Origin of the sequence: Microcoleus sp. LAD1_D3, assembly GCF_036702135.1 — a bacterium.
Classification (GTDB): domain Bacteria; phylum Cyanobacteriota; class Cyanobacteriia; order Cyanobacteriales; family Microcoleaceae; genus Microcoleus.
Genome location: NZ_JAUBSB010000005.1, coordinates 114982 through 206291 on the forward strand (window position 1 = coordinate 114982; position 91310 = coordinate 206291).

98 protein-coding genes, 2 tRNA genes and 1 pseudogene (1 of these 101 running past the window's edge) are annotated in these 91310 nt (G+C 46.3%); 45 read left to right on the forward strand and 56 right to left on the reverse strand.

Annotation, left to right across the window (positions count from 1 at the left end; genetic code table 11):
- A protein-coding gene (locus QUA74_RS04375; RefSeq protein ID WP_333325365.1) for a helix-turn-helix domain-containing protein crosses the window boundary here: on the reverse strand, positions 1–625 show its 5' portion. Its footprint begins 527 nt before the window's first position; 625 of the gene's 1152 nt are visible here — the first part of the coding sequence; its start codon is at positions 623–625; its stop codon lies beyond the left edge, outside the window.
- A 158-nt stretch (positions 626–783) separates the two neighbouring features.
- Positions 784–1374 carry a DUF3611 family protein gene (locus QUA74_RS04380; RefSeq protein WP_333325367.1) on the reverse strand — a complete coding sequence of 197 codons (591 nt, stop codon included), beginning with the start codon at positions 1372–1374 and terminating at the stop codon, positions 784–786.
- A 167-nt stretch (positions 1375–1541) separates the two neighbouring features.
- Here QUA74_RS04380 and QUA74_RS04385 point away from each other — a divergent pair, with 167 nt between their 5' ends.
- The 5 genes from QUA74_RS04385 (at position 1542) to QUA74_RS04405 (ending at position 3885) form a co-directional block, all read left to right on the forward strand.
- On the forward strand, positions 1542–1712 hold the full coding sequence (locus tag QUA74_RS04385) for a hypothetical protein (RefSeq protein ID WP_333325369.1): 171 nt from the start codon (positions 1542–1544) through the stop codon (positions 1710–1712).
- 354 nt (positions 1713–2066) lie between these two features.
- Complete coding sequence (locus QUA74_RS04390) at positions 2067–2360, forward strand: hypothetical protein (RefSeq protein WP_333120947.1); 294 nt, start codon at positions 2067–2069, stop codon at positions 2358–2360.
- A 103-nt stretch (positions 2361–2463) separates the two neighbouring features.
- Positions 2464–2892 (forward strand): heavy metal-responsive transcriptional regulator, encoded by a 429-nt coding sequence (locus QUA74_RS04395; RefSeq protein WP_333325372.1) that lies wholly within the window; start codon positions 2464–2466, stop codon positions 2890–2892.
- A gap of 509 nt (positions 2893–3401) precedes the next feature.
- On the forward strand, positions 3402–3668 hold the full coding sequence (locus tag QUA74_RS04400; protein ID WP_333325374.1) for a DUF6972 family protein: 267 nt from the start codon (positions 3402–3404) through the stop codon (positions 3666–3668).
- The gene (locus QUA74_RS04405; RefSeq protein WP_333325376.1) at positions 3616–3885 is read left to right on the forward strand and encodes a hypothetical protein; all 270 of its coding nucleotides are present in this window, start codon (positions 3616–3618) and stop codon (positions 3883–3885) included. Before QUA74_RS04400 ends, QUA74_RS04405 begins: the two co-directional genes overlap by 53 nt.
- 155 nt (positions 3886–4040) lie before the next feature.
- On the opposite strand, the gene QUA74_RS04410 is transcribed toward QUA74_RS04405, so the two are convergent.
- The 3 genes from QUA74_RS04410 to QUA74_RS04420 form a co-directional block, all read right to left on the reverse strand.
- Positions 4041–4268 carry a type II toxin-antitoxin system HicA family toxin gene (locus QUA74_RS04410; RefSeq protein WP_015174173.1) on the reverse strand — a complete coding sequence of 76 codons (228 nt, stop codon included), beginning with the start codon at positions 4266–4268 and terminating at the stop codon, positions 4041–4043.
- Positions 4261–4473, reverse strand: a complete 213-nt coding sequence (locus QUA74_RS04415) for a type II toxin-antitoxin system HicB family antitoxin (RefSeq protein WP_333148509.1) — start codon at positions 4471–4473, stop codon at positions 4261–4263. Before QUA74_RS04415 ends, QUA74_RS04410 begins: the two co-directional genes overlap by 8 nt.
- Positions 4474–4977: 504 nt before the next feature.
- Positions 4978–5718 (reverse strand): calcium-binding protein, encoded by a 741-nt coding sequence (locus tag QUA74_RS04420; protein ID WP_333325378.1) that lies wholly within the window; start codon positions 5716–5718, stop codon positions 4978–4980.
- Positions 5719–5933: 215 nt separating this feature from the next.
- Between QUA74_RS04420 and QUA74_RS04425 the strand changes: the two genes are divergently transcribed.
- The 5 genes from QUA74_RS04425 (at position 5934) to QUA74_RS04445 (ending at position 10102) form a co-directional block, all read left to right on the forward strand.
- Positions 5934–7340 (forward strand): NB-ARC domain-containing protein, encoded by a 1407-nt coding sequence (locus tag QUA74_RS04425; protein WP_333325380.1) that lies wholly within the window; start codon positions 5934–5936, stop codon positions 7338–7340.
- A 64-nt stretch (positions 7341–7404) separates the two neighbouring features.
- Positions 7405–7815 carry a HEPN domain-containing protein gene (locus tag QUA74_RS04430; RefSeq protein ID WP_333325383.1) on the forward strand — a complete coding sequence of 137 codons (411 nt, stop codon included), beginning with the start codon at positions 7405–7407 and terminating at the stop codon, positions 7813–7815.
- Entirely contained in the window at positions 7794–8183 is a 390-nt protein-coding gene (locus QUA74_RS04435) for a hypothetical protein (RefSeq protein ID WP_333325384.1), read from the forward strand. Before QUA74_RS04430 ends, QUA74_RS04435 begins: the two co-directional genes overlap by 22 nt.
- A 76-nt stretch (positions 8184–8259) precedes the next feature.
- A complete protein-coding gene (gene xth / locus QUA74_RS04440; RefSeq protein WP_333325388.1) occupies positions 8260–9045 on the forward strand; it encodes an exodeoxyribonuclease III in 786 nt (261 codons plus the stop codon).
- A gap of 181 nt (positions 9046–9226) precedes the next feature.
- Positions 9227–10102, forward strand: coding sequence for an SDR family oxidoreductase (locus QUA74_RS04445; RefSeq protein ID WP_333325391.1), 876 nt, complete (start codon positions 9227–9229; stop codon positions 10100–10102).
- 75 nt (positions 10103–10177) lie between these two features.
- Here the strand turns inward: QUA74_RS04445 and QUA74_RS04450 are convergent, their stop codons facing one another.
- Both QUA74_RS04450 and QUA74_RS04455 read right to left on the reverse strand, forming a co-directional pair.
- Positions 10178–11299, reverse strand: a complete 1122-nt coding sequence (locus tag QUA74_RS04450; RefSeq protein ID WP_333325394.1) for an EAL domain-containing protein — start codon at positions 11297–11299, stop codon at positions 10178–10180.
- A 478-nt stretch (positions 11300–11777) separates the two neighbouring features.
- Positions 11778–11851 (reverse strand) — tRNA-Pro (locus QUA74_RS04455).
- 91 nt (positions 11852–11942) lie between these two features.
- Between QUA74_RS04455 and lipA the strand changes: the two are divergent.
- From lipA to QUA74_RS04475, 4 genes and pseudogenes are all read left to right on the forward strand, one after another.
- Positions 11943–12818, forward strand: a pseudogene (lipA, locus tag QUA74_RS04460) (lipoyl synthase); the annotation flags it as partial.
- 144 nt (positions 12819–12962) lie between these two features.
- A complete protein-coding gene (locus tag QUA74_RS04465) occupies positions 12963–13097 on the forward strand; it encodes a hypothetical protein (protein ID WP_333325396.1) in 135 nt (44 codons plus the stop codon).
- A gap of 507 nt (positions 13098–13604) precedes the next feature.
- Positions 13605–14870, forward strand: coding sequence for an RNA polymerase sigma factor SigC (sigC, locus tag QUA74_RS04470; RefSeq protein WP_333325399.1), 1266 nt, complete (start codon positions 13605–13607; stop codon positions 14868–14870).
- Positions 14871–15137: 267 nt separating this feature from the next.
- Positions 15138–15665 (forward strand): transcriptional repressor, encoded by a 528-nt coding sequence (locus QUA74_RS04475; RefSeq protein ID WP_333325401.1) that lies wholly within the window; start codon positions 15138–15140, stop codon positions 15663–15665.
- 177 nt (positions 15666–15842) lie between these two features.
- Here the strand turns inward: QUA74_RS04475 and QUA74_RS04480 are convergent, their stop codons facing one another.
- The 10 genes from QUA74_RS04480 to rpmH form a co-directional block, all read right to left on the reverse strand.
- A complete protein-coding gene (locus QUA74_RS04480) occupies positions 15843–17417 on the reverse strand; it encodes a peptidoglycan-binding protein (protein WP_333325404.1) in 1575 nt (524 codons plus the stop codon).
- Between the two features lie 529 nt (positions 17418–17946).
- Positions 17947–18123, reverse strand: coding sequence for a hypothetical protein (locus QUA74_RS04485; protein ID WP_006632312.1), 177 nt, complete (start codon positions 18121–18123; stop codon positions 17947–17949).
- 447 nt (positions 18124–18570) lie between these two features.
- Complete coding sequence (locus QUA74_RS04490; RefSeq protein WP_333325406.1) at positions 18571–19032, reverse strand: SH3 domain-containing protein; 462 nt, start codon at positions 19030–19032, stop codon at positions 18571–18573.
- A gap of 133 nt (positions 19033–19165) precedes the next feature.
- Positions 19166–20674, reverse strand: a complete 1509-nt coding sequence (locus QUA74_RS04495; protein WP_333325408.1) for an AAA family ATPase — start codon at positions 20672–20674, stop codon at positions 19166–19168.
- 122 nt (positions 20675–20796) lie between these two features.
- Complete coding sequence (locus QUA74_RS04500; RefSeq protein ID WP_333325411.1) at positions 20797–21312, reverse strand: YceD family protein; 516 nt, start codon at positions 21310–21312, stop codon at positions 20797–20799.
- Between the two features lie 97 nt (positions 21313–21409).
- The gene (locus tag QUA74_RS04505) at positions 21410–21883 is read right to left on the reverse strand and encodes a R3H domain-containing nucleic acid-binding protein (RefSeq protein WP_333325413.1); all 474 of its coding nucleotides are present in this window, start codon (positions 21881–21883) and stop codon (positions 21410–21412) included.
- Positions 21884–21894: 11 nt separating this feature from the next.
- Positions 21895–23043: a membrane protein insertase YidC gene (yidC, locus tag QUA74_RS04510; RefSeq protein WP_333325415.1), complete on the reverse strand. Its 1149-nt coding sequence runs from the start codon at positions 23041–23043 to the stop codon at positions 21895–21897.
- A gap of 203 nt (positions 23044–23246) precedes the next feature.
- Positions 23247–23639 (reverse strand): PH domain-containing protein, encoded by a 393-nt coding sequence (locus QUA74_RS04515; protein WP_190656769.1) that lies wholly within the window; start codon positions 23637–23639, stop codon positions 23247–23249.
- Positions 23611–24015 carry a ribonuclease P protein component gene (gene rnpA / locus QUA74_RS04520; protein WP_333039176.1) on the reverse strand — a complete coding sequence of 135 codons (405 nt, stop codon included), beginning with the start codon at positions 24013–24015 and terminating at the stop codon, positions 23611–23613. Before rnpA ends, QUA74_RS04515 begins: the two co-directional genes overlap by 29 nt.
- 42 nt (positions 24016–24057) lie before the next feature.
- Positions 24058–24195: a 50S ribosomal protein L34 gene (gene rpmH, locus QUA74_RS04525; protein ID WP_006632320.1), complete on the reverse strand. Its 138-nt coding sequence runs from the start codon at positions 24193–24195 to the stop codon at positions 24058–24060.
- 292 nt (positions 24196–24487) lie between these two features.
- Here rpmH and QUA74_RS04530 point away from each other — a divergent pair, with 292 nt between their 5' ends.
- The 3 genes from QUA74_RS04530 to QUA74_RS04540 are packed head-to-tail and all read left to right on the forward strand — an operon-like array spanning position 24488 to position 25587.
- Positions 24488–24895: a type II toxin-antitoxin system HicB family antitoxin gene (locus QUA74_RS04530; RefSeq protein WP_333325417.1), complete on the forward strand. Its 408-nt coding sequence runs from the start codon at positions 24488–24490 to the stop codon at positions 24893–24895.
- Positions 24892–25314 (forward strand): type II toxin-antitoxin system VapC family toxin, encoded by a 423-nt coding sequence (locus tag QUA74_RS04535; protein WP_333325419.1) that lies wholly within the window; start codon positions 24892–24894, stop codon positions 25312–25314. Before QUA74_RS04530 ends, QUA74_RS04535 begins: the two co-directional genes overlap by 4 nt.
- Positions 25315–25587, forward strand: coding sequence for a hypothetical protein (locus QUA74_RS04540; RefSeq protein WP_333325422.1), 273 nt, complete (start codon positions 25315–25317; stop codon positions 25585–25587).
- Here QUA74_RS04540 and QUA74_RS04545 read toward each other — a convergent pair.
- Entirely contained in the window at positions 25584–25811 is a 228-nt protein-coding gene (locus QUA74_RS04545) for a hypothetical protein (RefSeq protein WP_333325425.1), read from the reverse strand. The genes QUA74_RS04540 and QUA74_RS04545 overlap by 4 nt on opposite strands.
- Positions 25812–25820: 9 nt before the next feature.
- On the opposite strand from QUA74_RS04545, the gene QUA74_RS04550 reads away from it, so the two are divergent.
- From QUA74_RS04550 to QUA74_RS04585, 8 genes are all read left to right on the forward strand, one after another.
- Positions 25821–26483 (forward strand): class I SAM-dependent methyltransferase, encoded by a 663-nt coding sequence (locus QUA74_RS04550; RefSeq protein WP_333325427.1) that lies wholly within the window; start codon positions 25821–25823, stop codon positions 26481–26483.
- Between the two features lie 116 nt (positions 26484–26599).
- The gene (locus QUA74_RS04555; RefSeq protein WP_333325430.1) at positions 26600–26824 is read left to right on the forward strand and encodes a DUF433 domain-containing protein; all 225 of its coding nucleotides are present in this window, start codon (positions 26600–26602) and stop codon (positions 26822–26824) included.
- Between the two features lie 45 nt (positions 26825–26869).
- Positions 26870–27580, forward strand: a complete 711-nt coding sequence (locus tag QUA74_RS04560) for a M15 family metallopeptidase (protein WP_333325432.1) — start codon at positions 26870–26872, stop codon at positions 27578–27580.
- A 284-nt stretch (positions 27581–27864) separates the two neighbouring features.
- Positions 27865–28938 carry a glucose-1-phosphate thymidylyltransferase gene (locus QUA74_RS04565; protein ID WP_333325434.1) on the forward strand — a complete coding sequence of 358 codons (1074 nt, stop codon included), beginning with the start codon at positions 27865–27867 and terminating at the stop codon, positions 28936–28938.
- A 147-nt stretch (positions 28939–29085) separates the two neighbouring features.
- The gene (locus QUA74_RS04570) at positions 29086–29619 is read left to right on the forward strand and encodes a hypothetical protein (RefSeq protein ID WP_333325436.1); all 534 of its coding nucleotides are present in this window, start codon (positions 29086–29088) and stop codon (positions 29617–29619) included.
- A 10-nt stretch (positions 29620–29629) separates the two neighbouring features.
- A complete protein-coding gene (locus tag QUA74_RS04575; RefSeq protein ID WP_333325437.1) occupies positions 29630–31759 on the forward strand; it encodes a glycosyltransferase in 2130 nt (709 codons plus the stop codon).
- Between the two features lie 14 nt (positions 31760–31773).
- Positions 31774–32844: a glycosyltransferase family 1 protein gene (locus tag QUA74_RS04580; RefSeq protein ID WP_333325440.1), complete on the forward strand. Its 1071-nt coding sequence runs from the start codon at positions 31774–31776 to the stop codon at positions 32842–32844.
- 97 nt (positions 32845–32941) lie between these two features.
- Positions 32942–34024 (forward strand): glycosyltransferase family 1 protein, encoded by a 1083-nt coding sequence (locus tag QUA74_RS04585; protein ID WP_333325443.1) that lies wholly within the window; start codon positions 32942–32944, stop codon positions 34022–34024.
- Positions 34025–34152: 128 nt separating this feature from the next.
- Here QUA74_RS04585 and petG read toward each other — a convergent pair whose 3' ends face one another.
- Positions 34153–34272 (reverse strand): cytochrome b6-f complex subunit V, encoded by a 120-nt coding sequence (gene petG / locus QUA74_RS04590; RefSeq protein WP_006632329.1) that lies wholly within the window; start codon positions 34270–34272, stop codon positions 34153–34155.
- 180 nt (positions 34273–34452) lie between these two features.
- Here petG and QUA74_RS04595 point away from each other — a divergent pair, with 180 nt between their 5' ends.
- Entirely contained in the window at positions 34453–34833 is a 381-nt protein-coding gene (locus tag QUA74_RS04595; protein ID WP_333257925.1) for a cytochrome c, read from the forward strand.
- A gap of 145 nt (positions 34834–34978) precedes the next feature.
- On the opposite strand, the gene QUA74_RS04600 is transcribed toward QUA74_RS04595, so the two are convergent.
- The 5 genes from QUA74_RS04600 to QUA74_RS04620 form a co-directional block, all read right to left on the reverse strand.
- Positions 34979–40327 carry a DUF4347 domain-containing protein gene (locus QUA74_RS04600; RefSeq protein ID WP_333325446.1) on the reverse strand — a complete coding sequence of 1783 codons (5349 nt, stop codon included), beginning with the start codon at positions 40325–40327 and terminating at the stop codon, positions 34979–34981.
- A gap of 678 nt (positions 40328–41005) precedes the next feature.
- The gene (locus QUA74_RS04605; RefSeq protein WP_333325449.1) at positions 41006–41365 is read right to left on the reverse strand and encodes an NIL domain-containing protein; all 360 of its coding nucleotides are present in this window, start codon (positions 41363–41365) and stop codon (positions 41006–41008) included.
- A gap of 222 nt (positions 41366–41587) precedes the next feature.
- Positions 41588–42466, reverse strand: coding sequence for a sulfate ABC transporter permease subunit CysW (gene cysW / locus QUA74_RS04610; RefSeq protein WP_333325452.1), 879 nt, complete (start codon positions 42464–42466; stop codon positions 41588–41590).
- The gene (gene cysT / locus QUA74_RS04615) at positions 42456–43316 is read right to left on the reverse strand and encodes a sulfate ABC transporter permease subunit CysT (RefSeq protein WP_333325455.1); all 861 of its coding nucleotides are present in this window, start codon (positions 43314–43316) and stop codon (positions 42456–42458) included. The genes cysW and cysT overlap by 11 nt, the downstream gene beginning before the upstream one ends.
- 101 nt (positions 43317–43417) lie before the next feature.
- Complete coding sequence (locus QUA74_RS04620) at positions 43418–44563, reverse strand: sulfate ABC transporter substrate-binding protein (protein WP_333325457.1); 1146 nt, start codon at positions 44561–44563, stop codon at positions 43418–43420.
- A gap of 369 nt (positions 44564–44932) precedes the next feature.
- Between QUA74_RS04620 and QUA74_RS04625 the strand changes: the two genes are divergently transcribed.
- The 4 genes from QUA74_RS04625 to QUA74_RS04640 all read left to right on the forward strand — a co-directional run bounded on the left by QUA74_RS04625 (position 44933) and on the right by QUA74_RS04640 (position 47764).
- A complete protein-coding gene (locus tag QUA74_RS04625; protein ID WP_333325460.1) occupies positions 44933–47089 on the forward strand; it encodes a WD40 domain-containing protein in 2157 nt (718 codons plus the stop codon).
- A gap of 140 nt (positions 47090–47229) precedes the next feature.
- A tRNA-Thr gene (locus QUA74_RS04630) sits at positions 47230–47302 on the forward strand.
- 49 nt (positions 47303–47351) lie between these two features.
- Complete coding sequence (locus QUA74_RS04635; RefSeq protein ID WP_333325461.1) at positions 47352–47552, forward strand: hypothetical protein; 201 nt, start codon at positions 47352–47354, stop codon at positions 47550–47552.
- Positions 47552–47764 (forward strand): hypothetical protein, encoded by a 213-nt coding sequence (locus QUA74_RS04640; RefSeq protein WP_333325464.1) that lies wholly within the window; start codon positions 47552–47554, stop codon positions 47762–47764. The genes QUA74_RS04635 and QUA74_RS04640 overlap by 1 nt, the downstream gene beginning before the upstream one ends.
- A 151-nt stretch (positions 47765–47915) precedes the next feature.
- Here the strand turns inward: QUA74_RS04640 and QUA74_RS04645 are convergent, their stop codons facing one another.
- The 6 genes from QUA74_RS04645 to QUA74_RS04670 all read right to left on the reverse strand — a co-directional run bounded on the left by QUA74_RS04645 (position 47916) and on the right by QUA74_RS04670 (position 56918).
- Positions 47916–49829, reverse strand: coding sequence for an aminopeptidase P family protein (locus QUA74_RS04645; RefSeq protein ID WP_333325466.1), 1914 nt, complete (start codon positions 49827–49829; stop codon positions 47916–47918).
- 16 nt (positions 49830–49845) lie between these two features.
- Positions 49846–51015, reverse strand: coding sequence for a pyridoxal phosphate-dependent aminotransferase (locus tag QUA74_RS04650; RefSeq protein WP_333325581.1), 1170 nt, complete (start codon positions 51013–51015; stop codon positions 49846–49848).
- An 88-nt stretch (positions 51016–51103) separates the two neighbouring features.
- Positions 51104–54145 carry an SMC family ATPase gene (locus QUA74_RS04655; RefSeq protein ID WP_333325468.1) on the reverse strand — a complete coding sequence of 1014 codons (3042 nt, stop codon included), beginning with the start codon at positions 54143–54145 and terminating at the stop codon, positions 51104–51106.
- Positions 54146–54396: 251 nt separating this feature from the next.
- Complete coding sequence (locus QUA74_RS04660; protein ID WP_333325470.1) at positions 54397–55572, reverse strand: exonuclease SbcCD subunit D; 1176 nt, start codon at positions 55570–55572, stop codon at positions 54397–54399.
- Between the two features lie 45 nt (positions 55573–55617).
- Positions 55618–55965 carry a DUF433 domain-containing protein gene (locus QUA74_RS04665; protein ID WP_333325472.1) on the reverse strand — a complete coding sequence of 116 codons (348 nt, stop codon included), beginning with the start codon at positions 55963–55965 and terminating at the stop codon, positions 55618–55620.
- 59 nt (positions 55966–56024) lie between these two features.
- Positions 56025–56918, reverse strand: a complete 894-nt coding sequence (locus QUA74_RS04670) for an ion channel (protein WP_333325475.1) — start codon at positions 56916–56918, stop codon at positions 56025–56027.
- 112 nt (positions 56919–57030) lie between these two features.
- Between QUA74_RS04670 and QUA74_RS04675 the strand changes: the two genes are divergently transcribed.
- Positions 57031–57351 carry a hypothetical protein gene (locus tag QUA74_RS04675; protein WP_333325477.1) on the forward strand — a complete coding sequence of 107 codons (321 nt, stop codon included), beginning with the start codon at positions 57031–57033 and terminating at the stop codon, positions 57349–57351.
- Positions 57352–57707: 356 nt separating this feature from the next.
- Here the strand turns inward: QUA74_RS04675 and QUA74_RS04680 are convergent, their stop codons facing one another.
- The 4 genes from QUA74_RS04680 to QUA74_RS04695 all read right to left on the reverse strand — a co-directional run bounded on the left by QUA74_RS04680 (position 57708) and on the right by QUA74_RS04695 (position 62234).
- Entirely contained in the window at positions 57708–59042 is a 1335-nt protein-coding gene (locus QUA74_RS04680) for a hypothetical protein (RefSeq protein WP_333325480.1), read from the reverse strand.
- Between the two features lie 546 nt (positions 59043–59588).
- The gene (locus QUA74_RS04685) at positions 59589–60110 is read right to left on the reverse strand and encodes a hypothetical protein (RefSeq protein ID WP_333325483.1); all 522 of its coding nucleotides are present in this window, start codon (positions 60108–60110) and stop codon (positions 59589–59591) included.
- Positions 60111–60395: 285 nt separating this feature from the next.
- A complete protein-coding gene (locus QUA74_RS04690) occupies positions 60396–60746 on the reverse strand; it encodes a hypothetical protein (protein ID WP_333325485.1) in 351 nt (116 codons plus the stop codon).
- A 387-nt stretch (positions 60747–61133) separates the two neighbouring features.
- A complete protein-coding gene (locus QUA74_RS04695) occupies positions 61134–62234 on the reverse strand; it encodes a saccharopine dehydrogenase NADP-binding domain-containing protein (protein ID WP_333325488.1) in 1101 nt (366 codons plus the stop codon).
- Positions 62235–62532: 298 nt separating this feature from the next.
- On the opposite strand from QUA74_RS04695, the gene QUA74_RS04700 reads away from it, so the two are divergent.
- Positions 62533–62802 (forward strand): polymorphic toxin type 34 domain-containing protein, encoded by a 270-nt coding sequence (locus tag QUA74_RS04700; protein WP_333325491.1) that lies wholly within the window; start codon positions 62533–62535, stop codon positions 62800–62802.
- A 146-nt stretch (positions 62803–62948) separates the two neighbouring features.
- Positions 62949–63749 carry a HEAT repeat domain-containing protein gene (locus QUA74_RS04705; RefSeq protein ID WP_333325493.1) on the forward strand — a complete coding sequence of 267 codons (801 nt, stop codon included), beginning with the start codon at positions 62949–62951 and terminating at the stop codon, positions 63747–63749.
- Between the two features lie 72 nt (positions 63750–63821).
- Here the strand turns inward: QUA74_RS04705 and crtO are convergent, their stop codons facing one another.
- A complete protein-coding gene (gene crtO / locus QUA74_RS04710; protein WP_333325496.1) occupies positions 63822–65519 on the reverse strand; it encodes a beta-carotene ketolase CrtO in 1698 nt (565 codons plus the stop codon).
- Positions 65520–65951: 432 nt separating this feature from the next.
- Positions 65952–67052: a tetratricopeptide repeat protein gene (locus tag QUA74_RS04715; protein WP_333325498.1), complete on the reverse strand. Its 1101-nt coding sequence runs from the start codon at positions 67050–67052 to the stop codon at positions 65952–65954.
- A gap of 150 nt (positions 67053–67202) precedes the next feature.
- Here QUA74_RS04715 and QUA74_RS04720 point away from each other — a divergent pair, with 150 nt between their 5' ends.
- Together QUA74_RS04720 and QUA74_RS04725 are read left to right on the forward strand one after the other, a co-directional pair.
- Positions 67203–67529 carry a YbjQ family protein gene (locus QUA74_RS04720; protein WP_172184303.1) on the forward strand — a complete coding sequence of 109 codons (327 nt, stop codon included), beginning with the start codon at positions 67203–67205 and terminating at the stop codon, positions 67527–67529.
- Positions 67530–67799: 270 nt separating this feature from the next.
- Positions 67800–68423 (forward strand): hypothetical protein, encoded by a 624-nt coding sequence (locus QUA74_RS04725; protein WP_333325500.1) that lies wholly within the window; start codon positions 67800–67802, stop codon positions 68421–68423.
- Between the two features lie 158 nt (positions 68424–68581).
- On the opposite strand, the gene metH is transcribed toward QUA74_RS04725, so the two are convergent.
- A complete protein-coding gene (gene metH / locus QUA74_RS04730; RefSeq protein WP_333325503.1) occupies positions 68582–72133 on the reverse strand; it encodes a methionine synthase in 3552 nt (1183 codons plus the stop codon).
- A gap of 46 nt (positions 72134–72179) precedes the next feature.
- On the opposite strand from metH, the gene QUA74_RS04735 reads away from it, so the two are divergent.
- From QUA74_RS04735 to QUA74_RS04745, 3 genes are all read left to right on the forward strand, one after another.
- On the forward strand, positions 72180–72350 hold the full coding sequence (locus QUA74_RS04735; RefSeq protein WP_333325505.1) for a hypothetical protein: 171 nt from the start codon (positions 72180–72182) through the stop codon (positions 72348–72350).
- Entirely contained in the window at positions 72316–72549 is a 234-nt protein-coding gene (locus tag QUA74_RS04740; protein ID WP_333325508.1) for a hypothetical protein, read from the forward strand. The genes QUA74_RS04735 and QUA74_RS04740 overlap by 35 nt, the downstream gene beginning before the upstream one ends.
- Positions 72550–72889: 340 nt before the next feature.
- Positions 72890–73513 (forward strand): type I restriction endonuclease, encoded by a 624-nt coding sequence (locus tag QUA74_RS04745; RefSeq protein WP_333325510.1) that lies wholly within the window; start codon positions 72890–72892, stop codon positions 73511–73513.
- Between the two features lie 162 nt (positions 73514–73675).
- Here QUA74_RS04745 and QUA74_RS04750 read toward each other — a convergent pair whose 3' ends face one another.
- The 4 genes from QUA74_RS04750 to ispE form a co-directional block, all read right to left on the reverse strand.
- Positions 73676–74434, reverse strand: a complete 759-nt coding sequence (locus QUA74_RS04750) for a hypothetical protein (RefSeq protein WP_333325513.1) — start codon at positions 74432–74434, stop codon at positions 73676–73678.
- A gap of 279 nt (positions 74435–74713) precedes the next feature.
- Positions 74714–75343, reverse strand: a complete 630-nt coding sequence (locus QUA74_RS04755; RefSeq protein WP_333325516.1) for a DUF488 domain-containing protein — start codon at positions 75341–75343, stop codon at positions 74714–74716.
- A 75-nt stretch (positions 75344–75418) separates the two neighbouring features.
- Positions 75419–75772 carry a DUF3082 domain-containing protein gene (locus tag QUA74_RS04760; protein ID WP_333325519.1) on the reverse strand — a complete coding sequence of 118 codons (354 nt, stop codon included), beginning with the start codon at positions 75770–75772 and terminating at the stop codon, positions 75419–75421.
- A gap of 183 nt (positions 75773–75955) precedes the next feature.
- Positions 75956–76933, reverse strand: a complete 978-nt coding sequence (ispE, locus tag QUA74_RS04765) for a 4-(cytidine 5'-diphospho)-2-C-methyl-D-erythritol kinase (RefSeq protein ID WP_333325521.1) — start codon at positions 76931–76933, stop codon at positions 75956–75958.
- Between the two features lie 90 nt (positions 76934–77023).
- On the opposite strand from ispE, the gene QUA74_RS04770 reads away from it, so the two are divergent.
- Positions 77024–78550 (forward strand): ATP-binding protein, encoded by a 1527-nt coding sequence (locus QUA74_RS04770; protein WP_333325524.1) that lies wholly within the window; start codon positions 77024–77026, stop codon positions 78548–78550.
- 126 nt (positions 78551–78676) lie between these two features.
- Here QUA74_RS04770 and rsmA read toward each other — a convergent pair whose 3' ends face one another.
- The gene (gene rsmA, locus QUA74_RS04775; RefSeq protein ID WP_333325526.1) at positions 78677–79498 is read right to left on the reverse strand and encodes a 16S rRNA (adenine(1518)-N(6)/adenine(1519)-N(6))-dimethyltransferase RsmA; all 822 of its coding nucleotides are present in this window, start codon (positions 79496–79498) and stop codon (positions 78677–78679) included.
- Positions 79499–79876: 378 nt separating this feature from the next.
- On the opposite strand from rsmA, the gene galK reads away from it, so the two are divergent.
- Positions 79877–80956 (forward strand): galactokinase, encoded by a 1080-nt coding sequence (gene galK / locus QUA74_RS04780; protein WP_333325528.1) that lies wholly within the window; start codon positions 79877–79879, stop codon positions 80954–80956.
- Here galK and QUA74_RS04785 read toward each other — a convergent pair.
- From QUA74_RS04785 to QUA74_RS04800, 4 genes are all read right to left on the reverse strand, one after another.
- Complete coding sequence (locus tag QUA74_RS04785; RefSeq protein WP_333325531.1) at positions 80946–81320, reverse strand: signal peptidase I; 375 nt, start codon at positions 81318–81320, stop codon at positions 80946–80948. The genes galK and QUA74_RS04785 overlap by 11 nt on opposite strands.
- Before the next feature lie 373 nt (positions 81321–81693).
- Positions 81694–82386 (reverse strand): SRPBCC family protein, encoded by a 693-nt coding sequence (locus QUA74_RS04790; protein ID WP_333325534.1) that lies wholly within the window; start codon positions 82384–82386, stop codon positions 81694–81696.
- Positions 82387–82404: 18 nt separating this feature from the next.
- A complete protein-coding gene (locus QUA74_RS04795) occupies positions 82405–82656 on the reverse strand; it encodes a hypothetical protein (RefSeq protein WP_333325536.1) in 252 nt (83 codons plus the stop codon).
- Complete coding sequence (locus tag QUA74_RS04800; protein WP_333325539.1) at positions 82653–82892, reverse strand: hypothetical protein; 240 nt, start codon at positions 82890–82892, stop codon at positions 82653–82655. Before QUA74_RS04800 ends, QUA74_RS04795 begins: the two co-directional genes overlap by 4 nt.
- Positions 82893–83147: 255 nt before the next feature.
- On the opposite strand from QUA74_RS04800, the gene QUA74_RS04805 reads away from it, so the two are divergent.
- The 3 genes from QUA74_RS04805 to QUA74_RS04815 all read left to right on the forward strand — a co-directional run bounded on the left by QUA74_RS04805 (position 83148) and on the right by QUA74_RS04815 (position 84160).
- Positions 83148–83573, forward strand: a complete 426-nt coding sequence (locus tag QUA74_RS04805; protein ID WP_333325541.1) for a hypothetical protein — start codon at positions 83148–83150, stop codon at positions 83571–83573.
- A 102-nt stretch (positions 83574–83675) separates the two neighbouring features.
- Positions 83676–83825 (forward strand): hypothetical protein, encoded by a 150-nt coding sequence (locus QUA74_RS04810; RefSeq protein WP_333325544.1) that lies wholly within the window; start codon positions 83676–83678, stop codon positions 83823–83825.
- A 191-nt stretch (positions 83826–84016) separates the two neighbouring features.
- Positions 84017–84160, forward strand: coding sequence for an element excision factor XisI family protein (locus QUA74_RS04815; RefSeq protein WP_445302123.1), 144 nt, complete (start codon positions 84017–84019; stop codon positions 84158–84160).
- Positions 84161–84281: 121 nt separating this feature from the next.
- Here the strand turns inward: QUA74_RS04815 and QUA74_RS04820 are convergent, their stop codons facing one another.
- The 10 genes from QUA74_RS04820 to QUA74_RS04865 form a co-directional block, all read right to left on the reverse strand.
- Entirely contained in the window at positions 84282–85718 is a 1437-nt protein-coding gene (locus QUA74_RS04820; RefSeq protein ID WP_333325547.1) for a phosphatase PAP2 family protein, read from the reverse strand.
- An 816-nt stretch (positions 85719–86534) separates the two neighbouring features.
- The gene (locus QUA74_RS04825; protein WP_333325550.1) at positions 86535–86969 is read right to left on the reverse strand and encodes an HNH endonuclease; all 435 of its coding nucleotides are present in this window, start codon (positions 86967–86969) and stop codon (positions 86535–86537) included.
- Positions 86962–87375 carry a hypothetical protein gene (locus tag QUA74_RS04830; RefSeq protein WP_333245659.1) on the reverse strand — a complete coding sequence of 138 codons (414 nt, stop codon included), beginning with the start codon at positions 87373–87375 and terminating at the stop codon, positions 86962–86964. Before QUA74_RS04830 ends, QUA74_RS04825 begins: the two co-directional genes overlap by 8 nt.
- Before the next feature lie 87 nt (positions 87376–87462).
- Positions 87463–87669, reverse strand: coding sequence for a hypothetical protein (locus QUA74_RS04835; protein ID WP_333325553.1), 207 nt, complete (start codon positions 87667–87669; stop codon positions 87463–87465).
- A 154-nt stretch (positions 87670–87823) separates the two neighbouring features.
- A complete protein-coding gene (locus QUA74_RS04840; RefSeq protein WP_333325556.1) occupies positions 87824–88702 on the reverse strand; it encodes a hypothetical protein in 879 nt (292 codons plus the stop codon).
- 423 nt (positions 88703–89125) lie between these two features.
- Positions 89126–89293 carry a hypothetical protein gene (locus tag QUA74_RS04845; RefSeq protein WP_333325558.1) on the reverse strand — a complete coding sequence of 56 codons (168 nt, stop codon included), beginning with the start codon at positions 89291–89293 and terminating at the stop codon, positions 89126–89128.
- Entirely contained in the window at positions 89290–89526 is a 237-nt protein-coding gene (locus QUA74_RS04850; RefSeq protein ID WP_333325559.1) for a DUF433 domain-containing protein, read from the reverse strand. Before QUA74_RS04850 ends, QUA74_RS04845 begins: the two co-directional genes overlap by 4 nt.
- Positions 89527–89649: 123 nt before the next feature.
- Positions 89650–89889, reverse strand: a complete 240-nt coding sequence (locus tag QUA74_RS04855; protein WP_015174269.1) for a DUF4926 domain-containing protein — start codon at positions 89887–89889, stop codon at positions 89650–89652.
- A gap of 10 nt (positions 89890–89899) precedes the next feature.
- A complete protein-coding gene (locus QUA74_RS04860; RefSeq protein WP_015174268.1) occupies positions 89900–90235 on the reverse strand; it encodes a DUF6883 domain-containing protein in 336 nt (111 codons plus the stop codon).
- 54 nt (positions 90236–90289) lie between these two features.
- Positions 90290–90535: a DUF433 domain-containing protein gene (locus tag QUA74_RS04865; RefSeq protein WP_333325567.1), complete on the reverse strand. Its 246-nt coding sequence runs from the start codon at positions 90533–90535 to the stop codon at positions 90290–90292.
- Between the two features lie 64 nt (positions 90536–90599).
- Between QUA74_RS04865 and QUA74_RS04870 the strand changes: the two genes are divergently transcribed.
- Positions 90600–90902, forward strand: coding sequence for a DUF433 domain-containing protein (locus QUA74_RS04870; RefSeq protein ID WP_333325569.1), 303 nt, complete (start codon positions 90600–90602; stop codon positions 90900–90902).
- The gene (locus QUA74_RS04875; RefSeq protein WP_333325571.1) at positions 90899–91252 is read left to right on the forward strand and encodes a DUF5615 family PIN-like protein; all 354 of its coding nucleotides are present in this window, start codon (positions 90899–90901) and stop codon (positions 91250–91252) included. The genes QUA74_RS04870 and QUA74_RS04875 overlap by 4 nt, the downstream gene beginning before the upstream one ends.
- Positions 91253–91310: the final 58 nt, after the last annotated feature.

Sequence of the window (91310 nt, forward strand, 5' to 3'; positions counted from 1 at the left end):
ATTCTCCACCCAACTCCCGCAGGCACTCTTCTCGCTGTTGAACGGCTAAAGCTGCTTCTTCTTCCTTTGTGAGTTTTTTCGGCTTTTTGGGAAAACCGAACCCTGGGAAGGATTTTCCGGGGACGGTGACAGTTGCAGGTGCAGCCGACTCGACTTTAATTTCGTCTTGGGGCGCTTGTTTGCTGTCTTCAGAAGTGTTAGTGTCTCGATCGGAAATTTGAGTGTCGGACTCGGTTTGGGGGGGTGCTTCCACACTAGCGCTGCGCCAATAGAAGACAGGAACAGCTACTGGTGGCTCCAATTCTTTAAATTCTGTCACCGTCCCAATGCCGGGAGTTACAGCACCAAAACTCTCTTCGGCTACTTGCGGTTCAATTTTGTTTTGTTTGGGAAACCGATCAAAGGCGAGCTTGACGGCTTCTCTGCTAACTGCTCTAATTAAAATTTCGGCAGCGGAGGCTGCTTCGCCCAACATTGTTTGCAAGCTAGCGAGAGCCTGGCTATAGGTGTCGCTACAGAGGAGTTCAGCTTCTATTTGACCTAGGACAGAACGAAAACTTTCTTGAGAAATTTCAATAGTTGGGTGATCTGTCACCCCAAAATAAGCCTCGGGTTTCAGTGCCATGATATTCATGTTGTCTTGGTAGAAGGTATCTGAGTACGTTCTTCGACAGGTTGGCAGTGATTCCGGATGTCGGTTGGGGGAGAGTGGGAGTGTGAGGGAGAGTGAGAGAGTGAGAGAGTGGGAGAGTGGCAGAGGCGCAATTGCCACTTACCAATTGTCTATTGCTTGTGGATGCGATCGAGCAACCACAGAGCCCCGAAAATCCCGACAAAATGGGCAACAGTAGCGTGAGTATTGGCTAGTACCACAAATATATCTAGGGGCTGAATAAATCGACCCACATCGACTGCGGCACCGAACAAGGCTTGCGGCTGAGCTAGAGATTTGGCTAAGAGAGTGCCACTGATGGCTTCTGCGCCGATCAGCGTCAGCACCATTCCTGACAAGTTGCTCATCAGTGCCAGCCGCACCTCTTTGATGGTGTCTGCTTTTTTGGGGCGGACAGCGTTAGCGGGCGATCGCAGTTGTCTCGACAAGCGGGTGAAGCGGAAAGAGCGATATACGCTGTAAGCGAGTACGGCTAGCCCGCAAATAGCAAAAAATACGCCACCGCCGGTGCCGGCACTGGTTGAACCCGCAGCGGCGGTAGCGCTGGGGATGGCGAAGGGGATGGCAAAGAGCAAAATGATCGCCGCTACCACCGCTAGCACTAACTGTACCCAGAAGCAAACCCAGCCTGTTGTACGAAGGGCAAAGGCAACTCGCTGTGCGGCGATAGGAAGCTTATCGTTATCTAACTGATTAGTCATATTTTGAGCGGGTATAATTAAGTGGCTTTAGTTGGCTGCAGTTTTTTCTCTTCGGGGATGGTTGACGGCGGTTAACCCTCTTTATAATAGAAGTAGCAATGTTTAAGATTTGTAACTAACATTGGATTTCACATTTGAATAGCGTCGATCGCCAGGTACCCAAAGCAATGACACAACTACAACCCACCGTCACTCCCAAACTGGAACAGCCAAAGTTTGGCTTCAACAGCTACGCGGAACGCCTTAATGGTCGAGCCGCGATGATCGGTTTTTCTGTAACTTTAATTATCGAGTATGTCACAGGCCAGGGCTTGCTGTCCTGGTTAGGTCTCAACTAATTTTAGCAATGGCGCGGTCAGCCTTACACTTTGTCTTGACTCTTCCGGCAGCGGGTGTGAGTTCTGCGGACCGCGACAAATTCGGGAATTGATTAAAATATTAATTACAAACAAGCCCAGCGACTTCTCTGCCGAGAGAGATCTGTTCCCGAATGCAATAGCTGGCTTTTGGAGGTATATATGGGGTGGAATTTTGATTTGACAAGCTTGGCAATTTTGCCTCGCTCCCGTACAATTCCCCACAGGCGAGAAGATTAATTTAGGTGAAGCTAGTCTTTGAGCTAGAAATCCCGATCGTTCCGCCAACTCTAAGTTTTAGAGCTTGTAAATAAATATAGAACAGAGTAAAACCCAATGAATGCTTCGTGGACGCGACTTTTGAGGTCAGCTTACCGTAGAGAGCCAATTACCAGCTTTGTTGTGACAGTGGGCGTTGTCGATGCAGCCATCGGCAGCATCGGTGCGAGTGGCTCTTTATTGGCTTTTGGGCTGGGTACCGCTGGGGTGGCGATGGCTCTCCGCTGGTGGCAATTTTACCGCTCTGGAGCCGAACAACCCGCACCGGCTCCCGAATACTATCTTCCTCCTCAGTCTTCTAGACCTCAGTTGCCCGTGCTTAATGTGTCTAAAAAAAATCCTCCTTATTAAGATTACTGGGCAATGCTGACTGGGCGATGTGCCGATCGACTCCCTGGATCTGAGGCACTAAAAGATAGGGCAAGAAAGTCTTTCGATCTTGGATGCTTGGTTTATGAATATTTCTGTTGCCGAGAAACTGTACCAAATTGGCTCTGTAGCTGCCTGTAGTGGTTTGTCGGTCAAAACTGTTCGTTACTATGAGGAGATGGGCTTGCTGTCTCCTGCGGTAAAGCGCTCGCCCGCTGGCTATCGCTTGTTTGGCGAAACCGTATTCAACAGGTTGGCGTTTATTAAACGCTCTCAGGCTCTGGGTTTGAGCCTTCAGGAGATTAAGGATATTTTACAGGTTCGCGATCGGGGAGAGTTGCCTTGCTCTGAAGCGAAGCAGCATCTAACGGCTAAGGTAGAGGAAATTTCCGTGCAAATTGCAGCCTTAGAAACTTTGAAGGGGGAGTTGCAAGGCATTCTCAACTGCTGGCAAGAGCAACCCTCGCAGGCGAGCATTACTAGCACGATTTGTCCGAACATTCAGCGGGATTGAGCAGCGGAAAAATACAAAAAAAGGGAAGGAATTATCGGTTTCCTTCCCTTGATGGTTTTGTTGGTAGTTTTGTCGATCGTGTTGAGCTTTTAACTGTTTTCGCAGAGTTTGCTGTTGCTTTTTGAGTTGCCGAGCCCTGGCTGAGCCGCCTTTACCTTTGGAGTTTCTGCCCTCGCTGCGGGGAGACTCCCAACTTTTTAGTCTCATGTTTTTCATTGTTTGCACTACTTCTATAATACACCCCCACATTTTCACTGTCAAGTATTTTTTAGAGCGATGTTTGGTAGTATCAACTGTTGACTGATGGGGATTTGCTACAGACATAGGGATTATGCGCCCATTGCCTGTGGCTGGTTACGCCTACAGGCTTTTTGACAATTTGGGATGTAAGGGCGATCGCATGATTTAATCATACTTGTATGCTCAGTAATTAATTAATGAGTGGAATTAATTGCCAAATCACCCTTGACAGCAGGCACATTGCTAAACACTTGCCAGACACGCCACAAATGAGAAGACTGCTTAATAAAGGACGTGCTGCTCATATTTTTAACGATGAGGCTACTATGAATCAGGTAGCTCAAGCCATAATAGAAGATGGAGACTTTACAGGTACGATTCGGGGCTACGATCGTTATGGTAAGTTTTTTGCTGAATCAATTGGTTATAGAGTTGACCCGGATGGTAGCCGTCTTTTACTTTACTACGGAGAGATAAAAGTTGATGCAGAAAACCGATACCACGTTACGCCTCGAAGCCGATTTAGTGAAGAATAACTGGGAATTTACAGAGGTATGGATAGATCCAAATCTTTCACCGCCTTATCTTCTTTTGTTACTAAGTGACGCTGAGGGAAATTGTCGGATCTACAATCCGGCTGAGGGTTATAAAGTTGTGTTTTCTAGTAAGAGTTATGATGAGGCGCAGTATTGGCTTTTAGAGGATGAGTATGAACCCGTAGAAGGGCGGCTGAGTGTGTCGGAGTTAGTTTGAATAATTCATGTAGGGGCGATTCCCTACGGGATAGCTGCGCTTCACGCACTTTTTGACAAATTGGGAGATGAGGGGCGATCGCTATTTCATTACGATCGCGATCGACCCCTACAAGCTACAAAAACTCATCTACTGGGAAACCCGGTTATTCTCACTTATAAATTAGCTATAAACTCATCAGGTGTGACCTTTGCTTGCTTTAGAACACCGCTGAGAGTACCAATTTTTAACTCGCGGTGGAGTGGCACAACGCAAACAATTTCTCCGTCTGGAAGAGGCTTTTTAAGGACAACGTGGCTACCCGTTTGTCTGGCTTGATAAAAGTCTAAACGCTCTAGTACGCGAATTACTTCTAGGCTTGATATTCTGGGCAACCTAGGCATAGCTAACCTCTATGCTAGTTACAAACCTGGGAGTGATTTCGTCGGGTAAAGGACACTCTTCGAGATAGAGCCTTGTAGCTTCTTTGAGATTGGCGATCGCTTGTTCTATGGTTTCGCCTTGGTCAATTGTGCCGACTTCTGGACATTCGGCAATGTACATATCTTCTTCTTTGTAAATGATGACTGTGAAGCTTTTAGTTTTCATTATATTTTTGCTTTCAGCATCAGAGGTTGCTTAGTTTCTATTTCCTAGTTTATCTTGGATGTAATTTTTTTGCAAGTACAGCGGAAGAGGCGCGATTCCCTACGGGATAGCTGCGCTTCACGCACTTTGTGACAAGTTGGGACGTAAGGGCGATCGCCTTTTGGTTATTTCTAAATTGAAAAGCGATTGCTATATCATCAAAAAATGCGATTCGTCGCAGCCTATTTGCCTTCGCCGAATCGCCCCTTTCCTTAATGTTTATGAGCTATATCACTTTTGCTGAGTTGCATTTACTTACCTTGCTGGCAATTGGTTATCTACTTATTTTCAGTAGATTCTTCATTAGTAGTTAAAAAGTACACTGAAAATCAACGCGGGAAACAAGAGAGACAACAGGTTAAAACCTGTTGAGTCGGGTTTCATCCCCTCCATAAATCGCAGGGGTTTTCACCCTCCCACGTTATTTCCGATAGCGACAGGCTACCACCCAGCATAGCAGAATCCTCAACTGCTGATAAAGTCCGCTGCTGTCAAGCTCGCTGGTGTTAGAGGAACACGAGTAGTTGGCGATTTATCCACAAGTCCAATAATTCGACCAGTGGATTTAACTCGTAAAGCCAGATTTTGATCGGCACCAGCGCAGACGCCACAAAATGCATTCCAGGGTTCAAACTGCCTTTCCACGAAACGTGGATTCAACCCAGCAGTTTCAAATGTCAGGACTTCGATGTCAGCAAATGTCAGACCTTTTGGAAGTGCAATTTTGTCTTCCCCAGGGAAGAAGTCTTGCAGAAAATCTACTGTATTAGTAGCGACTTCATCTTGAAGGATAAACGTGTCTCGTCCAGCTCCTCCATTCAGAACATCAAAACCTAAATCTCCAGATAAAATGTCCGCACCGTCGCCACCCGATAGCTTGTCGTTATCACGCCCCCCAAACATTTGATCGTTGCCGCGTCCACCAATAAGGGTATCAGTGCCCGCATTCCCAAACAAAACGTCATCGTCAAGTCCACCGTCAAGAGTATCTGCATCTTTACCACCGTAGAGGGTATCGAACCCGCCCTCACCATCTAGTGTGTCACGACCCTGATTCCCGAACAGTTCATCATTGCCACCCAAGCCACGGATCCAGTCATTACCCCCCAAGCCGAACGTTCTGCGGCTGCCATCAGTATCACGAATGAAGTCATCATCCTCTGTGCCTTGTGCATCGGGAGTATTTGCAATATTGATGTTAGCCATTCCTTCTTAAAAATTGCTTAAATTTATTGCGTCCTGATTTTTTAGCATATGTGAAAAATATACTCAAATCAAATCAAATCAATAGGATTTAGTAGGCATTTTTTTACCTTTCCTGATTTCTTTCAGTTGGATAAAGTAGGATTTAGTTGCTAAAGTATCAAACGGTAGGATAAAGTAGGATCGCAATAGGCAAAACCCAAACCCTGACTCGACCTATGGACGTTGAAGAAGTCTTAAAAGTGGCTGACGATCTCGTATTCGCTAAGACAGAAAAACACCTCAACCATCTACAAGAAGGTATATTGCGAGGCACTTGGCAACGCCAGAAATACCCAGAAATTGCCAAAACTTGCTACCGTAGCGAAGCTCATGTCAAAAAAGTCGCAGCAAAATTATGGAAACTTCTATCAGAAACATTAGGTGAAGACATCAATCAATCTAACTTTGCATATACAGTGGAAAGATGGCAATTTTCGATAGTTTCATCACATTTTGGCGACAATGCACAAGTTGGTAAGTTTAAGGTTTGTGCAAACCATCCTGAATTCTTAGAAACCCCAAACTTAGAAAATAAAAATCAGGACACCTCTAGCAAAACTCAGCCCAAACAGCGATTAGACTTATCCGATGCACCAGAACCCAACCTATTCTATAACCGCACATCCGAACTCACCACCCTCGAAAACTGGATTTTAGGCCGCACCCGCCTCATCACCATTTTAAGCTTATCCGGTATTGGCAAAACCGCCCTTACTCTCCAACTAATCTCACAAATTCAACACGAATTCGATTACATCATCTGGCGAAGTCTCCGCAACTCTCCACCGCTGGCATCACTCCAAACCGACTTAATTAAATCCTGTAGGGGCGGTGTCCCCGTGCCCGTTCCCTATCCCGAAGAAAGGGCAACCACGGGGGGATTGCCCCTACTAAAATATTTACGATCACACCGCTGTCTCATCATCCTCGATGATATCCAAACCATCTTCAGCAGCCAACAACTCGCAGGAAATTACCAACCTGGATATGAAAATTACGGCGCATTCTTCAAACAAATAACAGAATCATCCCACAACAGTTGCTTAATCCTCCTGAGTTGGGAAAAACCCAGAGAAATCGCCGCCTTAGAAGGCGAAAACCGCCCCTGCAAATCTCTGCAACTCAACGGTTTAGGCGCGGAAGCACAAGAAATATTCAGAGAAAAAGGTTTAGCAGAACCGGAGAAATGGTCAGAACTAATCGACCTTTACCGAGGCAATCCCTTATGGTTAAATATAGTTGCCACATTGATTCAAGACTTATTCGGCGGTAGCGTTTCCGAATTCCTCTCCTATGATACCCTATTCTTAGGAGACTTAGAATCACTCCTGCACCAGCATTTCGATCGCCTAACCGCATCCGAACAACAGGCGATCGCATGGCTAGCCAATACCCCCGAACCTGCCGACATCTCAAAAATACCAGAAAACCTGCAACTATCACCGCCAGAACTCTTGAAAGTCATGCAATCTTTAGGACGACGGTCATTAGTTGAAACAGTCAAACAAAACGGGCGATCGCACTTTACGATCGCGCCAGTAATCAGAGAATATATAATCAACAAAACCCGACACAAAAACTGATAAATTTATCGCTCTGCTAAACTATAGCTAAGATAGTAAAAATTTATGGAGGTATGCTAAACTTTTGAATAGCCAAGATTTACAGAACCTAGCACTCACTCGACTTGAAGAAGTAGAAGTGCTGCTCAACAATCATAAATACTCAGGTGCTTACTACCTCAGCGGTTATGTCATCGAATGCGCTTTAAAGGCTTGCATTGCCAAGCAAACTCAGGAATTTGATTTTCCTGACAAGAAAACTGTTATGGACAGTTACACCCACGATTTAGAAAAGTTGGTTAAAGTTGCTAAACTTGATAAAGAGTTAAGGTCTCTCCTCGACGATCCTAATTTTTCAGTGGGATGGTTAGAGGTCAGAGACTGGTCAGAAGAAAGCCGCTATCAAATACATAGCCAACAAAAAGCCCTGGATATATACTTAGCAATTACTGACCCCACTCACGGAGTTTTACAATGGCTACAGCAACATTATTAAGTCACGAAATAGCAGAAGGTCAAAGACTAATAGACGCTCTAAATGCAGCAAATCTATCAGTTGATTCTGCTCTCTGGAACTACGCACCAGAACCAGAAACATGGCGGCTGATGCTCACTTCACCTCTGTACGATCGCGAAGGTTCGCTGAAAACTTATGGGGAAATTCTGTCAGTCTTTCGCGAAGTTAAACCTGAATTGAAAATCGATTGGACAGCCCTCGTAGCAGTAAGCCCAAAACATGACTTAATTGAGGGCTTACGTCAGATACAACAAGATTGGAATTTAGACTTATCAGGCAGAAGAATGACGAATGATCGGATTAATCAGACGTGGATCGAAGATGCTTACATTTATCAAATCAAGTGACTAGACTGTGAATAAAATGGGTTAAAATAGGTGCGATCGCTCTCCCTCTCACCTAACCTTTAGGATTACTATATTAATGAAAATCGCCACCTGGAACGTCAACTCAATCCGCACCCGCCTAGAACACGTTACTAGCTGGTTGCAAACAAACTCCCCAGACGTTCTCTGCCTCCAAGAAACCAAAGTTCCAGACAAAGACTTTCCCCTAGAACCCTTCACCAACCTCGGCTACAACTGCTACATTTCCGGTCAAAAATCCTACAACGGCGTCGCCATTTTTAGCCGATCGCCCCTAACGCAAATCAGCACCGGATTTGCCCCCCTTCTCGGCGACGAAGCCACAGGTATGTTTGACGAACAAAAACGCCTCATAGCGGGGATTATAGACGATATTTGCATTATTTGCGTATACGTTCCCAACGGTTCCGAAGTTGGCAGCGAGAAATATGAGTACAAGCTAAAGTGGCTCAAACTGCTGCAAGAATACCTCAAAATAGCACTAGATAAATCCCCCAAATTGTGTATTTGCGGCGACTTCAACATCGTCCCGGACGATCGAGATATCCACAATCCCAAAGCCAATGCTAACTCCGTCGGCTTGTCTGTCGCCGAGCGCCTCGCGCTAACAGAAATCATAGAATTAGGATTAAACGACCCCTTTCGCAAATTCACCACAGAAGGCGGTCATTATAGCTGGTGGGACTACCGCGCCGCCGCATTTCCCCGCAACAACGGCTGGAGAATCGACCACCATTATCTCAGCCCTCCCCTCTACGAACAAGCAAAAAACTGTACAATAGATACTGCTCCCAGAAAATTAATCAAACCCAGCGACCACGCCCCCGTAATTGTCGAAATTTGATTTATAAGTTATAAGGTTAATAACAATTAACATCTTGCCCCATTCTCAATAAGCCTTGGATGGGCGGACAGGATGCCCAACCCCCTACTCCCCACAAGAAAATTCACTCTTTGTGGAACCGGCATCTTGCCTACTATTGAGAAAAGTGCAATATGTAAGTAACAACCAACAACTAAAAATCATGTTCTTAGTAACCGGAGCAACAGGCGCACTAGGCCGCCGAATTGTACGAGAAATCAGACAGCAAGAGAAGCCTGTCCGCGCATTCGTTCGCCTCGCATCTCGCTACTCAGAACTAGAAAACCGAGGCGCCGAGATTTTTATCGGCGACTTAAAACAAGACAAAGATATTAAAAAAGCCTGCCAAGGAGTGCAATACATTATCAGCAGCCACGGCACCGGCGGCGACGTTCAAGCAGTTCACTACCGCGCTAACATAGAATTGATCGACTGCGCCAAAGAAGCGGGAGTGCAGCACTTTGTCTTTCTTTCGGTACTGGGAGTCGATCGCGGATACGAAGATTCAGCAGTATTTAAAGCCAAGCGAGAAGTAGAAAAATACCTGCAAAACAGTGGCTTGAATTATACAATCTTGCGGCCTGCTGGTTTTGCTTCCAGCTTGTTACCACTAGCAGAAAGATTTCGAGAAACCGGACTTTACCTGCTGATTGGCGACGGCAAAAACCGCACCTCTGTTGTCAGTACCGACGATTTGGCAAAGATTGCAGCAGACTCGCCAACAGTCGAAGGCGCCCGCAACCAAATTCTGCGAGTCGGTGGCCCGGATGTGCTGACAAGGGATGACATTCCCCGCATTTTTGCACGCTTATTCAAGCGCGAACCGATGGTAATCAACCCGCCGCTGATGGTGTTTGACGGTTTGAGAAATGCTTTGGGTTTATTGAATCCTCAAGCTCAAAAAGACTTAGGAACTTTGCGGGTATTGCTGGGTAACGAGTATTTCTGCACTCCCGAAGAAGTGCAAAACTTGGAATCAATCTACAGCATGAAAATGGAATCCTTAGAAATGTTTTTGCGACGCAATTTGAGCGTTTAAAATGCTAGTTATTCTCGTTACCAGGCTCTGCCTGGTAACGAGCAAATGTAGCGCCAAATCGCAAATGTAAACCATTTAAGCAGAAATAGGTACTGGTTCAGCACCAATATAGCTCGTAACTGCGATCGGCGGAGAAGTCGGCTTAGCAATCAAATAACCTTGAACAAAAGTTGCTCCCCGTTCTCGCACCCACTCAAACTCCTCCAAAGTTTCCACACCTTCAGCAACAGTTTTAATTTCTAATTGAGCAGCAATTTCTAACATCTTTTCCGTAATGAGAGCCTTATAATAATCTTGATGGACGTTGCGAATCAATTGCATATCCAACTTAATAAAATCTGGACGCAGTTGGTGCATCAAATTTAAATTAGAAGAACCGCTGCCAAAATCGTCCAGGGCAATTAAAAATCCCGCCTCTCGGTAAAACCTCAGAATATTAATTAAGTGATCCATATCAGGAGGGTGCTGAGATTCCGCCACTTCAAAAACAATATTGCTGTGAGGAATTCCCGCTTCATCAATAGCCTGTACTGTTCTCCGCAGACACGTAGCGGGATCGTAAACTGAAGTGGGAGAAAAATTAATAAAAAGTAGTTCTTTGATATCGTAAACATGGGCTTCGCGGATAGCGCGAGTCCGGGCTAAAACATCTAGTTGAAAAATTAGGCCTGCTGATTCTGCTTGGGCAAAAATCCGGCCCGGATAAATTAAGTTTCCTTGCTCGTCAATTCCTCGGAGTAGCGCTTCGTGGGCAAAAATTTTAGAAGTATCTGAGGTATAAACAATGGGCTGAAAATGTGTAGTAATGCGTTCTTCGGACAATAAATCTAACAGCCAATCAGAGTTACTCAAATTAATAAAATAGTCTAAGGAAGTGCTGCGATAAAAATCGCTAAGTTTTGGCTGTTCAACTTCGCGCATCCACAAAACTTTTGTCTCTTTCAACTCTTGAGTTGTCAGCACCGATGATGCTAGGGCCTTAAACTTTTCGTTTGCTATGCCCTCAAGCATAATGTACAAACACTTGCTCTCTTCTAACAGCCCGAATTCAAGTTTAGCCTTGGTCAGTGCAGAAATAACCTTATTCAACGTGTGTGATACTGGAAACCACAGGTATAGACCTCCCCTGCCCTCTATTTTTTCAGGTACTGTTTCGCAGCGAGAGCAGGAGCCGAAGGCTTTGCCACTTATTTGCATTGGAATATCCTCCGGTTTTTGGGTTAATTTTAGACAAGCTAACAATTAAGTTTTATTATAAGCTCATTCATCTATTAATTCATCTATCTCAAGATGTAAATCTTAATGAACTTGTATTTAAGAATTATTGCAGTATTTATACTTGCCTCCGGTTTCAAACCTTGCTCAAAGTTCTCAGCATTGAGCAAGTACCTGCGATTAAACACAGTCCCAAATCATCACAGAGGGAGAAGGCAAAGACTTGTTGTCTACTCTCTACTGCTGATCTGATTGTTTACGTTTTATTCTATAATTCCCTTTGGCAAAACAGTCGGTACAGTTGATTTTTTAGCAAAGGGGAATTAACACGCCCGTGAAGCGCAGCTATCCCGTAGGGAATCGCCCCAGAGACTAATTTATGCGTACCACAAATATACACACCCGGACGATCGCCCAAAACAAACTCAATTGCTGGGGCATATCCAATTTAATTTTATAATCGGGATGACAGGATTTGAACCTGCGACCCCCTCGTCCCGAACGAGGTGCGCTACCAAGCTGCGCTACATCCCGAAATTAGTCACTATATTTTAAGCTTATCACATTCAAGTGAAAATTTAGCAACCTCGTATATAATGATTTGTAAAACACTACTCAGGCGGAGACAGACGTGACAGTTAAGCCCCAGTGGTTGCGAGTTAAAGCCCCCCAGTGGGAGCGCGTCGGCAACGTCAAAGAAATTCTGCGCGATTTAGCCCTGAATACGGTTTGCGAGGAGGCGTCGTGTCCCAACATCGGCGAATGTTTCAACGCAGGTACTGCCACATTTTTGATTATGGGCCCGGCTTGTACCCGCGCCTGTCCTTACTGCGACATCGATTTTGAGAAAAAGCCCCAACCTTTAGATCCCACAGAACCCCAAAGATTGGCGCAAGCGGTACAGCGGCTCAAACTCAACCACGTCGTGATTACCTCTGTCAACCGGGACGATTTGCCGGATGGGGGCGCGTCTCAGTTTGTCGAGTGCATTCAAGCAGTGCGATCGGCGATGCCCGATACAACTATAGAAGTTTTGATTCCCGACTTGTGCGGCAACTGGCAGGCTTTAGAAATTATTCTCGCAGCCCGGCCAGAGGTACTCAACCACAATACCGAAACCGTAAAGCGACTTTACCGCAAGGTGCGACCGCAAGGAAAGTACGATCGCACCTTGGAACTATTGCAGCGAAGCCGCGAACTCGCACCTGGGGTTTACACCAAATCCGGCATCATGGTGGGGCTCGGAGAAACAGACGCCGAAATTCGGGAGGCGATGCAGGACTTACGGGCTGTCGGCTGCGATATTTTAACAGTTGGACAGTACCTGCAACCGACTCAAAAGCACTTGAACGTAGAAAACTTTGTGCCTCCGGAACAGTTTGATGCTTGGAGAAAGTTTGGCGAATCTTTGGGATTCTTGCAAGTTGTTGCTTCTCCCTTAACTCGCAGTTCCTATCACGCCGAACAGGTGAGGGAACTGATGAAACTTTACCCACGCTAGCAATTTTAATTTGAGTTGACTCGCGCCCAATCGCACCATTCTCACTAAAACCCGATCAACCCGGTAACAGCAAGGAAAAACTTGCGCTTGATATGCAGGCCCAGGGCAAAAAACCCGGTTTCAGATGCTGGTGTTAGGGGCGTGATGTTAAGCCCGAAGCAGCAGGCAACAGCACAACAATTATCGGTCGATCGTCGCCTCAAAGTCGCGACTTACGCAAAAGAGATCCAGAAACCGGGTTTCTTCCTCAAACTTCTAGGTTTTAATCCAGAAATTTGAGGAAGAAACCCGGTTTTTGCGTCAGCTAATAACTCGGTACTGGGGACTCTAGCAACTCTGAAACCCTTATTCTGTAATGGATTAAACTTCTGCGCTCACTGCAGCGTATTTAATCAAGAGCGCCGAGTTATATAAAGTTTTATTAAAAAAATGGCTAATTTTCCGAAGTGATCGGGAACCAGCTTATCGGTGATGAAGATTAACTTAACTTCTGACTAACGTCACTTGTTTCTAGCCAGTCACTATCTATACTAGCTACATAAACAAAGAAGTACAACACACTTTTCGGGCCTTCAACCTGTTACATCAGAAAGTTCTTAGCGTTTTCCAGAATCTTGGTAAAACAAGTGGGGCAGCAAAAGTTCGATCAAACAACAGCAGAAAAGTCAGGAAAGTTAGTAAAGAAACACAAAGCGGTGATGCTTCGTCTTAACCAACTGGGCATCTTAATTATAAATAACCGCTAAGCGTAGCATCTTTTCACCCGGAGCAACTGAGAAAATCACTATGCCAGCCACCTCTTTTTACGCTGAAGCTGAATTCGACGAACAACTGCGAGTCAATCCCTTGCAAGGTGATGTGTTGGATGAAGATGCTGAAGAAGCTGGAGACGAACTGCTCGACCAAGACCCAGCAGAGACAGAAGATGCAGACCCAGCAGCCAAATTGCAAAAAAATGCCAGCCGTCGCACTACAGATTTAGTGCGCCTGTACCTCCAAGAAATAGGTCGGGTTCGTCTCTTGGGTAGAGACGAAGAAGTCTCGGAAGCTCAAAAAGTTCAGCGCTATATCAAATTGCTGGAATTACGCAACACCGTCGCCTCCCAGGAAGAAGGACTAATTGGACGCTTCGTGCATTTAATTGAAGTGCGCGATCGCTTAGCAGCACAGTTGGGACATAAACCTTCCCTGGAACGCTGGGCATTAACTGCCGGCGTCGATGACGTGCCAGAACTCAAGCGAATTATGTCCGAAGGCAAGCGCCACTGGGCAGAGTTAGCAGAGATGACAGTCGAGACGATCGAAAGAATTCAAGCTGAAGGCGTCGAAGCTAAAGACCACATGATTAAGGCGAACCTGCGCCTGGTGGTTTCGGTGGCGAAAAAATATCAAAATCGCGGTTTAGAATTGCTCGACTTAATACAAGAAGGTACTCTCGGACTGGAGCGAGCTGTAGAAAAGTTTGACCCGACGCGGGGCTATCGGTTTAGCACCTATGCCTACTGGTGGATTCGGCAGGGAATTACGCGGGCGATCGCCACTCAAAGCCGCACCATTCGCCTCCCCGTCCACATCACCGAAAAACTTAACAAAATCAAAAAAGCCCAGCGCAAAATTTCTCAAGAAAAAGGTCGGACAGCTACGATCGAAGATATCGCTGTCGAGTTGGACATGACGGCGCCCCAAGTCCGAGAAGTTTTGCTGCGAGTTCCCCGTTCTGTTTCTTTGGAAACTAAAGTGGGCAACGAAAAAGATACAGAGTTGGGCGACTTGCTCGAAACCGACAGCATCTCCCCAGAAGAAATGCTGATGCGAGAAGCTCTGCACCGGGACTTACAGCAACTGCTGGCAGATTTGACCAGCCGGGAGCGAGATGTAATTTTGATGCGCTTTGGTTTGGGCGACGGACACCCCTATTCGCTGGCAGAAATCGGTCGCGCCCTCGACTTGTCCCGCGAGCGAGTCCGCCAAATTGAAGCCAAAGCTTTGCAAAAACTCCGCCAACCCAAGCGTCGCAACCGCGTGCGCGACTATCTGGAGTCTCTGACTTAAATTGGGACGGTCAGTCAGCGCGATTAATCAGGGAGCAAGGCATTTGGCACTTGTGCAGAAGGCATGAGGCATTCGGCAGAAGTAACAATATTTACTTCTAAACAACTTCTCTGTCCTCTGCAGCAAGTCATCAAGCTTGTTAAAAGTAAAAAAATATCAAAAACCAAATTTTTTCCTCAATCTTTTTTCAATAAGCTGCGATATTTGCAAAATATCTTGATCGTTGTGTATTATTGTCAATAGGCAGACTTTCTTGAGAGGGTCACAATGGCACTTTACACCGCGTCTTCATTCAAATCCGAACTCAATGACAAAGGCTGGCGGATGACTCCCCAACGGGAAACCATCTTGCACGTTTTTCAGAACCTCCCCAAAGGCAATCACCTGAGTGCGGAGGATTTGTACACTTTGTTAAAAAATCGCGGAGAAAACATTAGCTTGTCCACCATTTACCGAACTTTAAAGTTAATGGCAAGGATGAGCCTCCTCCGCGAACTCGAACTAGCAGAAGGTCACAAACACTATGAAATAAACCAGCCTTACCCGCATCACCACCACCACCTAGTCTGTGTTCAGTGCAACAGAACGATCGAATTTAACAACGATTCGATTTTGAAAATTGGCATGAAGCAAGCTGAAAAGTCTGGGTTGCACCTGCTAGACTGCCAGCTAACCATTCATACGGTGTGCCACGAAGCTTTGCGGATGGGATGGCCGTCTTTGGTTTCCAGCAATTGGTCTTGTCCGAGGTCGATCGCCCAGCACGGCAGCAGCGCCCCGGATTCAATCGAGTGAACGTAGCCTATTTTCGCATTTCAAGTACGGATTGTTACAAGTTTTAACAAAGATTGGTAGCCCAAGTGCGATCACAGTTACGCGGAAACCGGGTTTCTTCAGAAAAATACATCATTTCAGGAATGAGTCGGAAACCAGAAACCCGATTTCTTTGATGTAGCGTCCGCAAGCCTGGGGCTAAAAAGTTTGGCTTAACAAATCGTCGCTGCTGACCCCGTAACTGCGCTGAGCTCGATCGAGGGCGTCTCTCGTCGGAGTATCTAAAACTCCGCCGATGGGGCCTGTGTAAAAGCCGAGGTCTTGCAGCCGCCTTTGTAATTGCTGAATGCTCGATCGAGAGTTGAAACTGCTGCTAATTGGAACAGCAGGAACAGCTACCCGCCCAGCTAATCCATTTTGGAGGGCAGCCAAAGTCGCCGGAGTGGCAATACCCGTCGCCGGTGACAAATTGCGTTCCTGCTGAAACGACAGCACCGCAAACTCGGTCTCGGCTCCAAATACTCCGTTCACCGGGCCGGGGTTTTTGCCCAGACTTCTGAGCGAAGACTGAAGTTGTCGGACAGCAGGCCCAGTATCGCCCCGTCGCAGACCAGTGGCGATTTGTGGCACAGGCGCTGCTGCCTGCCTGTTGCCTTGCCGCAAAGCCGATCGAGTGCTGCGATCGACTCTTCCAGTCCCGAACAGTCCGCTATCCCTCTGAAAGCGGATCAAAGCTGCCTGAGTTGGTCGATCGAACCAACCGTGAATCTGGCTCCTGTAATAACCCAATTCTTGCAGCCGCCGCTGCACAAATTCTACTTGTCGGCCTCTGTCGCCCAACTCCAGAAAATCTCCGGCATTACTCTGTTGGTCATCTTCCTCAGTCCATGAGGTAATTTCAGCTTGCCTCATCTGGGCATCGATAGCAGTCAAAGTAGCAGTGTCAGCGCAGCCGTCAGAAACCAGATTGTAATCTTGCTGAAAACGAGTCACAGCGTAGAGAGTGCGTTCGCGGAACTTGCCGTCAACGCCACCTTCAAAATAGCCCAAAGCTTTTAATTGCCGCTGGATCAAGTCTACCGTCGCCCCTCTGTCCCCGAACCGCAGCCCCTTGCAACCGCCATTTCCCGAAATATCCCCCGGAAGCGTAACGGGGGGAACCGGCCGGGTGGAACCAAACAGCAAAGCTAAAGTTTGCCTATCGGCAATTCCAGTTACCCGCAGTCGATTAATTCGCTGGAAGTATCTAACCGCATTTTGAGTAACTTCGCGAAAACTCCCTGTGGGATGCGCGCTGAAGTAGCCTAGCTGCTTCAACCTGCGCTGGAGAGCAGAAACACCTGCACCCGCGTCTCCAAAACGCAGCTCCCGATAATTTGTATAAATAGTATTAAAAGGTCGATCGTCCCCCGCAAAATTGTTGAGTGCTATCACAGTAGCTCGATCGGGCCTACCAGTCAGCGACAGTTGATAGTCTCGCTGAAAGTTAGTCAGAGCTTGTTGAGTAACCGGGCCGAGTTGACCAGTCGAAGATCTGGGAAAATAGCCGAGTTCCCGCAACCTGTCTTGAATCGCTCGCACATTGGGATATCCCGGATCTATTTGAGCAAAAGCCGAACCGGCTGCACTCAAAACCGACAGCATCAAAGCCAGAGACAGCAAACGGACGTATGTCTGACTCGATAGGTTTTGCCACTTGGGCTCATCAAAAATTTTCGAGTCTGCGGGTGCTTCGCAAACAAGAGCAAGTTCGAGGTAAGCAAGAGATTCCATAATTTTTTAGTGTGAAATTGTGGGTGGGTTGTGTGAGCAAACTGCCAAAAATGATTTTTGGCACGCTTGGCTTGGATTCTATCAACGCTAAGTTCTACTTGGAAAGCGCCAAGCACCCGTGTTTCTAAAAAATTTACCGTCAATAATAATTACAGGTAATAACCAAGATAGCATCGCTGCTTCTAGAGGCGCGAGACTCAGCAAAAAAGTTTGCAAGCACATCTTAGCCTTTAAGGCCGAAACAGAATAAGTTATGGGGTAGTGCTGGCTAATATTTTATCTGGCTGCCGCAGAAATTACCACAAGACTTGCGCGCAGGTTCTCATCACTTTAATTGGTTGTCGGGTAAAGAGCCTGAAATCGTAGGTTTTTTGTTAAGAAACGCGGCTTCTTCATGTGGCGAGTGCGTCTGGGAAAGTACCGCTGATTAACCAAAAAACTAGCCACTACAAATCCCCACTTTTGCAAGTTGCAAATAGGGCGGGGATTTTTTGATAAGTTGACTTTCTCTTAAAAAATAGACGATCGCTTAAATTAAGCCGAACCGATCGCAAATTACAGCTACTCCCGCTGCAAAAACAGTAATTGCGATGGCTACCAGCGGGTTTTGCCCTCTGCTAACCGCAAAAGAGGTAACGACCCCAGCTCCCAAAGCTGCAGTAACAGCCGCAGTCGCCAAATCTCGATCGGGACGTTTGTCGTACATATTTTTTATTGTTGGTAGCTGAAGAGCTGAAAACTTACATCTTGTAATCCAAGCTACCACTCTTGCCTCTGCCGCGGTGACCACCGCCTGGGTTTTGCAACTAACCTTAAAATTTTGCTAATTTTCTTAACATAGTCTCCTTCATAACATAAGTTAAGATTATGTTTTTTAGAGTTTTTCTGTTGAATTTTAGCTCTTGAAACCTTTTGTCTGCTGGACTTTTATGTTAAATTCAGGATTTTGCAGGGGCGATCGCACCCGCAGTCTGTGCGCTTCACACTGCAATCCCCAATATCGTAAATAAAATTAACTTGACTTTTTGTGATAAATGTGTATGCAGCCCTTTCAAGCAAAAGACAGAAAAAAAATTGACCCTGGTGAACAATCCACACACTGCGATTGCTTCGCTGCCCTCACAATGATAGGAGTAGATTTTTGGTCTAAGTTTTATTCGCCCTCAACTTTTTCAGTATTGCCGCCTTTGACCCAACCTTCGCGATTGCCATCCTCAATCCGAATTCGCTGCCACTCTTTGTCCGGGGACTCTTCCAAAACCACGACTCTTTCCTTGTAACCAACACCGCCAATGCGATTCGAGTCTCGACTACCAGTATCCCGGAGAATTAAGCCGATCGGCTGAGTCACCATCGCGCGGTAAGCTCCCGGTTCCAGCGGTTTGGGAGAGGGGGCATCGCTAGATGTAGAAACAGGGCTAGCCTGGGCTGTTGACTTCGGCGCAGCGCCCGCAACCTGAGGTGGTGTTTTGTCGTTGGAAAAAACTGGTTTTTCGGGCAAAGTAGTTAGCTTAGCGGCAAAGTAAAGTGCAGCAGCCACGCTAGCACCTGCCATCAGGACGATCGCGAGCAGAAAACCCACTAAAAATTTGAAAACGCTATATACACTGTTCATAAAACCGCAAATGAAGGAAGAAGGAAGAGGGAAGAAGGAAGAGGGAAGAAGGAAGAAGGAAGAAGGTTGAGTAAAATCTGGTAACTGCCAACTGACAACTGGCTACTAACTACTGACTACTGACTTCAAAAGCTTAACCTTGAATCCGGCGGCTCAAACTGCCGTATCTAGAAGCAAGGCGAGCTTTCCCAGCAGCGGCCCAATCTTGGAGAAACTGGATTTGTTCTTGAGCCGTTCTGGCTAAGGGAACCATCTGACTAGCTGATTCTAAAATATCATCTGTGGTAAAGTCTCGATTTTGGCTAAACCCAATGTGCATTGCTTCAATCAAAGTTTGCTCGATTTCGGCTCCTGAAAAATCGGGAGTTTCGTAAGCCAAGCGCTCTAAATCGTAATTTTTGATGCTGTGCGATCGCAACCGCAACAAATGTACCTCAAAAATCGCCCGCCGTTCCTCCTGGCTGGGCAAACCCACAAAAAATATTTCGTCAAACCTGCCTTTTCTGAGCATTTCTGGCGGCAAAGACTGGATGTTGTTGGCTGTTGCGACTACAAACACTGGCGAAGTTTTTTCGGCCAACCAAGTAATAAATGTCCCGAAGACGCGGCTGGTTGTCCCGGAATCGCCTTTACCGTCCAATCCGGCAAAAGCTTTGTCAATCTCGTCAATCCACAGCACGCAGGGGGCCAAAGCTTCCGCTAGCTGAATCATTTGTCTGGTGCGGGATTCCGATTCTCCGACTAATCCGGCAAACAAACGCCCGACATCCAAGCGCAGCAAAGGCAAATGCCAGTGGTGGGCGATCGCCTTTGCTGTTAAGGATTTTCCGGTTCCTTGAATTCCGACTAACAACAAACCTCTGGGATGCGGCAAACCGTATTGGCGGGCTCGATCGGAAAAAGCACCACCGCGCCGCAGCAGCCATTCTTTGAGATTGTCCAAACCGCCGATATCGGAAATATTTTCGCGCGCAGGGTAAAAATCCAGAATTTGAGTTTGGCGAATTGTTTGGCGCTTTTCTTCTAAAATCAGTTCCGCGTCGTCGGGATGGAGTTCGCCTCTGGTGGCGATCGCCTTTGCCAAAACTCGGCGAATTCGTTCGATCGACAGACCTTGACAGGAGCGCACCATTTCGTCCAGCAAACGCCCTTCAATGGCTTGTCCGGTAGCCCCTAACAGCCTTTCCACCTCAATTTTGATTTCCGCCGCCGCAGGCAGGGGAAATTCCAAAACAGTCATCACTTCGCTGAGGTCTTCCGGGATCGAAATTAGAGGAGATACGATGACAATATTTTTGGGCACCGATTTGAGAAGTCTCGCCAAATTCCGCAGCTTGCGGGAAATCGAGACATCTTCTAAAAAGCGCTGAAAATCTCGCAAAATAAAGATTGCCGGGGCGGAGGCAGGCAACTTTTCGAGAAATTCTAAAGCTTGGAGGGGGTTGCGCTTGCCAAAACCAGCATCGTTGGGATTGCCTTGGTAGCCATCAACAAAATCCCAGATGTAGACAGCGCGAGAACCCTGTTTTTTGGCGGATTGGGCGATCGCCGCTTCTACGCGCTCTTCTTCCCGTGTCGGAATGTAAATTAGGGGGTAGCGCGATCGCAGCAGTAATTCAAACTCGTCGCTAAAAATAGTCATTAGTCAGTTGTCAGTGGTTAGTTGTTAGTTGTCAGTGGTTATTTCTTATTTGTTATTTCTTATTTGTTATTAGCTAATTCCAACTGCCAACTGCCAACTGCCAACTGCCAACTGCCAACTGACTAAGGCAATTGCCGTTTAAGTGCTTCCAGAGAGGCCCAGCGACTGTCTGAGACTGTTTCGGAGCTTTCTGTATTTGTTTCATCATCAGTTAAAGAAATTCCCGGACATTCAGTATCGCATATCTGTTTGTGCGGCAGTTCCAAACACATTTGCTCGTACACCCAATCGCTCGGAGAGAAATAGCCCCCTGGGGACAAATTTTCCACCAAATCTTCTAAAGCAACTTCTATTTCTGCTGAACTGGAATCTGTTTGATTTGCTGTTTCTTCGAGCCAGATTAGTTCTGATGAGTTGAGTGCCAAACGATGATTGTATTGTTTCAAGCATCTGTGGCAGGTGAGAGTAACAATTGTTTCAGCTTTTGCCTTCACCTCAAGATAATTCCCTTGGTGAGCCACTTGCAGTCGCCCTCGCACCGGAGTAAGAGTTTCTAAATCGGGGATAAATTCTTCAAAATCAATGACCTCTTTCCGCTCTGTTTTTGTGAGTAGATGAGGGATATAAATTGTCTCCATAATCTTTCGCCTTCCTAATTCTTGAATTCAAAGGTCAAAAGGAATAGTTAATTTTTAACTTCTTCCTTCTTCCTTCTTCCTTCTTCCTTCTTTAGCGTCAGCGCAGCCGCACCACCAAACGCCGATCGGGTTCTTGTCCTTGACTGTAAGTTTCTATGTCCTCACATTCGCTCAAAAAGCTGTGGACTTGACGGCGTTCTGCCGAAGACAACGATTTGAGTTCAAATTCAACTCCCGTCGAGCGCGCTTGATCTGCTGCGTACTCTGCCATCGATCGCAATTCCTCTTGGCGGCGGATGCGATAGCCATTTAGTTCAACTGTATAAGGAATTGACTCCTCTACTTCCTGACCTATATTCTGAACCGTGTTGCAGAGGTACTGAATGGCATCTATTACATTACCGTTTGGCCCGACTAAGATTGCAACTTGTTCTTGAGTCAGATTGCTTTCATCTATTGTCATCCAATAGCAATCTTTTTGTTGTTCGCATACCACTTTTGAAGGAATTGCGGACAGTTGTAGCAATTCTTCTAACCATTGCTGTCCGCGCTGCATTTGAGAGTCTTTCATTGTTGTTAAAATCAAGCCTTTTTCTTGGCACGCTTGGGCTCAAAGGGAATGGCATCTAATCCCTGGTCTTTTTTGGTTTTCGCCTCTGCTTCGTCCACTATTTTTTGCAGGTTTTCCGGCAGCGGTTCTCGCGACAAAATGAACGACTGAACAGTTTGGAAGATGTTAGCAATCAGCATATACATCAACACGCCGGCGGGCAGCGGGAAGAACAAAAACATCCCTGAAAATATGACTGGAGTCAGTTTGTTGACGGTAGCCTGTTGGGGATTATCGTTTGGCCCTTGTGCTTGTCCCGAAAGAGTTTGGTTGATATACAAACTGATGCCGAAGCCCAGGATCATTACCAAAATATCCCAGTGGATTGTACCGTCTGAGTCGATCGCGCCAACGCGGCCTAGAGCTTCAATAAACAGGAATCCTTTGTTACTAGCCAATCCGGGGATTGTGCCTTGAACTGTGGCTTCACCGGGCGCTAAGGCCGTAATGTTTCCCTGTTCATCTACCTTGATCAGATCTTCGCCTTTGATGACTTTCCAGCCGGGTTCAAAGTCGATTTCGCTCTTATTTTCTGCCGCTAAAACTTTGAGAGGTTTGCCTTCTGGGGTTTGAAAATTAATCTTGGTTGTGTCGCCGACTGCGAGTTTGTCGCCGCCTGGAATTACGCCCACAACAGGAGCATGAAAAGTACCGGTGACGTAAATATTTTGGGGCGGTGTAGCAAAAGCTTGCGGTTGAACAGCTTCGATTTGTTCTTTGGGCAAAACTTGAACGTTGACGCTGTAATTTATGTCAGAAAACGGCGAACCCCGGAGCGTTGCAAACAGTGCAAACAGCACTGGCATTTGCAGCACCAACGGGAAGCATCCTGCTAGAGGATTACCAAATTCTTTGTATACTTTGCTCATTTCCTCCTGCTGTTTTGCAGGATTTTCTTTATAGAGTTTTTGAATTTGATCTACTCGCTCTTTCATCAACGGCTGCGCTACTTTCATGCGCCGCATATTGCGAAGAGAGCCTGCGTTGAGAGGATAAAGAGCAAAGCGAATCACAAGCGTCAGAGCTACGATCGCTAAACCGTAGCTTGGCACGATCCCGTAGAAAAAATCTAGGATCGGGAGCATGAGGTTGTTGGAGAGAAACGAGATACCAAAATCCATTCGCTTTGAGTTAATTTAGGTGCTCTATGTTTGCTGTTGAGAACTATTTTTACCCGCTTAACGCGAGCCGCCTCAATTTTCAGGGTTTTGTCTCTATCTTAGGACATTGCCCGTCGATCGACCGCCCAGTCTGCGGGTTTGTTGTAATGAGTTTGCCAATATTCGCACTCACTTTACCCTGATTTGAGGGCGAAGCGGTTCGGTTATTTAGCTTGAGCCGCGTTTGCTTTTTGAGCGGCTGCGGGCAGTTTTTCGTTAATGTAGTCATACATTGCTCGAAATTTTGGCATAGCTCTGAGTTCCAAGCGGCTGCCATTTTTCATTGTGAGCACCATGTCTCCGTAAGTCCCGAAACCGCGAGGTACTGTGACGATTTTGACTATATCTGAGTAGATAACGTCTGTCTGATCGCCCCCCATCCAACCGCTGGTTACGGACACTCGGCGGCTCGTGATCCGATACCGCAGCCACAGAGCCCGGACAATTCCTCCTACTGCGAGGGGGATTCCGACGACTGTCAGCCCTAGGAGTAAGTTGATGATCAAGTCTCCCGGCGCGGGGCCGCCTTCATAATATACTTCCTCTCGAATTCCCATCTAGTACCTCGGCTTCTACCAACAACTGCTCTAATTCTTGCAGAATTTCTGCATAATTGCACTCTTGTGCGATCGGACGCACGACAATTACTAAATCCCACCCGAATTTTAATCTGGGCAATAGCTGTCGCAAAGCTGCCCGAATCTGACGCTTAATCCGGTTGCGGACTACAGCGCGTTTGCTGACTTTCAGGCTGATGGAAATGCCTGTGCGAGTCGGCTGCAAGGATTTCTCGGCTGTCGGTTTGCTTAATTCGACGCTTTTTGGTTTACGCAGAGCTCTTAAGCTGAAATGGGCCGAGTTACGGCGCATTCCCTTGCGGTATACGGCGCTGAAGTCTTTTCGGTGCTTAAGTCGGTTTGTATCGGGCAACATGGCGTAGGGCGATCGTTGAGGCCTCTCAACCTTGATGCAGTGCTAGACTGCGAGGCGGTGGCGACCTTTGCTGCGGCGAGCTTTGATTACCAATCGACCGGTTGCGGTACGCATTCTGGCGCGAAAACCGGATGTTCTTTTTCTTTTGCGGCTGGTTCCGTGCAGGGTTTGCTGTGTCATTTTGATTTCTCCCGGCTTGTTACTTTACTTTTGATTAATATTCACAATCTTCTAGTGTACCATAGAGTTGTCTTATTGGCAATAATGTTTTTATGGGTTGATATGTATTGAGAGTAAGAGTGAAGTTGCGATCGCAGCCGTGAATGATTGGTAAAGGCTAGAATCCCGCAGGCTTTAAGTGCGGTGGCGTTCTGAACCGCTGACATCTATTGAAAGCCTTGCGAAAAGAATTAATTGGAGGTTTGAAAAACAATGCGTTAAAATGCCAAATATAATCAACCATAAAAAACAGATGAATGCCACAGTATTAACCCCTACTCCAAATCCTTTAACCCAACTAACTTATCAAGTTCTAATTGAAAAGCACGATGAAGACCTCTACAGCGCAATAGTTTGGGAATTGCCAGAGTGCAGAAGCTCAGGATCTACTAAAGAAGAAGCTTTAAAAATTTTGCACCGATTGTTGACCGAGCGTCTAAAAAAAGTCGAAATAGTCTCTCTGACAGTAGACATTCCCCAAACTGAAAATCCTTTAATGAAGTGGGCAGGAGCCTTTAAAAACGATCCGCACTTTGATGAGATGCTAGAAGATATTGCAGAACTCCGCCGCGACAGGAATGCACAAATGGCAGAATATTACGATCGACTCGATGAAGCAGAAGCCACCAATACAATTGAGGTGGAGGAAACGGCTAAGTGACTTTGTGGATATTTGATACAGACCATGCCACACTTTTTGGGCAGGGTAATCCACAAATAGTGCAACGTGTCAGTGAAGTTAATCCAAAAGATATTGCTATTACGATCGTTACATTTGAAGAGCAAATGTATGGACGACTTAACCGTATCAGACGAGCGACATCAGGGGATGAAATAATATCAGCTTATGCAAGTCTGCGAAAAACCATTAACTATCTGACCGATTTTGAGTTGCTTGACTTCGATCGAGATGCTGAAAATTATTATAGGGAATTTTTGCGGCAAAAAATCCGCGTTGGCACGCAAGATTTACGGATAGGCGCGATCGCACTTGCAAAAAGCGGTATTCTACTTACCCGGAATCGCCGAGATTTTGAAAGAATCCCTGGATTGAGGTTTGAAAACTGGTCAGTGCAATGATTGGGATGTGCGATCGAGCATGATTTAGTTGCTCAAAAAAGGTCGATGGAGTTCATCATGATTCGACCAACCACACCCAATGACACCGCCGCGTCGATCGCCCTGGCCGACGCCACCGGCCTGTTCGAGCCGAACCAACTCCAAGAAGTTCGCGAAATGCTGGCCGACTACTTCGGCGGCAACAGCGGCAGCGATCGCTTCTGGATCGCAGACGACGCCAGAGTGTCTCAGCCAAATGCGGCGATCGCCCGTGTCTCTCTCGCAGCGGACTAGGCCTCTTTCTTCAATGCGATCGCGCCTGTCAGCGTCCCGCCTACCTCTTGCAGTTTGTCGCCAATGCTGGAAGTGGGCAAACCGTCTTCTTGCCACAAGCCCAAAGGGTGCCAGCAGGTTATTTGGCGCTCGACTGCTACGCTAAAACCGGGAATCCGCCCTCTGCCGGATATGTTAACAATTCTTATTGTTCTTAAACTAGAAAGAGTAAATCTAGTTTGCAATCAGAATTTATGTTGCTTCCACCCGACCAACGCACCAAGTTAGACGACACCGACGACAATTTGTTCTATTCCGCTCCCCGGTATGTGACTCACGTAGACGATGGATTCATTCAGCAACTCACCGATTTATATCGGGAACGGCTGAAACCGAATACTCGGATTTTTGATATGATGAGCAGTTGGGTTTCTCACTTGCCTGACGAGATGCAATTTGCCCATGTTGAAGGGCACGGCATGAATGAAGACGAGTTGGCAAAGAATCGCAGACTGAATCATTATTTCGTGCAGAATTTGAACGCCAATCCCAAATTGCCGCTGCCGGATGCAGAGTTTGACGCGGTTGTCAACTGCGTTTCGGTACAGTATTTGCAGCAGCCAGATGCGGTTTTTGCCGAGATTCACCGGATTTTGAAGCCGGGGGGTGTAGCAATTATGAGCTTTTCCAACCGGATGTTTTATCAAAAGGCGATCGCGGCTTGGCGGGAAGGTTCCGAGGGCGATCGGGTAGAATTAGTCAAGGGTTACTTTGATTCTGTCAAAGGAACGAATATACCCGGATTTAGCAAACCGGAAGTAATAGTTCGCAAGCCTAACTTGCCGAGTTTTATGCAAATGCTGCGAATAGGAAGCGGCGATCCGTTTTATGCGGTAGTTGCTTATCGCCAAAGTTAAGATTTTTTGGCAGTAAGGACTTTAGATAGAGATTGAAAGCACTAAAGTCCTTACTACCAACCGATCGAAAGCTAGGTTTTTTAGGTTAGGATATGTTTAATATTTGCTCCTAAAATATGGAAAACCAGCTTTTGCAGCGCATCACACTCGATCCAAATATCTGTCACGGAAAACCATGTATTCGCGGTCTTCGATATCCAGTAGAGTTAATTCTTGAATTACTCAGTTCTGGTATGAATGCTAAAGAAATTATAGATGACTATGACGATTTAGCACATGAGGATATTCTAGCTGCTGTGCTATTTGCCGCGCGACGGACTAAAGTGAAAAGCATATACTGAGTATTGTAGTTCATCAGCAATCATAAAGTAGGGTAAAACCTTGATATGAAACCATACCAGCAAATAGCGATAGATGAATGCGGCGAACCTTTAGTCCCGATTCCACCAGAACATTTTGCCTTTGAAATTCCGCACCCCTATCAAAAGTTGGGTGCTCCCTATTACAACAGCAAAGCAGATTCGCCTTACTATTTGCGGCAAGGAGTTATAGATAGTTTAATCGCCGCTCAAACCCAGCTACAACAAAATCACCCCAAGTGGAAAATTCTGATATTTGACGCTTATCGGCCGGTCGAAGTGCAGCAATTTATGGTGGATTATACTTTTAATCAAATTGCTTTAGCTCAAGGCTGCGACTTTCCGGTTTCCGAAGACAAACGCCAAGTAATTATAGAACACGTATATCAATTTTGGGCAGTACCGAGCATGGATACCACAACACCTCCTCCTCACAGTACAGGTGCTGCTTTAGATATAACTTTAGTCGATGAAAATAATCGGCGAATTGATATGGGTTCTCCGATTGATGAAATATCAGAACGTTCTTATCCCGATTATTTTGCTAACAGCAATCACCCGCAAGAACAGCCACATCACCGTCACAGGCAAATCTTAAAAAATGCGATGATAAATGCGGGTTTTCAGCAGCATCCTAACGAATGGTGGCATTTTTGTCTGGGCGATCAGATGTGGGCTTGGTTGACAAATCAAAACAATAGTGGTAGTCAATTGATTGCTCGATATGGCCGCTATTAAAAGGGTACGCAATTAAATCGGGACTGGCGCACTCCCAACCTTAAAAAAGGGGTGTTTTGACAAAAAAACTCAGCTTTTAACTGCTTCCTGTGGCAATAAACCTGGTTTCTGACACTCTATGCGTCCCCGACTATAAAAGCTCGATCGGCATAAATCATTTGTATCATAAGACACGACAACTATTGCCAGCAGGGTAGCGGTGGTTTAAAATCAACGAGAGCGAACAAGTGCAGGCAAATCGAGCCAGCACCGCAAACCCTAAAGGATAACTCAGAGTTCACCCAATGAAAGCACTCATCCTCTCTGGCGGCAAAGGAACACGCTTGCGTCCCCTCACCTATACGGGTGCTAAGCAATTGGTTCCTGTAGCAAATAAGCCGATACTGTGGTACGGAATTGAAGGAATTGTGGCGGCTGGGATTACGGATATTGGGATTATTATTAGTCCCGAAACCGGGGAAGAGGTGAAGACGAAAACAGGAGATGGATCTTGCTTCGGTGCAAAAATTACTTATATCTTGCAAGCAGAGCCGGCGGGACTTGCTCACGCGGTGAAAATTGCCAGACCATTTTTGGGTGATTCTCCGTTTATTATGTACTTGGGAGATAACTTAATTGAGAATCCGCTAGATCCGTTTTTAGAGATTTTTAACAAGCAAAAACTAGACGCTCTGATTTTGTTGCGTCCAGTTCCCAATCCCTCGGCTTTCGGTGTTGCCAAAGTTGATGAAAATGGACGAGTTTTGCAGTTAGTAGAAAAACCCAAAGTTCCGCCGTCAAATTTAGCACTGGTGGGGATTTATTTTTTTGCTCCTACTATCCACGAGGCGATCGATCAAATTCAACCTTCGCCCCGCGGCGAACTGGAAATCACCGACGCCATTCAACAGCTCATCAATCAGGAGAAACACGTAGAAGCCTGCAATTTAGAGGGTTGGTGGCTGGATACGGGGAAAAAAGACGATTTGCTGAGTGCAAACCAAATCATTTTAGATAGCTGTATCGTAGCTTCAACTGAATTAAAAGTAGACGCAAAAAGTCAAATTATCGGGCGAGTGCAAATAGGGGAAGGAACGGAGGTAATTAATTCTACAGTTCGAGGGCCAGTGGTAATTGGGGAAAATTGCCGCATTGAAAATTGCTTTATCGGGCCTTACAGCAGTATTGCCGATCGCGTGACGATGATTGATGCTGATATCGAACACAGTGTAATATTGCAAGGGGCAAAAATAGTTGGCATTCACCAGCGAATTGTGGACAGCGTGATCGGGCAGCGAGCTCAACTAACCAATGCGCCCCCCCGTCCAAAAGCTCTGCGGTTTATGATTGGTGATGACAGTCAAATTGAGCTAGTTTAAATTGAGATATTGCCAATATCGGAAGCAATAATCCTGATTTAACAAGAGATGAATTTTCTTGGGGGGTGGGCATCCTGCCCGCCCTTGAACAGGCAAGATGCCTGTTCCACAATAAGTCATAGTAAGTTATCTAAAGGAGAGGAAAGTTTGCAGTACGAAGAAATACCAACTCAACAAATTATAGATAAATTGCGGCAAACTTTGGAGCCGCGAATTGGTATTGTTGAGCCGCCGCTGTCGGGAAGAGAAAATAGTGCGATCGCCTACAATGAAGATGACGAGGACATCGCCCTTCTGAAAACAGGCTTTGACATTTACAACGTTCCGATTACTTCTTATCAAAGGCAGCTAGGTTCGGTAGTCATTGCAGTTAGGAAAATAGTCCGAAAATTGCTCAGACCCGTACTAGAACGTCAAGTAATTTACAATTTTGCTAATACCCGCGTCGTGCACACATTAAGCACACAATTGCAAAAATTGCAAGAAAATCAACAAACTCTAGAGAAAAAAATTCAATCGGAATTCAGCAGCACATCTCCCGAAGTTACAGCACAGATTGAGACTCAACAAAGAGCGATCGCAGCCTTTCAGTCGGAAATAGAGCAAATTAAAGCACTGCAGGAGCAACATACTGCTATTTTAGAGAAGATTACCGCTCAATTGTTCGATCGACAAAAATAAAGCATCAAAGATGACCACACTGCCCATATGTTCGTTAATTATAGTCAACTATAACGGTCTGCGCCACACGAAAGATTGCTTAAAATCTCTACAAAAACTTGCGTATCCCGAACAGCAACTAGATTTAATTGTAATTGATAATTGCTCTAAAGACGATTCCGTTAATTCCCTGCGCGAACTCTTTCCAAAAGTTCGCATTTTTGTCAACTCCGCCAACAACTTCGCTAAAGCCCTCAACCTTGGCATCAGCGAAGCAAAAGGGCAATATATCGGCTTTCTAAATAACGATGCTACCCTTGACAGTCGCTGGTTAGAAATTCTTGTCAAAATCCTAGAAACTAATAAGAAAGTCGGTGCGACTAGCGGCAAATTGCTGTTTAAAGACGGGCGAATTAACAGCGCTGGCATTCAGCAATTACCTAATTTTTATTGGCAAGATGTCGGCTTTGGCGAAAAAGATTCGGGACAGTACGATACAGAACAGGAAGTCGAAGGGCTATGTTGGGCGGCGGTGTTTTTTCGGAGAGAATGTCTGGAAGATGTGGGGCCCATAGATGAAGATTTTGTGATGTATTTTGAAGATGTAGAGTTTGCCAAACGCTGTCACAAACGTGGTTGGAAAATGCTTTATACTCCCGCCGCCATCGCCCATCATGAGTATCGGGGTTCGAGTAAAGGAAGCAAACTTACAGAGTATTTCTGCAACCGCAATCGATTTTTGTATTTGGCAAAACATGAACCTTTGCAATTAGTCAAAGCGATTCACACTTCAGATTTTTTTACTAACAAGCAGTATGATTTGCTGTTCGAGAGTTTGTTTGTAGCGATTAAAAAGCTGCTTGATTATCAGAAACCTGAAATCATCGAAACTGTATTGCCGCAGTTGTCGGAAAAGCTGGCCGTGATTTACAGTCGGATGAAGGTCGATCGCATTTTACCTCGATTGCAGGTGGTTCGGGGCGATCGCAAAATGTCGATCGGCATTTACGATCACGGGCTGCATTTTATGGGTGGCGGTCAAAAATACGTCGCTACCATCGCCTCGCTGCTACAAAATGAATTTGACATTACTTTTATCGCCAACAAACCAGTTGCTGTTTCCGACTTAGAATCGTGGTACGGACTCAACCTTTCAGGATGCAAAATTAAAATTATGCCCTTGGCGTTTTACGAGAAACGCGGAATGCAGTGCATCGATTCCAGCATCATCGTGGAAGATATGGAAAATCCGTTTGATGAAATTGCCAGAGAAAGCAAAAACTACGATATTTTCATCAACGCGAACCAACTGGAAAAAGTCAAACCACTGTCGCCAATCTCAATATTTTTCTGCCACTTTCCCAATACCTTCCGCAACCATCATTTTGCTGTGGATGACTACACTTTTATTATTGCCAACAGTCAATTTACTGTCAAATGGCTAGAGAAACGCTGGAACCTACAGCCAACTTTTCTGCTTTATCCGCCCGTGGAAATGGCAACAGTTAAAGTGCCGAAAGAAAAAATTATTTTAGCTGTGGGACAGTTTGAAGCTGGGGGAACAAAAAAGCAAATTGAACTCATTAAAGCTTTCTGCAGTTTGCTAGGAGATTATCCCGAAGAATTTCAAGGATGGCGGCTCATTTTAGCCGGGAGTAGCATTCCGAAAAATCCTTATTTAAAGACGGTTCAGAATTTATTGAAGCAAGATTCAAGGGCGATCGAGTTAAAAGTCAATGCTGACTTTGATGAGGTAAAATCACTTTATGCTAAAGCGAGCATATTTTGGCACGGCTGCGGTTTGGGTGAAGTAAATCCTCAAAGATTTGAGCATTTCGGGATGGCGACTGTCGAAGCAATGCAAAATAGTTGTGCTCCGATTGTTTTCAACGGTGGCGGCCAACCGGAAATTGTGGAACATGGGCGATCGGGCTTTGTGTTCAATACCGTTGAGGAACTGTGCCAGCATTCACATCAACTAATTGTTAATCCTGATTTGCTAGCCGAACTTCAAGCTGGTGCACAGCAACGCAGTCAGAACTTTAGACTTGCACATTTTGAGAAAAAAGTCAATAGTTTTTTTGATATTATTCACCAAGAGTATGCTACAATTCGGCTGCCAAATCCTGCCGATATAGCTCAAATGCTCGATCGAACTTAAAGGCTAATTCAAGCGTGTCTAACCCACTTTTAATCAATTTATCCTTCTTAAGTCCTGAACCAACGGGAATCGGAACTTATGCAGCTAATCTTTTCCCGCAACTGCAACAGCTAGAACCCACATTACTTGCTTCCCAGCAAATTGACAATTATACTTGCTATCAAATTCCAGAAACTCTGACACCGAATCGAGGGCCGAAAGGACAAATTAACAGGCTCGTGTGGACTCAATTCACCTTGCCCAAAATTTACCAAAAATTGCAGTCAAGCCTGATATTTTCCCCCATTCCCGAAGCACCTTTGTATTCCGGCTGCCGCTACATCGTCACAGTTCACGATTTAATTCCTTTGCGATTTCCCCAACGCTTTTCTAGATTAACAGCTTATTTTCGCTACTACATACCGCAGGTTGTGCGGCAAGCAGAACACATTATTTGCGATTCTCAAGCAACGGCGATTGATGTTGCTAACTTTTTCAATATTCCGCGTCAGAAAATGACCGCAATTCCCCTAGCGTGCGATAATATTAATTTTAGATATCTCGACTTGCCAGCCAAAAATTATTTTCTTTATACCGGCAGACACGATCCTTATAAAAACTTAGAAAGATTAATTGCTGCATTTGCGAGTTTACCCGATCGCGCAAATTACGAATTGTGGCTAGCAGGGCCTCCCAACGCCTACACACCGCAGTTAATAGCACAAGTGGAAGAATTAGGTTTACAATCTTTGGTAAAGTTTCTCGGTTACGTTCCCTATTCTCAATTGCCCGTACTGATGAATCAGGCGATCGCCCTAGTTTTCCCTACACTTTGGGAAGGATTCGGCTTACCAATTTTAGAAGCAATGGCTTGCGGCACACCCGTCATCACATCCAACCTGTCATCAATGCCAGAAGTAGCCGGAGAGGCCGCATTATTAGTCAATCCCTACAGCGTCGGAGAAATAGCGGAAGCCATGCAAACAGTAGCCACAGATTCAAAAGTGCGATCGAACTTAAAAACTGCTAGTTTAGCTAGAGCAGCTCAATTTAGCTGGAACAAAACCGGAAAAGCAACCGCCAACATCTTACAACAATATCTGTAAATCTTCCCTCTCTTCCTTTCTCCTCTCTGCGCCCTCTGCGCCCTCTGCGGTTCAATAAAAAAATCCCACTAAAAAACCGCAATCTACATATTATCCCATGCCCAATCCCCAATCCAACCTGCTAATCAACCTCTCCTTCCTAATTTCCAAACCAACCGGCTTAGCCATCTACGCCAAAAACTTATTTCCCCACCTAAAATCCCTCAACCCAACATTACTAACAGCAGAAAATTTTCCCAATAACAACTGCTACCAAATCCCCGCAAATCTAACACCAGAACAAGGTATCAAAGGACACATCAACCGATTGCTTTGGACACAAACCCAACTCCCCAAAATTTACAAACAGCTAAAATCTAACCTGTTATTTTCTCCAATTCCCGAAGCTCCTTTATTTGCAGGTTGCCGCTATATAATTACAGTACATGACTTAATAGCGCTGCGGTTTCCCCGTCGCTTCGATTTTCTGACACCTTATCACCGCTACTACATTCCCCAAGTGCTGCGACAGGCTCAACACGTCATCTGCGACTCAGAATCAACTGCCCAAGATATCGCTAATTTTTGCAAAATTCCTACTAATTTAATTACGCCAATTTTCCCAGGGTACGATACCAGTTTTTTCCGTTTTTTAGACTTGCCAACAAGCAATTATTTTCTTTATATCGGTCGCCACAATCCGTATAAAAACGTGCAGCGAGTTGTAGCAGCATTTGCTGCTTTGCATCATAATTCCGAGTACGAATTGTGGATAGCAGGGTCGGAAGACAAACGCTATACGCCGCTGCTGAAGGCGCAGGTTCAAGAATTGGGATTGGTCGATCAAGTAAAATTCTTAGACTACATTCCCGCGGCCGACTTGCCCAAAGTCATCAACGAAGCGATCGCCCTGGTTTTTCCCAGTCTTTGGGAAGGATTCGGGCTCCCCGTGCTCGAAGCAATGGCCTGTGGCACTCCTGTAATCACCTCTAACCTGTCTTCAATGCCGGAAGTTGGGGGGGGTGCAGCCTTATTAGTCAATCCCTACAGCGTCGAGGAAATTGCCTCGGCTATGCAAGAGCTTGCAGTCGATGCCAAAGTTCGATCGCACTTGCGCGATCTCGGTTTAGCCAGAGCAAAACAATTTAGCTGGGAAAAAACAGGCCTGGAAACTGCTGCTATTCTCGATCGATATCTTTAACCATGGAAGAAGGAAGAGGGAAGAGGGAAAAGGGAAGAGGGAAGAAGTTAGTAGGTAGATTAATGCCCCATGCCCCATGCCCAATTCCCCCTCCCCCTGACAGCCTGAGTGAGGGACTGTAGCCCCTTTTACTTATTGATACCCAACTGATCGCCGCGCTTGTACTGCTGATAAGCAGCAAAAAACAGCCCCGCCAGAGTAACAAAGATTAGACCCAGAACAATACCTGAAAGCAGCGGTTCTACCATGAGAGCTCCTTAACGTTAAGATTTAACAACCTATTTTTAATATTACCAGCACTTACACAGATGAATTTTCCAAAAAACGCCCTTCCGGGAGTATCAGACCTTGCTCTCCCCGCTGCGAACGATTAAGCTATGTTATGAGAAATAAATTTTCTTGTAGATACTATTTTTAATTGAACTCCTTTGAATAACCAACTTGCCAGGAATGAAATTAAAAATCCGATCGAGCGACTTGCCATATTTGCGCTAGCGGTGTTGCTTGCCATCATGTTGGCAATTATCACAATTCGTCAGTTTCAAGTCGCCGATCCTTACGTCAAAAGCGTACTATCCCTCACGGGCAACCCGTTTCAGGGTTCCGCCATCTTTCAAATGAACTGTGCAGGGTGTCACATCTCCGTTTCAGACAGTCAAGTCGGGCCCAACTTGCACGGAGTGTCCGAGCGCAAATCCGAATTCGATCTGATCCGGCAAGTCACCAGCGGGCAAACCCCACCAATGCCGCAGTTTCAGCCGAGTCCGCAAGAAATGGCCGACTTGCTGAAGTATCTGGAACAAATTTGACCAAAGAAGGGGAACGGAATTCGTTCCCCTTCTTTGGGAGAGCCTCGAAGCATGGGTTTCGAGGCTCTGCTTTCGGGTAGTCCCTCTCTGTTGGGACGAGAGGCAAGTGTAGGATCGCTTGCAACTGCCGAGTTTTATCTGCGGACTAAACCAGCAAGCTAAAACTCTGAGCCGATAACTGGCTAGGCTGTACGCCCGTCAGTATAGCCAAAATCTCGTTGCTGCCGGCGATTCCGATCGCCGTCGAGCCATTAGTTTCGGTCAATGACAGTTGATTGAAGTCCAAGCCTCCCACCAACTCGATCGAATCAACTCCTGCGGTGAAGTTGAAAATCGTGTCAATTCCTCCGCCCGCTGACAAGACAAAGCCATTGCTGCCAATGCCACCGACGAGGGTATCGCTGCCAATGCCGCCAAAGAGCAAGTTATCGCCGGTGCCACCAAAGAGCAAATCATCACCGCTGCCGCCAATTAAGGTATTGTTACCGTCATCGCCGCAGAGAGTGTCATTGCCTTGATCGCCAAATAGCACGTCGTCGCCAGCGCCTCCCAAAATTACGTCATCGGCTTTGCCCCCGTACAATAAATCATTGCCTTCGTCGCCAGAAAGAGAGTCGTTGCCACGATTGCCATAAATCGTATCGTTACCCCGATCGCCAAAAATCAGGTCAAACCCTTTGCCACCGAAGAGAGTATCGTTATCGATGCCTCCGTAGACAGTATCGTTGGCCGTATTGCCATTAATGTAGTCACCGCCCCCTCGACCAAAGATCAAATCGTTGCCGCCCAATCCCAAGATAGAGTCACTGCCGGCACTACCCACGATCGTATCGTCGCCGTTAGGGCCGTTGATCACATTACCCGCTGAAGAAGTGCCGGGCTCATTGGGAGTAGCGATCCTGGGGAAGTTCTCAGGGCAAACCAAATCTGTCGGTACAGGTGCAGGCGTGGGCGTCGGTACAGGTGCAGGCGTGGGCGTCGGTACAGGTGCAGGCGTCGGCGTCGGTACAGGTGCAGGCGTCGGCGTCGGTACAGGTGCAGGTGTCGGCGTCGGTGCAGGTGCAGGTGTCGGCGTCGGTGCAGGTGCAGGCGTCGGCGTCGGTACAGGTGGCTGTGGCGGCGTCGGCGGTTCGGGTTCAGGTGTCGGTGTCGGTGTCGGCGTCGGGAAGTTCCCGAAGTTGATGCCGGTGACAATAGCCCCTGAAGTTAGGGCGATATCTGCGGGTTCGGGTGTGCTTTGGGTAAACCCAGTTTGGTTGACTTCCCGGACACGGTAGGTTCCCGGCGTTAGGTTCGCGAACAAGTAGTTGCCGCTGTTGTCTGTGGTAGTAGTAACAGGAGCAGGAGCAGTTCCAGCTACGACATTGGTTAACTGAATTTGGAAATTGGGTAAACCCGGTTCTCCAGCATCCTGAGTGCCATTGTTGTTGGTGTCTTGGAACTTCAGACCTCGGATCGCCCCGGGTTGAGGCAAGAAGTTGCCGAAGTCAATGCCTGTGATGTTATCGGAGGGATTAACCGTAACGGGGGCGGGGTTAGGGGTCGTCTGCGTCCAGCCGTTTTGCTGGACTTCCCTTACCTGGTAAGTACCTGCGGGTATATCTCGGAGAGTGTAGTTGCCCGCGGCATCAGTGATGGTAGTCGGTTCGCCCTGCTGAAACAATCCATCCGGAGTGATACTGTCGAGGAATATTTGCCAGTTACCTAGCCCCAATTCTCCGGCATCCTTAACGCCGTTGTTGTTGAGGTCATTGAATTTTTGACCGCTGATAGTGCTCGACTGGAAGTTGCCGAAGTTGATATTAGCGATGTCTTGACCGCTGGTGACAGTGATGTCGTCCGGGTCGGGGGTAGTTTGCGTCCAAGTAGGCTGCAAGACTTCCCGCACCTTGTAGGTTCCTGCTGACAAATCGAGGAATTGGTAGTTGCCGGCGGCATCGGTGAGGGTGTTCGGTTCCCCGGTGTCGAGAGTGCCGTTATCGTTGGTATCGAGGAAGAATTGCCAATTGGCAAGCCCTAGTTCCCCGGTATCTTGTACCCGGTTGTTGTTGAGGTCATTGAACTTCAGACCGCTGATGCTATTGGGTCTGAAGTTGCCGAAGTTGTTGTTTTGGGAGTCGGTGCCGCTGGTGACGGCGATCGTAAACGCGCCGGAAAGAGTAGGCGTAGCTTCGTTGACCGGGGGCACAGTTTGCGTCCAGCCTGTTTGTGGCACTTCCCGCACTGTATAAGTGCCGGCCGGCAAGTTGGTGAACTGGTAGTTACCGGCGACATCGGTGACGGTGGCGTTGGTGCCAGTTTCGGCTGGTACTGGGTCTTGGACGCCGTTATTGTTGGCATCCAAGTAAATTGTCCAGCCTCCTAGCGGTGGTTCTTCTGGCCCATCTTGAATGCCATTTTTGTTGAGGTCATTAAATTTAATCCCGCTGATTTTGCCCAACTGGAAGTTGCCAAAGTCTTGAGCCGTAATGTTTGTGCCGCTGACCGGGTTAATTGGATAAAAAGTCGGGCCTGCGGTTTGTGAGAAACCAGTCGGCACGTCTTCTCTCACAAAGTGCCGACCGGAGCCGACGTTGGCAAAGCTATACGTCCCAGCAGCCGCTGGCGCTATCCCGGTAACTTGAGAGGCGATTTCCGCGTCACCCGTATCTAAAGTGCTGTTATTGTTAGTATCCTTGAACAAGCGAACGGTAGTGCCGTTGAGGGGAGTGTCGTCAGCAGAGAAGCCGTTGCCTGTGAGGTCGGTGAATTTGGTGCCGCTAACGGTGATGTTTTGGAAAACGCCGAAGTTTTGACCGGTGACGGGAGTACCGCTTTGGGCACTAACGAGAATTGCGGCAGCAGGGAAAGAGATGCTGGAGTTGGTTGGGGCAGTGGCTTGTATCAGGTAATTGCCGGGGCCTATATCCGAGAAGGTGTAATCTCCTGCTCCCGCAGTGGTTTGTGCAGTGCCGACAATAGTATCTGTGGCGACTTCCAGGGTGCCGTTGGCGTTGGTGTCTTGGTATAAGTTAACGGTGATGCCGTTTAATACCGTGTCATCGGGCGTGAAGCCGTTGCCCGCGAGATCGGTGTAGGTTTTGCCTGCGATCGATGTTTTCTGGAAATTACCGAAATTGGCACCCGTGACATTAACAATACCCGTATTTGCCGGAGTCGGGCCGAGAGTCTGCACCCAAGCATTCGCAGGCGTTCCAGCGGGGGGCGCTTCTGTAATCGGAGTATCGGTTTTTACGTCGCGGAGGATGTAAGTGCCGTCGGCTGCGGTAGTAGCGCTCTTCGTGCCTATAGAAATCACCCAGCCCGGAAGACCTGGTTCAGTCGCCGCGGCACCTTGCAGGCTATCCCCGTTAAGGTCGTTGAATTTAACCCCTGTGACGATCGGGCCGTATTCATAAGCACCGATATCAACACTAGCGCCGATCGTCCGGGGAAAGCCGGTACCCCGCTGGTCAGTCGCGCCAGCAGCAGCCGCAGCCGTGGCATCCCCGCCATCGATCGCCGGATTAAGTGTCGCAGTGCTGTCAGCCAAAGCATAAGTCACAGGAACGCCTGTAGCCTGGTTCAATCCTGCGGTAGGGGCGATGACATTTGCTAGAGGAACTGTCAGTTGCTGGGCGACAGGTAAATTGCTGCCAGCAACATTCCCGATCAAATTGCGGATACTGGTGGCAGCGAAGGATGTCCCGAACACGTCAGGATTCGCGCCGCCCAAATTCCCGGCGACGATCGAATTTAGGAGATTCACAGTACCGCCGTTAGTAGCAATACCCCCGCCCACAGCAAGAGCAGGGGCAGTTGCAGTCGCAGTGTTAGCAGTGATGGTGTTGTTAGTCAGAGTTGCAGTAGCGCCGCTGTTGACAAAAATCGCGGCACCCGCGCCCTGGCCCGGTGTCGCCCCCGCACCGCCAGCCGCGCCTCCGGTTGCTGTGTTGTTGAACAAAGTGCTGTTGTTCAGGGTCAAACTGCCAGTATTAACAAAAATTGCGCCTCCCAAACCAGCACCGCCGCCGCCGCCGGCTGGGCTGCCGACGCCGCCCGGGGTGAAAGCTCCCACTGTCGTGCTGGCTCCGCCTGCGGTACCGAAGCCGCCTCCGCCTCCGAAGCCTCCGACACCGCCGTTGCCGCCAACACCGCCGCCGCCACCGCCTCCTCCTCCTCCGAAGCCGCCAGCGCCGCCAATGCCCCCAGGGCCGGCTGCACCTACTGTGCCACTGCCGGCGACGCCACCAGCGCCGCCAGCGCCGCCGCCGCCTCCTCCTCCTCCGAGGCCGCCAGCGCCACCGGCACCGCCAGGGCCGCCCGTACCGCCGTTAGTCCCGCCGGTACCTGCGCCACCCGTACCGCCAGCGCCGCCGGGGCCGCCGTTAAGACCGGTACCTGGCAATCCGCCACTGCCGTTGCCGCCGTTGCCCCCATTGCCGCCCGTACCGCCCTCAGCGCCGATGCTTGGCAAGCCGGTGAGGCCAGTTTGACCGGGCCCACCTGCGGAAACAAAGGGAAACAGGCCTGCAAAATCGGTGTTGCCGCCCGGGCCTGCGACTGCGGGAGCGACGGGGGGCGCGCTGCCCGCGCCGCCCGTAGCGCTGTTGCCAGTAAAGGTCACGCTGTTAACTGTGACAGTGCCGCTGTTAATAAATAGTGCGCCTCCCATGCCGGCTGCACCGCCACCGCCACCTGTGCCCGCAGCGCCTGTAGATATACCACCGGTAATTGTCAGGTTGGAAAATGTGACTGGGGTAGTGGCGGTGTCGATGAAGAACCCCCGGTTATTGCCGAGATCTAGGGTGAAACCGCCGCCGGTAAAGGTGATAGGGGTAGAAATCCTGGGCAGAACCTGTCCGGGCGCAAAGGTGATGTTGCCGGTGATGGCGATCGTGTCTGCATTGGGCAAAGCGTTAGCCAGAGTTATCGCATCTCGCAGTTCCCCAAATGTGGCGACTAAAACTGCACTATAAGCTTCCCTCGCCTCAGCCGAAAATGCCAAAGGTGTTTCTATTTTGCCCGTAGTTACTTCGAGTTCCCAGTCTCCACCCAACGCAGCATTCCCCGTCAAGTTATCGGAAGCGGCAATATTTGCTCCGGTGAGCTGGCTCAGCCTTTCCACGAAAGCAACACCTGCTTCTGTGGCGGCGACGTTGCAACCGTAAAGCAGAATTTCGGGTTTAGCTGTAATTGGAGAGTTGGAGTTTGCCTCAGTTGTGGGCAAAGCAAACCATGTTTCTAAATAATTGCGGTAGCTTTCAATGTTGCACAGATTTAGTTCTGTGCCCCCCAGTTGCAAGCTGGCTGCTGCGCCGTGAGACAAAATGTGGACGGCTGCAATGTTTTGCCGCTGTTTAAGTGTTTCGGCGATTTGCTCAATGCCGTCGCGATCGGCTTTGAGAATAACAATTTCTGTATCGGGATTGACCGTTTCTGTTAAACTTTCGCAATCTTTAACTTGTGAATCTGCAAAAACTATCTGGTGTTTCCGTTCTTTATAGAGTTCCACGTTCAAATTCTCCTGGTACACGCACACATCAAATTCATATCACAAAGCAACCGCAGCAGCGATCGATCTTTTTCCAGCGCGGATGAGAGTCGATCGCCCCTAATTTCACCTAACCTAACTTTCACCTAAATTGAATATTGACAAAAACCTTTTTTTATGCTCCCCTGCCCTAACTGAGTTAGTTTGATTGTTGAGAAGTCTTAAAGGGGGATATTGTTCCGGCTGTTAAAAAAATGTTGGAGAAGACTTGCGCTGTTTATTGATATGCCAGAGATGGGTAAAATACCAGATTTTATAAAAATTGTCAATCGAATAATGAAGCGATGGCGATCGATATTTGTTAATCAAGAGTCATCAGTCACGGTTATTAGCTGTAAGCTGGTGTTATTTGGTAGTTGTTGGCTGCTGAATGATCTGTATGTGCGATCGACCAACCGCCATCAAATTTTTTTGTAGTGAGGAATGCAAGTCCTCATAAAACTCAGAGGACTTGCATTCCTCACTACAAAAGTTAGAACAGTTATTTTACAGGAATAGATAGGACTAATGAATGCTGAGTCATGACTAACATTCCTAGAGACTATTAGACTCAATAAACCGGGAAGAGGAAAGAAAATTTGGCGTGGCAGTCCCGAATATTAAATCCTCTTCCATTTGTGTGCGTCCAAGACTCACTAATTACCAACTTTCTTCATCGGGATTATTGGAATTGCTCCAGATTTCCACATCTAAATCATTGAGATAAATCAGAGCCGTTTCAATCTGTTTACTTGTACCGTTAAGTTCCAAGTCAAACCAACCGTCATCTAAAGTTTTGACCCCCAACAAAGCGGCATTAAAATTGACTGTCAAACCGTATTCAGAAATCAGGTTAGAGATGACAGGTTCCTGATGATATTCTTTAGGAACACGAATGCGAATGCGGGTTTGAGTTGGTCTGCTGTCACCACTATCAGATTTGGGAATATCTGATTCTTGGGTTCTGTGAAAATCGCCGATCGCCTCAAATTCAGATTCGCTAGTGTTGTGAGCTAACATTTGGGACTCCTAATGTTTGTTTCAGTTTACATTTTGCACCAAGATATTGTAGGGTGCGTCGCTGTGAGATTTTCGAGCTTCCAACCAGATTGTCGCTAGCGCCGCACCATACTAATGCCTGGTTTAAGGGATGAGGTTCACAGCGCGCACCTTAAAGCCCTAATGACTAATGACTAATGACTAATGATTAATGACTAATGACTAATGACTAATGACTAATGACTATTCTTCAACTTCTTTGATCCTAGTTTTTCGTTCTAAAATCTCCTTAAGCACGAGGGTAACAACTGCTAAAAGACCGAGAACTACCGCCGCAGAAAATGCGGCTTGCGTCGCGTACTGCTTGTAAGCATCCTCTACAAACAAAGGCAAAGTTTGCGTTTTTTTAGCAATATTTCCCGACACCACAGAGACGGCTCCAAATTCTCCCATTGCTCTAGCATTGGTCAAAATTACTCCGTAAAGCAATCCCCAGCGAATACTCGGAAGCGTGACATTCCAAAAAATTTGCCAGTCATTTGCTCCCAAAGTTTTCGCCGCCTCTTCTTGATCAGTTCCCACTTCTTCCAAAACAGGAATCACTTCGCGGGCCACAAAAGGCAAGGTAACAAAAGCAGTAGCCAGCACCATTCCAGGAAAGGCAAAAATAACCCTGATATTTGCAGCCTCCAACCACGGCCCGAACCATCCCAGCCGACCGTAAAGCAGTACAATCATTAAACCTGCAACTACGGGAGAGATGGCAAAAGGCACGTCTAAAAGGCTGATTAATAGGGTGCGTCCCCGAAATTTGTTGCGACCAATTACCCAGGCTGCACACAAACCGAATACTGTATTTATAGGCACAACTATCAGAGAAATTACCAGGGTAAGTTGCGCTGCGTGCAGAAAATCCGGCGAAGTTAAGTTAGACAAAAATGGCTCAAATCCCTTTCTGAAAGCTTGATAAAAAACGTTGACAGTAGGGATAAATAAGACAAGAGCGAGATAGCCGATCGCAATTCCGATTAAAGTTGGTTTTACCCAAACTTTTTCCTGACTCCGACTAGAACCTGCGGGCGGAAATGTGTAACCAGCGGGTGAATTGATATTAGCCGTCATAGCGTCTTCTCCATGCTTGTAAGAGATTAATTGCGAACAGCATTGCCAGGGAAATACCTAACATGACAGTGCCTATAACTGTTGCTCCTGCATAGTCGTACTGTTCCAATCTTTGAAAAATTAATACTGGCGCGATTAAATCTTTGAACGGTATGTTAGAAGCTACAATTACAGTAGATCCGTACTCGCCAACCGCTCGCGAAAATCCGAGTGCTACTCCGGTTAAAATAGACGGAAATAGCGGCGGCAAGACTACTCGCCAGAAGGTTTGAAATTGAGATGCACCTAAGCACCAAGCTGCTTCTTCGATGTCTTTTTCCATCTCGTTTAAAACTGGCTGTACGGTTCTAACTATAAATGGCAAGGAAATAAATATCATCGCTATACCTACGCCCAAGCGAGTAAAGGATATCTTGATTCCCAAAGGTGCAAAAAACGAACCAATCCAGCCGTTATCGCTGTAAACTGTGGCGAGAGTTAAACCGGCAACGGAGGTGGGCAGTGCAAAAGGCAAATCGACGATTGCATCGACAATCCGTTTTAAGGGGAAGTCGTAGCGGACTAAAACCCAGGCAATTAATGTGCCGAATACTCCGTTAATTAATGCCGCAATTAATGCCGTAAAGAAGGTGACATCGTAGGCGGAAAGGGCGATGGGACTGGTGGCAATTTTCCAAAATTCGGCGGGGTTTGCTGTGCTGGCTTTCAGCAGCAATGCTGCAATTGGAACTAACAGCATTAAGCTGAGGTAGCCTAGGGTAATTCCCCAAGGTAATGTGATTTTGCCGATCGCCCTTTTGATATTTTCGATCGGAGATTGAGGGTTACTGATTGCAGATGATTCAGCCATAAGTGAATAGTTTTGAGGTGGAAAGAATAATTGCGCTCCGGGGCTGGTTTTACCAATAATAATTGCCTAAAACCAATCATCTCGTAAACCTGCCCCGGCCACTACTGTCTAATTGAACCTTGAATTTTGTCAAAAATAGCTCCGTCATCGAAGAATTTTTGCTGAATATCTCCCCAACCGCCTAAGTCTTGAGCTGTAAATAGGGTTTTGATGGGGGCATATTTTTGGACAAATTCTGGTTCCGCCGCTACTGTCGCATCTACTGGGCGGAAGCCGGCTTTGGCAAATTCTCGCTGAGCTTCTGGGGTGTACAGAAACTTGACAAATGCTTCGGCAACTTCGCGAGTGCCGTGTTTATCAACGTTTTTATCGACGATGGCAATGGGATTGTCGATCGAAACATTGACTTCTGGAATAGTATAAGTTGGTTTTTCACCTTTCTGACCAGCCAGGATAATCTCGTTTTCGTAGTTAATTAAGGCGTCGCCTTGACCTTGTTTGAAAAATACGTCGGTGGCTTCGCGGGCGTCTTTAGTCAGGATGGGGACGTTTTTGTAAACTTTAGTAGTCAAGTCTAATGCTTTGGTTTCGTCTCCTCCGGTTTTAAGAACCGAACCCCAGAGTGCCAGGAAATTCCAGCGCGCAACGCCTGATGTTTTGGGATCGGCAGTAATCACTTTTACTCCGTCTTTGCTTAAATCTTCCCAGGTTTTGATGCCTTTGGGATTGCCATCGCGGGTGACTATTGCTGCTACGGATTTGCTGACTATCCCTTCGTTGGGGACTTCTTTTTCCCACCCAGGCTCAATGAGTCCGGCTTTTTCGATTCTTTGAGTGTCGAGGGCGAGGGCTAGGTGTACGATGTCTGCTTCTAAACCGTCAATTACGGCCCGAGTTTGGGAACCGGAACCGCCGTAGCTTTGGTTGAAGGTTACGGTTTGGCCTTTTTCTTTTTGCCATTGTTCTATGAATTTGGGAATTATGGCTTCGTGGGCGGCTTTGGTGACGGCGAAGGATACTAGGGTTAATTCTACGTTGCCTTTGTTGGCTGCTGGGGTAGCACCGCCTTTGTTGGCTGCGGGGTTATTGGTGGTTCCCTGGCCGCAGGATGCAACGGCTAGACTTAAAGTTATTCCCACTAAAAATAGCGACACAAATCTTTTGAGCGCCGTAAATGATTGATTTGTGCTGGCTGGTGGCTGTTGTGGCCAGTGAAGGTGTTGAGTTAGGCGTTGCCACGGGCTCATTATATTTGTTCCTCTAGTAAAAGTACGGTTATTAGGTCGGAATACCGTAATTATGGTTGTGAAGTACGATTATAGACAAGAGCAAGTCAAAAGGCAACAAAAAAAACAAATTGGGGGAACTCAGGGTCGATCGCATATCCTGAAGTCTTTTCCGTCGGTGGTTTGGATTCAGATTCGGGGTAAAATGTAAAGTCTATAAATAAATATTATTATTGAGTTAAGGTGCTAAGCTGGCGCGGCTGCACGATACGCCTGCACGATACGCCTTACATATACCATCGGCCGATCGCCCAAATGTAATAGCCCTGCCCCAGCGAGATATGCCTGACTCGCGCGATCGTCCTTAAGTAAGAAAAAGTTTTAACTGGTATGTCCTTACCCCGCCCCGTCTCAGACACCCTAATTGAACTGTTGAAGCCTGTAGCCTCTGAATTAGGAGAAAGATTGGGCGCAAGCGCTGTCAACGAACGTTATGCAGAAATTGAGCCGTCTGGTTCTTCAGCTTTGAACCAGCAAATCAAAAAAGATCCCCGCTGGATTAAAGCACAAGTAAGATATTTGCAGCGGCAGCAGGCCAGAGAACAAGAATTAATCGCGATCGCCGGCGCAGAAGAATGGGTAAAGGAAGAACGGGCTAATCGAATTAAGGCACAAGAAGTAAGAGATAAGCGGGCAATTAGCAAACTTTGCCGCGACTTAATGCGGGAGTTTCAATCAGAAGCAATTCGAGTTAAGCTGAACGAAATTCAAACAATTTGGGACAGGGACAACTGGTTTTCTAATTTGAGCAGGCAGGAAACTGAACAGATTTTGCAGCAGCAGCAGCACCGATTGCTGCTGTTAGTTGCTCCCGCAAAAATTAGCGAAGATTGCCCCGATTCGTTTCGCCACAATCTGAATATCGAGCTGCCGGCTAAGTTAAGAGCTTTTTTGAACCAGCACTACCCCCCGCACGGAGATTTGTGCCCGGTTCAGTTTTACGGAGACTATTTCAAAAAATCCATTTCTGATATTGATGTGGAGCGGTTGCAGACTGTGTTGTCTCCCGTACCGACAGCTATACTGTACAGCGATATCAGCGATTATGAAGTTAATTTTCATGTTGGTTTTTGGGGAGTCATCAATCAGAGCGTTTCTCTAGTGGCGATGCAGCCTTGGAATTGGGAAGAGGTTTATAACCAGTTGGAGGCAGAGGGAAAAGATACAAAGCTGAGCCTGCGGATTATTCGGCAAATAATTGTGACTATTCACAAGTTATTGGCGGCTTTTTTAGCTGATTTGTATTATTTAAATATCGATTTTACTCACGAACCTCAGTTATTTAAATTAGAGGCGGAATTTGCTCAGGAATGGTTTTCTAAAGATTGGGCTCAACCTTATATTGAAACTCTTAAAGAAATTCAGGAGCAGCAGCGAATAGTCTCTAAGGGAGAGATGCGGCGGCTGGCGCTGCGAGAGGCGAAAGCTAGGGCGGAACGCCAGCGTTTGGAGGAGGCTGAACTCAAACGCAGAGAGGAAGCTGAGGCAGCATCTAAGCGGGTGAAGGAATTAGCTCACAAATTAAAACATCAGAAATGGCGGTGTGTATATACGGTGCCAGGACATTCATCGTTTGTGAATTCTCTGGCGATTAGCCCTGACGGCAAAATTTTGGCTAGCGGTAGTTGGGATAAAACTATTAAGATTTGGGATTTAGAAAGCACGGAATTAATTGGCACTCTGACGGGACATTCCGATCGCGTAAATTCGGTTGCTATTAGCTATGACGGAAAAATGTTGGTCAGCGGCAGTTCGGACGAAACAATTAAGTTTTGGAATTTGCACAGCGGCGATTTGCTGTGTACTTTTCCCGGACATTCTATGGAGGTGAATTCGGTGGCGATTAACCCGAAGCGCCTGGTAATTGCTAGCTGCGGCGGGGCTGATAATACGATTAAGCTTTGGAATTTGCGGAGTGGTGAGTTGCTGCGGACTTTGAAGGGTCATTCTGACAATGTGAATGCGGTGGTTTTTAGCCCGGACGGTAAAATATTGGCGAGTGGCAGTTCGGATGCGACGAGCAAGGTTTGGGATGTGGAAAGCGGCAAGTTGCTGCGGACTCTTTCGGGGTTGAATGTTGGGGTGAATTCTGTGGCGATCGCGCCGGATGGTCAGATTCTTGCTAGCGTCAGCAATGATTATACGATTAAGCTGCGGAATTTGCATACGGGCAGTTTGTTGCGGATTTTAAATACTAATTCTGGGAGGGGAAACGGTGTAACGAATTTAGGAACGAATGAGGCGGTGCATATTTTGCAGAATTATGTGAGTCGGGGCGAGTCGGTTGCTATCAGTCGGGACGGTTTGACTTTGGCTAGCGGGTGCGATGATAATACGATTAATATTTGGAATTTGCAGACGGGGGAGCTGTTGAGCGCTCTTAAGGGACATTCGGGTACGGTGTATTCGGTGGCGATCGCACCTTCGGGCAATTTGCTCGCCAGTGGCAGTGCGGATCAGACGATTAAGATTTGGCGCTGCGATTAGTTAATTGGCAGTGGGCTGTGGGCAGCGGGCAGACAATTTCGGTTTTGCCCTTACGGGGAGGGGTTTTGAGCGAATTTGAAAAAAAAGTTGGCTGGGGGGGTTGCGCTAATGACTATAAGTTTGCTATATTAAGTTTCACTGCTGGTGTAACTCAGTTGGTAGAGTAGCTGATTTGTAATCAGCCTGTCGCAGGTTCAAATCCTGTCACCAGCTTTATAAGTATAATTTTGATAGATAGGGCTAGCTAGAGGTCACAAGCTCTATGTTGACGATCGAGCAAATTGAAGCCGCTATCCTGGATCTACCACCAGATAAGTTTCATCAACTTCTGGAATGGTTTTTTGAGTTGGATTATCGGCGTTGGGACGATCAGTTAGAACAAGATATTGCTGGCGGTAAGTTGGAAGATTTAGCGCAGGAGGCGATCGCAGATTTTGAGGCGGGGCGCTATCGGGAAATTTGATGCACTACACGACTCGTCGATTTTGGGAATGCTACAACGCTTTACCTGAAACCGTAAAGCTTTCAGCCGATCGATGTTACGAATTACTCAAAGCCGATCCAACTCATCCATCGCTGCATTTCAAAAAAGTCGGCAAGTATTGGTCAGTCAGAGCCGGACAAGACTACCGAGCGGCGTTGCTGAATCAAGGTATGAATCAACTTTTCGCTTGATGTTACAAAACTCACCCTCAAGCGGGCTTCTAGCAATTGGGAAATCTTGAATTCATACCTGTATTCAGCAACGCCTACCGAGCTTTGGGTATAGGGATTGAGCAGGGTATTTTGTGGTTTTGGATGGGCGCGCACGCAGAGTACGATCGGCTTATTGGCTAACAGTAACATCCATTTTACCTAACGCAGCGCAGGCTTGTGTCAACCATTCAATTGTTGGTGCATCAAGTACGGGTTCCAGTTTCTCGACTACAGCAGCATGATAATTATTCAACCATCCTAGTTGAGTCTTTGACAGCCGATCGACATTTATTAATTTGCGCTCAAACGGAATATACGTCAGCGATTCAAATCCGTACCAAACCGTACCGTTTTTGGATGGCATTTCCCTGACAACATAGAGATTTTCGATGCGAATTCCGCCCCATCCCGGTTCGTAATATCCCGGTTCGATGCTCGTTACCATTCCCGCTTCCAGGGGATACTGCACAGATTTGCTGATGCCATTGGGCCCTTCGTGACCGGCTAAAAACGCGCCGACTCCGTGCCCTGTACCGTGTCCGTAGTCTAGCTGTTCTTGCCATAATACCGCACGGGCGATCGCATCTAATTGCGCTCCGGTTGTTCCTTTGGGGAATTGCTGCATTGCACAGTTGATGTGCGCGATTAAGACTGTTGTGTAGTGTTCTATTTGTAGCGCCGTCGGTTCTCCGACACTTACTGTTCTCGTATCGTCGGTTGTACCTGCTAAATATTGCGCGCCTGAGTCCAATAACAGCAGTTCCCCCGGTTTTAACGTTATTTCAGGGCTGGGGGTTCCGTAATGTACGATCGAGCTATTGGCTCCCGCACCGGCGATCGTTCTAAAAGTTAAAGTCTGAAAATCTGTTTCTTCTTGGTAAAATTTTTCGATGCTTTCTTTGACATCAAACTCGGTCACTACATTACCATTTTCTAGCTGTTCTGTCAACCACTTTAAAGTCAAAACTTTCGCTCGACTTGCTTTGTAATTAGCTGATTTCATCTGCTCGATTTCAACGGGATTTTTGCGAGCTTTCATCCCTTCTACCGGATGATTATCAAAAACTATTTCGATGTTGTAAAACTGCGCTTCTTGATGGTTTAATATTAACTGGTACGTGCCTGCTGTGCTGTGTTTCGGGTCTAAAAGTACCCGAACTTTATGTGGCAAATTTACGCAAGTTTCTAATGTATGCGGATAGTCTGTGTAGGGAAGCAAAGTTACATCCGCCCGCAATTCTTGCTTGATTTCTAGCGAAAGTCGTTCGGGATTTGTAAACAAAAACGCTGAATCTGTGGTGACAATGGCATAGGAGATGAAAATAGGAATGTGGGGAATATCCGAGCCTCGGAGATTGAACAGCCACGCTATTTGATTCAGGTTGGTAATCGGAAGCACATCGATATTGGCTTTTTGCATCGCTTCCCTGACTCTGGCTAATTTTTCGGCGGCGGTTTCTCCTGTCAGGGATGCAGGTAAGCTAAATATGGGCTCTGCATCAATCGCGGGTAAAGTCTCTGCTGTTTGCCAAGGAGTTTGCGATCGCACTTTGTCTGTCAAATTCTCCCGGATTGGTATGAGATCAATCTCCGCAGTTGCAAATTTTTTCACCCAATTTTGATATTGCTCTGTCGCTACGGTAAACGGGTCAAAACCCATGCGAATTTTCGTTGATTTTTCTGCCGATTCTACAGCGAGTTTTTCTAAAGTTTCAATTAATGTTAAATTTTCTTCTAATCCAAGTTTTGATATTGCGATTAGTGCAGCATCTACTTGCAATTCTGCTTGTTCGTAATAGCGGGAATCCACAAACAACCAAGCGGAATTTTTGCCAACCAACAAATCGCCGGCGGAACCCGTAAAACCGCACATCCAAGCTCGCCGCTGCTTGGCTGCTGGAACTGATAAATTTAAGTGTTCGTCAACCGCTGGGATTAAATAGCAATCTAAGTCGTAATCTGCCATTAAATCGCGCAAGTCGGCCAGTTTGGCAGCGGAGGTATCTTGAATATTTGTATTTGCTTTCAAGTTCGTGGCAACCATTTTTAAATTTCCTATTTTACTTGTTTAAAATTGTCTTCAAACCTTTAACTAATCTCCTAATACCTGCGGTGGCGGTTGCTTTCTCCAAAGCACCATAAGCAACGCGCAAATAGCAGCCGTTATCCATACCGAAGGTTGTACCGGGAAGCACTGCTACGTGATATTCGCGAATTAATTGTTCTACTAATTCCATTGTATCGAGTTCAGTATCAACTTTCAAGAAAAAGTAGAAAGCTCCGCAGGCAGGGGAAATTGTACACAAATTTTGGATAGTATTGAGTTCGTCTAATACGAGTTGGCGTACAGATGCGATCGCCCTCACATAATTATCGCAGTAACCTCTACCAACTTGCAAGGCTCCCAGGGCTGCATACTGAGAAATTACCGGCGGACAAATTAAGATTGTATCTTGAATCTTTCTCACTGAAACGAGCAAGTGTTCTGGGATTACCATATACCCGATCCGCCAACTCGCAAAACCGTAAGCTTTGGAGAGGCTAAACAGAGAAATTGTATGTTCGCTGCTGTTGGGAAAAGCGGCGGGCGAACAGTGTTTTACGCCGTTATAAGTAAAATATTCGTATGCTTCATCGCTGATGTGATATATGTTGTGCTGGCGACAAATTTCGTTAACTTCCCGGAGTGCTTCCACCGAATAAACAACACCAGTGGGATTATTTGGTGAAATGGTAACTATGGCTCGCGTTTTGTCCGTAATTGCTTTTTTTATAGCATCGATATTAAGTTGATATTTGGCGTCTGTTTCTACTATCACTGGTCGGCAATTTGCCATAATTGCTGCCATTTCGTGGTTGAAGTAATAAGGTGATGGGATAATAACTTCGTCCCCCGCCGAAGTGATAGCGAGAATGGCGTTGGTAAATCCCATATTGCTACCGGCGGTAACGACAATGCAGCTTTTGCTATTAATCTCTATGTCGTTATCTGTTTTTAGTTTGGCGGCGATTGCATCCTGTAATTGTCGAATTCCTTCGACTGCTTTGTATTTGTGATTGTCGGAATTTGCAAAAAATTCGGGGATTTTTTCAAATGATTCTTGTGGCGGATTGTAGTAAACTACGCCTTGTCCTAAAGATATTGTTCCCGGATTTTGGCGAATCAGTTCGCCAACTACTGGAATTATGGGCGACTGTACCGATTGCATTCGAGTCGCGTGATTTTTCATCATATATTATAGGTAATTGTAGGGGCAGGTTTAGTGATAATGTACGTCCTTAAGCAAGTTTACTATTGCACGCACGCACCTCTCCACTTCAGGAGCTATGTACTTCTATTTTAGAACCTTGCGGGGATTTGGAAACTTTAACTTGTGCGGGCAATCTTTCTCCCAATTCTCGAACGTGGGTAATCACTCCAATCAGCCTGTCTCGCTGCCGCAAAGATTCTAAAATTTGAGTAACGCTTTCGAGAGTTTCCGTATCTAAAGTGCCAAATCCTTCATCTAGAAACAAGCTGCCCAAGTGAGCTCCTTGAGACAGTTTTTCTGACAAAGCTAAAGCCATTGATAAGGAAGTTGCAAAGGTTTCGCCGCCGGAAAGAGTGCGTACTCGTCTAGCTTCGCCGCCGTTCCAATTATCTGCTACCCAGTATTCGCCGTCTTGGTTTTTTAGTTTGTAGCGATTTTCGGTTAATTCTTGCAAAATAAAGGTGGCGCTGCCGACTAATTCTGCTTCTAAATGTTCTAGAATGTAGGATTGAAATTCGTTGGATTTGAGATTCTGCGCTAAGGTGTGATAAGTTTGCTCTTGTTCTGTGAAATTTGTGATTTGCTGTGACAGTCTTTCGGCTTGTTCGAGATTTTGGGCTGCTACTTGAATCCAAGCTAAAAGTTCGGCGCGGTTGTTGTTGGCTTGTTTGAGGTTTTCTTGGGCGGTATTTTTTGCCGATCGCACTTGTGCTAAAGTATTCTCATCGGTAGTTCTGCCTGTGATCGCCTCGCTCAAATCTTTCGCCCGCGTCTCTAACTGAATTTTTGATTCGCGGTGAGAGCGAATAGCATTTTCCCAGTCTGATTGTTCCTTAACTGTCGCAACCGCTGCTAAAAAGGTCTCTTCTGTGAAATCAGCCGCCGTTAATTTTGCTGACCAATCCAGGTTTAGATGCTGTTTATGAGCCTGGGCTTGCCCAAAAGCCTCTCCAGCTTGTTGCTCTCTCTCTGCTGCTTGAATAACCTTATTTTGAGCAGTTTGATATGATTTTTCGGCAACTTTCAGCAGATTTGCCAAGTCTTGCTTGTCTTGTTCTAAGACTTTTGCTAAATTAGCATAAGGTTGATATTCCGTAATTTGATAAAGCGCATTTACACAACTTTGCAACTGCTGCTGGCGCCGGTCTGATTCGGCGATCGCATCTTGATATTCCTGCTGTTTAGCTGCTTGAGTCGCCACAGCAAAATTAAATTTTTGTTGAAAATTATCATATTCCAATGATGCGAGTTGGAACTGCTGTTCGGTTTGGCGGTATTGGCGATCGCTCTCTTTAAGGATGGTCAACTCCTGTTGCAACCCCAAGCTTTCCCAATGATGAGTCTCCAGAACTTGAGTGATTTCCTGCTGCAATTCGGCAACTTTATTCGCGGTTAATTCCAACATTTGAGCAATTTCCGACTCTTTTTGCAGGCAGGCAGCAACTGCACTTTTTCTCTCAGCAGCCAGCCTTTGAGCATCTTGAAAAACCTGATTTGCATCCGCCAATTTCCGGCGCAAATCAGCGACATCGACAATATTAGAATTGGGCAAAGGAGGGAGCAGATCGCTCTCAGGATGCACCCCCCCGCACACCGGGCAAGTCTCGCCAGAATTCAGCGACATTCTGACAGCAGCAACACTCTCTAAACGTGCCGCTTCCGCATTAGCGGTTTGGGCAGCTTCTAACTCGCGATCGCACTCTTTTAGTCGGATTTCGGCTGCTTCTAAATTAGTGGCAACCTCCACATAATTGTGTTGAACCCTTTCCTTCTCTGCCAGAGATTTATCCAACTGTTCTTGCTGAGTCTTTTGCTGCTTGGTAATTAGCTGAATTTCCATCAATAAGGGTGAAATTTGCTGCAATTGCTCTAAACGCTTTCCTCCCAGCGAATACTGTTCGAGCTGTGCCGCTGCTTGAGTAACTCGAAAACCCGCGCCTTGAATTTTAGTGTTAGCAGCTTGCAGTTCTTTATCTGCTGCCATAAAAAAGCGGAGTTTTTCCTGTTGAATTTTTTGGGCAAGCGCCACTTCTTTTTCTAATTGAGCGCGCTGTTCTTCATATACTTTAGCAGCAGCTAGAGCATCTTCGCGAGCCTTAATTTGTGGCGCTAGCACCTCTTCTTTCGCTTTTGCCGCGTCAAGTTGCTGCTGCTCTACTGCTAGCTCAGAGCGAGCTTTAATTAACTGCTTTCGCGCTGCCACCGAGGCACTTTGGGCAGTTTCATACTGACTGCGAGCCGATCGCACTAAAGCCCAATCTCCCTGTAAATGATTGGCAGCTTGCGCTCTGTCTAAACCCTGTGCTAAAATTGAAACCTCAGCAGAATTAGCATTTAATTTAGCCAGTTCTTGTTGTAGCTCTTGCCAGCGAGCAATTTGCGAAAATAGCTGTTCCTCTTCATCTAGATTCTTTTGAGCTTTCATCACAGCGCGATCGAATTCAGGCAACTGCTGCTCTAAAATCAAAAGTTGCGATCGTCTTTGATCCACCTCATCCGCCGTCGGCGCACTTAAATCCGCTAGCTGCCTTTCCACCATTTCCCGTTCCTGTTTCAGCAACTTTGCGAGTTCATTTGTTTCCTTCCGCATCTGCTCAAAAATCTCAAATCCCGCTAACTGCCGCAAAATTTCCCGGCGTTTTGAAGTATCCCCTTTAATAAACTCATCAAACTTACCTTGAGGCAAAACAATGGCTCGTGTAAAAGTATCAAAATCCATTCCTAAAATCTGTTCAATCGTATTTTGAACAGCAACGATACTCGTCCCCAAAGTTTCCCATTGACCATTTTGCCAGTGATCCAAAATCACCTTATTTTCGGGAGATTTCGGACGGAAACGCCACCTTCGCGTCACCCGATACTGTGCCGAACCCACAGCAAAACGCAACTGCACTTTTAAATTTTCGCTGCCTTGACTCGCCAAATCACTTACTTGTTTGCCACTGCGAGTAGTAGTACCAAAAAGAGCGTAAGTCATGGCATCTAGCAGTGAAGATTTGCCCGCGCCTGTAGCACCAGTAATTGCAAACAAATCGAGTTGAGAAAAATCTAAACGCTGTTCGCGGTGGAAGCTGGTAAATCCTTCGAGAATAAGTTCGAGTGGACGCATACTGATTTTAGATTGGGGATGTGGGGTTTTAGATTGTTATATTCAGGTCTACTGTCTTCCTTCTACAGTCTTCCCGATCCCCCCTAACCCCCCTTAACAAGGGGGGAACAAGAGTATTATCAAAGTCCCCCTTCTTAAGGGGGATTTAGGGGGATCTAGACTCGACTACAAGCGACATTGAGCGTGGGTTTCAGTGTTAAAACTATTTGAAATTTGAGATTTTGGATTTGGGATTGTATCTTTTTACCCATTTAATTGTTAACTGTTTCCTTAAACTTCTTATACAAATTTTGAAATTCCTCCAATACTATCGGTTTCGGTGTCGTTCCCAAGCGGTTTTGATAATAGTTGCAAAACTCGGCTGCCGGATCGAAATTATTGGGATCGATATTAGTTATTTCTGTTGCTTCTAGCGCTGCATCTGGATAGCGCGGTTCAATTAACAGCGCTTGAGAACAGATTTGGCGCACACGATCTGCAAGTCCGATTTGCGGACTGTCTAGTTCGACAATTACTTTCAAGAAACCCGGATGGTACTGATGAGCTTCTAAAGTTTCATCAAGATTGTCGTTATGACATTTAAGCACTTTTAACGGCTTGTGGCAAGCCACAGGCTTAAATTCCACCTTTGCCTGACTTCCCGGCTCAAGTTCTATCAAGCAAAATCCTTTTTCCTGTTCCGCTTCTCCAAAATCTAACTGAATCAAAGAACCCGAATAATAAGCGGGAGAAGTCTCAGAAACCCGCTGGTGAATGTGGATGTGTCCGAGGGCAACATACTGAGCTTCCGGGGGCAGGGTTTGCGCTGACAGCAGGTATTTTTCTCGCGTGTAATAAGCGACTTCAGATTTTGCCAATCGAGCGCCGTCAATGCTCATGTGTGCCATGAGAAGATTGACAGTATTGTCTCTAAAATCCCTGGTTAAATCTTCGATTAAATATGCTACAATTTCGCGGTAATCTTTTCGGCGATCGGCATCGCCAGACTGCCACAGAGAATTAGCATCTAACAGTCTTTGTTCGGAAGCAAAAGGCATTGCTCCTACACAAAGTTTACCGCTTTTTGTATTAAGAGTAATTGTGCCGCCGTCGGCGGAAAGCCTGGGTTTGCCTAAAGCGCGAACACCAGCCAGGGAAAGCAATTGCGCGATGCTGTCGATGCGGGATGCCGAATCGTGATTACCGGCGATCGCAATTGCGGGAATTCCTGCTGCTTGGAGTTCGCAGAAAAAGTTATAAGCAATGCGTTCGGCGTAAGCGGGAGGGTTGGGCACGTCGAAAATGTCACCGGCAACGAGCACAGCATCAACATCCAAGGCTTTTGCTTGCTTCAAAATCTGTTCCAGGGCGATCGCAATTTCAAAAGTGCGATCAATCCCTCGAAAACGTCGCCCTAAATGCCAGTCAGCAGTATGAATTATTCGCATAGTACGAGGAGTATTTTGTTTATTTTAATAGAAACGCGCCACTTTTCAATCTTCCTCATTGTCTTGAATTGCTATTTCAATCTCATCAGGATATGCCTCAGCATAAGCCCAAGCATTCGCCAAATCAGCGGCACGCAGAGTCGGATAGTCTTCTAGGAGTTCAGCCTCAGAAATACCTAAACGGCGAGCATTCACCAGCACCCAAACAGGAATTCGCGTTTGTCTGATGCAAGCATCGCCGCCGCACACGCCGGGAGTCTTTTGAATTCCCGACCAAAATTTTCTTAAACTTTGGGCTAGTAATTCTATAGCTTGAGCCTTCTCTTCGGGAGTTAAAGCTAAGAGTTGCGGTTGCAATTCTTTCAGTGTCGTATTTGCAGTTATTGAGTTCATAAATATTAACTTTTTTTTGCCATACAGGTATTCTAGCACTGGTGGCTAACTCAAAACTTTCATTCAACAGGCTGCACATCGTGAAACCGAGTATAATCAACCACCCGCCCTCCCGTCGCCGATTTCAAAAGAATATCTACAAACCGCATATTCCACATAATTTCAGACGCCACAAAAGAATGTCGTGCATGAATAGTTTGCGAAACAGTTTCGTCAATTCCTGTTAACGTAATTACAATTTCCGCTTGCTGATCCATCAAGTCTTGGGCAGTAAGTTGGTACAAAGGACTGCTCTCCTCAATTGCGTGCATAACCGTCCAAGTTAATGCAAAAACCGGAGAGTGACTCCGCACTAATTGCAAATCGTAAAAACGCCGCATAAATTCTCCTTCCGGTGTTACCTCGTCACGGATCAAAGTAGCGCGCTGCTGCGCTTCTAAAATTTGGTTGAAACGCTGATTTGCCGTGCGGTACATCAGAGTCGGAACGCCGTTGAAAGGAGCGATCACAGCTACGCGGCTGAAGATAACTCTAGCTGTTGGTCTGGAAAATCTCGAAAAAGCCAGTCCCGTCACCATCGCCACTCCCCACAAACCAAAAAGCGCTTGGATCGCGACTATAGTATTAGCGTAATCAGTACGCGGATACATAGAGCCGTAGCCGATCGTCGCCATTGTTTGCACGCTGAAATAAAAGGCATCTTGGAAAGAACCCGGCCGCGCGTTAGCAATGCAATCTCCTCCCGCCAAGTAAGCTAAGGCAAATAAAGAATTTGTGACTGTATACGAAATACAAATCAGCATGAAAAATCGTGGCCAAGAAAGAGTTAGCAGCCTGTGGTAGAGGTCGGCAAAATGCAGGCGAGGTACTCCCAGCTTGACAATATTTAACGGGAATTGTCCTTGGCGGCTAACTAAACGCGCCGGTTCCTGGCGGTTGCGGTGAATTTTCATTGCGATTTGTAACTCCGGCTGTTTCAATTTGTAACTATTGCTTTGAGCGGGAAAAGTTATCCTTTAGACTGATGTCTGATTCTAAAAATTAAGATAAAACTGGAGTTTAGAAATGGTTGAGCTTAACTGGCATGACTATCTCGTTATGGTTTCTTTTGTGGCTTCTATTGCGGGTCTAGTCCTGCTGGGCGATAATCGCAACTCGCAGCCAACGGACGAGCGCACTTTGAGCGAAGAAATCCTAATCAAGATGAGCTTTACTTACTGGATAGTCTACTGCATCTCTGTTTTCGGGCTAAAACTTCACCTACCAGAAGATAGCTGGTTATTGCTCAGTTTGAAGCTGACTACTGTTCTTTCTTACTTGTTGACTGCTTCTAGCATACTCAGCCTGCCGCTGCAACGCATGGCTGTCCGACGAGTTGAAGATTAACAAAAGGTTTTTGTAGTAAGGACTTCAGTTCTTTCGATCGCGGTGAAGAAAAACTAAAGTCCTGACTGCAAAGCTATTTGAGTTATGTTACCGGGCAATAAGCTCACAGTTAGCTGTGAGCTTGTTTAATTGTTTATGATGTGAGGGATGCAGACTAACGCGCCCACAATGGCTAGGGTCGATCGCACTCGTACTTGAAATTGCCATTCTCTTCCTAGTTTCCCTTGGCTGCGGCAATCTCATCGAGTATCCCTTGGCGAAGCCGGCGCGTTAGCCGATAGCATGAGGTGGAGTTGGTTAGCAGCCTACACTTTATGCGATAGCAAAGCGTGTAGGAATGCCACGAACTTAGCTGGTTAGGATTTAAAGCCTTTAGAGCTTTTCTTTTTCTCCTGCGGTTTAGACTTTGACTTATTAACTTCGCCTAAAGCTTCCTGAAATAAGTTGTGCAGGTGCAGGGGAACGCTGGCAATTTCCGGGAGTTCGGGTTCTAAGGGTTTTTTAAACTCTTGCAGCAGGGCATCTAAATCGCGATCGATCTGAAAGTCTGTACGTTCCAATACAGTTTGCAAAATTTGTTCTAATTTCGCTGGATTAACTTGAGCTAACCGTTGCCAAATCCAGGCATTAATTGCAGGATCTTCTAGATAGTTACGCACCAGCTTCTCGTAACCCGGAACGGTTGAAAAGTCTTCGGCTGCTAGCAGTGCAGTAAATTGAGCGTAAGTAGACAAAAAGGTTTGTCCCCAGCGAGGATGAGAAAGTGCTGTCACCTGTTCGGCTTTCTTGAAGCGATCGGGCAATTCGACTTTCGGGATTACCATTTTTGAGTGAGGATCGCTATCTATCGCTACCTCAACGGAAGAAAGATCTGCACCGGCTGCTGCTATAGCTGCTGCTTTTATTTCTTCTGCATCGACTCCGGCATCTTCAACGAGATCCGCGAGAGATTTACTTTCATCCATGCCGATACCAGCTAGGCGTTTTTTAGTGATTACTTCCTGAAATTCAGCCAACTTTTTATTCAGGTGATATCCCGATAGCGTCACTTCATCGCTGCCAAAAAATTCGGTAAAATCTTCGTGGTACTGTTCTACCGACTCCCAAGCTTGCTCTAACAATTCCGGGGCATCGCTGTACAGGTTCTTTTTGTGATTTTGCTTGAAATTGCCGATCGCCACCGCCAACTTCGGCTTGCCCAATTTCCCCATCGCTATGGGAGGGCCCGAGAGTATCCACCAGTCATCGGTGAGAGGAGCAATCCGGGCTCGCAAGATTTCTCCTAACTTAAAGCGAGACATTTCTTGCAGGAAATTAGCCCTGTTTGGCTTGACAACGTAGTGCTTAGCCGTCAGCCAGTTCATCAGTTCAAACCTGTCGGGGGAAAGTTGAGTGATTTCAAATAAGCCGGTGAAGCTTCTGTGCTGCCAACTTTCTAGCAAGCTGCGATCGCTCTCGGTTAAATCCGGCTGACTTTCGACAAAAAAGTCGATCGGCGTTTTCTCTCCAACTTTACCTTCGATGGTAAAACTGTCAATCACTTGATTTTGCTGAGCAATATCATAGCGCTCGCCGCTCGATCGAGCTGCTGCAAAAGCTTCCAAAGCTACCGCCAACTCTCCCTCTGCATCCAGCACAAAGTCAATTAAATTTTGCTTGAGTGTCCAAGCTGTTTCCAACATTTCATTCACAATTTATACCGATTTTGAATCAGAGGATTTAGATTAACAATTATCCGATTTGAGGCCACGAACGCTTTCCCGCTCCGGCTGCGATTGCTAATGTACATCGCGAACAATGACAAAAATATGCGATCGATGCCTCAGTCCTGAATTAGTTTAATTTTAAGGCTAATAGTCAAAAAAAATGTCAATCTCAAACAGAAGCATCCCGATTTTGTAAAAAGCGTTTTTTAGGAGTGCGAGCGTCCCCCGCAGCAAAGCCTCTACATCTCTAGCCAGCAAGAGGCTCGCACTCCTGTGAAATAAAAATCGTGCTGAAAAAGGCGATTTCAACGGAGCATAAAAATACCCTCCCCTATGTAGAGAGGGACTGAAAATCCCCAAAAACTTCGCTAAACTCGTGTTAAAAATAGTCCCATGTATCAACAACAGTCCAAGGCGCAGCAACCGGGGTTTTTTATCAAAACACTGGGCTGCATTGCGAAACCCGGGTCACAAAGCCGGAACGCTGGAATTTGTGCGCGCCCAAGACTGAGAAATACTTGGCGTAGGCCCTTAGCGGGCGTCTTTGGCACTGTCGCCCGTTACAGGGCGTTCCACCCGATCCCAAGCGTCGCGCGTGGCGTGCTTCGCTTTGTCCCAAGTCACATTAGATTTACCGCGATTTGTTTCGTAGTCGCGCTGCAAATCGGGTTCAATCTCGTTGAAGCTCTTACCAGTATTGCCATAGCGGGTGTATCCCTCGTAACCGGTGCGGTACGCAGGCTGATAGTCTTCGTAAGTTGCGCTCGTGTCCACGTAAGGACGGGAACTGTAGTTGCTTTGCCAGTAAGCATCTTCTACCGTGGGGTCGATCGCCTCGCCCACACCCTTGCCGGCCAAACCGCCACTAAACGCGCCCACAACTGCTCCCACAACTGCTCCCACAGGCCCGCCAATCGCGCCGCCTATCGCAGCACCCGCAGCACCCGCACTCGCAGCACCGATACCGGTTGCCACTGGATGAGCCCCTGTTTCCCCGGACAGCGGGTCGATGTTAGCATCAGGTTCATGTACCGTTTTTTTCTCATCGCTCATGATATTTTTTTCCTTTTATCTAACTCTAACTCTTATTAAATGTACCTTTTAAATTCATCTCTATTCATCTGCCTTAAGGATGAAGCTGCTACCTAAAAAAAAGGGGAAGGACAAAACCGTTCTGGATGCCAAAATTGGTTTTACCCCTACTCTAAAGCGAGAAGGTGCGCCGAGGCGCACCCTAGATAATTATGTTCAAGTGAGTCCTGAGCTCGGCTCAATAGTCTACTCACGGAAACTCTGTATTTACCAGCAACTTGAGTTAGATAGAAATCTGTTGATTTATTAGTTGCCCGTGACCTTTTCGATCAACTCTTCAGCTTTTTGAACTATGCCTTCTTGCGGGTGTTCTCCCTTGTACTCTTTTAAGCTTTCGTCGTAAACTTTCTCGACCTTTGCAGGATTTTGAGCAGTTTTGACTATATCTTCGTAAGCTGCTTGGGGATTGAGATCCTCGAACCTTTCTGCGGGGTCAGTAATTTTAGCTTCCGGCGGCGCCTCAGTCCTGTCTTGACCTGCGTAAGCACCCTGAGTGGGTACTACCGCTAGACCTACCAGACTAATGAAAGCCAGCGTACAGACCAGCAAAATGCTTTGAATCAATGTTTGTCCGAGAGATTTTAAAACCCGCTTCATATCAACTTCTCCTCGTATTTTTCCGCAAAAATTATGGTGTTTGTCGCCCCTTCACTGCGATCGCACATTGAAAACCTTGGTTCAAGCGCAATCTTTGTCGCAGCTACCGCATCTAGAGCGAGCCAAAAGGGATGTTTCTCGTGATGTCTCATATCTTAAGCGCCTGCTCGTTACTATTACTTCTACCAAAAGATAGATTAATTAGACAAGCGGAACTCATCTCCTATGAGAGGCGATCGCAATTCCTGCAAAAAACCCTAGATAGGGGTTTTCCCATCAATTACGAAGCCCCTGAGTCTTCTTTTTCGGCGCGTCTTTCGCGTCTTTGCAGTTCGGGCAAAAATCCCATTTTCCAACATTTGAAATTGCTATAAATAACCTAAGTAACTACAAAATAACCTGCTCTATGTCTAGGTTTCGGTTCTGCATCGCTTGTTCAAATAGTTCAGTAGAAAGAGCTTGCTCTACCGACCAAACGCCGGGTTTTTCCAGTTTACCTTCTAACATTAATTGAGCAATGCTGCCAGTACCAATGCCAGTAGCGACGGCAGCATTGGGGTGTACCGCTGTCGAGCAAACTTTAGCCGGTTTGCCGTTTTTGAAACCAGTCACTTGCGATCGCACTGCTACACCAACCCCACTAAAACTATTACTAACACTGGTCATCCCGTAACTGACGTAGGAGAGAAATTCAATCACGGAGTTATTTTGGAGCCAGCTAGCGGGCCAATACTTAGCAACAAACCAGGTAAGGTGATTGTAAAGGTCGGGAGACGTACCGAATTTAGTCACAACTGATTTGACGGCGAAAGTTTCGGGCAAAGTAATTGCTTCCGGCATATCGAACCAGTAAACCCCTGTTTTGCCGTAGGGTGCGGGAAATTCAATTGTTTCGCGATTGCTGTAGGGTTTTACTTGGTGCCACTTGCGCTCTTCCCAAACCTCAAAAGGGGTTTGCAAACCTAAAAAAGTAGTTCTCATGACGGTAACGCCAGCGCCGCCAGAACCTCCGACAACATAACTCAAATGGATGTGTTCTGCTTCATCTAATTGTTCCACATCTCGGCGCACCATGCTATTAGACACGCCGGGGAAAATGCCCGTATTAATAATAGCAGTAACCCCAGCATTTTTAGCAGTTTCGCGCAATTCTAAAGCTCTGCGAGTAAAACTGCGGCTGTCGCTGACATCAGTATAATTAACACCTGCTTCGATGCAAGTTTTCAGCACGCCGGCGTCTCGGTAGTGAAAAGGTCCCGCACAGTGAACGACAAGATTAGACTCTGAAACTGCTTTTTGCAGGGCTGCACTGTCCGCTAAATCAAAAGTTTGGTACTGCACACGATCCGGCGGCAATCCCGGCCCAATAGAGGCTTCAGAGTTGCGTCCGGTAACGGTAATTTCTGCGTCGGTATGGGTAACAAGGTCTTGGGCAACGCTGCTGCCAATTCGTCCTCGGCCCCCGACAATCAAAACTCGGTTTGCCATCGCTCAAAAAAGGGTAACGCTAATCTGAGTTTCTATATTTTCACGCATAACTTGCATCTGCACAAAGGATGAATTTGTGATAACTCATATCTTGCACCAATGTCCATAACCCAGAGGGGCGGGGAAAACCTATAAATCAAACTAATTGCATACAAGCTAAATAAACCCCACCCAAGTTTTAAATTCTTTATTGACAAGGTTGGATGTGTGAGTTAAAATATAAGAATATGAACAGTCTCTTATATTTTTAATACTCCCTTATAATAACTCCCTTCTAATAAACCAAAAATCAAACACTATGACAGCCGAAGGTAATGTAGCTGATACGGGTATTGTAGAAGAAGCTAAACAACTCATCGCAGAAAAAAGAGCATCAGATATGCCTGAAGCACTCGAAATATTGAAACAGCAAGCTAAACGCGATAAAGATAAAAAAAAATGGAAAAAATTAAAAGAACCCAGAAAGCCTTTGGTGGCAAACATAGCCGACACAGCGGCAAAAAGAAGAAGACCAAAACGTAAGCTGCTCAAAGAAACATCTCCCCAAATTAGTCTGCAATTAGTGTAGTACCACGAAATTCAGAGAGTTGTGGGGGATGTCGAATTACTCACATTTAGTCATTTTAATACTTGCGTACTGCCATTCTATTTAACTGACTAAGTGGGAAAATAACCTAGGCTGGAAGCACTAAAATTTAGGGAGGTGCAAAAATTATGGATAAGCTGACAACTGAAACACTGCTAGATTATTGCGATTCTGATGATTATGCCCTGCAAACAGAAGCATTGATACAGCTTGTAGATGCAGAAGTTTATGAGGCTGTACCGAAGATATTAAGATTGCTAAAATCCGCCGATGAATCAATTAGAGCCGATGCAGCCGAGGCATTAGGTTATCTGGGTTCAGAGGAAGTGGAGACAGTTTGTCTTGCATTAATGCCTTTGCTAAACGATCCTGAAGAACTGGTTAGGTCTGAAACAGTTGAGGCATTGGGAGAACTTGGTTATAGTCCTGCGGTTGTACCGATAGAATATATTCTCAGACATGACCCTTCGGCACTGGTTCGCGCATCAGCAGCAGAAACTCTAGGATATTTAGAAGAACCATCAGCTATAGAAACTCTGGAGCTTTCACTGCTTGATGTTGATGAAGATAAAGCAGTTAGAGGGTATGCTGCTAATTCGATCGGGCTTTTAGGTACGCCGCAGCTATTGCCCAAACTGGAAGAGTATCTAAAATTAGGGCTTCCTTTATCAGTAAAAGCTGAATTGCTGGCAGCGAGGTACTGGTTGGGCGCGAAAGAAGATATCGAAAAGCTATTGAGTTTGTTGGATAATGCTGATGAACATTTAGCAATGATCATCCTGAATATTTTAACAGATTTGACCGAACGGGAGGAGCAGCCAACATTGGCGAAAGATGCTCCAGATTTAGAAAAGGTATTGAGGGCGATCGCAAATCGTTTTCCCTTCACAGGGAATCAACCAGAAAAAATTCTCGCACTCGCACACTGATAAATCAATACAAACAAACGCAGATGTGATTCATCTGCGTTTATCTGCGTTCATCTGCGCTTGCTAAAAATCTTACTTCTCATTACTCCGAAATACCGACTTACCCTTCGCTTTCAGAGTATTAGCCGCATCTGCCAAAGTCTGCGCGAAAGGCTGCTGCGAGTGCATGAAAACGCGAGCCGTATTGCGTCCCGGCATACCCGAAATCGCTCCGCCCGGATGCGTTCCCGCCCCCGTGAGAAACAAACCGTCGATCGGCGTTTTGTAATTCGCCAACTCCGGCAAAGGACGGAAAAATATCATCTGATCCAGCGTCATATCAACGTGGTAATAATTCCCCTTCAAAGCCCCCAAACGCTCTCCCAATTCCGCCGGACTTTCCACGCGGCGGCCGATAATGGAATTCTTGATATTAGGTGCATATTCTGCTAATTTATCAATGCAGCGATCGGCAACTTTGTTTTTCAGCTCATCCGTCCAACCCGTACCGTGCTGGCCGGTTCCTTCAGCATTTTCGATCATGTAAGGAGCAAAAAATTCAATCCAAGCCGTATGATGTCCGGGGGGAGCCATTGACGGGTCTAGTACCGTCGGAAACACTACATACATCGAGGGGTCAGAGTCGGGGATTCTGCCGATTGAAGGGTCGCTGTGAGAAATTTCAACGTGTCTCACCGAGTCGGCAATTAAAACCGAACCGATTAAATATTCGTCCCGATGATTCCAGCGCTCAAACTTGGGCATTTCATTGAGAGCTAAGTCTATTTTGAGAATAGTCTCGTTGTTGTTAACAATTTTGCGCTCCAATCTTTCCCGCAAATCCGGGTCGGCACTGTCAACATCGCTGGAATCCATTAAGTGCAGAAACAAGCGCTTAGCATCAATATTAGAAATGACACCTTTTGTAGCGCGGTACTCCGTGCCGCCGGCAACTCGAACTCCCACAGCGCGACCGTCATCAATTAATATTTTCTCGACGTGCTGGTCGGTAAGTACCACACCAGAGTAACTTTTCACTACACTAAGCAGTGCTTGCACTAATGCACCCGTCCCTCCGCGCGGTCTTGCCATGCCAGGATTGTGTCTCATTGCCAGCATAATTGCGCCTACAGCCAGGGTTTTTTGCGAAGGAGGCGCGCCGAGTTCCGAGGCGAATCTTGCTAGGGGTGCTTTGATAAATTCCTCGTCAAACCACTCGTTAACAATGTCTTCAGCGCTGGTGAGCATTGTGCGAATAAAGTCCAGCGTTTTGTCGGGGGAACCGATGACTGACAATAAATCTTTGATCTTTGAAATATCGTAATTGCCCAGAATATCTATGATGGATTTTGGTGGCGCATTAAACATCGGAACCATTGCACCTAAAGCCCGCTGCCAAAAGTCTGTATATTCGGCATATTTTTTAGCATCGCGCTCGTTGTATCGGGCAATTTCAGCACAAGTTTTTTCTACAGATTTGTGCGCTAAGAAATATTTGCCGTCCGGATGCGGACAAAAGGCAACTGGATCGCAGAAAAGATATTCTAAACCGTGTTTTTCCAGTTCTAATTCTTCTACAACTGGCCCTAAATGGATAAATTCGTGGTCGATCGCGCAAAGATTGAATTTAAAATCCGGCAATTCGGGAATCGCAGCTTCGGTAGTTGCCGCGCCGCCGGGCACCGAACGTTTTTCTAACAAGAGGACGGTATATCCGGCTTTGAGGAGATAAGAGGCACAGACCAGTCCGTTGTGACCTGCTCCTATGATAATCACGTCATACGTTTGCATAGATGAAGCTCTGGGGATAGGATATTTTGCTCATTTTACAAATGTTAACAAGTTGGCTGTCTCTACCAATAGAAATAGATTCATTGTCAGTAAGCCGTTTGAGCATAGTACAAAAGATGGAGCTTTGACAAAATGCTGTTGTGCGATCGCCCTTATTTCTTCTTAAACTTACAGAGTGACCGCCGTTCTCAAATCGCGCCAATATTGTACTCTATTTAGCCACATTTATCTGCCTTCAATTAAAAACTTAAGCAAACGAAGTAAGAAGGAAGAAGGAACAGGAAAGGGGGCATAGGGAATAGGGAATAGAAACAGTTTTGAGATTGCTTTTTTCCTTGCAACACGGCGAGTAGAAGGAGTTAAGCCCTAAGAAAATTACTTACTCCACCCTCAAAACTGCTAGCCCATTACCAATTAGTACATTGAGAGATATTACTTTAGTTGCTGGAGCGCCGCCTCAGCTTTTTGTACACCATCATTGTTGCCTTGCTGGCGGTAAGTATCAAGGGCTTGTTGAAAAGCTTCAATTGCTTCGGATTTGCGATCGCGCGCTTTGAGTGCCGTACCCATATTGTAATAAGCTTCGGCCCTGTTTGGATCGAGCTTAATCACTCGCCCAAAAGTGGTAATCGCTCCTAAAAAATCTTGTTTTTCCAGTTGAATTTTCCCAATTCCTGCGTGTGCTTCCACTAAATTAGGTCGCACCGCAATAGCCCGCTGATAAGCTATAAGCGCTCCGTCTAAGTCGTTTTGAGCCTGGAGAAGTTCGCCAATTTCTAGCTGCACTTCTGGATTGCGGGGCTCCAATTTGGCAGCTTCTTCAAAAGCTGCTAGCCCTTCGGAAGTATAGCCGGCACGCAGCAAAGCAGTACCTAATTTTAACTGGACACCTGCTTGTTTGGGAGCGAGTTCGGCTGCTTGTTGGAGCACGGTGACAGCACTGGCAAAATTTCCCTGCTGGATCAATACTAAACCCATTGAAGAATAAGCTTGCCAATTTTTCGGATCGAGGGCGATCGCCTCTTGATATGCTTTAAAAGAACCGCTGTAATCTTTTTGCTGAAAGAGTACCACTCCCAGACCGATCCGGGCATTGACATTTTTGCGATCGAGCTGAGCGGCGCGGCGGTAAGCTGTGGCTGCTGCGGGATAGTTTTGCAAATTCGCCATAGCATATCCTAAGGCGTATTGGAAGTCAGCATTGTTCGGTTCTAGACCGATCGCCTGTTGGTAAAATTCCACTGAGGCTTGATAGTTGCCTTGACGCGCTTCTAAATAGCCAATACCAGAAAAAATGCGCGGATTTTCTGTATCTAAACGCGCCGCTTCCTGATAAATGGCGATCGCCTTACTGTAGTCTCCTAAATCTACAAACTCGCGCCCTTGTCGCAGCAGAGCATCTAAATTTGAATTATTTTGAGGGTTGACTTGAACTGATGTTTCTGCTGAGAGCGCTATCTGCGGCGCTGCGACAGCGAACCCTGCTACTAACAGCGTACTGAATACCAAGAGACTTTGTTTGTGCACGGCCATTTGTTTCAAAGAGTGTGTGGAATGAAAGAGCGAGTTGCTGTCAGCTTGCCAAGCTGACAACTTATGGTTTACCAGGAATCTTTGAGCGGCGAGATGTAGTAAATCTACAGAACAAGACTCACTCAAAATTTTCGCGATTGAGGCCAACTGATGATTGTAACAACAACTGATATCATCCAAGGAGCAGAAATTCAATCTTACCTGGGGATTGTAACTGCTGAGGTTGTCTACGGCACCAACGCCCTGCGAGATTTCTTCGCGGGCATTCGCGACATCATCGGCGGGCGCACCGGCAGTTACGAGGAAGTGTTTCTCAAGGGACAGCGAGATGCCCTGGCGGAACTGGAAAAACGGGCCCAGCGCCTGGGCGCCAATGCGGTAATCGGGGTGGAAGTTGACACCGGCACGATTAATGTAGACTCGAGCGGGGCTTTGCTGCTGATTACTGCCGTTGGAACGGCTGTAAGATTGCGTTAAGCTGTATTTTCTGTATACGTGCGCATTTCCTGTATACATCCGGGAACTTTTCCAACGGGATAAAATAGTTATCAGTCATCAGTCATCAGTCATCAGTCATTAGCTAATAGCGGGTGGCTGGGGGCGGATGACTTTTTCGTTTCTTTCTTCAGACATAGATACTGGTTATTTCCCCAGGCAGATATAGTTTTTATCAATCTCAGCCACAATAAATGCTTAAGGTGAAAGATTGTTAAAAATTAAAGCAACTCTCAGAGGAAAAAAAAACCTATGTCATACGTAAATAGACCTGTAGATAACGTTGGTACCGAACCCGTGGTCGTAAATTCAGTGATGGAATACCATGATCGAGTACGTTGGGGCCCGATTTTTTCTGGTTTGGTAATTGCGATCGGCACACAACTGGTCTTAAGTGCATTGGGCGCTGCGATCGGCTTGAGCAACATTGCTAATTCAGGAGCTCCGCGCAGTATTTCAGGGGACGTGGGTACCGGCGTCGGAATTTGGTCAATTATTAGTTTGTTAATTAGCTTGGGCGTTGGTGGTTGGGTAACTGCTCGCGCTTGCGGCCCGATGAACCGCAACACAGCGCTTTTAAATGGAGCAATTTTGTGGGCAACTACCTTAACAATTGGCTCTTGGCTGTTAGCAAATGGCGTGGCCGGTACTTTTGGCGTCATAGCTGCGAATGCGGGAGAAGCAATTAATCAAGCGCAGCAGGGCGGGGTGGATTTGCCGAACCGAGCACCTAACGTATCTGCTCAGGATACTCGCAATATTGCTGGTAATGCTGCGAAAGCTGGTTGGTCATTTTTGTTCGGCTCGCTATTGGGTTTAGTTGCTGCGATGGTAGGAGCATCTGCCGGGGCGCGCACTCACCGGCATCACTCGTAAAAGTTTCGTCAGAAACGGAAAGTTCATCTTCATTAGGGCACTTTTTTTAAGGTGCTTTTTTGTTGGTTTAATTTGGTTTCTCGTTCCCAGGTTCTACCGGGGAACGAGTATAATAACGAGAAAAACGAGAGAAAGAAGTGCGAGGCGCACCCTATAAATTAAGCGCTGAAGTATTTGGCTGCTGGGTGATAGGTGATAATTGCGGTTGTTGATTGTTCCGGATACAGTTGTTCGCTTTCATCCATGTAGAGGTTGATACGATCGCACTTTAACAATTCCAGTTGCTTGTACTGATCCGCCATATTCGGACAAGCAGGATAGCCGAAACTGTACCGCGAACCGCGATATCTTTGCGCTAGCATATCGCGAATGTTGTCCGGTTCTTCGCTACCAAATCCCAATTCGCGACGAATTCGCGCGTGAGTCCATTCTGCTATTGCTTCCGCTGTCTGTACCGCTAACCCGTGAAAGTAGAGATAGTCGGTATATTGATTGTTAGCAAATAGCTTTTGCGCGTACTCTGTAGCAATTTCTCCCACTGTCGCTACTTGCATCGGAAATACATCGATTTTACCCGATTCTTTAGGCGCAAAGAAGTCGGCAATGCACAGCCGTCGCGCCGATTTTTGGCGGGGAAATGTCAATGTTGCAGCGGGTGTCGATACATCTTGCCCGCCATCCATGATTTCGGGCTGATACACATACAAAGAATTGCCTTCAGCTTGACAGGGAAAATACCCGTAAATGGCTTGGGGATGCAACAGCTTCTCAGTGATTATTTTGTGTTTCCATTCCTCCAATTTCGGATAAACTGTCTCAGCTAAGAAAGCGTCGTATTCTTCCCGCGATTGGTCTTTTGGCTTGCGGAACTGCCACTGACCGGCAACTAAGGCTTGCAAATCTAAGTGCCAGAAAATCTCTTCAAAGGGGATGTCTTCTCCCTGCAAGAGTTTCGTTCCCCAGAAAGGAGGATTCGGGCGATCGATATCTGCTGCAACTGCTTCGGATCGCCTGGTATCTATCACCACAGGAGTGTCTGCTTTCTTCGCATCTTCTACAGAAGTTTCTGCCGAAGTTTTAGCTTCTTTAACCGCCCCATTATCATGCCCTATTTCATCTAAAAATCCTTGCAAATCTTCCCATTTACCCGCCGATTTTGCTGGCATGAGTTTGTCCATAAAGTGCAAGTCGGAAAACGCATCTTTGCCATAAACGACTTTACCTTTGTAGGTATTTTGACAGTCTTCATGTACAAACTTGGGAGTCAAAGCTGCGCCGCCCAAAATTACCGGAACGGTAATTCCTTTCTGGTTAAAGACTTCCAGATTTTCTTTCATGAACGCGGTGGATTTTACCAACAAGCCACTCATGGCAATACAGTCGGCTTTGTGCTTTTCGTAGGCTTCGATGATATTGTCAACCGACTGTTTAATACCCAAGTTAATCACTCGGTAGCCGTTGTTTGATAGGATAATATCAACTAAGTTTTTGCCGATGTCGTGAACGTCGCCTTTGACAGTAGCGATGATGAATGTTCCTTTGGCGTTGTCGCCGGATTCGGACTTTTCCATGTACGGTTCTAAATAGGCAACTGCCGCTTTCATTGTTTCTGCTGACTGCAATACAAATGGCAGTTGCATTTGTCCAGAACCGAACAATTCTCCGACTACTTTCATCCCGTCTAATAGGAAAGTATTGATAATGTGGAGGGGCGGATAGGTTTCTAATGCTTTGGCGAGTTGGATGTCGATCCCAATGCGTTCGCCGTCGATGATGTGCTGCTTAAGACGTTCTTCTACCGGGAGGCTTGCGTCTTCTGTACGATCGCGCTTGGTAGTTTTGCCCGCAAACACCGTTGTCAGGTCGCCCAAGGGGTCGTAAACGCAAATATCGCCGTCAAACTCGCGTTCGTCGTAAATGAGTTTACGGCAGATTTCTTGGTGTTTGGGGTCGATTTTGGCCAGGGGCAAAATCTTATTAGCGCTGACAATTGCCGAGTCCATCCCCGCTTGCATTGCTTCGTGCAAAAACATGGAATTCAAAACTTGCCGCGCCGCCGGATTCAAACCGAAGGAAATGTTAGAAACTCCTAAAATTACGTGACATCCAGGCAATTCTTGGCGGATGCGACGGATGGATTCGATGGTAGCTTTGCCGTTTTTTCTGTCTTCTTCAATCCCGGTAGAAATTGGCAATGCTAGGGTGTCAAAGAAGATTTCCTCGGCGGGAATTCCGTAGGCGACGGCGGCGTTATAGGCGCGTTGGGCGATCGCAAATTTTTGGTCAGCAGTTCTGGCCATCCCGTCTTCGTCAATTGTCCCGATAACTATGCCCGCGCCGTATTTTTTCGCCAACTCCAAAACTTGATAAAAACGCGGTTCTCCGTCTTCGTAGTTAGTGGAATTCAACAAGCATTTGCCGCCCGCAACTTTTAAGCCGGCTTCCATCTTTTCCCATTCTGTGGAATCCAGCATTAAAGGGAGAGTGGCATTAGTCACAACGCGGGAAACTAATTCTTTCATGTCGCGCACGCCGTCGCGGCCGACATAATCAACGTTGACATCGAGAATGTGCGCGCCTTCTCGCACTTGTTCCCTGGCCATTGCTACTAAACCGTCCCAGTCTTCGGCGTTTAGCAAATCGCGGCATTTTTTGGAACCGCTGGCGTTGAGTCTTTCGCCGACAATTAAGAAGGAATTCTCTTGTTCGTAGGGTTGGGCGCTATAAATTGAGGCGGCGGATGGTTCCCAAGTAATTTCGCGGATTTTGGGTTTAAGAGTTTTGCCAATTTCTGATAGTTCGCGGATGTGATCGTAGCGGGTGCCGCAGCAGCCACCGATGACTTGCACGCCTAAGTCTTCGACAAAGCGCATCAAGGCCATTTTTAATTCTATTGGCGTGAGTTTGTAGTGCGCGTGACCGCCGATGTTTTCGGGTAAACCGGCGTTGGGAACGCAGGAAACGACGAAGGGCGAATGTTCGGAAAGGTATTTGACGTGTTCGGCCATGCGATCGGGCCCGGTGGCGCAGTTGAGGCCTAAAATGTCGATCGGGTACGGCTGCAAAATGGCTAGGGCGGCGCTAATGTCGGAACCGACTAACATTGTGCCGGTGGCTTCCATTGTGACTGATACCATTAACGGAATGCGCGCACCTTTTTTCTTAAATACTTCTTCAATGGCATTTAATGCTGATTTAATTTGCAGCACATCTTGACAAGTTTCGACAATAAATAAGTCAACGCCGCCGTCATAAAGTCCTTCTGCTTGTTCGGCAAAAGCGGCGGTGAGTGTGTCAAAATCGATGTGCCCTAATGTTGGCAATTTGGTGCCTGGCCCGATCGATCCTGCGACAAATCTAGGTTTTTCTGGCGTGGAAAATTCGGCGGCGATACCCTTGGCGAGTTCGGCGGCAGTTTTGTTGAGATAATATGCTTTGTCTGCCAAATCGTACTCGGCGAGAACGATGGAAGCCGCGCCAAAGGTGTCTGTTTCGATGACATCGGCCCCTGCTTCGAGGAATCCCCGGTGCACGTTGGCGACGGCTTCGGGTTTGGTGTGGACGAGATATTCGTTGCAGCCTTCGTATTCTTTGCCGCCGAAGTCTTCTGCGGTGAGGTTTTGGACTTGCAGGTTGGTTCCCATCGCGCCGTCGAAGACGATGATGGGGCGTGAGGGGTGGTGAAGTCGATCGAGGAATCTGCTATTCATAAGCGGTCAAAAAAACGCCGGTGCTATATATTTACAATTTTATCTATTGTGCAATATTGTCAACAATTATGTGACTGTTGGGGAACGACTAATTACTGAAGGATTTAATACTGCTGACAATAGTTCGATCGTACCTGTAATTTTACCGATCGCCCCGGATAATTGTCAAAATTCTGTTGTGGGTGAGGCTGCGGGGGGAAAAACGGGCGAGTTGTGAGGTATTTTTTCGCTTAACTGTTGAGGACTTTGGCGAAAATGCGATCGAAATAATTAAACGAGTGATGTTAAAGGGCGATCGAATTCTCTTACAGCAAGACGGGGAAGATATCGCCGCGATAATTTTGGAAGCAGAGTTTCACAAGCTAGATTATCTGATGGCAGAACTCCAACCGTCACAATTCTTTGCTGACGAATAAAAACATTATGAATATGAAGGAGGAATCTACTGCATTTACCCGGACTAACTTTTAGAAAATTTTGATAATATCTTAGCAGATGTCAATGAATTTGACGAATTATTTGGGTTATTGCTCACCGAAAAAATGGGAGAAAATGTTTATATTTGTATGCCTGTAGCTTTCCTCATGTCGGTAGATAGATTCTAGATACCGCACTACTTGATAAATGAGAAAAATTGGGTCTGATTATGCTAGGCTAATAGTGTTTTACATTGTTGGCTTGCATAAGCAAAAGAGAGGAATCGAAAGATGAACCTGCAAATTTATATAATTAAATAAAAAGCAAGGAGATAAAATCATGGTGGAAACAATTCAAGCCCAAAATGTCAAGAGGCGCGACTTAATAGAAAAGTTTAGATTGCAGCGCACTGACGATGCTCAGTTTTTTCGCGAGTGGCAAGACGATTTACCAGAACTGACAGACTTGGAAAAGCAAACTCTAGATGAAGTCAAGGGTGACTACATTCACTTGTCCGAGTATGAAATCTTAGAACCTGTCGTCAAGTTGGTTGTGCTTGCTCCCCTGCTAAGACTAGCAGGTTTTTATCGCGCTCCCTTTTACTTAAGTGCTGAAAAAGAGGTGATAATTGAATCTGAAGATGAGGGAACAATTGTCAGAGGACGGCTTGATTTACTGGTATTTACCCCAGATTTTTGGGTATTGGTAATTGAGGCAAAGAAGGCACAATACTCGCTAGAAGCCGGAATTCCGCAAGCTTTAGCATATATGCTGGGAAATCCTCATCCTGACAAACCTGCTTTGGGATTTGTCACAAATGGGATTGATTTTATTTTCCTGAAAGTGACAAATCAAGGAACACCTAAGTATGCGGAGTCGTATTCTTTCACGCTGCGGAGCGAGGATGGGTTGTACACTGTCCTGAAGGTGTTAAAGCGCTTTGCTCAATTATTCAGGGAATAGGTCTTTGTATTGCAAACAGTATTTAAGGGCGCTCTTATGGATTAAAAGCGATTCTATAGCAATCCTTGCAGGAGTCTTTGCCCAACCCCAACCCTCCCCGAACCCGCTGGGAGTCCGTAATAAATTCACCAATGATGCGAGGATTGCTATATAACTAAAGCATTAAGATTTCTTTCTCATTTTTCTGCTGGAAGGTCTTTTAGGCAGTCGTTTGATTTCACTTTCGCCTCCTTGAACATCTACTTTTTTGAGATTTTCTTCTACTTGTTCTATAATTTCTAAATCAACAATTTCAACATCGCCCCCGCTGATTTCTTCCTCTTCCTCAATCTCCTCCGAATTCTGTTGATTTGCGAGTAACTGCACCGCTAAGTCAGAAGCTTCAACCGACAACTCTTCGATTTTTTCATTAATTTCAACTTCTCCAATCTCTTGCTCAATTTCCGCCGCCACTAAATCTTCCTCGAAAGCCGGAAAATCATCAATTTCTTGACTAATTTCAGTTTCTCTGATTGGCTTTTCTACTAGCTGCATTGATAACTGCTGCTTTTCCCTTGACAATTCCTCAACCCTAGTCCCAAGCATTCTAATCTGTTCGTTGAGAACGCGAATTTCTCGGTTTTGCTGCTGAATCATTTCTTCGGCATCAGCAAGAGTTCGATTTCTCTCTAATATCACCTCATTTTTAGTTTCTAATTCCAAAGCGCTCATAGCCGCTTTGATTACATTATAAAAATGTGGCTTAGATACATCAACTTGTTTAGCATTATGGCGACTTTTTCCCAAAAGTCCAATCTTTTGTCCTTGCTTAACAGCCAAAACAAAACCTTGATGATTTTTTATTTTTAATTCTTTGACAAAATTAACTTGAACTAAACTGCAAATATATTTGTGACAGTCAAAATAAAATTCTGCTTTCATCAAAAAGCACCCCTTCCTGCTACAGTCCCGCAGAATTATAGCATGAACAGAGTTAAAACTCGAACAAAATTTATAAAAATAGGGTGGGCGCGGAGGGCTGTACCCTAATTTATAAATGTATGCGATGTCAAGAGTTGTTCAGGACTTATGCGAAAAATCGTTGGACGCGCTACTTCTAGCAGTAATGGGCGCATTGTACCCTAAAAAATTAGGTGTTGTGGGCAGGAATTTAAATATTTTGGGTTAGCAAAATTCGCCATCAGAGGCATATTTGATAAATTAATTAATTGTTTTTTTTCTGACATAAGCGATTTCCAATCCGTGACGATAATAAGCTGTTTTTAAATCTACTATTTCCTGTTTAACTTGAGGCTCTAATTCAAACAAGCTTAGCTGAATTGGCTCATTATTTTTTTTAACTTTGTTAAACTTGCTCAAAAGTCTTTCTTCTAAATGCTGGTGTGATTCTAAATAGCCATCTGAAAGAATGTGATTAATTTGTAAATTAAACTCTCTGACTTTGTGGCAAACTAAAATAGTGCGGTGACAAGTAATCGGGTCTTTTTCCGCACACATTAAACAGATTTTATAATTGGCTGCGCCTTTTAGCAACCGCTGAATTCCTGCGGAAAATAGAGGAGTTGCTGCTATGCGATCGTACAACGCTTTACCGCTAGTATCGTAACAGCTTAAATCCTCCGGCCTCGCGCCCAACTCTTGGCCTAAAAAAACATATTGAATGCCGACATTTGACAGAGAAGCTGTAATTTCGGATTTATTAAAATGAGGTAAATAGCGGCTAAAAGGATGCGATCGCACGTCCGCAACCGCCGTAATCCCGTGTTGTTGCAGCAGCAAAACAAACGCTTCAATACTCAGATTGGAGTGTCCGATCGTAAATAATTCCATTGCTTCGATCTTACTATGCAGTCTTTGCCTTGCGGAGGAGAGTTTGTGTAGCCCCATTGTTTCAACCTGTAGACTTCAACCTGTGGGTTTTTTCACGAACTTTTGAATCAAAAGTTGCAAAGCCAGCAGCATCAAACCCAAAGACGCAAAAGCAAAAACACCCGCACCCAAAGCCACAATTCCCATGACTAAAGTTCGCACAGCCCCCGCAATATTAATCGCCGTTACATTGTCAGAATGAATGGGCTTATTAGCAAAAGTTTGGACGATCGACAAAGTTAGCGCGTACAAAGCCGCCGCAAACCCGCCCGCGATCAGGGAACCAATCACGCACCGCAAAATCGTCGGCTGCGTCGAAGATGCAGAGGTTGCCTCTCCAGCCGAACTCAGAGGTTTAGAAGTAGAATTTGGATTAGTTAAATCAGTCATGGCGATTTTAGATTTTAGATTTTAGATTTTAGATTTCTGGTTAATTTACCAAAACTAAAATCGGTCTTGCATGACATATTATCAGTTCTTCGATCTCAATAGACTCTGCGAAAAGTTAGATTCATCTTGACCCTCGCCTGTTAGACAGGTTTTACGGCCGATCGCGATCGCACCATCTTCGAGTTACACCCTCGGAATCGGCGCTTTTACATCATTTTCCTCCGAAAAAATCCGAATCCCAGTATTGCTAAACTGTGCTACCCAAAAATCCAAATCGGGAGAAGCGATCGCACTCTTAACCCGTTCCAAAACCTGCTGAGCCTGCTCTGGAGACTCCGCCAGCGCAAACACCGTCGGCCCGGAACCCGACATCATCGTGCCCAAAACCCCCGCCGACTCAAAAGCCTCCCGCAACTGCAACACCTGCGGGTAAACGGGCAAAGCAACTTTTTCTAAATCGTTGTGCAGCAATTGACCAATTTTCGATCGATCTTTTTGGGCGATCGCCCCCACCATCGGGCCCGAATGCAGCCGTTGCCGGCGGCACTCCAAATCTGCCGCTGCACAATAGGAACTACTGAACTGCTGGCGATAAGTTTGATACGCCCATGCCGTAGAAATACTGAGATTGCGGTACTTCGCCAACACCACAGAAAAGCCACCCAAATCAGGCAGCGGCGACAGTTGATCTCCGCGACCAGTTGCCAAAGCCGTACCTCCAGCAATGCAAAAAGGCACATCCGAACCCAAGGTTCCCCCCAACTCTTGCAACTCCGACTGAGTAAGTCCCAATTGCCACAGCAAATCCATCCCCACTAAAACCGCAGCCGCATTGGCCGAACCGCCAGCAAGCCCCGCCGCCACTGGAATCTGCTTGTGAATGGCAATCTCGACTCCGCCGTATTTCGCCAAAGCATCGGGGAATTGCTTGGCCAACAAATCCGCCGCCCGGTAGGCCAGGTTATTCTTATCAGGAGGGACTTGCGGGTGATCGCAGCGCACGCGAATCGTGTCCGTACCGATCGCGCGCAAGTCAATTCGATCGGCTAAATCTATGCTTTGAAGTACCATCGCCAGTTCGTGGAATCCGTCGGGGCGATCGCCTATGATTTCCAAATACAGATTGATTTTTGCTGAAGCTAACAGAGAATATGAACGCATAGGTGATTAAGCCGCAGGTGAAAGAAACCCCTGGTTGCAATTAATTGACACCAGTCCGAGTCCATTTTCTCACAACTCAAAGGAAATATTATGCAGGAAATGTGGAAAACTTTTTTTAGTTCCGGGCCATTTATTCCTCACGGCCACTGCTATCTCTGGCATACCCCGTTAGTCTGGCTTCACCTTGCCTCAGATTCTATCATTGCACTCGCCTATTTTTCCATCCCGATTACATTGGTTTATTTTATTTCCAAACGCGAAGATTTGCCCTTTAATTGGATCTTTGCGATGTTTGGAGGCTTTATCGTCGCCTGCGGGATCACTCACATATTTGAAGTCTGGACGCTGTGGCATCCTATATATTGGCTTTCAGGAACAATGAAAGCAATTACTGCCATTATGTCATTTGCTACAGCCATACTTTTGGTAGACTTAATCCCTCAAGCCATAGCCCTTCCCAGTCCCGCACAGTTAGAATCCGCCAACCGACTCCTAGAAGCTGAAATTGTCGATCGCCAATTAGCCGAAGCTGCACTAAAAAAAGCTAAAGAAGAATTAGAAATTCGAGTTGAGGAACGCACCGCAGAGTTAAAGTCTCAAACTCAACATTTAGAAGTGGCAAACCGACTCCTAGCATCGGAAATTGTCGATCGCCAATTAGCCGAAGCTGCACTAAAAAAAGCTAAAGAAGAATTAGAAATCCGAGTTGAAGAACGCACCGCAGAGTTAAAGTCTCAAACTCAACAACTCGAACAAGCCTTGTCTGAATTGAAGCAGGCTCAATCAAAGCTAATTCATAGCGAAAAAATGTCATCTTTGGGGCAATTGGTCGCTGGGGTGGCTCATGAAATCAACAATCCGATTAACTTTATTTACGCGAATGTTACTCACGCTCGCGAGTATGCCGATAGTTTGCTAGAATTGGTGAATATCTATCAAGAGCAGTATCCGAATCCCCTACCCACACTTAAAGAAAAACTCCAGTCGGTAGATTTAGATTTTATTATCTATGACCTACCAAAAATATTAATTTCTATGAAAAACGGGGCCGAGCGCATTCTCGGTATTGTCAAGTCGCTGCGAGTTTTTTCGCGCCATGACGAAGCAGAAATGAAAGTAGCCGACATTCATGAAGGAATTGACAGCACACTGATGATTTTGCAAAGCAGATTGAATGCTAAGCCGGGTTTGGAGAAAATTCAAGTTATCAAAGAATATGGCAATTTACCCAGAATAAAGTGCTACCCCGGACAGCTAAATCAAGTGTTTATGAATATCCTGGCTAATGCTATTGATGCTTTAGAAGAGGACAGCCACAGCGAGTCGATTGCAGCCAATGAAGCTGATCGCCACCTCATCAAAATTTCTACTCAAATTTTAGAGAGTGAAGTCGTAGAAATCAGAATTAGCAACAACGGGCCAGAAATAACAGAATCGGCGAGGAACCAGTTATTTAATCCATTTTTTACCACTAAACCAGTAGGTAAAGGCACGGGATTGGGTTTATCGATTGGCTATCAAATTATCACAATAAGACATAAAGGCGAATTGCACTGTATTTCTGCACCGGGGAAAGGTGCAGAATTTATTATAAAAATTCCGATGAGCCTGCAATAAACCTTTAAGAATCCCCATAAAACCTAAATGCAACTGTTAGTAGTCACCGCGAAAAGTCCTGACTTAAAAAAACACCCATATCTCGGAATTATTTAATAATTTGGGTATCTAACACAATCCTGAACTTCAAACCTCGCACATAATATTATTACTCAAATTGACCCATTGAGCCACGCTTAAATCTTCAGCGCGAGATTGAGGATTTATCTGTAACTCTTCTAGCACTTGAACGAGTTTATCTAAATCCACAGCCCCTTTCAAATTATTTCGCAGCATCTTGCGCTTGCTACCAAATCCCAACTTAACTAAATTCTCCAAATAGCGCGGATTAACCGCCGCAGTTTCTATCTGTCTGGGAAGCAGCCGCACCACGGCAGAATCGACTTTTGGCGGCGGAAAAAAGTCTTTAGACGGTACATCGCAAATTAACTCGCATTCTGCTAAATACTGCACCCGCACTGACAGCGCGCCAAAAGCTGTCGAACCCGGTTTAGCGTAAAGCCTTTGGGCCACTTCTTTCTGCACTAACAGCACGATCGCATCGAAGGGTTTAGCCGCAGGAACAGAGATTGTTCCCAGCAGTTTTTGCAGAATCGGGCCGGTAATATTATAAGGGATATTGGCAACAACTTTATTGGGATTTTGGAATTTGGGAAAAGCCGTTAATTCAGCTTCTAAGTCCATTTCCAGGATGTCGCCTTGCAGCAATAAAAAATTGTCGGTTTTGCCCAGTTGTTTGGCTAGCTTGAGACACAAATCTCGATCGATCTCCACAGCAACAACAGACTCAGCCGCAGGCAGCAAACGCCGAGTCAAAATCCCCGTACCCGGCCCAATTTCCAGGACGCGATCGCGATCCAAAGAAGCTGCTTTCACAATCTTATCTAAGGCTTTCTCGCTTTTGAGCCAATGTTGAGCAAACTGTTTTCGGGGTCGGGTCGATCGCATTTTTTGAATTTTTGGAGAAATCTTAGCCTGTCATTCTATCACAGCTCAATATCTTTTACCAACCTACGGTGATGTTTATTTTTGTTAACAGGGGTTGAATTAACCAAAAAACTTGGGCACTATAATAAGGACAAACGATAAAAAATAAATTTATTTCTTCCCAATTACCAACAGCACAACACCTAAGTCACGGAGACAGGGATAGCAGTTTTTCCAAATAACCAATAACAAATATAGCAATTTTTGCAGGAGTCGTAAATTTTTTACCCCACCCCAACCCTCCCCTTGATAAGGGGAGGGAGTAAGAAATTTACAAATGATTTAGGATTGCTATAACCAATAACAAATAACCAACAACCAATTACCAATTCCCCAAAAATGAAATTCCAACGAGTATTTGGTACATTACCCAAAACCACAGCCAGCGCCCCCGGTCGAGTAAACCTGCTGGGCGAACACACAGACTACAACGATGGATTTGTACTTCCAACGGCGATTCCACAGCGCACAACAGTACAAATCGGCTTCAGCAGTGACGATCGACACCATGTTTATTCAGCAGAATATGACGAACTCATAAATTTTTCAGACGACGATACCATACCGCAAAAATTCGTCAGTTATATCTGTGGCTGCCTGAGACTTGTAGAAAAAGAAGGATACAAAATACCACCAATAAATCTCTACATTACCTCGACTGTGCCGATCGGAGCCGGTTTGTCCAGCAGCGCCGCTTTAGAAATAGCCACCCTCCGAGGACTGCGCGCGCTGCTGAACCTCCCCCTAGACGACGTGCGCCTAGCTCAAATCGGACAGCAAGTCGAAATCCGATATGCCGGCTTGAACTGTGGCATCATGGATCAAATGGCGTCGAGTTTAGCAGACACCAACACCATGCTATTAATCGACACCCGCAGCCTCGAATGCCGCCCGATACCTTTCCCCGCAAACACAGAAATTTTAATAATTGACAGTGGCGAAAGCCACCAACTCGCAGCAGGAAGCGGCTACAACCAGCGACGCGCCGAGTGTGAGGAATCCGCGCGGATATTGGGAGTTAAAGCTCTCAGGGATATCGCCGACCCCCAAGCTGTAGAAGTATTGCCGGAACCCCTCAGAAAGCGAGCGCGGCACGTCGTTACCGAAAACAACCGCGTACTCGAAGCGGTAAAATCTTTGCCAGCAAAACGTTTTGGCGAGTTAATGAATGCTTCCCATGCCAGTCAGCGCGACGACTACGAAGTTTCGGTGCCGGCAGTAGACACGCTGGCGGCCATCTTGCAGTCAATTCCCGGAGTCTTCGGCGCAAGGCTGACGGGCGGAGGTTTTGGCGGTGCTTGCGTAGCGCTGGTGGAGAGTGGGAAAGCGGGTGTTATCGCATCCGAGGCGATCGATCGCTACCAGCGCGCAGGTTATAGCGGCCGCGTTTTGGTTCCCGAAATTACAGTTAATTCTTAACGCCAGAACTATCTCCCGACAGCGAAGGCCACCGCACAGTCACGATTACCGAATCCTCCTCGGCCGACCAATAATGAGGCACTCCCGGCAGCCAGAGAGCATAATCTCCTTCGCGAGACAGCAAGATTTCTTGTTCGGGAAATTGCAGGCGAAACCGCCCTTTTACCAGGATAGAAAGCGTCGTGGCTGCCGCATTTACCGCCCACTGAGTCCTGCAATCTCCGGCGGGGTGAGTGCCCCATTTTACCTCTAAAACAGAAGTCGATCGCGCGTCGTCTTCAGGAGTAATAAAGTGACCCGCAAACCAACCGCCCCGACTTGCACCTTCAGCGCCCGCATTTCCGAAAACCACTTGAGATGACATCAGCTAATCAGGTAAACAACAAATAGCTTGAGAGCACAAACTCTACGTTTTGTACTCAAGGACATCCTGCTCGATCGCTCGTGTCGTAGGGACACTCCAAAAGTCCATAGGTGTCAACTTAACGTACAACCGATAGTCCGACAGGGGTTGAAACCCCTGCCTCAAAGCTAAAGTCGTCTGAAGACGACTAATGAGTTTTTCAGTCCTCTTTGAGAGGACTTTAGCTATGAGACAGGGAATTCATTCCCTGGCGGACTAACGGGTGGGCGGGAGGACTGGTGGACAAAAAGCTTAAGTAGAACACCTATGGGCTTGGCCTAAGTCCCTACACTCGCCGTGTCCCTACAAGGGCTTACCACCAAAAGTGCTCTACTTACTTGCGGCCCGAAGTTTGACCTTCCGTAGTCGCTATTTCCCCAGTTTCCATCAACTGCTTAAAGCGACGTAAATCATTGGCAATTTGCTGTTCGGGAGCTTCGCCAAATAGTTTAGCAGCGCCAGCACCAATTGCACCGCCCGGAGGGTTGTATTCGATGACAACTTTTACCTCTGTACCGCGTCCCGCTGGTCCCGGTTGAAAGCGCACAAAGCCCGAATTGTCAACATCAGCTCCTTCCACAGACGCCCAAGCAATTAAGCGATTTTCTTCTTCGCGGACAATCTCTGCATCCCATTCCACACTGTTACCCATCGGCGCGCTGGCAATCCAGTGAGAACGTTTTTCATCGATGACCGTAACGTGTTTGAGATGCTTCATAAACCGAGGCAAATTTTCAAAATTTCGCCATAAACGGTACAATTCATCAGCCGGTTTGTCGATCGTCACCGTCTTTTCAACTTTAATGCTTTGATTCGGATCTGCTGCCGACTGCAAACCCTCCACAACCCCCAGCCCGCGCGCCGCTAAACCGCCGCCCGCAACCGCCAGCAAAGTACCTCGCAAAGAACGCTGCGACAAACCAAAAAGCACCAGCGCCCCGCCACCTATTAAAGATGCCCAGCGTTCGGTATCGCCGCTGCTACTTTGGTTTTGTTTGTCGGAATTTGTCATTGAACTAGATTCCATTGGTTTAAACCTGGTAAATTAATAGCGAAAAATAGCAGCTAAAGGTGCCTCCTCCGGCACTTGTTCCGGCGGCATCGCGTAAACAGTTCCGCCGTTGAGAATAGTTTGAATTGCTGCCGCATTCAACAAATCTTCGTCGCCCAATTCTGCATCTGGGTGGATTTGCACCGAGTTCGTATCGGGATTAAAACTACCCCAACGTTGAACGCCAAGAGCAACAAATAGTCGATCGACCCGTCCAAAATAAGCAGCCGAAACAGCTTTTTTCAAATCAGCCGAAATTTTATCGCTGCTTCTGCTCGGACAGGCTCTAGGAATTCCGCAGCTTCTTTTTTGTCAAATCCGTACTCTACTATTTTGTCTTCAGCCTCTCTAATTAAATTTTTGAACCGAATCGGATTTTGTTGAATTTGTGTTCCTTGAGCGACTGGCATATAAATTGATACGCACAATCCCGGAGATTGTTGTACCAGTGCTTTGAGTTCCTCTGCTGATATTAAGTTCACCGCTGAAACTCTTTTTCTAATAAGGGGTTGTGTAATGAAAACAACCGATTCTTTAAAATGTATCTCTCCTGACGCGACTCCTGCGTCTGCCTAAAGTAATGATCGGCTGCTGTAGAGCCTTTGCTCCCACAACTAAAACGGGGTTTGCAATGGCTGTTCCAATCGAACTGCTTATCACCTAAGATAGACGGCGCTAACTCGGCCGCTACTTTACCCTAATTTAGTTTAGTCGGGTTCCACTACTCGTTATATCTGATGAAAACAAAACTGTTTCTGGGGTGGCTGTGGGCAACATTTATTGCCTACACCTTGCTGCTAGCTCCTCTCGATCGGCCCGGAACGCTAACAGTTATTGAAAAAATGCTCAAGTTGCAGCTAGAAGGAATTAACCCCTACCTTGTCACCATATTCGCTCTCATGGGAGTGTGGCCGAGGGTCTACGCTTGCTTCCTATTCATTGATGAGAAAACCCAAAATATATCTGCTTGGCCTGCTTTCGTCGCTTCCAACGACGCCGGCATCATCGGCTTAATTCCCTACTTACTTCTCCGCCAGCCCCAGCCACAATTTTCCGGCCGCAAAGATATGTCGATCAAAATATCAGACTCCCGCTGGACAGACATTGTACTTTTACTAACTACTATCTGGCTGTTAGCTTGGGCTTTGTTAAATGGAGATTAGGGAGATTATGTCAGGCAGTGGCAATCAATTCCTTTTGTGCATTTAATAAATTTGGATTGTTGCTTGATGGCTGTAATATTTCCCTCACTTTTGGGAGACGACATGGCACGCCGTGGGCTCTCGGACGATCGCATTTTTTGGGCAGTGTCTATAGTTCCGCTGTTAGGGCCGCTAGTTTATCTTTGTCTGCGCCCCCCTCTGCCAGAATCTCCAACACAAATCGCCACTTTCCCACTGACAGCCAGAAATTGAAACATTGAAAAGTTTGCAAGTGTTCAAGATGTGATGATATAGGAGTAAAGTTTATTTCCTTCTCGTCTCCTCATGCCTGCCTTTCCAACCTGTGCCTCTTCCCGAACCGTCAAAAATGGTCGCATCCACAACGGTAAACAGCGATTTAGCGGAGTTTTGCTCGGTACGAGTTGCGGCAGTTGCGGGAGGGTTTGAGCAAGAGTATTCGGAATTTGGAGCGGAATGCGGAGGCTTATACGGGTGAACTCGTCGCCTCTGGCGTACCTAAAGACCACATTGTTCTTGCTTTCCATCCACCCGAAGTCCGACAGCCTACTGGATATGCGATCGCATAGCTTCTCCTCTTGACCAAGATTTTAGACAATCGCTGGCGATCGCCATTTACTCAGAAAACGGGTAAAGGGGCAAGCTTTGTTATATAAAGCTTAACCCCTCTAAGTCGCGCCAGGGATAGGATTAATAGGGCAAAGAGTTTGAATTCCGAGGACCGACATTCGATAGATTTAACCCGCTATCATAGATGTCGTCAGCAATCTGAAGTCCAAGCGGAATACCACCAATATTCTGAGACAGGTCGGGATTGCCTGTAGCATTTGCAGCAAAAGCATCAAATACCCAATGCACCCCTAAAAAGACACGACTGATGCCATTTTCGATAATCATTTGCCACAGCCCACCGGGGAAACTGCGAACGTGTTTGGGTCGCACAGTTCCCTGATTGTCTCGGTTAATGCCATTGAACTCATCAGAGACAAAGGTAATCCCATTAAACAAGGTGTCATTGCTGCGGCTAGTTACGCCATAAAACCGTCGGGTAATATGCAGCGCGGCTGCACCGAACGTGGCGTGTCCAGAAGGATAGGCTGGAAAAGGTGGCGTACCGTTTTTACCCGTGGAATTCGTATTCGGTGCCCCTAGTGGTAACCACGCGGGGTCAGCATTTCGAGAAAGGACGTTATTACCAGTAGCGGCTGGACCTAAGGAGGGATCGTTTTCCCGAACGCCGACGACAGGTCGCCATAAATCGTGAATGTATTTCTGATCCCAGGCTAAAACACCAGCATCTCCCATTGCAGCATTCACCAACGCAAAAAGACGAGCATTTTGATCGACAGTATTATTCTGAGCGATCGCCACCGCACGGACAATCTGGTTGTACAACCGAGGGGGTGTCCCTAACTCAACAGCGCCATCATAGCCCCAGTAGATGCCGATGAGTGTTTCATTTGCAGTTCGAGGAGAAATACCTGTAGGCAAAGTTCCCATCAATTCAGGTGCAATCCCTTTCCCGCGCACCTGTCTCAGGGCGTTGATATACTCAGGACTCCCTAGCTGAGGTGGAGCATCTAACTCATGACGCTTAGTGACAGCAAAACCTCTTGATTGTGCGCCATAGAAGGGCGCATGAAAACCTTGATCGCTATTATCTGGATCGGGACGGTGTGCGCCACGAGCCACTGATGCAGCATAGCCATCATCGCTAGCGCTAGGATCATCCTGCCGCTTCTCCAAGATTTTTTGAGCTACCAAAAGACCAAATTCATGACCTTCTTGTAGGCCGTCTCCTTCTAAACCTGCTTGAGTATGTTTCAGATTAAAAAAGGATTTTTGACTGGGATACAAGCTAGACAATGTAGCGTGGGCAGCGGCGGCTACCGCAGCATTGGCTGAGGCATTGGGTTTCGGACTAGGTAAGTTAGGAAGATAAGGAGATAAGTTAACTGGAACGACTGGATTACCCTGTACCCGTGCATAAGCGTCATACATAGCTAAGTGAACGATCGCCAAAGCGCGAGAACTTAGAGTGGGGCCTGGTTGCTCTTTCTTTCCGTTAGTAAAACTAACGCGATTGGCTTCGAGTGCGACTTCATTCCAATACAGAATTGGGTCCATTGTTTCTCCTAGTAATAGTTAAGTATGGCTGCTAACAAACGCCCAAACGGTAATGTGTTGGGCTATAATAAGGGGAATTTTGCTAATTTTAGTGGTCGCTAATTTCAGCTTGAGTTCACCCTTACCTTCAGTTAGTAAATCTAGCTGACGAGTTTTCCTCCGTGCGCTCATTCTCACTAAAGTTTGAGGCAATTGCCTAGTCACTTTTTCTAGTTACCTCAAATGAGTGTCACTCGTTTGAGTGACATCGCAACTTTGCCCAAAATTTGCAGATTTTGCTGAACTAATACGGCAACCAGCCAGGGAAAATAAGTAATAATTTGGAGGGAAACATTTTCCTAGGGTGTGTAGAATTCGCTGCCGATCGAGTGATCGCCACTTGCATTGTATAGGATAGATATAGAGGGAGCCTAAATAAAAAAGAAGAAGCTGGGCAATTGCGGCGGTCAGAACCTGGTTTTTGGGCGATCGTTTTTGACTCAAACAGGTCGGAGATTATCCAATGGCAAGCGCAAATCATACTCGTCATCCCCGTTGAGAAATTCCTCGAAGGAAAGGGTTTTTTGGGCGATCGCAACCATTGATATTAACCTTTTGCGTAGGTTGGCTCTCTGTTGTCTGTTTCTAGCTTAAGGTGAGGTAGAGAGATAGATCGCTGCTCTTGTAGGGTGCGTTAACGAGGTATACCGTAAACTTTGACACCTCTTCTCGGTTTTACTGCCCGCGTCCTGGTTTGCAATCTACGAAACCTAATGCTTCTGTGTCGAGAAAACTGGCGATCGCCATTTAGATCACCGCTGCGATCGGATATTCAAATTACGAATCATTGTGAGGTGGATGTAGAGCGATAGAATGCAGGACTCCTCGAAGATTGACTACTCCTTCTCGGTTGAGTTGCAGCCGATCGATGGTAGCGCGTCCAGTCGGTGTTAAACCCAACATTTGAGTCGAATCGGTGCTCCCAGTAAAGTGTTCGCTCCAGTTATCCTGTCGAGGATGATAAAGTGGGACGGAGCCACCTGTAACGGGGTCGATCGCCTCACTATGACTGTATTTGAAATTGTTACACCCTTGACAAGCGATCGCCAGATTATCCAAATCACTGATGCCACCTTTGGAGCGAGGGATAATGTGTTCAATGGAGAAGGGATTTGGAGAGAATTTAGCTTGACTGAGACAATACTCGCAGCAACCATTGGCGCGTTGTTTAATGAATTGTCGTTGCTGCTGTGTGAGGCGGGATTCAGGCATAATCAACGATCTCGGGATGAGGATTGATGCCGAGGGTTTGCATGAGCTCCGTCAGAGGTTGGTTGCGGAAGGTTGCGAGTTGAATTAAGGCTTGAATGCGGGCAACATTGAGTTGTTCAAGGCGATCGCTCATTTGGATCAGTTGCTTGTGTTCTTCGGGAGTCAGGGTTTCGGCATGACGCTTGGCGATGAGGGCATGGTATTCTTCCCAGGTTTGTGCACTAAAGCCGATGTTAATTTGTTGCAGCAAGTCGGCTTCAGTAGGTTGGGTGGTTGGAAGTCTAGGCTGGAGGCGTTCTTGCAGGGCGTTGAGGATGTAGCGATCGGGTTCAACGCCCTGTCGAGATGCTTCAGTGCGGATCTGGTGTTCGAGTTCGGGAGAGAGGTTGAGGGTGATGGTGGTCATTGTTATCTTGGCAGCAACATCTATTCATCATTTTAGCGATCGGGCTTTCACCTTATCTCGAACTTCATCGCCTGGGACTTCTCGATTTTACTGCCCGCGTCCTGGTTGGCAATCTACTAAACCTAATGGTTCTGTGTCGAGAAAATTGGCGATCGAAATGGCGATCGTCGCTGCGATCGGATATTCAATTTTCGCAGCACGCGCGATCGGAGCCGCTTTAATTCGTTCTGGCAAGCATCTCAAAATGACTTCGGCATCAGCAGGAGAAAGTTGTTCTTGAAGTTTGGCTTGCATGGCATTCACCTTTGGGTTGGAATTTGATAGATATATTCAAGCCACAACCCAACTCTGATTTAGCGGTATAACGGCAAAATGCAGCGGCGGCAGATACATCAGCAACTCCATAAGCAACTTTCAACCGTCCGCTGCCATGAAGTGTTGGGCTGTGCTATTTACGTCGCTGTGTAGCTTGAACTAGTTTCCATAACATACCACTATCCCCAATTACTAATGAGCGGCAGCTTTCGTAGTCTAGTTTTGTTAAATCATCAATATGTGCTGCTCGATTACGGTAATCTCGCGTCAACAACAAAAGTGTAGTGTACAAACCGTTGATATCAAGAATCCAATTTGCATTTGGATAATCGTGCAGGAGTTTAATGAACTCTTGCATTAGCACACTTGTTGAACGCCGCTTTTCACTATTAATGGTAGTTTGTAGAAAATGAGCAAACGTACCTAACTCTGGTGGCTTTTCCGTCCCATTTCTACAAAACTTGGCAAATTTTCCGATGTCCTTATCTTTAACATCCTCATCAAGCAGGGAAGAACCACGTAGTACAGTCAATGGCATGATTAGCCGTTCCACTACCTCCATTTCAACAGCTTTACAAAGACCGATTGTTGCAGGTGACCAATCGAGGTTTGCAACACTGTCCAGAGACTTTGAAACATGCTCTGCAGTAGCTAAAAAACGAAGAGTAATTGCGGATAAAAATTCCGCTCGTTTCTCGGAAATCCTAAATAAGCGTTGAAATTCACCTTCTTGTTCTGAATTGAATAATGAGAATAAAAGATTACCTAAAGCTTCAGCCTTTTCATCATCATCTCCAGTCCCAGCCTTAATTTCATAAATTGATAATAAATAACCATAGCAACCGTTGCATAAGCGCCGATTCCAGTCTTGACCATATACAGTTATTAACTTTGCTTTTTTTGAGGTTCTACACCGGAAACAGTGAAAGGCTGTTGCTTCCTTAAACCGAAACTGCTGTAAAGGACCACGGGAAAGATATTCTTTCTGAAGCTGTGATGGAATGGGTTTCAAAGAAATTACCTCAAAATAACACCCTGCAAATAACCTTACGGTAAATTAATCTGTGATAACTGCGGATAACCTTGCTGTACTTTTCCCATCGGGATATAAAGCAGCCCAACGGCTTAATTGAGCGGCAAGAAATCTCTCGCTCCCAACTAAAATACTATGATTTTGTCCGCTCCAATGATGTGTTATACACTGAGCGCTTAATAATTATTCATGTCTTGCGATCGCCAATAACTTCTCAGAACTAAACAACGAAGCCAACCTTTTTTGATTGCCTAATCTTTGCTCGAAACAGACAACCTTAACGGGCATATCGGTTCGGTATAAGGATCGAGTTGAACCGCATTCGCTACGCTAAGCGGTTAACCATTGTCGTTGTCATGTCGGTTCCAACGATCTTTTCTGTCGCCGCGTTTCGTAATTTTATCATATACTGTCAAGTTTTATATAACGCGGTCGATAGAACTTATAATTGTATCGCAGTTGCGGTACAATACCCAATACAATAGAAAAATAGCGCCGATCGCTGATGTATTTCACCAAAGGTGGCAGTAATCCACACAGCGATCGATGAGCATTTAACCAAATTGTCATGTGGCTAAAACTGGACGATCGAGTTTGCGAACTGCATACAGAAGCGCAGCTTTGAGATCCTCAAGTTCCAAGTCTGGTAATTCTTCGATAATTTGCTCAAAACTCAAACCCGCAGCTAGCAACTCTAGGATATCGATGACTCGAATCCGCATTCCCCGGATGCAGGGACGATCGCCACATTGTCTTAAATTCACTGTGATTCTGTCAAACAGATAAGCAACGGATGCTGGCATTAGTTAAAATTGTTTAAAATCTTTGTATATAGCTTACTTCCTTTATCGCCCCAAACTCACACCGCGATATAAATCCTCGATCGCCACTTCCAACTCAATACTCTGTAAAGTATTATTCGTAGGTTAGGCGTAGGCAGGAAGTGGCTCATAAACGAGTTCCATGAGTTTCTCTGAGGGAATGGTTTCCATTGCATAGGTATTACCTTGAGCATCCGCAAAATCTACTAGATAAGCACGATCCTCAAAGCTCATGAGAATAGTGCCAACTTGTCCCGGTCGCAGCAAAATTGGCTGAGAGGTTGCTTTATGGATTGCGTGAATTTCTTCGGTCAAGGCAACAACATCATACTCGTGTAATGTCATCACAGTATCCTCACTTATTGACAGGATAGGTATTAGTTAGCCGGGGAAAGTCTTCATCGGTGCGAATCATCCAACATGACAGCACCCAAGAGCTTCCGGTTTCCGTGGTCATGAAAAATTTGATATCATACTGGGTTCCATAGTTGTCTGTTTTGTAAATTTCCGCCTCCTGATTGACCGCAGATTCTAATATAGCGGCTTCTAAAATAGTTTTGTTTTCTAGTGTAATTCCCAATCGATTTCTAAACAGGATGGCTTTATCTTTTCCTTTGGGATGCTGCATATTTAGTGAGTATCGCTCAAGCTTGTCGCCAAGCAGTGCCTTATCTCCGTTGGGTAGTTTCATCTGTCGAAATGGTTAAGTCACTGGGTGGAAAGTTTTCATTTGCTAGAAACCCCATTAACTTGCCTCAGCAAAGAGTAAAGGCGTGTAAAATACGTCTTCTTTGAGGCACTCCGCCGCGAAAGCAAACACAGCTTGTATAGATTCAGCATTAAGCGTTGGGTAGTTTTCTAGAATTTGTTGCTGCGTCCAACCTTCTGAAAATAGCCCTAGAACGAACTCCACTGATATTCGTGTCCCCTTAATTACAGGCTTGCCAAGCAGAATTTTAGGATTTGAGTGAATGTGTGCTTTCCAGTTCATAACCACTGCGCCTCTATGGGTTTTCATCTATTATGAGTATAGTATAGTTAAAATGATAAAATTTATGACCACAGCAGTATCTATTGACATTGGTACGCTCATTACACGCACTCCCGGACTGCATGGTGGATGTCCCCACATCCTCGGTAAAGGCGTTACCGTTCGCCGGATTGTAACCTGGTACAAGCGAGGATTGAATGCTGAAGATATTTGCGATCGCATCGGACATCTCACCCTCGCCGAAGTCTACGCCGCACTCACCTACTATCATGCCAACACCGCAGAAATTGAAACTGATTTGATTAATCAAGCAGCAGAAGCCAAGCGTCTTGAAGCTTTGTACAGCAACTTTGGTAAAGAAGCATGAGTGAGATTAGGCTTTACCTAGATGAAGACTCCCAAGATCAGCCCCTGCTACGGGGATTACGAGCACGTCAAGTTGATGTAACCACCGTCAACGAAACTCAAACAGAAGGATTAATCGACGAAGAACAACTTCGGCTAGCTGCCAGTCAAAACAGAGTTTTGTACAGTCACAATATTGGAGACTTCTGTCAGTTACATACTGAGTTCCTTGGCAGAGAGGAATCTCATGCTGGCATTGCGCTGATCTCACAAGACTATTCCGTCGGCGAGCAAGTTAGAGTCATTATGGAACTAACTGCTAATAAGACAGCAGAGGAAATGGTGAACCAGTTAGGACTGAAAAATAAATAACTTGATGGATTGTCGGGTATAATCAAAAACAGCGCCCTGATTGCTATTTTCTCTAAAA

Coding starts and splice junctions, on each gene's coding strand:
- QUA74_RS04380 (WP_333325367.1), bottom strand. CDS start 1,374: ATGACTAATCAGTTAGATAACGATAAGCTTCCTATCGCCGCACAGCGA.
- QUA74_RS04385 (WP_333325369.1), top strand. CDS start 1,542: ATGACACAACTACAACCCACCGTCACTCCCAAACTGGAACAGCCAAAG.
- QUA74_RS04390 (WP_333120947.1), top strand. CDS start 2,067: ATGAATGCTTCGTGGACGCGACTTTTGAGGTCAGCTTACCGTAGAGAG.
- QUA74_RS04395 (WP_333325372.1), top strand. CDS start 2,464: ATGAATATTTCTGTTGCCGAGAAACTGTACCAAATTGGCTCTGTAGCT.
- QUA74_RS04400 (WP_333325374.1), top strand. CDS start 3,402: ATGAGAAGACTGCTTAATAAAGGACGTGCTGCTCATATTTTTAACGAT.
- QUA74_RS04405 (WP_333325376.1), top strand. CDS start 3,616: ATGCAGAAAACCGATACCACGTTACGCCTCGAAGCCGATTTAGTGAAG.
- QUA74_RS04410 (WP_015174173.1), bottom strand. CDS start 4,268: ATGCCTAGGTTGCCCAGAATATCAAGCCTAGAAGTAATTCGCGTACTA.
- QUA74_RS04415 (WP_333148509.1), bottom strand. CDS start 4,473: ATGAAAACTAAAAGCTTCACAGTCATCATTTACAAAGAAGAAGATATG.
- QUA74_RS04420 (WP_333325378.1), bottom strand. CDS start 5,718: ATGGCTAACATCAATATTGCAAATACTCCCGATGCACAAGGCACAGAG.
- QUA74_RS04425 (WP_333325380.1), top strand. CDS start 5,934: ATGGACGTTGAAGAAGTCTTAAAAGTGGCTGACGATCTCGTATTCGCT.
- QUA74_RS04435 (WP_333325384.1), top strand. CDS start 7,794: ATGGCTACAGCAACATTATTAAGTCACGAAATAGCAGAAGGTCAAAGA.
- xth (WP_333325388.1), top strand. CDS start 8,260: ATGAAAATCGCCACCTGGAACGTCAACTCAATCCGCACCCGCCTAGAA.
- QUA74_RS04445 (WP_333325391.1), top strand. CDS start 9,227: ATGTTCTTAGTAACCGGAGCAACAGGCGCACTAGGCCGCCGAATTGTA.
- QUA74_RS04450 (WP_333325394.1), bottom strand. CDS start 11,299: ATGCAAATAAGTGGCAAAGCCTTCGGCTCCTGCTCTCGCTGCGAAACA.
- QUA74_RS04465 (WP_333325396.1), top strand. CDS start 12,963: ATGTTAAGCCCGAAGCAGCAGGCAACAGCACAACAATTATCGGTCGAT.
- sigC (WP_333325399.1), top strand. CDS start 13,605: ATGCCAGCCACCTCTTTTTACGCTGAAGCTGAATTCGACGAACAACTG.
- QUA74_RS04475 (WP_333325401.1), top strand. CDS start 15,138: ATGGCACTTTACACCGCGTCTTCATTCAAATCCGAACTCAATGACAAA.
- QUA74_RS04480 (WP_333325404.1), bottom strand. CDS start 17,417: ATGGAATCTCTTGCTTACCTCGAACTTGCTCTTGTTTGCGAAGCACCC.
- QUA74_RS04485 (WP_006632312.1), bottom strand. CDS start 18,123: ATGTACGACAAACGTCCCGATCGAGATTTGGCGACTGCGGCTGTTACT.
- QUA74_RS04490 (WP_333325406.1), bottom strand. CDS start 19,032: ATGAACAGTGTATATAGCGTTTTCAAATTTTTAGTGGGTTTTCTGCTC.
- QUA74_RS04495 (WP_333325408.1), bottom strand. CDS start 20,674: ATGACTATTTTTAGCGACGAGTTTGAATTACTGCTGCGATCGCGCTAC.
- QUA74_RS04500 (WP_333325411.1), bottom strand. CDS start 21,312: ATGGAGACAATTTATATCCCTCATCTACTCACAAAAACAGAGCGGAAA.
- QUA74_RS04505 (WP_333325413.1), bottom strand. CDS start 21,883: ATGAAAGACTCTCAAATGCAGCGCGGACAGCAATGGTTAGAAGAATTG.
- yidC (WP_333325415.1), bottom strand. CDS start 23,043: ATGGATTTTGGTATCTCGTTTCTCTCCAACAACCTCATGCTCCCGATC.
- QUA74_RS04515 (WP_190656769.1), bottom strand. CDS start 23,639: ATGGGAATTCGAGAGGAAGTATATTATGAAGGCGGCCCCGCGCCGGGA.
- rnpA (WP_333039176.1), bottom strand. CDS start 24,015: ATGTTGCCCGATACAAACCGACTTAAGCACCGAAAAGACTTCAGCGCC.
- rpmH (WP_006632320.1), bottom strand. CDS start 24,195: ATGACACAGCAAACCCTGCACGGAACCAGCCGCAAAAGAAAAAGAACA.
- QUA74_RS04530 (WP_333325417.1), top strand. CDS start 24,488: ATGAATGCCACAGTATTAACCCCTACTCCAAATCCTTTAACCCAACTA.
- QUA74_RS04550 (WP_333325427.1), top strand. CDS start 25,821: ATGTTGCTTCCACCCGACCAACGCACCAAGTTAGACGACACCGACGAC.
- QUA74_RS04555 (WP_333325430.1), top strand. CDS start 26,600: ATGGAAAACCAGCTTTTGCAGCGCATCACACTCGATCCAAATATCTGT.
- QUA74_RS04560 (WP_333325432.1), top strand. CDS start 26,870: ATGAAACCATACCAGCAAATAGCGATAGATGAATGCGGCGAACCTTTA.
- QUA74_RS04565 (WP_333325434.1), top strand. CDS start 27,865: ATGAAAGCACTCATCCTCTCTGGCGGCAAAGGAACACGCTTGCGTCCC.
- QUA74_RS04575 (WP_333325437.1), top strand. CDS start 29,630: ATGACCACACTGCCCATATGTTCGTTAATTATAGTCAACTATAACGGT.
- QUA74_RS04585 (WP_333325443.1), top strand. CDS start 32,942: ATGCCCAATCCCCAATCCAACCTGCTAATCAACCTCTCCTTCCTAATT.
- petG (WP_006632329.1), bottom strand. CDS start 34,272: ATGGTAGAACCGCTGCTTTCAGGTATTGTTCTGGGTCTAATCTTTGTT.
- QUA74_RS04605 (WP_333325449.1), bottom strand. CDS start 41,365: ATGTTAGCTCACAACACTAGCGAATCTGAATTTGAGGCGATCGGCGAT.
- cysW (WP_333325452.1), bottom strand. CDS start 42,466: ATGACGGCTAATATCAATTCACCCGCTGGTTACACATTTCCGCCCGCA.
- cysT (WP_333325455.1), bottom strand. CDS start 43,316: ATGGCTGAATCATCTGCAATCAGTAACCCTCAATCTCCGATCGAAAAT.
- QUA74_RS04620 (WP_333325457.1), bottom strand. CDS start 44,563: ATGAGCCCGTGGCAACGCCTAACTCAACACCTTCACTGGCCACAACAG.
- QUA74_RS04625 (WP_333325460.1), top strand. CDS start 44,933: ATGTCCTTACCCCGCCCCGTCTCAGACACCCTAATTGAACTGTTGAAG.
- QUA74_RS04635 (WP_333325461.1), top strand. CDS start 47,352: ATGTTGACGATCGAGCAAATTGAAGCCGCTATCCTGGATCTACCACCA.
- QUA74_RS04640 (WP_333325464.1), top strand. CDS start 47,552: ATGCACTACACGACTCGTCGATTTTGGGAATGCTACAACGCTTTACCT.
- QUA74_RS04645 (WP_333325466.1), bottom strand. CDS start 49,829: ATGGTTGCCACGAACTTGAAAGCAAATACAAATATTCAAGATACCTCC.
- QUA74_RS04650 (WP_333325581.1), bottom strand. CDS start 51,015: ATGAAAAATCACGCGACTCGAATGCAATCGGTACAGTCGCCCATAATT.
- QUA74_RS04655 (WP_333325468.1), bottom strand. CDS start 54,145: ATGCGTCCACTCGAACTTATTCTCGAAGGATTTACCAGCTTCCACCGC.
- QUA74_RS04660 (WP_333325470.1), bottom strand. CDS start 55,572: ATGCGAATAATTCATACTGCTGACTGGCATTTAGGGCGACGTTTTCGA.
- QUA74_RS04665 (WP_333325472.1), bottom strand. CDS start 55,965: ATGAACTCAATAACTGCAAATACGACACTGAAAGAATTGCAACCGCAA.
- QUA74_RS04670 (WP_333325475.1), bottom strand. CDS start 56,918: ATGAAAATTCACCGCAACCGCCAGGAACCGGCGCGTTTAGTTAGCCGC.
- QUA74_RS04675 (WP_333325477.1), top strand. CDS start 57,031: ATGGTTGAGCTTAACTGGCATGACTATCTCGTTATGGTTTCTTTTGTG.
- QUA74_RS04685 (WP_333325483.1), bottom strand. CDS start 60,110: ATGAGCGATGAGAAAAAAACGGTACATGAACCTGATGCTAACATCGAC.
- QUA74_RS04690 (WP_333325485.1), bottom strand. CDS start 60,746: ATGAAGCGGGTTTTAAAATCTCTCGGACAAACATTGATTCAAAGCATT.
- QUA74_RS04695 (WP_333325488.1), bottom strand. CDS start 62,234: ATGGCAAACCGAGTTTTGATTGTCGGGGGCCGAGGACGAATTGGCAGC.
- QUA74_RS04700 (WP_333325491.1), top strand. CDS start 62,533: ATGACAGCCGAAGGTAATGTAGCTGATACGGGTATTGTAGAAGAAGCT.
- QUA74_RS04705 (WP_333325493.1), top strand. CDS start 62,949: ATGGATAAGCTGACAACTGAAACACTGCTAGATTATTGCGATTCTGAT.
- crtO (WP_333325496.1), bottom strand. CDS start 65,519: ATGCAAACGTATGACGTGATTATCATAGGAGCAGGTCACAACGGACTG.
- QUA74_RS04715 (WP_333325498.1), bottom strand. CDS start 67,052: ATGGCCGTGCACAAACAAAGTCTCTTGGTATTCAGTACGCTGTTAGTA.
- QUA74_RS04720 (WP_172184303.1), top strand. CDS start 67,203: ATGATTGTAACAACAACTGATATCATCCAAGGAGCAGAAATTCAATCT.
- QUA74_RS04725 (WP_333325500.1), top strand. CDS start 67,800: ATGTCATACGTAAATAGACCTGTAGATAACGTTGGTACCGAACCCGTG.
- metH (WP_333325503.1), bottom strand. CDS start 72,133: ATGAATAGCAGATTCCTCGATCGACTTCACCACCCCTCACGCCCCATC.
- QUA74_RS04745 (WP_333325510.1), top strand. CDS start 72,890: ATGGTGGAAACAATTCAAGCCCAAAATGTCAAGAGGCGCGACTTAATA.
- QUA74_RS04750 (WP_333325513.1), bottom strand. CDS start 74,434: ATGAAAGCAGAATTTTATTTTGACTGTCACAAATATATTTGCAGTTTA.
- QUA74_RS04755 (WP_333325516.1), bottom strand. CDS start 75,343: ATGGAATTATTTACGATCGGACACTCCAATCTGAGTATTGAAGCGTTT.
- QUA74_RS04760 (WP_333325519.1), bottom strand. CDS start 75,772: ATGACTGATTTAACTAATCCAAATTCTACTTCTAAACCTCTGAGTTCG.
- ispE (WP_333325521.1), bottom strand. CDS start 76,933: ATGCGTTCATATTCTCTGTTAGCTTCAGCAAAAATCAATCTGTATTTG.
- QUA74_RS04770 (WP_333325524.1), top strand. CDS start 77,024: ATGCAGGAAATGTGGAAAACTTTTTTTAGTTCCGGGCCATTTATTCCT.
- rsmA (WP_333325526.1), bottom strand. CDS start 79,498: ATGCGATCGACCCGACCCCGAAAACAGTTTGCTCAACATTGGCTCAAA.
- galK (WP_333325528.1), top strand. CDS start 79,877: ATGAAATTCCAACGAGTATTTGGTACATTACCCAAAACCACAGCCAGC.
- QUA74_RS04785 (WP_333325531.1), bottom strand. CDS start 81,320: ATGTCATCTCAAGTGGTTTTCGGAAATGCGGGCGCTGAAGGTGCAAGT.
- QUA74_RS04790 (WP_333325534.1), bottom strand. CDS start 82,386: ATGGAATCTAGTTCAATGACAAATTCCGACAAACAAAACCAAAGTAGC.
- QUA74_RS04805 (WP_333325541.1), top strand. CDS start 83,148: ATGAAAACAAAACTGTTTCTGGGGTGGCTGTGGGCAACATTTATTGCC.
- QUA74_RS04810 (WP_333325544.1), top strand. CDS start 83,676: ATGGCACGCCGTGGGCTCTCGGACGATCGCATTTTTTGGGCAGTGTCT.
- QUA74_RS04820 (WP_333325547.1), bottom strand. CDS start 85,718: ATGGACCCAATTCTGTATTGGAATGAAGTCGCACTCGAAGCCAATCGC.
- QUA74_RS04825 (WP_333325550.1), bottom strand. CDS start 86,969: ATGCCTGAATCCCGCCTCACACAGCAGCAACGACAATTCATTAAACAA.
- QUA74_RS04830 (WP_333245659.1), bottom strand. CDS start 87,375: ATGACCACCATCACCCTCAACCTCTCTCCCGAACTCGAACACCAGATC.
- QUA74_RS04835 (WP_333325553.1), bottom strand. CDS start 87,669: ATGCAAGCCAAACTTCAAGAACAACTTTCTCCTGCTGATGCCGAAGTC.
- QUA74_RS04845 (WP_333325558.1), bottom strand. CDS start 89,293: ATGACAATTTGGTTAAATGCTCATCGATCGCTGTGTGGATTACTGCCA.
- QUA74_RS04850 (WP_333325559.1), bottom strand. CDS start 89,526: ATGCCAGCATCCGTTGCTTATCTGTTTGACAGAATCACAGTGAATTTA.
- QUA74_RS04855 (WP_015174269.1), bottom strand. CDS start 89,889: ATGACATTACACGAGTATGATGTTGTTGCCTTGACCGAAGAAATTCAC.
- QUA74_RS04860 (WP_015174268.1), bottom strand. CDS start 90,235: ATGAAACTACCCAACGGAGATAAGGCACTGCTTGGCGACAAGCTTGAG.
- QUA74_RS04865 (WP_333325567.1), bottom strand. CDS start 90,535: ATGAACTGGAAAGCACACATTCACTCAAATCCTAAAATTCTGCTTGGC.
- QUA74_RS04870 (WP_333325569.1), top strand. CDS start 90,600: ATGACCACAGCAGTATCTATTGACATTGGTACGCTCATTACACGCACT.
- QUA74_RS04875 (WP_333325571.1), top strand. CDS start 90,899: ATGAGTGAGATTAGGCTTTACCTAGATGAAGACTCCCAAGATCAGCCC.